Annotated in this window: 114 protein-coding genes (2 of these 114 cut by a window edge); 55 read left to right on the top strand and 59 right to left on the bottom strand. The window is 53.7% G+C overall.

What is annotated here, in order from left to right; genetic code table 11:
- Positions 1 to 994, top strand: partial view of a DUF6701 domain-containing protein gene (locus NYR02_RS15710; protein ID WP_260977302.1) — the 3' end only. The gene continues 2,852 nt to the left of window position 1, outside the view; 994 of the gene's 3,846 nt are visible here — the last part of the coding sequence; its start codon lies beyond the left edge, outside the window; its stop codon occupies positions 992 to 994.
- Between the two features lie 21 nt (positions 995 to 1,015).
- Here NYR02_RS15710 and ntrC read toward each other — a convergent pair whose 3' ends face one another.
- From ntrC to NYR02_RS15725, 3 genes are all read right to left on the bottom strand, one after another.
- On the bottom strand, positions 1,016 to 2,446 hold the full coding sequence (gene ntrC, locus NYR02_RS15715) for a nitrogen regulation protein NR(I) (RefSeq protein WP_260977303.1): 1,431 nt from the start codon (positions 2,444 to 2,446) through the stop codon (positions 1,016 to 1,018).
- Between the two features lie 2 nt (positions 2,447 to 2,448).
- On the bottom strand, positions 2,449 to 3,525 hold the full coding sequence (gene glnL / locus NYR02_RS15720; protein WP_270049644.1) for a nitrogen regulation protein NR(II): 1,077 nt from the start codon (positions 3,523 to 3,525) through the stop codon (positions 2,449 to 2,451).
- A 296-nt stretch (positions 3,526 to 3,821) separates the two neighbouring features.
- Positions 3,822 to 4,355, bottom strand: coding sequence for a DUF4124 domain-containing protein (locus NYR02_RS15725; RefSeq protein ID WP_260977304.1), 534 nt, complete (start codon positions 4,353 to 4,355; stop codon positions 3,822 to 3,824).
- 87 nt (positions 4,356 to 4,442) lie between these two features.
- Between NYR02_RS15725 and NYR02_RS15730 the strand changes: the two genes are divergently transcribed.
- From NYR02_RS15730 to NYR02_RS15765, 7 genes are all read left to right on the top strand, one after another.
- A complete protein-coding gene (locus NYR02_RS15730; RefSeq protein WP_260977305.1) occupies positions 4,443 to 6,413 on the top strand; it encodes a methyl-accepting chemotaxis protein in 1,971 nt (656 codons plus the stop codon).
- A gap of 77 nt (positions 6,414 to 6,490) precedes the next feature.
- The gene (gene dtd, locus NYR02_RS15735; RefSeq protein WP_260977306.1) at positions 6,491 to 6,925 is read left to right on the top strand and encodes a D-aminoacyl-tRNA deacylase; all 435 of its coding nucleotides are present in this window, start codon (positions 6,491 to 6,493) and stop codon (positions 6,923 to 6,925) included.
- A gap of 156 nt (positions 6,926 to 7,081) precedes the next feature.
- Positions 7,082 to 7,456 carry a SirB2 family protein gene (locus tag NYR02_RS15740; protein WP_260977307.1) on the top strand — a complete coding sequence of 125 codons (375 nt, stop codon included), beginning with the start codon at positions 7,082 to 7,084 and terminating at the stop codon, positions 7,454 to 7,456.
- A gap of 48 nt (positions 7,457 to 7,504) precedes the next feature.
- Positions 7,505 to 7,957, top strand: coding sequence for a hypothetical protein (locus NYR02_RS15745; protein WP_260977308.1), 453 nt, complete (start codon positions 7,505 to 7,507; stop codon positions 7,955 to 7,957).
- A 72-nt stretch (positions 7,958 to 8,029) separates the two neighbouring features.
- Positions 8,030 to 9,403: a TolC family protein gene (locus NYR02_RS15750; RefSeq protein ID WP_260977309.1), complete on the top strand. Its 1,374-nt coding sequence runs from the start codon at positions 8,030 to 8,032 to the stop codon at positions 9,401 to 9,403.
- Positions 9,404 to 9,409: 6 nt separating this feature from the next.
- Complete coding sequence (locus NYR02_RS19460; protein ID WP_270049645.1) at positions 9,410 to 10,903, top strand: efflux RND transporter periplasmic adaptor subunit; 1,494 nt, start codon at positions 9,410 to 9,412, stop codon at positions 10,901 to 10,903.
- Complete coding sequence (locus tag NYR02_RS15765) at positions 10,884 to 14,039, top strand: efflux RND transporter permease subunit (protein ID WP_260977310.1); 3,156 nt, start codon at positions 10,884 to 10,886, stop codon at positions 14,037 to 14,039. The genes NYR02_RS19460 and NYR02_RS15765 overlap by 20 nt, the downstream gene beginning before the upstream one ends.
- Positions 14,040 to 14,114: 75 nt before the next feature.
- Here NYR02_RS15765 and NYR02_RS15770 read toward each other — a convergent pair whose 3' ends face one another.
- The 4 genes from NYR02_RS15770 to NYR02_RS15785 all read right to left on the bottom strand — a co-directional run bounded on the left by NYR02_RS15770 (position 14,115) and on the right by NYR02_RS15785 (position 19,230).
- Positions 14,115 to 15,743, bottom strand: a complete 1,629-nt coding sequence (locus NYR02_RS15770) for a methyl-accepting chemotaxis protein (RefSeq protein WP_260977311.1) — start codon at positions 15,741 to 15,743, stop codon at positions 14,115 to 14,117.
- Positions 15,744 to 15,930: 187 nt separating this feature from the next.
- The gene (locus NYR02_RS15775) at positions 15,931 to 17,673 is read right to left on the bottom strand and encodes a GGDEF domain-containing protein (RefSeq protein WP_260977312.1); all 1,743 of its coding nucleotides are present in this window, start codon (positions 17,671 to 17,673) and stop codon (positions 15,931 to 15,933) included.
- A gap of 138 nt (positions 17,674 to 17,811) precedes the next feature.
- Positions 17,812 to 18,462 carry a 2OG-Fe(II) oxygenase gene (locus NYR02_RS15780; protein ID WP_260977313.1) on the bottom strand — a complete coding sequence of 217 codons (651 nt, stop codon included), beginning with the start codon at positions 18,460 to 18,462 and terminating at the stop codon, positions 17,812 to 17,814.
- 153 nt (positions 18,463 to 18,615) lie between these two features.
- Positions 18,616 to 19,230 (bottom strand): TMEM165/GDT1 family protein, encoded by a 615-nt coding sequence (locus NYR02_RS15785; protein ID WP_260977314.1) that lies wholly within the window; start codon positions 19,228 to 19,230, stop codon positions 18,616 to 18,618.
- 394 nt (positions 19,231 to 19,624) lie between these two features.
- On the opposite strand from NYR02_RS15785, the gene NYR02_RS15790 reads away from it, so the two are divergent.
- The 4 genes from NYR02_RS15790 (at position 19,625) to NYR02_RS15805 (ending at position 22,987) form a co-directional block, all read left to right on the top strand.
- The gene (locus tag NYR02_RS15790; RefSeq protein WP_260977315.1) at positions 19,625 to 19,801 is read left to right on the top strand and encodes a hypothetical protein; all 177 of its coding nucleotides are present in this window, start codon (positions 19,625 to 19,627) and stop codon (positions 19,799 to 19,801) included.
- A gap of 115 nt (positions 19,802 to 19,916) precedes the next feature.
- The gene (locus NYR02_RS15795) at positions 19,917 to 21,002 is read left to right on the top strand and encodes a peptidase M42 (RefSeq protein WP_260977316.1); all 1,086 of its coding nucleotides are present in this window, start codon (positions 19,917 to 19,919) and stop codon (positions 21,000 to 21,002) included.
- A gap of 26 nt (positions 21,003 to 21,028) precedes the next feature.
- A complete protein-coding gene (locus NYR02_RS15800) occupies positions 21,029 to 21,487 on the top strand; it encodes a hypothetical protein (protein WP_260977317.1) in 459 nt (152 codons plus the stop codon).
- A 291-nt stretch (positions 21,488 to 21,778) separates the two neighbouring features.
- Positions 21,779 to 22,987, top strand: coding sequence for an ABC transporter substrate-binding protein (locus NYR02_RS15805; protein WP_260977318.1), 1,209 nt, complete (start codon positions 21,779 to 21,781; stop codon positions 22,985 to 22,987).
- A gap of 63 nt (positions 22,988 to 23,050) precedes the next feature.
- Here the strand turns inward: NYR02_RS15805 and NYR02_RS15810 are convergent, their stop codons facing one another.
- Genes NYR02_RS15810 through NYR02_RS15835 form a run of 6 tightly spaced genes read right to left on the bottom strand, consistent with a single transcriptional unit; the run spans position 23,051 to position 26,096 of the window.
- Positions 23,051 to 23,365, bottom strand: coding sequence for a peptidylprolyl isomerase (locus NYR02_RS15810; protein WP_260977319.1), 315 nt, complete (start codon positions 23,363 to 23,365; stop codon positions 23,051 to 23,053).
- Positions 23,366 to 23,398: 33 nt separating this feature from the next.
- Positions 23,399 to 23,941 (bottom strand): paraquat-inducible protein A, encoded by a 543-nt coding sequence (locus NYR02_RS15815; RefSeq protein WP_260977320.1) that lies wholly within the window; start codon positions 23,939 to 23,941, stop codon positions 23,399 to 23,401.
- Positions 23,938 to 24,192 (bottom strand): cell division topological specificity factor MinE, encoded by a 255-nt coding sequence (gene minE / locus NYR02_RS15820; protein WP_260977321.1) that lies wholly within the window; start codon positions 24,190 to 24,192, stop codon positions 23,938 to 23,940. The genes NYR02_RS15815 and minE overlap by 4 nt, the downstream gene beginning before the upstream one ends.
- 1 nt (position 24,193) lies before the next feature.
- Positions 24,194 to 25,000, bottom strand: a complete 807-nt coding sequence (minD, locus tag NYR02_RS15825; protein WP_260977322.1) for a septum site-determining protein MinD — start codon at positions 24,998 to 25,000, stop codon at positions 24,194 to 24,196.
- A gap of 42 nt (positions 25,001 to 25,042) precedes the next feature.
- Positions 25,043 to 25,735 (bottom strand): septum site-determining protein MinC, encoded by a 693-nt coding sequence (gene minC, locus NYR02_RS15830; protein WP_260977323.1) that lies wholly within the window; start codon positions 25,733 to 25,735, stop codon positions 25,043 to 25,045.
- Position 25,736: 1 nt separating this feature from the next.
- Positions 25,737 to 26,096: a HopJ type III effector protein gene (locus tag NYR02_RS15835; RefSeq protein ID WP_260977324.1), complete on the bottom strand. Its 360-nt coding sequence runs from the start codon at positions 26,094 to 26,096 to the stop codon at positions 25,737 to 25,739.
- Positions 26,097 to 26,362: 266 nt separating this feature from the next.
- On the opposite strand from NYR02_RS15835, the gene dinB reads away from it, so the two are divergent.
- Complete coding sequence (gene dinB, locus NYR02_RS15840) at positions 26,363 to 27,496, top strand: DNA polymerase IV (RefSeq protein ID WP_260977325.1); 1,134 nt, start codon at positions 26,363 to 26,365, stop codon at positions 27,494 to 27,496.
- Between the two features lie 18 nt (positions 27,497 to 27,514).
- Here dinB and NYR02_RS15845 read toward each other — a convergent pair whose 3' ends face one another.
- The 4 genes from NYR02_RS15845 to NYR02_RS15860 form a co-directional block, all read right to left on the bottom strand.
- Positions 27,515 to 28,099: a phosphatase PAP2 family protein gene (locus NYR02_RS15845; RefSeq protein WP_260977326.1), complete on the bottom strand. Its 585-nt coding sequence runs from the start codon at positions 28,097 to 28,099 to the stop codon at positions 27,515 to 27,517.
- A complete protein-coding gene (locus tag NYR02_RS15850; protein ID WP_260977327.1) occupies positions 28,053 to 29,267 on the bottom strand; it encodes a glycosyltransferase family 4 protein in 1,215 nt (404 codons plus the stop codon). The genes NYR02_RS15845 and NYR02_RS15850 overlap by 47 nt, the downstream gene beginning before the upstream one ends.
- A gap of 168 nt (positions 29,268 to 29,435) precedes the next feature.
- On the bottom strand, positions 29,436 to 30,464 hold the full coding sequence (locus NYR02_RS15855) for an AraC family transcriptional regulator (protein WP_260977328.1): 1,029 nt from the start codon (positions 30,462 to 30,464) through the stop codon (positions 29,436 to 29,438).
- A 171-nt stretch (positions 30,465 to 30,635) separates the two neighbouring features.
- Positions 30,636 to 31,511 carry a DUF6685 family protein gene (locus NYR02_RS15860; RefSeq protein WP_260977329.1) on the bottom strand — a complete coding sequence of 292 codons (876 nt, stop codon included), beginning with the start codon at positions 31,509 to 31,511 and terminating at the stop codon, positions 30,636 to 30,638.
- Between the two features lie 73 nt (positions 31,512 to 31,584).
- Between NYR02_RS15860 and NYR02_RS15865 the strand changes: the two genes are divergently transcribed.
- Together NYR02_RS15865 and NYR02_RS15870 are read left to right on the top strand one after the other, a co-directional pair.
- Positions 31,585 to 31,977 (top strand): hypothetical protein, encoded by a 393-nt coding sequence (locus NYR02_RS15865; RefSeq protein WP_260977330.1) that lies wholly within the window; start codon positions 31,585 to 31,587, stop codon positions 31,975 to 31,977.
- A gap of 99 nt (positions 31,978 to 32,076) precedes the next feature.
- Positions 32,077 to 32,529 carry a flavodoxin domain-containing protein gene (locus tag NYR02_RS15870; protein WP_260977331.1) on the top strand — a complete coding sequence of 151 codons (453 nt, stop codon included), beginning with the start codon at positions 32,077 to 32,079 and terminating at the stop codon, positions 32,527 to 32,529.
- Positions 32,530 to 32,559: 30 nt separating this feature from the next.
- Here the strand turns inward: NYR02_RS15870 and NYR02_RS15875 are convergent, their stop codons facing one another.
- The 3 genes from NYR02_RS15875 to NYR02_RS15885 form a co-directional block, all read right to left on the bottom strand.
- Positions 32,560 to 33,306: a DUF481 domain-containing protein gene (locus NYR02_RS15875; protein ID WP_260977332.1), complete on the bottom strand. Its 747-nt coding sequence runs from the start codon at positions 33,304 to 33,306 to the stop codon at positions 32,560 to 32,562.
- 110 nt (positions 33,307 to 33,416) lie between these two features.
- Positions 33,417 to 33,896 (bottom strand): hypothetical protein, encoded by a 480-nt coding sequence (locus NYR02_RS15880; protein WP_260977333.1) that lies wholly within the window; start codon positions 33,894 to 33,896, stop codon positions 33,417 to 33,419.
- Between the two features lie 117 nt (positions 33,897 to 34,013).
- A complete protein-coding gene (locus NYR02_RS15885; protein ID WP_260977334.1) occupies positions 34,014 to 34,724 on the bottom strand; it encodes a hypothetical protein in 711 nt (236 codons plus the stop codon).
- 202 nt (positions 34,725 to 34,926) lie between these two features.
- Between NYR02_RS15885 and NYR02_RS15890 the strand changes: the two genes are divergently transcribed.
- On the top strand, positions 34,927 to 35,637 hold the full coding sequence (locus tag NYR02_RS15890; RefSeq protein WP_260977335.1) for a TetR/AcrR family transcriptional regulator: 711 nt from the start codon (positions 34,927 to 34,929) through the stop codon (positions 35,635 to 35,637).
- Positions 35,638 to 35,676: 39 nt separating this feature from the next.
- On the opposite strand, the gene NYR02_RS15895 is transcribed toward NYR02_RS15890, so the two are convergent.
- The 3 genes from NYR02_RS15895 to NYR02_RS15905 all read right to left on the bottom strand — a co-directional run bounded on the left by NYR02_RS15895 (position 35,677) and on the right by NYR02_RS15905 (position 38,479).
- Positions 35,677 to 35,928, bottom strand: coding sequence for a hypothetical protein (locus tag NYR02_RS15895; protein ID WP_260977336.1), 252 nt, complete (start codon positions 35,926 to 35,928; stop codon positions 35,677 to 35,679).
- 264 nt (positions 35,929 to 36,192) lie between these two features.
- Positions 36,193 to 37,308 carry an NAD(P)/FAD-dependent oxidoreductase gene (locus NYR02_RS15900; protein WP_260977337.1) on the bottom strand — a complete coding sequence of 372 codons (1,116 nt, stop codon included), beginning with the start codon at positions 37,306 to 37,308 and terminating at the stop codon, positions 36,193 to 36,195.
- A gap of 157 nt (positions 37,309 to 37,465) precedes the next feature.
- The gene (locus NYR02_RS15905) at positions 37,466 to 38,479 is read right to left on the bottom strand and encodes a putative solute-binding protein (protein ID WP_260977338.1); all 1,014 of its coding nucleotides are present in this window, start codon (positions 38,477 to 38,479) and stop codon (positions 37,466 to 37,468) included.
- 165 nt (positions 38,480 to 38,644) lie between these two features.
- On the opposite strand from NYR02_RS15905, the gene NYR02_RS15910 reads away from it, so the two are divergent.
- The 8 genes from NYR02_RS15910 (at position 38,645) to NYR02_RS15945 (ending at position 45,380) form a co-directional block, all read left to right on the top strand.
- A complete protein-coding gene (locus NYR02_RS15910) occupies positions 38,645 to 38,845 on the top strand; it encodes a DUF2788 domain-containing protein (RefSeq protein ID WP_260977339.1) in 201 nt (66 codons plus the stop codon).
- Between the two features lie 179 nt (positions 38,846 to 39,024).
- Positions 39,025 to 39,537 carry a hypothetical protein gene (locus NYR02_RS15915; protein WP_260977340.1) on the top strand — a complete coding sequence of 171 codons (513 nt, stop codon included), beginning with the start codon at positions 39,025 to 39,027 and terminating at the stop codon, positions 39,535 to 39,537.
- Between the two features lie 272 nt (positions 39,538 to 39,809).
- Entirely contained in the window at positions 39,810 to 40,061 is a 252-nt protein-coding gene (locus NYR02_RS15920) for a DUF4404 family protein (protein ID WP_260977341.1), read from the top strand.
- A gap of 81 nt (positions 40,062 to 40,142) precedes the next feature.
- The gene (locus tag NYR02_RS15925; RefSeq protein ID WP_260977342.1) at positions 40,143 to 40,577 is read left to right on the top strand and encodes a CBS domain-containing protein; all 435 of its coding nucleotides are present in this window, start codon (positions 40,143 to 40,145) and stop codon (positions 40,575 to 40,577) included.
- Positions 40,578 to 40,789: 212 nt separating this feature from the next.
- Positions 40,790 to 41,488 (top strand): helix-turn-helix domain-containing protein, encoded by a 699-nt coding sequence (locus tag NYR02_RS15930; protein WP_260977343.1) that lies wholly within the window; start codon positions 40,790 to 40,792, stop codon positions 41,486 to 41,488.
- A gap of 51 nt (positions 41,489 to 41,539) precedes the next feature.
- Positions 41,540 to 42,727 (top strand): glycosyltransferase family 4 protein, encoded by a 1,188-nt coding sequence (locus NYR02_RS15935; RefSeq protein WP_260977344.1) that lies wholly within the window; start codon positions 41,540 to 41,542, stop codon positions 42,725 to 42,727.
- 61 nt (positions 42,728 to 42,788) lie between these two features.
- Positions 42,789 to 43,091 (top strand): hypothetical protein, encoded by a 303-nt coding sequence (locus tag NYR02_RS15940; RefSeq protein WP_260977345.1) that lies wholly within the window; start codon positions 42,789 to 42,791, stop codon positions 43,089 to 43,091.
- A gap of 75 nt (positions 43,092 to 43,166) precedes the next feature.
- The gene (locus NYR02_RS15945; RefSeq protein WP_260977346.1) at positions 43,167 to 45,380 is read left to right on the top strand and encodes a CHASE2 domain-containing protein; all 2,214 of its coding nucleotides are present in this window, start codon (positions 43,167 to 43,169) and stop codon (positions 45,378 to 45,380) included.
- 50 nt (positions 45,381 to 45,430) lie between these two features.
- Here NYR02_RS15945 and NYR02_RS15950 read toward each other — a convergent pair whose 3' ends face one another.
- Together NYR02_RS15950 and NYR02_RS15955 are read right to left on the bottom strand one after the other, a co-directional pair.
- On the bottom strand, positions 45,431 to 47,056 hold the full coding sequence (locus NYR02_RS15950) for a FecR family protein (RefSeq protein ID WP_260977347.1): 1,626 nt from the start codon (positions 47,054 to 47,056) through the stop codon (positions 45,431 to 45,433).
- Positions 47,057 to 47,067: 11 nt separating this feature from the next.
- Positions 47,068 to 48,510 carry a hypothetical protein gene (locus NYR02_RS15955; protein WP_260977348.1) on the bottom strand — a complete coding sequence of 481 codons (1,443 nt, stop codon included), beginning with the start codon at positions 48,508 to 48,510 and terminating at the stop codon, positions 47,068 to 47,070.
- A 448-nt stretch (positions 48,511 to 48,958) separates the two neighbouring features.
- On the opposite strand from NYR02_RS15955, the gene ccoM reads away from it, so the two are divergent.
- Positions 48,959 to 49,078: a cytochrome c oxidase subunit CcoM gene (gene ccoM / locus NYR02_RS19545; protein WP_286716578.1), complete on the top strand. Its 120-nt coding sequence runs from the start codon at positions 48,959 to 48,961 to the stop codon at positions 49,076 to 49,078.
- A gap of 106 nt (positions 49,079 to 49,184) precedes the next feature.
- Here the strand turns inward: ccoM and NYR02_RS15960 are convergent, their stop codons facing one another.
- The 8 genes from NYR02_RS15960 to NYR02_RS15995 are packed head-to-tail and all read right to left on the bottom strand — an operon-like array spanning position 49,185 to position 56,694.
- Positions 49,185 to 49,958, bottom strand: a complete 774-nt coding sequence (locus NYR02_RS15960; protein WP_260977349.1) for a septal ring lytic transglycosylase RlpA family protein — start codon at positions 49,956 to 49,958, stop codon at positions 49,185 to 49,187.
- Entirely contained in the window at positions 49,955 to 50,929 is a 975-nt protein-coding gene (gene mltB / locus NYR02_RS15965; RefSeq protein ID WP_260977350.1) for a lytic murein transglycosylase B, read from the bottom strand. The genes NYR02_RS15960 and mltB overlap by 4 nt, the downstream gene beginning before the upstream one ends.
- A gap of 11 nt (positions 50,930 to 50,940) precedes the next feature.
- Positions 50,941 to 52,086: a rod shape-determining protein RodA gene (gene rodA, locus NYR02_RS15970; RefSeq protein WP_260977351.1), complete on the bottom strand. Its 1,146-nt coding sequence runs from the start codon at positions 52,084 to 52,086 to the stop codon at positions 50,941 to 50,943.
- Entirely contained in the window at positions 52,086 to 53,939 is a 1,854-nt protein-coding gene (gene mrdA / locus NYR02_RS15975) for a penicillin-binding protein 2 (RefSeq protein ID WP_260977352.1), read from the bottom strand. The genes rodA and mrdA overlap by 1 nt, the downstream gene beginning before the upstream one ends.
- Positions 53,940 to 53,946: 7 nt before the next feature.
- Positions 53,947 to 54,414 (bottom strand): 23S rRNA (pseudouridine(1915)-N(3))-methyltransferase RlmH, encoded by a 468-nt coding sequence (gene rlmH / locus NYR02_RS15980; RefSeq protein ID WP_260977353.1) that lies wholly within the window; start codon positions 54,412 to 54,414, stop codon positions 53,947 to 53,949.
- Complete coding sequence (gene rsfS / locus NYR02_RS15985) at positions 54,411 to 54,761, bottom strand: ribosome silencing factor (RefSeq protein WP_260977354.1); 351 nt, start codon at positions 54,759 to 54,761, stop codon at positions 54,411 to 54,413. Before rsfS ends, rlmH begins: the two co-directional genes overlap by 4 nt.
- A 6-nt stretch (positions 54,762 to 54,767) precedes the next feature.
- A complete protein-coding gene (gene nadD, locus NYR02_RS15990) occupies positions 54,768 to 55,457 on the bottom strand; it encodes a nicotinate-nucleotide adenylyltransferase (protein WP_260977355.1) in 690 nt (229 codons plus the stop codon).
- Complete coding sequence (locus NYR02_RS15995) at positions 55,438 to 56,694, bottom strand: glutamate-5-semialdehyde dehydrogenase (RefSeq protein ID WP_260977356.1); 1,257 nt, start codon at positions 56,692 to 56,694, stop codon at positions 55,438 to 55,440. Before NYR02_RS15995 ends, nadD begins: the two co-directional genes overlap by 20 nt.
- A 117-nt stretch (positions 56,695 to 56,811) precedes the next feature.
- Between NYR02_RS15995 and NYR02_RS16000 the strand changes: the two genes are divergently transcribed.
- Together NYR02_RS16000 and NYR02_RS16005 are read left to right on the top strand one after the other, a co-directional pair.
- Complete coding sequence (locus NYR02_RS16000) at positions 56,812 to 57,744, top strand: GGDEF domain-containing protein (RefSeq protein ID WP_260977357.1); 933 nt, start codon at positions 56,812 to 56,814, stop codon at positions 57,742 to 57,744.
- On the top strand, positions 57,734 to 58,720 hold the full coding sequence (locus NYR02_RS16005) for a GGDEF domain-containing protein (RefSeq protein WP_260977358.1): 987 nt from the start codon (positions 57,734 to 57,736) through the stop codon (positions 58,718 to 58,720). The genes NYR02_RS16000 and NYR02_RS16005 overlap by 11 nt, the downstream gene beginning before the upstream one ends.
- Before the next feature lie 46 nt (positions 58,721 to 58,766).
- Here the strand turns inward: NYR02_RS16005 and NYR02_RS16010 are convergent, their stop codons facing one another.
- A complete protein-coding gene (locus NYR02_RS16010; protein WP_260977359.1) occupies positions 58,767 to 59,621 on the bottom strand; it encodes a class I SAM-dependent methyltransferase in 855 nt (284 codons plus the stop codon).
- Between the two features lie 99 nt (positions 59,622 to 59,720).
- Here NYR02_RS16010 and NYR02_RS16015 point away from each other — a divergent pair, with 99 nt between their 5' ends.
- Positions 59,721 to 60,356 (top strand): DedA family protein, encoded by a 636-nt coding sequence (locus NYR02_RS16015; protein ID WP_260977360.1) that lies wholly within the window; start codon positions 59,721 to 59,723, stop codon positions 60,354 to 60,356.
- A 176-nt stretch (positions 60,357 to 60,532) separates the two neighbouring features.
- Here NYR02_RS16015 and NYR02_RS16020 read toward each other — a convergent pair whose 3' ends face one another.
- The gene (locus NYR02_RS16020; protein WP_260977361.1) at positions 60,533 to 60,778 is read right to left on the bottom strand and encodes a hypothetical protein; all 246 of its coding nucleotides are present in this window, start codon (positions 60,776 to 60,778) and stop codon (positions 60,533 to 60,535) included.
- A 188-nt stretch (positions 60,779 to 60,966) separates the two neighbouring features.
- Between NYR02_RS16020 and NYR02_RS16025 the strand changes: the two genes are divergently transcribed.
- Positions 60,967 to 61,995, top strand: coding sequence for a DUF3549 family protein (locus NYR02_RS16025; protein WP_260977362.1), 1,029 nt, complete (start codon positions 60,967 to 60,969; stop codon positions 61,993 to 61,995).
- The gene (locus NYR02_RS16030; protein ID WP_260977363.1) at positions 61,992 to 62,456 is read left to right on the top strand and encodes a YchJ family protein; all 465 of its coding nucleotides are present in this window, start codon (positions 61,992 to 61,994) and stop codon (positions 62,454 to 62,456) included. The genes NYR02_RS16025 and NYR02_RS16030 overlap by 4 nt, the downstream gene beginning before the upstream one ends.
- A 1-nt stretch (position 62,457) precedes the next feature.
- On the opposite strand, the gene NYR02_RS16035 is transcribed toward NYR02_RS16030, so the two are convergent.
- Positions 62,458 to 62,733 carry a hypothetical protein gene (locus tag NYR02_RS16035; protein ID WP_260977364.1) on the bottom strand — a complete coding sequence of 92 codons (276 nt, stop codon included), beginning with the start codon at positions 62,731 to 62,733 and terminating at the stop codon, positions 62,458 to 62,460.
- A 375-nt stretch (positions 62,734 to 63,108) separates the two neighbouring features.
- On the opposite strand from NYR02_RS16035, the gene NYR02_RS16040 reads away from it, so the two are divergent.
- The 6 genes from NYR02_RS16040 (at position 63,109) to NYR02_RS16065 (ending at position 68,415) form a co-directional block, all read left to right on the top strand.
- The gene (locus NYR02_RS16040; protein ID WP_260977365.1) at positions 63,109 to 64,191 is read left to right on the top strand and encodes a hypothetical protein; all 1,083 of its coding nucleotides are present in this window, start codon (positions 63,109 to 63,111) and stop codon (positions 64,189 to 64,191) included.
- Positions 64,192 to 64,478: 287 nt separating this feature from the next.
- Complete coding sequence (locus tag NYR02_RS16045; RefSeq protein WP_260977366.1) at positions 64,479 to 65,633, top strand: D-alanyl-D-alanine carboxypeptidase family protein; 1,155 nt, start codon at positions 64,479 to 64,481, stop codon at positions 65,631 to 65,633.
- Between the two features lie 163 nt (positions 65,634 to 65,796).
- Positions 65,797 to 66,069: a YbeD family protein gene (locus tag NYR02_RS16050; RefSeq protein WP_260977367.1), complete on the top strand. Its 273-nt coding sequence runs from the start codon at positions 65,797 to 65,799 to the stop codon at positions 66,067 to 66,069.
- Complete coding sequence (gene lipB / locus NYR02_RS16055; RefSeq protein WP_260977368.1) at positions 66,069 to 66,704, top strand: lipoyl(octanoyl) transferase LipB; 636 nt, start codon at positions 66,069 to 66,071, stop codon at positions 66,702 to 66,704. Before NYR02_RS16050 ends, lipB begins: the two co-directional genes overlap by 1 nt.
- A 1-nt stretch (position 66,705) precedes the next feature.
- Positions 66,706 to 67,668: a lipoyl synthase gene (gene lipA, locus NYR02_RS16060; protein ID WP_260977369.1), complete on the top strand. Its 963-nt coding sequence runs from the start codon at positions 66,706 to 66,708 to the stop codon at positions 67,666 to 67,668.
- A gap of 72 nt (positions 67,669 to 67,740) precedes the next feature.
- Positions 67,741 to 68,415 carry a TorF family putative porin gene (locus NYR02_RS16065; RefSeq protein WP_260977370.1) on the top strand — a complete coding sequence of 225 codons (675 nt, stop codon included), beginning with the start codon at positions 67,741 to 67,743 and terminating at the stop codon, positions 68,413 to 68,415.
- A 65-nt stretch (positions 68,416 to 68,480) separates the two neighbouring features.
- Here the strand turns inward: NYR02_RS16065 and NYR02_RS16070 are convergent, their stop codons facing one another.
- On the bottom strand, positions 68,481 to 68,720 hold the full coding sequence (locus tag NYR02_RS16070; protein ID WP_145469734.1) for an HP1242/YdcH family protein: 240 nt from the start codon (positions 68,718 to 68,720) through the stop codon (positions 68,481 to 68,483).
- A gap of 144 nt (positions 68,721 to 68,864) precedes the next feature.
- Here NYR02_RS16070 and NYR02_RS16075 point away from each other — a divergent pair, with 144 nt between their 5' ends.
- On the top strand, positions 68,865 to 69,992 hold the full coding sequence (locus NYR02_RS16075; RefSeq protein ID WP_260977371.1) for a response regulator: 1,128 nt from the start codon (positions 68,865 to 68,867) through the stop codon (positions 69,990 to 69,992).
- 18 nt (positions 69,993 to 70,010) lie between these two features.
- Here NYR02_RS16075 and trxC read toward each other — a convergent pair whose 3' ends face one another.
- The 4 genes from trxC to NYR02_RS16095 form a co-directional block, all read right to left on the bottom strand.
- Positions 70,011 to 70,448, bottom strand: coding sequence for a thioredoxin TrxC (gene trxC, locus NYR02_RS16080; RefSeq protein WP_260977372.1), 438 nt, complete (start codon positions 70,446 to 70,448; stop codon positions 70,011 to 70,013).
- 357 nt (positions 70,449 to 70,805) lie between these two features.
- A complete protein-coding gene (locus NYR02_RS16085; RefSeq protein ID WP_260977373.1) occupies positions 70,806 to 71,174 on the bottom strand; it encodes a GreA/GreB family elongation factor in 369 nt (122 codons plus the stop codon).
- A 207-nt stretch (positions 71,175 to 71,381) separates the two neighbouring features.
- A complete protein-coding gene (dsbD, locus tag NYR02_RS16090; protein ID WP_260977374.1) occupies positions 71,382 to 73,178 on the bottom strand; it encodes a protein-disulfide reductase DsbD in 1,797 nt (598 codons plus the stop codon).
- Positions 73,179 to 73,206: 28 nt separating this feature from the next.
- Complete coding sequence (locus NYR02_RS16095; protein WP_260977375.1) at positions 73,207 to 74,175, bottom strand: polyprenyl synthetase family protein; 969 nt, start codon at positions 74,173 to 74,175, stop codon at positions 73,207 to 73,209.
- A 411-nt stretch (positions 74,176 to 74,586) separates the two neighbouring features.
- Here NYR02_RS16095 and rplU point away from each other — a divergent pair, with 411 nt between their 5' ends.
- From rplU to ispH, 12 genes are all read left to right on the top strand, one after another.
- Positions 74,587 to 74,898, top strand: coding sequence for a 50S ribosomal protein L21 (gene rplU / locus NYR02_RS16100; protein WP_260977376.1), 312 nt, complete (start codon positions 74,587 to 74,589; stop codon positions 74,896 to 74,898).
- Positions 74,899 to 74,989: 91 nt separating this feature from the next.
- Positions 74,990 to 75,250 carry a 50S ribosomal protein L27 gene (rpmA, locus tag NYR02_RS16105; protein WP_260977377.1) on the top strand — a complete coding sequence of 87 codons (261 nt, stop codon included), beginning with the start codon at positions 74,990 to 74,992 and terminating at the stop codon, positions 75,248 to 75,250.
- A gap of 168 nt (positions 75,251 to 75,418) precedes the next feature.
- Complete coding sequence (gene cgtA, locus NYR02_RS16110; protein WP_260977378.1) at positions 75,419 to 76,609, top strand: Obg family GTPase CgtA; 1,191 nt, start codon at positions 75,419 to 75,421, stop codon at positions 76,607 to 76,609.
- A gap of 55 nt (positions 76,610 to 76,664) precedes the next feature.
- The gene (proB, locus tag NYR02_RS16115; protein ID WP_260977379.1) at positions 76,665 to 77,804 is read left to right on the top strand and encodes a glutamate 5-kinase; all 1,140 of its coding nucleotides are present in this window, start codon (positions 76,665 to 76,667) and stop codon (positions 77,802 to 77,804) included.
- 59 nt (positions 77,805 to 77,863) lie between these two features.
- Positions 77,864 to 78,703: a 3-deoxy-8-phosphooctulonate synthase gene (gene kdsA, locus NYR02_RS16120; protein ID WP_260977380.1), complete on the top strand. Its 840-nt coding sequence runs from the start codon at positions 77,864 to 77,866 to the stop codon at positions 78,701 to 78,703.
- Positions 78,704 to 78,818: 115 nt separating this feature from the next.
- A complete protein-coding gene (gene rpsT / locus NYR02_RS16125; RefSeq protein WP_260977381.1) occupies positions 78,819 to 79,085 on the top strand; it encodes a 30S ribosomal protein S20 in 267 nt (88 codons plus the stop codon).
- A gap of 169 nt (positions 79,086 to 79,254) precedes the next feature.
- Complete coding sequence (murJ, locus tag NYR02_RS16130) at positions 79,255 to 80,841, top strand: murein biosynthesis integral membrane protein MurJ (protein ID WP_260977382.1); 1,587 nt, start codon at positions 79,255 to 79,257, stop codon at positions 80,839 to 80,841.
- A gap of 87 nt (positions 80,842 to 80,928) precedes the next feature.
- On the top strand, positions 80,929 to 81,882 hold the full coding sequence (ribF, locus tag NYR02_RS16135) for a bifunctional riboflavin kinase/FAD synthetase (protein ID WP_260977383.1): 954 nt from the start codon (positions 80,929 to 80,931) through the stop codon (positions 81,880 to 81,882).
- Positions 81,883 to 81,917: 35 nt separating this feature from the next.
- Complete coding sequence (gene ileS, locus NYR02_RS16140) at positions 81,918 to 84,812, top strand: isoleucine--tRNA ligase (RefSeq protein WP_260977384.1); 2,895 nt, start codon at positions 81,918 to 81,920, stop codon at positions 84,810 to 84,812.
- Positions 84,813 to 85,319: a signal peptidase II gene (gene lspA, locus NYR02_RS16145; protein WP_260977385.1), complete on the top strand. Its 507-nt coding sequence runs from the start codon at positions 84,813 to 84,815 to the stop codon at positions 85,317 to 85,319.
- A gap of 26 nt (positions 85,320 to 85,345) precedes the next feature.
- Entirely contained in the window at positions 85,346 to 85,789 is a 444-nt protein-coding gene (locus tag NYR02_RS16150) for an FKBP-type peptidyl-prolyl cis-trans isomerase (protein WP_260977386.1), read from the top strand.
- Entirely contained in the window at positions 85,779 to 86,726 is a 948-nt protein-coding gene (gene ispH, locus NYR02_RS16155) for a 4-hydroxy-3-methylbut-2-enyl diphosphate reductase (protein ID WP_260977387.1), read from the top strand. The genes NYR02_RS16150 and ispH overlap by 11 nt, the downstream gene beginning before the upstream one ends.
- 150 nt (positions 86,727 to 86,876) lie before the next feature.
- Here the strand turns inward: ispH and NYR02_RS16160 are convergent, their stop codons facing one another.
- From NYR02_RS16160 to NYR02_RS16210, 10 genes are all read right to left on the bottom strand, one after another.
- Entirely contained in the window at positions 86,877 to 87,290 is a 414-nt protein-coding gene (locus tag NYR02_RS16160) for a type IV pilin protein (protein WP_270049647.1), read from the bottom strand.
- Between the two features lie 15 nt (positions 87,291 to 87,305).
- Entirely contained in the window at positions 87,306 to 88,172 is an 867-nt protein-coding gene (locus tag NYR02_RS16170) for a PilW family protein (protein WP_260977388.1), read from the bottom strand.
- Complete coding sequence (gene pilV / locus NYR02_RS16175) at positions 88,169 to 88,801, bottom strand: type IV pilus modification protein PilV (protein WP_260977389.1); 633 nt, start codon at positions 88,799 to 88,801, stop codon at positions 88,169 to 88,171. Before pilV ends, NYR02_RS16170 begins: the two co-directional genes overlap by 4 nt.
- Positions 88,798 to 89,286 carry a GspH/FimT family pseudopilin gene (locus NYR02_RS16180; protein ID WP_260977390.1) on the bottom strand — a complete coding sequence of 163 codons (489 nt, stop codon included), beginning with the start codon at positions 89,284 to 89,286 and terminating at the stop codon, positions 88,798 to 88,800. The genes pilV and NYR02_RS16180 overlap by 4 nt, the downstream gene beginning before the upstream one ends.
- A gap of 99 nt (positions 89,287 to 89,385) precedes the next feature.
- Entirely contained in the window at positions 89,386 to 92,373 is a 2,988-nt protein-coding gene (locus tag NYR02_RS16185; protein ID WP_260977391.1) for a PilC/PilY family type IV pilus protein, read from the bottom strand.
- Between the two features lie 2 nt (positions 92,374 to 92,375).
- Positions 92,376 to 92,750 (bottom strand): hypothetical protein, encoded by a 375-nt coding sequence (locus NYR02_RS16190; protein ID WP_260977392.1) that lies wholly within the window; start codon positions 92,748 to 92,750, stop codon positions 92,376 to 92,378.
- Positions 92,751 to 92,767: 17 nt separating this feature from the next.
- Positions 92,768 to 93,331 carry a pilus assembly PilX family protein gene (locus NYR02_RS16195; protein ID WP_260977393.1) on the bottom strand — a complete coding sequence of 188 codons (564 nt, stop codon included), beginning with the start codon at positions 93,329 to 93,331 and terminating at the stop codon, positions 92,768 to 92,770.
- A gap of 131 nt (positions 93,332 to 93,462) precedes the next feature.
- On the bottom strand, positions 93,463 to 94,026 hold the full coding sequence (locus tag NYR02_RS16200; RefSeq protein WP_260977394.1) for a GspH/FimT family pseudopilin: 564 nt from the start codon (positions 94,024 to 94,026) through the stop codon (positions 93,463 to 93,465).
- Between the two features lie 140 nt (positions 94,027 to 94,166).
- On the bottom strand, positions 94,167 to 95,510 hold the full coding sequence (locus tag NYR02_RS16205) for a sigma-54-dependent transcriptional regulator (RefSeq protein ID WP_260977395.1): 1,344 nt from the start codon (positions 95,508 to 95,510) through the stop codon (positions 94,167 to 94,169).
- Positions 95,511 to 95,541: 31 nt separating this feature from the next.
- Entirely contained in the window at positions 95,542 to 97,068 is a 1,527-nt protein-coding gene (locus tag NYR02_RS16210) for a sensor histidine kinase (RefSeq protein ID WP_260977396.1), read from the bottom strand.
- A 115-nt stretch (positions 97,069 to 97,183) separates the two neighbouring features.
- Here NYR02_RS16210 and NYR02_RS16215 point away from each other — a divergent pair, with 115 nt between their 5' ends.
- Positions 97,184 to 98,809: an NAD+ synthase gene (locus NYR02_RS16215; protein ID WP_260977397.1), complete on the top strand. Its 1,626-nt coding sequence runs from the start codon at positions 97,184 to 97,186 to the stop codon at positions 98,807 to 98,809.
- A gap of 638 nt (positions 98,810 to 99,447) precedes the next feature.
- Here the strand turns inward: NYR02_RS16215 and NYR02_RS16220 are convergent.
- Positions 99,448 to 100,269 (bottom strand): outer membrane protein assembly factor BamD, encoded by an 822-nt coding sequence (locus NYR02_RS16220; protein ID WP_260977398.1) that lies wholly within the window; start codon positions 100,267 to 100,269, stop codon positions 99,448 to 99,450.
- Between the two features lie 157 nt (positions 100,270 to 100,426).
- On the opposite strand from NYR02_RS16220, the gene rluD reads away from it, so the two are divergent.
- Positions 100,427 to 101,380 carry a 23S rRNA pseudouridine(1911/1915/1917) synthase RluD gene (rluD, locus tag NYR02_RS16225; protein WP_260977399.1) on the top strand — a complete coding sequence of 318 codons (954 nt, stop codon included), beginning with the start codon at positions 100,427 to 100,429 and terminating at the stop codon, positions 101,378 to 101,380.
- The gene (gene pgeF / locus NYR02_RS16230; RefSeq protein WP_260977400.1) at positions 101,367 to 102,098 is read left to right on the top strand and encodes a peptidoglycan editing factor PgeF; all 732 of its coding nucleotides are present in this window, start codon (positions 101,367 to 101,369) and stop codon (positions 102,096 to 102,098) included. The genes rluD and pgeF overlap by 14 nt, the downstream gene beginning before the upstream one ends.
- A gap of 7 nt (positions 102,099 to 102,105) precedes the next feature.
- On the opposite strand, the gene NYR02_RS16235 is transcribed toward pgeF, so the two are convergent.
- Entirely contained in the window at positions 102,106 to 102,573 is a 468-nt protein-coding gene (locus tag NYR02_RS16235) for a DUF4124 domain-containing protein (protein WP_260977401.1), read from the bottom strand.
- A 375-nt stretch (positions 102,574 to 102,948) separates the two neighbouring features.
- Here NYR02_RS16235 and NYR02_RS16240 point away from each other — a divergent pair, with 375 nt between their 5' ends.
- Positions 102,949 to 104,673, top strand: a complete 1,725-nt coding sequence (locus tag NYR02_RS16240; protein WP_260977402.1) for an acetolactate synthase 3 large subunit — start codon at positions 102,949 to 102,951, stop codon at positions 104,671 to 104,673.
- Positions 104,674 to 104,675: 2 nt separating this feature from the next.
- Positions 104,676 to 105,167 (top strand): acetolactate synthase small subunit, encoded by a 492-nt coding sequence (gene ilvN, locus NYR02_RS16245; RefSeq protein ID WP_260977403.1) that lies wholly within the window; start codon positions 104,676 to 104,678, stop codon positions 105,165 to 105,167.
- Positions 105,168 to 105,262: 95 nt separating this feature from the next.
- On the opposite strand, the gene NYR02_RS16250 is transcribed toward ilvN, so the two are convergent.
- Both NYR02_RS16250 and coq7 read right to left on the bottom strand, forming a co-directional pair.
- Entirely contained in the window at positions 105,263 to 105,505 is a 243-nt protein-coding gene (locus tag NYR02_RS16250) for a hypothetical protein (protein ID WP_260977404.1), read from the bottom strand.
- Between the two features lie 158 nt (positions 105,506 to 105,663).
- Positions 105,664 to 106,314, bottom strand: a complete 651-nt coding sequence (gene coq7 / locus NYR02_RS16255; protein ID WP_260977405.1) for a 2-polyprenyl-3-methyl-6-methoxy-1,4-benzoquinone monooxygenase — start codon at positions 106,312 to 106,314, stop codon at positions 105,664 to 105,666.
- A gap of 182 nt (positions 106,315 to 106,496) precedes the next feature.
- Between coq7 and NYR02_RS16260 the strand changes: the two genes are divergently transcribed.
- Positions 106,497 to 107,972: an AAA family ATPase gene (locus NYR02_RS16260; RefSeq protein WP_260977406.1), complete on the top strand. Its 1,476-nt coding sequence runs from the start codon at positions 106,497 to 106,499 to the stop codon at positions 107,970 to 107,972.
- Between the two features lie 51 nt (positions 107,973 to 108,023).
- Here the strand turns inward: NYR02_RS16260 and NYR02_RS16265 are convergent, their stop codons facing one another.
- The 4 genes from NYR02_RS16265 to fis all read right to left on the bottom strand — a co-directional run.
- Complete coding sequence (locus NYR02_RS16265; RefSeq protein ID WP_260977407.1) at positions 108,024 to 110,384, bottom strand: 7TM-DISM domain-containing protein; 2,361 nt, start codon at positions 110,382 to 110,384, stop codon at positions 108,024 to 108,026.
- A 25-nt stretch (positions 110,385 to 110,409) separates the two neighbouring features.
- The gene (purD, locus tag NYR02_RS16270) at positions 110,410 to 111,702 is read right to left on the bottom strand and encodes a phosphoribosylamine--glycine ligase (RefSeq protein ID WP_260977408.1); all 1,293 of its coding nucleotides are present in this window, start codon (positions 111,700 to 111,702) and stop codon (positions 110,410 to 110,412) included.
- A 148-nt stretch (positions 111,703 to 111,850) separates the two neighbouring features.
- Positions 111,851 to 113,482, bottom strand: a complete 1,632-nt coding sequence (gene purH / locus NYR02_RS16275; protein WP_260977409.1) for a bifunctional phosphoribosylaminoimidazolecarboxamide formyltransferase/IMP cyclohydrolase — start codon at positions 113,480 to 113,482, stop codon at positions 111,851 to 111,853.
- Positions 113,483 to 113,552: 70 nt separating this feature from the next.
- On the bottom strand, positions 113,553 to 113,611 hold the 3' end of the coding sequence (gene fis / locus NYR02_RS16280) for a DNA-binding transcriptional regulator Fis (RefSeq protein ID WP_260977410.1). Its footprint extends 274 nt past the window's final position; only the last 59 of its 333 coding nucleotides appear in the window; its start codon lies off the right edge, out of view; it ends in the stop codon at positions 113,553 to 113,555.

Here is a 113,611-nt window from a genome sequence, read left to right on the forward strand (position 1 = left end):
CGGCGTATTTAATATCCGTTTAACGCCGGGCAGCAATTATCATGGTGTAACTTTGTCTGCATCCGTCAGTACTCCGACCGGGCGTTTTTATCCGCATCATTTTAACGTCAGTGAATTGGTTACCGGGCAGTTGCAGCCGTATTGCAGTACGGATTCTGCTTTTGCTTACAGCGGCCAGGATATTAACTGGCAATTGGCCCCGGTTGTGGAAATTCAGGCGCAGAATGCCGCAAACAATCTGACGCAGAATTATACTCAGGCCGGGTTTATGAAGTTACCACTGAACCCAGCCATATTTTCTCTGCCGACTACAGACAGCAGCGCGTTGGCCAATGATGGTTTACCCATCTCGCTGTCAACATTGATTAATGCCGGCAGCCTGACCACCGCTGCGGCAGGCATTCTGAATTACACCCTCAATGCGCTGGATGACCGCTTTACGTACACTAAAGAATTGAGAGCTGAAGTTGACCCGTTTATTCCGGATCTGGCATTAACATTAAACAGTTTTGCCGATACCGACGGTGCCGATATTACAGCCCCTTTAGCGCTGAATATCTTGTCTGTTTTTGAACTGCGTTACGGGCGCTTATGGCTGGAAGACAGTTACGGCCCGGAAACACAAAACTTACTGATGCCGGCACGGGCAGAATATTTTTCTGTCGGACGCTTTGTGCAGAATAGCGATGACAGTTGCTGGAGTTACGACAGCAGCACCGATGCCAGTGTGTCACCGTCAACGCTGACCAGTGTGCAGGGTAACAGCCGGACATTAATCCGTGGCCGTAATACCGATGCGGTGTTATTACAGGCGCCGGTTTTACACGCCGGTGCACCGGATACCGGCACGGCAACGGTTGGCTTTAATGTACCTTTATGGCTGCAGGATGATTTTGATAGTAACGGCTCGCTGGACGACCCGCAGGCCACGGCTACCTTTGGTATTTACCGTGGCCATGACCGGGTGATTTACTGGCGTGAAGTCAGGCCCTGAGGCCTGACCGAAGAACCTGCGTTACTCGTCGCTGTCGTCGTCATCATCCGAACCGTGGCCGTCCATATTCAGTTCTTTGATTTTACGGGTCAGCGTATTACGTCCCCAGCCCAGCAGGTTGGCGGCATCACGACGGCGTCCGGCTGTATGCTTGAGTGCTGTTTCAATCATGATGCGTTCAAATACCGGTACAGCGGTATCCAACAGATTGGTGACTCCGTTTGCCAGTTGCTGATCAGCCCAGAAGCGCAGCGCCTGTTCCCAGTTGCCTGAGGTATGAATGCTGCCTTGCTGCTCCAGTAATTCCGGCGGTAAATCACTGATTAATACTTCACGGCCGGACGCCATGACGGTGATCCAGCGGCAGGTATTTTCCAGTTGGCGGACGTTGCCGGGCCAGTCGAGCGAGCTTAAATAGTCTTCCGTTTCGCTGCGCAGGGTTTTGGCTTCGACTTCCAGTTCTTCTGCGGCACGTTTTAAAAAGTGCGACAGCAGTTTGGGTATGTCTTCGCGACGGTCGGCCAGGCGCGGCAGATGAATACGGATAACATTAAGGCGGTGGAATAAATCCTCCCGGAAGCGGCCTTCTTTCACCAGACCTTCAAGATTCTGGTGGGTGGCGGCAATAATGCGCACATTCACTTTGACCGGAGTGGTACCGCCGACGCGATAGAATTCACCATCCGCCAGAACCCGCAGTAAGCGCGTCTGGGTATCGGCCGGCATATCACCGATTTCGTCGAGAAACAGGGTGCCGCCATTGGCTTGTTCAAAGCGCCCGCGCCGCTGACCACCGGCACCGGTAAACGAGCCTTTTTCGTGACCGAATAATTCCGATTCGATCAGATCTTTTGGAATAGCCGCCATGTTCAGCGCGATAAAAGGTTGTGCCGCACGTGGACTGTGTTTATGCAGAGCATGGGCAACCAGCTCTTTACCGGTACCGGATTCACCGTTAATTAACACGGTAATATTGGATTGCGACAAACGACCAATGGCGCGGAAAACTTCCTGCATGGCCGGAGCTTCACCAATAATTTCGTGCTCTTCGGTTTCTTCTTCTGTCTGCGGAGCATTGGCATTTAATTCGGCAAAATGCGCAATGGCACGATTAATTAAGCTGACGGCTTCGTCCACATCAAATGGCTTGGGCAGATATTCAAATGCCCCTTGCTGATAAGACGATACGGCACTTTCCAGATCGGAATGGGCGGTCATGATAATAACCGGTAAATCCGGGTGGGCTTCATGGGCATGGCGCAGCAGTGCCAGACCATCCATGCCCGGCATGCGGATGTCGGAGATGATAGCGTCCGGATGTTCGCGCTTTAATGCGGCCAGTGCAGGCTCGGCCTGTTCAAATACACGGGTGGCTATGTTGGCTTGTTCCAGCGCTTTTTCCAGAACCCAGCGGATTGATTTGTCGTCGTCGATAATCCAGACAGTGCTCATAGTTATTCCAGAGGTAAATAAATAGAGAAGATGGTTTTACTGGCGTCACTGACAAATTCAATGATGCCGTTCTTCTGATTAATAATGGATTGAGAAATGGACAGACCCAGTCCGGTGCCATCGGCGCGACCGCTGACCATCGGGTAAAACAGATTGTCACGCAGCTCTTCGGGAATGCCCGGGCCGTTATCGCTGATATCAATTTGTGCGACCAGACGATGACGATGATGGCCAATGGTAAACTGGCGTACGGTACGGGTGCGTAAACTCAGCTGCGGATGTTCCAGCGCCGGTTGCGCTTCCAGCATTGCCTGCATGGCGTTACGACAGATATTCAGCAGCGCCTGAATAAGCTGGCCTTTGTCGGCTTCAAGTTCAGGGATGGAAGGATCGTAATCACGTTCAATATTGATGCGTCCGCCGGACTCTACATCAATCAGCTGACAGACGCGTTCCAGCACTTCGTGAATATTAACCTGCTCCTGTTTCGGAATCTGGCGCGGGCCAAGAAGACGGTCGACCAGATCACGCAGGCGGTCGGCCTCTTCAATAATAATGTTGGTGTATTCCTTCAGATCTGCAGAAGGTAAGGCACGCTCCAGCAGCTGTGCTGCACCACGGATACCCCCGAGCGGATTTTTAATTTCATGGGCCAGGCCACGCACCAGTGAGCGGGTGGTTTCCTGCTTGGCAATCAGCTGCTCTTCACGGCTGATGCGCATCAGCCGGTCACGCCCCTGCAGTTCCACTAATAATGATGGCAGGCGGCTCTCCGGATGAGACACCGGACTGACGCTGTAATCCAGCGTCATTTGTTGTTGGTTGTGCAGCTGAATGGTGGCTTCGCGTTTGGTGTAGGAGTGGCCGGTGATAATGGCCTGCTCCAGTGCGGTGGTGGCTTCTTCCGATTCAATCGCAAGCTCGAAAAAGGGAACGCCAAGGCAGCGCTTGCCACTCATTTCCAGTAGCGCTTCGGCTGCCGGGTTCATATACAGAACGGTCAGGTCTGCATCCAGCAGCAGAACCCCGGTATTCAGGTGTTCAAGTAAACGTTGGTTAATAATCGGGCTGGCCAGCATGCTTGTCTCCGTTTGCTGCCTGTAATTACGCCGCATGAGGCGTGGGTCAGGCTGCGCCGCTAAGGATTATCTCAGAGGGCTGCCATGGCCATCTGTCAGGCCGCTAAAACATTGTGCAACTGGCTTTCAGCAAAAACTGAGCCATCTATAAGGGTAATGAAACAGGATGCACAATATTAGCGCCGGGATAGGCGATTCATGTAGCTAAGTCGAACATGAATGAACATACAGGAGAAAAACGCGCACAAAAATAGTGCTGATCAATATTTTTGTGCGTCATTCTGGTGCTTTGTGGATTATCGGCCTGAACGGTTCAATACCGAGGCGCGCTGCACATAAATTGTCACGAGATTGCTGCTGATGATGGTATTACCGGCTTTATCGCGCACCACCAGTTGCAGGCCATGCTCGCCGCGGCTCAGATTGGTGAGCTGGAAAGCCGTCTGGCGTCCCTGACGGATAATCTCGCCATTATCGAGCAGGTACAGGGTATCGGCTTCGCGCAGCCCCGGACTGAGTACTCCGGACACCTCCACATTGCCGGCAAAGCCCGTCGGAATATCCTGACCGTTAGACGGCGTAATAATGCTCAGGCTGGTGTAGTTAAAGCTGGGCTCGTTTACCTTGGCTGGCTGATGGGCGCTGGGGGGCGCCACATACGCCGGAATGGACGGCAGTTCTTTCACCGCATGCTTTTCTGAATTCTGCCCCGGTTTATCGCTGAAGACGACATTACCGTTGGCATCACGGCTAATATATACCTCGGTCGCCAGGCTGCTGGTGCAGGCTGCTGATAAAAGAATGAGTGACGCCAGTGTCGTTTTTGTCATGGTAATCCTGCTGTGCTCTGGTCGATTAATCAGATGGGTCAGAAATTATCACTAAACTGAAAATAACTATCTTTCCGGACCCATTCTATGTTGATTCGTAAAAAGTTATGGCTGGCCGGCGTCACGTTACTGTTGGGCGCGGTCCTCTGTATTTTTCTTCTTACCCACTATCTTGCCGAGCCGCGTCTGTATCAGCAAGCGCAGGACAATGCTCAGCTGCGGGTTGAAGGTATTGCCGCGGAAATTCACGGCGTATTGCAGGCCACCGCCTCACTGACGCGCAGTATGGCGGCATTAGCCGCGACTCTGCCATTGGATGAGACCACATTCAGCGCACATTTACGCGATCTGGTAGACGAATTTGGTAACGGAGCCATTGCCGGTGGCGGTATCTGGCCAGAGCCACGCCGTCTGGACCCGGCGCGCGAGCGGGCATCGTTGTTCTGGGCGCGGGATGCGCAGGGAAAACTGCAGTTGCTGAATGACTATAACGACCCGGCCGGCAGCGGCTACCACAATGAAGGTTGGTACAGCATCGGCCGTACCCTGGCGCCCGGTCAGTGTGCCTGGTCGGAGGCTTATGCCGATCCGGTATCCGGCACTCCGATGGTGACCTGTACGGTTGCGATCCGTCGTCAGGGCGAATTTTGGGGCGTTGCCACCATTGATCTGATGCTCAGCGGGTTGGGTAAATTACTGCAGCGACATCGTGAAATTGCCCAGGCCTACCCCTTTGTACTGGATCAGACAGGCACCATGGTCGCGCTGCCGGGATTGCGTCCGCAGTCGCTGAATATGAAAACGCTGGATGAACTGGCCGCCGCTGACAGCAGTCTGGCACCGTTGAAAACCCTGTTGGAGGCTGGGCGCACTGGCGTTACTGTACCGCCGGGGGTCGTGCCCGGTGATCAGGCGTTGATGGTGCTGACGACTCTTGAAGATCAGCGCTGGCGGGTAGGCATGTTATTGCCGCAGAGCGTGGCTCTGCAGACCATGAGTGCACTGTCGATGATGTTGTATCTCAGTCTGGTACCACTGATTCTGCTGTTTGTGCTGGTAATGATTGTGTTTGGCCGGCAAATCATTGGCTGGCTGGAAGAAACCACCACTCAGGTGCGCAGTCTGGTGAATGGCCAGATCAGCACGCGCCTGGCGGTCAGTCGTGATGATGAAGTAGGGCGCTTGCGCCAGGCGGTGAATGATTACGCCGATTATCTCGGTGGCATTCTGAATAATATCGGTACCGAAGCAGGAGCAATCCGCGAGGGGGCGGATGGTCTGAACGGTCTCAGCGATACGCTGACCCGCCGTGCCCATGCGCAGCTGGATGAAAATAATACCCTCGCTACCGCCGTCAGCGAGATGGCTTCCAGTGCCAAAGAAGTCGCACAAAATACCGCGACCGCTGCGCAGACCGCGAGTGAAGCGCGGGTTGTGGTGGATCAGGGACAGCGGGTGGTCACAGAAAACAGCGAAGCGATCAGCCGCCTGGCCGATGCGCTGAGCAATGCTTCGCAGGTGATCGAACGCCTGGCAACCGATTCACAACAGGTCGGCGCGGTGCTGGCGGTGATTAAAGCCATCTCCGAACAAACCAACCTGCTGGCACTGAACGCGGCCATTGAAGCTGCCCGGGCTGGTGAGCAGGGCCGCGGTTTTGCGGTCGTCGCCGATGAAGTACGGACCCTGGCAGGCCGGACTCAGGCTTCAGCCAGTGAAATCGAACAGATGATTATTCAGCTGCAGAATGCTGCCGGTTCTGGTGTCGAGGTGATTGAAAACAGCCGCGAGCTGTCGCGTCAGTCCATCGAACGGGCACAGGAAGCCCGCGACAGCTTTGCTGATATCGTCAGCGCCTTCAGTAATATCGAAGGGCGTACCGCCACCATTGCCACTGCCGTGGAAGAGCAAACCCGGGTTGCGCAGGAAATTCACCAGTTGGCAGAACGGATCCGCAGTCTGTCGGAACAGAATGCACAGGATGCCAGCCATCTGAATGATATGAGCCGCGACTACACCGCCGTTGCCCAGCGTTTGCACGCCATCAGCCGTAACTGAAGCCGCATACAAGCTTGCGCCGGTACGTTGAGTCGTTATCCTTTGCGCCCTGATTTGTATAAACAGGGCGGCATTTTATGATCGGATTGATTCAGCGCGTCAGCAGCGCCAGCGTGGTGGTGGATGGCGAAACCACCGGCGCTATCGGCGCTGGCATTTTGCTCTTGCTGGGCGTGCAGCGTGAAGACACGGCCGCCCAGGCGGATAAATTGCTGAATAAAGTTCTGAATTACCGCATTTTTGCCGATGATGAAGGGCGCATGAACCGCAGTCTGCTCGATTGTGGTCATGAGTTGCTGGTGGTGTCGCAGTTCACTCTGGCCGCTGATACCGGCAAAGGCACCCGCCCTGGTTTTTCCCGTGCAGCAGCACCGGATCTGGCCGATGAGTTATACCGCTATTTTCTGCAGCAGGCTGCACAGCAGGTTACTACTGCCAGTGGTCGTTTTGGCGCTGACATGAAAGTATCGCTGACCAATGATGGCCCGGTAACCTTCTGGCTTGAAGTCTGATGTTTCCATGCAGGCCAGGTTTGGTATTGGACAATACCCGACGGGTGAATCGCCGCGCACTTCTTGTTATGCTCGCGAAAATTTTTTAGCAGACCCGTCCACCTGTATCCGTAGCATGCTATTGGTCAGGCCCGGGCGGCCGTCATAAGGATTACCGTGGATTATTCTGTACTCAAGCACTCGCACGCCGGCCTGGCTTATCTGACTGTATTGCTGTTTGCCGGTCGTTTTATGCTGTTTTATTTTGCCCCGGTATGGCGGCGGAACAAACTGCTGAAAGTGCTGCCTCATGTGCTCGATACGCTGCTGCTGGTGTTTGCCATTATGCTGTGTATCCGCATTGCCCAGTATCCGCTGACCGAAGCCTGGCTGACGGCGAAAGTCATTGGTCTGTTGCTGTATATTGGTTTTGGTGCCGCCGCGATTAAGCGCGCCAGCCGCAGCGCATTTTTTATCGCGTTATTGAGCTATGCCTATGTGTTGGGCGTAGCGAAGACGCATAGTGTTGTATCCTGGATTTCTTATTTTTAACGCCAGGCGCTCGCCCGGTTTATAACTTACTGCTGACAGGCCTTTATTTTGCTGACACTGCGCTTTTCATTCATCCGACGCCGCCTGCGCCGCCCGCTTTATGGGCTGCTGGTGTTGTCGTTGGTGTGTGGAATGGTGCTGAGCGCCAACAGTCAGGCCTTTATGGCCTGGCAGATGGGGCAGATGAATAGCGTTGCCAGTACTGATACGGCAATGGACGATATTCAGCATTCGTCAGTAGCAGATAAACACGCCATGGCCGATAGGCCGTCCTGTCATGACATGATGAACACCGACAGCGGCCAGCTGCAGGATTCATCAGCGCTGCAGGATTGCGATGCATCCTGTCCATGCTGTTCCGGCGCCTGTTCATCTTTTGCCATTACGTTGGATATGCCGCGTGCCATACGCAGCAAACAACAGAATTTCTCCAGCTATACCCCACGCCCGGCGGCTGCCGTGGTGCTTGCCCTGCCTCAACGTCCCCCCATTTTCAGCTGATCAACTCTGACTGAATGCCGGCCATTTCTGTGGCGGGTTGTCTTTTGATGTTTGCTGAACGTGGAGCACTCCATGATGTCGATTTTTACCGGCCGCCACTCTCGTGCGCAGGCCATTGTGTGCGCGCAGGTTATTCTGTGTGTATTGCTGACGGCCAGAGCGCTGGCGTCCGAGCCAGGGCTGAGCCTGGAACAGACCCGGACTTACGCCCTGCAATCTGACCCGGCGCTGGTCAGCCAGCGCCAGCTGGAGCAGGCCTTCCGCCAGGACAGCGCGGCCAGCCGTTACTGGCCAAACCCCAAAATTGCGTTGAATGCGCAGAATTTTCCCACCGATTCCTGGTCGTTTGAACAGGAACCCATGACACAGATTCAGCTGGGGATCAGTCAGATGCTGCCGCGTGGCGACAGTCTGGATTGGCAGGCCAAAAAGCAAAGCCTGATGGCTGGGCTCAGCCATGAAACGCAATCGTTACGGATGCGTGAGCTGCGCCGTGATGTGTCGTTGTTATGGCTCGAAGCCGCCCGTGCGCAGGCCGCCGAGCAGCTGACCGCCGAACATTTACAGCATCTGCAACAGCAGGCGGCCGTACTTAACCGTCGTTACCGTAATGCCAGTGGGCTGAATGGTAGCAGTGGGCCGCAGCAGCAGGATCTGTTGCGCGTCGAGCTGGAAACCCAGCGCATCCGTGAGCGCTTACTTAATCTGCAGCAGCAGTATCAGGCGGCGCGCCAGCGTTTAAATGAATGGTTGCCACCGGCGCTGGCTTCGGCACCGCTGCAGTTGAACGATGAGCCGTTGTTCCAGCCATCATTGGCGTTTGCTACGGCTATGGCCGATGACCAGACGCTGGCGGCCATATTAATGCAGCATCCGCTGTGGGCACAGACCGACAACCGTATCGCCAGTGCGGCAGCAGATATTGAGCTGGCGCGTCAGGAGGACAAAGCGCAGTGGGGCATCCAGGCCAGTTACGGCTATCGCGGTGAGGATGCGATGGGCCATGATCGCGCCGATTTTGTTTCTCTGGGAGTGAGTGTCGACCTGCCGCTGTTTAACGGTGAGCGCAACCAGCGCAAAGTGGCCGCCAGTGTGCGCCGCCGCGAAGCTGAGCAAACCCGTCAGCAACTGCTGCTGCGCCAGCTGTTCAGCGCCGTGCGTAATGACTGGGCTCAGTATCAGTTGCAACAGCAGCGTCTGGAGTTTTATGACCAGACCCTGCTGCCGCAGATTAACCGCCAGCTACAGGCGGTCAAAAACAGTTATGGCCAGGACCGTGATGATTATAACGACGTCATCCGCGCCGTAATGGAACGCCTGAACGGCGATATCGAACGCCTGAACCTTTTGCGTGAATGGCACAAAACCGCCATCCGTCTTGAATTTTATGCCCCCGGATTCTCCTCTGAATTGCCTCCCGTTAGCGCGGCACAGCGACAGGAATGAAATGATATGAACATAAAACAACACGCGCCGTTATGGCTGGCGTTAACCGCAGGTATCGGGCTGGGAGCCGGTCTGATGCAGTGGCAGTCATCATCGACAGACACAGATCAGACAACAACAAGTACCGTCGCAGAGCCGCAGCCGTTGTATTGGGTCGCACCGATGGACCCCAATTATCGCCGCCCGGAACCGGGTTTATCACCAATGGGAATGGCGCTGGTGCCGGTCTATGCCGACGATAACAGCAACACCGAAGATGCGCCGGGCACCATCCGTATCAGTCCTGCGGTGGTACAGAATATGGGCGTACAGAGTGTTGCAGCCGAGCGGGCGCCGCTGGTGCAGCAGGCGCTGGCACTGGCAGAAATTCAGGTGAATGCGCAGCGTGAACAGCAGGTTCAGGTACGCAGTGAAGGTTGGATCAGTCGTCAGCAGGTGTTTGCCGTGGGGGAGCGGGTCACGGCCGGACAGACGCTGTTTGAGTTTTACAGTCCACGCATTATCAGTGCGCAGGAAGAATTATTGGGCGCACTGGATGCAAGGCAATCAACGCTGATCCGTGCGGCGGAAAGCCGTTTACTGGCGCTGGGCGTGGATGACAGTTGGCTGAAACGTCTGCGCAGCGAGCGCAAAGTGCGCCAGCAGATTGCCATTGTCGCCCCGCAGGATGGGGTGATTACTCAGTTAAATCTGACCCCCGGTGCGCGGATCATGCCGGACGTGGCCCTGCTGCGAGTGGCTGACCTGAGCGCATTATGGGTGGATGTGCGCCTGCCGGGTTCGATGGCCGGTTGGCTCGGTGCGGGCGACCGGGTACACCTGCAGCGCCGTGATGGCCTGGCGGCCGAACTGCAGGTAGATGTGGTGTATCCGTTACTGAATAACGAGCTGCGCAGCCAGACCGTGCGGCTGCTGCTGAATAATCAGAACGGTGACTGGCGTCCCGGTGATTTTGCTCAGGCACAACTGCAGAAGCAGAGTGAGCCGGTACTGCAGGTGCCGCGTAACGCCCTGATTGATGATGGCGTCCAGCCTAGGGTGGTGCTGGCGTTGGGTGACGGACGTTTCCGTTCGCAGGCGGTTATGGCTGGCCGCACCGGACAGAATAACGTCGAAATTCTGCGCGGTCTGAAAGAAGGCCAGCAGGTGGTGACCAGTGCGCAGTTTATGCTGGATTCTGAATCGGCCATCGGTGCCGACCTGAAGCGTTTTGATGATGAGCAGGATCATTCGCAGATGGATCATTCGCAGATGGATCATTCGAAGATGGATCATTCGCAGATGGATCATTCGCAGATGGATCACTCGAATATGGATCACTCGAATATGGATCACTCGAACATGGATCACTCGAATATGGATCACTCGAATATGGATCATTCGAATATGGATCATTCGAATACGGATCATTCACAGATGGATCATTCACAGATGGATCATAAGCTGCCGGAAAGCGATAACCAGCCAGCGGAGGTGATGCATGATCACAGCCATCATTGATTGGTCGGTACGCAACCGCCTGCTGGTGCTGCTGCTCAGTCTGATGCTGGTTGGTGGCGGTTTTTACGCCTTATCGCGTACACCGGTGGATGCGATTCCCGATTTATCCGACGTGCAGGTGATTGTTAAAACCAGTTACCCCGGCCAAGCACCGGAGGTGGTGCAGGAGCAGGTGACTTATCCGCTGACCTCGGCATTAATGTCGGTGCCGGGTGCAGAAACCGTGCGCGGTTTTTCCTTTTTCGGCGATTCCTATGTGTACGTTATTTTTAATGACGACACTGATCTGTACTGGGCGCGCTCGCGTGTGCTGGAATATTTAAGCCAGATTGCGCCCAGTCTGCCTGAGGCTGCGCGGCCGCAGTTAGGCCCGGATGCCACTGGTGTGGGTTGGGTGTTTATTTATGCCCTGAGCGACCCTACGGGTCAGCACTCACTGGCCGATTTACGCGCTTATCAGGACTGGTTTTTAAAATTCGAATTACAGAGTCTGCCGGGTGTCGCCGAAATTGCGCCATTAGGCGGCATGGTGAAGCAATACCAGATTCAGCTCGATCCGGTGGCGCTGGCGGCATATAAAATCCCGCTGTCGCTGGTGGTGAATGCACTGCAGTTATCGAATCAGGAAAGCGGAGCCTCGGTGATTGAAATGGCCGAGGCTGAAACCATGCTGCGCGCGACCGGTTTTATACGCAGCATTGCTGATCTGGAAAATATTCCGCTGGGTATCGACAGTGCCGGTGTGCCGTTATTGCTGAAGGATGTTGCTACTATCAGCAGCGGCCCGCAGATGCGCCGTGGTATTGCCGAACTGAACGGCGATGGCGAAGTGGTGGGCGGCATTGTGGTGATGCGCTTTGGTGAAAATGCCAAGGCTACAATCGAGGGTGTTAAACAACGGTTGGAAAATTTAAAAAGTTCGCTGCCGCCGGGGGTGGAAATATCCACGGTATATGACCGTACCCGGTTAATTGACAGCGCCATTGATAATTTGTGGCAAAAACTCACGGAAGAGTTTGTTGTGGTTGCTATTGTCTGTGCCTTATTTTTATTTCACCTGCGTTCGTCGCTGGTGATTCTTCTGAGTTTACCGGTGGGTATCCTGGCCGCCTTTGTCTTAATGAAATGGCAGGGTATCAACGCCAATATTATGTCCCTTGGCGGTATCGCCATTGCCATTGGTGCCATGGTCGATGGTGCCATTGTGATGATTGAAAATCTGCATAAACACCTGGAAGCCGAACAGCGAAAACCGGAGCAGGAGCGCAGTGAACGCTGGGCTCTGATCAGTCGTTCGGCACAGGAAGTCGGTCCGGCGCTGTTTTTCAGTCTGCTGATTATCACCTTGAGTTTTCTGCCGGTGTTTGCTCTGGAAGCACAGGAGGGGCGGATGTTTGCGCCACTGGCCTTTACCAAAACCTATGCCATGGGCGCGGCGGCGATACTGGCGATTACCCTGGTGCCAGTATTAATGGGCTATTTTGTCCGTGGCCATATTCAGCCGGAACATAAAAACCCGCTAAACCGCGCATTGCAGGCACTGTATCTGCCATTGTTAACACGGGTTCTGACGCGTCCGAAAACACTGCTGGTACTGGTGTTTCTGGTGGCGCTTTCCAGCCTTTATCCGCTGAAAAATATCGGTAGCGAATTTATGCCGCCACTGGATGAGGGTGATTTAATGTACATGCCAACTACGTATCCGGGGTTATCGATTGGTGAAGCTCGGCAGTTATTACAACAGACCGATAAATTAATCCGCAGTGTGCCGGAAGTGGAAACCGTATTCGGTAAAATTGGCCGTGCTGAAACCGCCACCGACCCGGCGCCGTTAACCATGATCGAAACCTTTATTCAGCTGAAGCCAAAAGATCAGTGGCGTGATGGTATAACGACCGCCGATATCCGCGCGGAGCTGGAGCAAAAAGTACAGTTTCCGGGGCTGAGTAATGCCTGGGTTATGCCGATCAAAACCCGTATTGACATGCTGGCGACCGGTATTAAAACCCCGGTCGGGTTAAAAATCGCGGGGTCGGATCTGCAGCAGATTCAGGCTATCGGTCAACAGCTTGAAGGCATTATTAAAACCGTACCCGGTACAGTTTCAGCTTATGCTGAGCGGGTCGCCGGTGGCCGTTATTTAACCCTCGATATCCGCCGTGAACAGGCGGCGCGTTATGGTCTGAGTGTGGCGCAGCTGCAGCAGATTATTACCACCACCATTGGCGGAAAAAATATCATTGAGACGGTCGAAGGGCTGGAGCGTTACGGCGTTAATCTGCGTTATCCGCAGGCGTACCGTGATTCTCCTGAGGCATTAAAACAGCTGTTTTTTGTCGCGCCAAATGGCCAGCTGGTGACGCTGGGTGATGTGGTTGATATCCGCAGTGAGGCGGGGCCCGCCGCCATTAAAAGTGAAAATGCGCGCATTAATGGCTGGCTGTTTATTGATATCGACGGCGTTGATATTGGCCACTATGTTGATTTTGCCCAGAACCGGGTACAGCAGGCACTGAACAGCGGTGAGCTGACGCTGCCGGCGGGCTATTCGCTGCGCTGGTCGGGACAGTATGAATATATGCAACGTGCGAAAGAGAAACTGCAGTATGTGGTGCCGTTAACCATCGCCATTATTGCGCTGCTACTGTACCTGAGTTTTAACCGTTTGACGGAGGTCGCCATGATTTTACTGACCTTGCCTCTGGCATTGGTGGGTAGCTTGTGGCTGATGTGGGCACTGGGTTTTAATTTTTCTGTGGCTGTCGGTGTGGGCTTTATTGCCCTCGCGGGTGTCGCCGTGGAAATTGGTGTGATTATGCTGGTGTACTTGAATCAGTCGTATCAGGCGGCGGTCATTCGGGCCGGAGAACAACAGCGCAGCGTAACGCAAGAAGAGTTGCGTCAGGCGGTCATTGAGGGTGCCGGGTTGCGGCTGCGACCGGTTGCGATGACCGTCGCCACCATCGCGGTCGGTTTGCTGCCGGTGATGCTGGGAAGCGGAACGGGGTCGGAAATTATGAGCCGCATTGCCGCACCTATGGTGGGCGGCACAGCCAGTGCATTATTGCTGACGCTGGTGGTGATTCCGGTACTGTACTTTCTCTGGCGCCAGCGTGAGATAGAGTATCAGACATAATCTTTTTTAAGCGAAAAATAAAAGCCGGGTATTGAATAAATAGCCGGCTTTTATTGTTATCTGATGCAGGAAAGATTACAGCGTAAAACTGGATACCTCGTCGCGCAGGCTGGAGGCCTGATGATTAAGTCCATCCACCGCCTGACGGATACTGCTTGCGCTTTGCATGCCCTGATCACTGAGGTGTTTGGCATTGCTGAGGTTTTCGTTAATGTTGTTGATAACTGATGTTTGTTCTTCAATCGCAGAGGCAACCTGCAGAATACGATCACTGATACTGAGCAGTGAGCCTGAAATCTGACGAATATTTCCTTCTGATTTACTGGCGTACTCGACGGTACTGACGGCTTTCGCCTGACTTTCGTTCATGCTATTAACGGCACGATCCACACCGCTGCGCAGTTTTTCAATCATTACATTAATATCGCCGGTCGATTGCTGGGTTTTACTGGCCAGTGTTCGCACTTCGTCGGCAACAACGGCAAAGCCACGACCCTGTTCACCTGCCCGTGCCGCCTCAATGGCCGCGTTAAGTGCCAACAGATTGGTTTGTTCGGCAATGCCTTTAATGACATCCAGTACCGATGCTATGTTCGTGGTTTCGGCCACCAGTTCCTGAATAACCGCACCGGAATTATCGACATTATTGGCCAGCGCTTGGATCTCTTCCATGGCCTGACGGAATTGCGCAGACACTTCACGGGCCGATTTATCTGCGGCTTTGGCTTCTTCTGATACTTGCTGAGTGTTGGAAGAGACTTCCTGGATCGCGAGTCCCATTTCGTGATTGGCTGTGGCTACCAGTTCCATCGAACCGGCGTATTCACCGCTGATACGCTGACTATCACCCGCATTTTTTTTCAGGGTATTGGTGGTGGTGGCGACATCCACGGAAACCTGCTGAATGGTACCAATCATCTGCTGCATACCACTGAGAAAACGGTTGAAATTATGGCTGAGCAGGCCTATTTCATCACGGCCAAGATCCGGCATGCGTTTACTCAGATCACCTTTACCATCGGCCATCTGGCCAAGTACTCTGGCCAGTTCATTAACCGGACGGGTAATCAGGCGTGGAAAATAAACGGCAACTAACAGTGCAATCAGCAGAGCAACACCGACCAGAATCAGGATGCTGCGTAACGCCGCACTTTTAGTATGCTCGGCGCTCACTTGCAGTGACTTGGCCTCTTCGCCGAGTTTTTCGCCTAAGACATTCAGCGTTTCGCGGATTGTTTCAAATTCTTTTTCCAGACTGCCGGTACTCATTTCTGTCGCCTGGCCGATCGTTATTCCACCGGAAACGGCCTGCTGCACCATTTTCTCACTCTTTGGCCGCCAGACATTAAAGGCAGTGAGAAATGACTGAGCCAGATCTTTGGCTTCCTGAGAAACATGAAGGGTGCTGATTTTTTTCAGGCGGGTGGCGACCTGATCCAGGTTTTCGGCGTGCATTTTAGTATAGGTCTCTGCGCTTAATCCCAGAGCAATGGAGCGCTCGGCGATCTGAGCCTGATAAAGATCCCGGTCGGCATTGAGCGTAAGCTCAACGGCTGGCAGATATTCCTCGTTAATATGGCTGTATTCCGCAGTAATACTATTCAGATTTGAAATCTGAATAACCGATAACGCGGCGAGCAAACTACCCAGCACGGCAATGGGTAACATCAGTTTTTTTGCCAGCCCGAGGTCAGACCATTTCATACCTATCTCCTGCTTCTTGAACATGGCGCGGTTATTCAATCGAATGGTTGGCCTGTCTGGATTGGGGTGCGTGAATGTTTCAGCGCAGCCTGTGATACGGAGAAGTGTAGATCAACAACCGTGGTCTATCATGGCGGCCGTCGTCGGTACTGACGGATGGCGCATTATGTTGTCTGTGTCGCGTTTTTCATTCTGACGGCTGAGAAGGACTAATGACTTTATTGCGACCATGGGTTTTGGCTGTATAGAGGTTGATGTCAGCCTGGCGCAGCAGCTCCTCAGTATTTTCAGCATAACGGCTGCAGGAAAGGCCAATGCTGATGGTAAGAAAATTATTGCTGCTGATATTAATAGTATTCGCCTGCAGACGCAGACGTTCGCATAATATTTCGGCCTGAGATAAGGGACAGTTGCGCAGCAGCAGCATGAATTCTTCTCCGCCCCAACGCACCAGAATATCTTGCGGACGCAGATGCCTGCTCAGTAATCCGGCGAGTTCAATTAACATCTGATCTCCCCGTTCGTGGCCGTACTGGTCATTAATACGCTTGAAATAATCGACATCAATCAGAGCCAGACTAAGCGCGGTATTTTCCTGGCGTGCTTCTGCCATTGCCTGTTGCAGTTGTTCATCACCATAGCGACGGTTGCCAATGCCGGTGAGCGCATCGGTATTGGCCTGTAATGCCAGCTGAGTACTGAGTTCGGTCAGCTGCTGATTCTGACGATTGAGGGTATTTGTACGGTGTGAAACCCGCTGCTCAAGGGTATGGCGCAGGTTCTGCCATTGTTGTTCGGCATGTACCCTGCGGCGGATATTCAGGCTCAGCAGTAAAATAATCAGCGACAGAAAAACGATTATGCTCAGGCCAACACCGATAAGCACGGCATGGGTGGCAAGAAAACCCTGTGGCAGAAAATGTCGTTCGGTACCTGCGGGCAGACGGCTGACGGGAATGTTAAAACGCAGCCGCTGACGTTCATCCAGTTGTGGCGTAAAGCGCGTTTTTTGTATAACTGGGATAGCGCTGGCGGGGACTCCGGCAAGAATGTCTTTCACCATCTGCGTCGCCATTTCAGCCTGACTGCTGGCGTTGTGCATCATGCCGCCAATACTGCCCTGGCCCATCATCAGGTCGCCCCACATACCGAATACTGGTACAGGCGTGTGTGCGCTCAGCGTGGGCAGGTGTTTGGCGTAGGAAAAATAATCGCCGTTGCGGTCGTTATGAATAGTCAGAAACAGTACGGCGCTGTTGGCCGGCAGCCTGGCCAGATGCTGATCTAGTTCGGCAAAGGTAAAGTCGTCGTAGACCGACAACGTTACCTCTTTAAAGTGCTGCTGGCGGATCAGTTTACGGGCTTCTTCAGCCATTAAAGCCCCCAGACCGGAGCGGTCAGCTATCAGCAGAATGTGATCGGTTTGCGGTAACAGGGTGCGGATAAATTCGATATTTTCGGCAATCGCCATTCCTTCCAGTACACCGGTATGTTGCGGATGCCGGCTCAGATCATGACTTTCCGGTATGTTGATACCCAGAAAGACCAGCGGCGCTTTTTTTAGCCAGGGTAAATCAGAATTGAGAACCATATTAAGAGCGGCATCATCGCTAACCACGATCACATCCGGTGGTTGTGCTGCGTATTTCAGATTGTACAGCCGCAGTAATTCAGTGCGGACCCGTGGGTTATCGCTGTAACGGCGCTCGTCCATAAATTCAATGTGAATATTTTCGCCGGGCAGCAGTGACTCAAGATTGCTGAGAATGTTGTCATTAAGTAGGTGAGTCCAGGGGAATTGCAGATGATAAGAATGCAGAATCAGCACATGGGGATATTGGGCAAGGTCAGAATGTTCAGGGTTTGCCTGCACATTCTGACTGCAACTGAGAAGGATAAAAATAATAATTAAAAAGCGCTTTGTCAGCACGGTCGCTCCCGCAAATTCTGCAGCCGGGTATCCGTGGCTATGCACCGAGGTTCCTCACCTCATTGCATTAAATAATAGCGTACTTTCGCTTGTGCGACGGTTGTTCTTTGATCGTAGTAATCAGTAATAACCGTGTTGTCAGCGCGGCGGGTCAGCGCGGAGTGGGGTTGAGCTGTTGAGGCGGAACCAACCGGCAATACTGTAGCGGTCGCGTTTAGCGGGCAACACTTCGTGCGGGTAGTCCTCACTGAGAAACGTCACCAGCGTGCCGAAGCGCGGGCTGACGCGCAGCAGTTCCTGCTCATGGTTTTCGGCCTGATAAATGACCAGTTCCCCACCATCCTGAACCTCCCAGTTAGGGTTCAGATACAACACCGTGGTCAGCACCCGATTGGCCTGTCCTTTGAACGCATCCATGTGCTTTTTGTAAAAATCACCGGGCTGGTAATGGGCGAAATGACCTTCGTAGCTGAACAGGCCCAGATACAGACGGCGATTCATATAGCGCTGTAATTCGGCCATGTAGTCCAGCCAGGCGGCTTCGGCCGGATCGTCATTGCTGAGCCAGCGGATTTTGTCGCGACGGACAAACTGGTTGAGCTGATGCTGTTGCTGGCGTCCGGTACCGGCGGCAGTAAAGTCGCCATGTTGCAGCCTGACCACTCGATTCAATAGGCCGGATGACATCAGCAATGGCAGTGCATCATGGGTGATGGCGTAGCCCTGGGTCTGCAGATCTGTGGCAAGGCTTTCGAACAGATCGTCATGGCTGGTTTCAGCAAGCTGCAAGGACGTGCTCCGGCAAGAAACATCAATGGGACAGGCGTTTTACCCAAACCGCGACAGCAGGAGAAACAAAAAATACAGATCGTTTCGATCCTGTTTATTGCTTGATGTAGCAGGGCAGGGCCGCTTTGAATGCGGCCCTGACGGGCCTCCTGCTCAGCTGAGCAATGTCCACAGCGCTAATATGGCAAACAGCAGGCTGGTGGCGTAACGGGCCAGATGCAGCGGCATACGGCGCATCAGGCGTTCGCCATAAATCACCACAGGTACGTTGGCCAGCAGCATGCCGCAGGTCGTGCCCAGTGTGACCCAGAGGACAGAGTTGAACTCGGCGGCCAGCAATACCGTCGCTACCTGGGTTTTGTCACCGATCTCGGCCAGGAAAAACAGTACCAGGGTGGCGAGGAAGGCTCCCCAGGCCTGATGAGTGTCGGTGCTATCGTCTTCTTTATCCGGTACCAATACCCAGATAGCCATGGCGGCAAAGCCGGCGGCCAGAAGCAGACGGCCGCTGCTGCCGTTCAACCATTCGGTGAGGGAATTGCCGAGCCAGGCACCGAGCCAGGCCGAAGCGGCATGATTGAGCAGCGTAGCCAGCAGAATGCCCAGCACAATCGCACTTTTATTGCGGAAACGGGCTGCCAGCAACAAGGATAACAGCTGGGTTTTATCGCCGATTTCGGCAATGGCAACAGCAACGGTAGAGGTCAGGAAAGCTGAATGTGCGAAGGTATCGCTCAGCGCTGGCAGGTTAATCAGGGTATCAGTCATGTTGATTGTCCGGGCGGAGATTGTTAACCAAAGACAAACGGCACGATGCCGCCCTGGTCATCACGCTGTTTGTCTCAGGTCTCATCGAACCATCGTGATGATGGTCGCCGGTGCCATGAGCATGGGGCTCAATTATGTTGACACGGGCACCTCTGACCTTGCCGGTCAGGGCAGATTACTCCCCCAAGAGTGCGGCGATTATAACGGCTTCACCGGCACACGTCACCCCGTAAGACGTTATGGTACTCGCTGTAAAAACAACAAAAAAAACTGATCCAGAAGAACAATTTTTTTCAATTTACCGCCGCTGAAACTGGTGAAATTATGCCGCCGTTTTCGCCCCGGAAGCTCTGCATGCCGGTGGTGAGTAGAATCCGGAACCTCTGAGGTGGGTATGAGTCAGCCGCAAGAATACGAAGATTTTGATGATCTCGATGACCAGCCACAAGCGCGCAGCAAAGCCAAAGGACGCAGTGTCGATTACGATAAAAAACGTCGTCGTGCCGAACGTATCCTGGAGCAGGCCCGTCTGCGTGATTTGCTGGGATTCGATATCGATTATCAGGACTGAGCGCACAACGCGCCAATTTCCTTCCTCCGGGGTGTAACTTCTCTTGCACCCCTTTTTCTAACCGTGCTTTCATCGGCTTCTGTTTTTATTTCTGTTTCAGCTCGGCGGGGTATCCATGAGCGACCGTACGGCTTTTCTCGATATTTTAAAAAGTTTGTTGCGCAGTCCATCGGTGGTCGGCGCAGAGCATTCTTTTTTCCGTGTGCTGCAGCGCGAGCTGGAGGAGCGCGGTGCGCGCGTTACCTGGTACGAAGGCGTGCTGGTGGCGCAGGGCAGCGATCCTATGAGTCTGATGTTTTCGGCGCACATTGATCGTCATGGCCTGGTCTGCACCGGCCCGAACGAATTTCAGTACGCGGCCTTTGTGTCCGGCGGACGCTCCGATCTGCTCGGCAACTCGGTGTCGGAAGAACTGATGAAAATGATCGTCGACCGTTTCGGCGATGTCGGTGTGTTTGCCTATGAACCCTGGTCCGGCGCTTACCGTGGGCGTGGCAAAATTGAGGGCACTTACGTTTGCCCGCACCGTAACAACCTGATTTTTGAATTATCCGGAATGGAGCATCTGGTCGCAGGTACGCCGGTCGCTTTCCGTGATCAGTTGCGCATTGAAAATGGCCGCTATCTGGGTCAGCTGGATAACGTCCTCACCGCCGCCATGCTGGTGTATTTATTTGAATTGGGTTTTCAGGGCACCGCCTTTTTTACCGCTCAGGAAGAAGCCGGTCGCAGCTGGCGTTATCTGCTTGAATGGTTCCGCCGCTTTGGTGGTTCAACCAACCAACTGGTGGTCGTGGATACCAGCCCGTATCCGGATGTTCCGGCCGCTAATGAACAGTTGCTGGTGTTGCGCCATTGCGATGCCAACGCTTCCTTTAATGTCGATTTAACCCATCGTCTGGCGGAAAAATGCAAAAAACTGGGCATTCGTTACAGCTTTAAAGATGACTATATCCGTCGCCAGAATGAAGACAATGCGCGTCAGGGCATAGCCGCTAAATCCATGGGCAGTACTGAAATGGGGCGTATTATTGCGGCCTCCAACGGTCTGGTGGATGGCACCACGCTGCAGATTCCGACCACCGGTTATCACACCATGGACGAAAGCGCTGGTGTCGAAGCCTGTGATGCGTTCCTGCGTGTGCTCTGTGCGATGGCAGGTCTGCGTTATCCATTCTGGACTTACGATCCGATGGCCTGATCAGCAGCAAGAAAAAACAATAAGCGATGAGTCATATACCCACATTGAAGTTATTAAACGACTTGCCTCCCCCGGCTGACGACTCTGTCGGCGGTCCGGGCGGTGCGTATGCGTTTTTTTATGCTGCCGCTACTGATGCTGATCCGCACCTGTTGGTGTATGAGCGGGCGCGGGATTTTTTATCCGCGCCGCGTGCCTTTGTTGTGTTAGCCATGACCGCGGAGGATACCGATGCGGTTGAGCTGAACAGCCTGCTGGAATATGACGGCATTGATTACGATGCCGATGGTGTCATGCAACAGACGGGGTGTTTTCAGCTTGTTGCTTCCGCAGCCTGTTACGGTCAGGATCAGTGTCACTTTATTCTCAGCGTTGATGGTCGCCGCTGTGAAATTCTGTGTCGGGAATACACCGTGCAGACCACGATTTACCATGTCAGCAGTGCCTGCCAGGCTCTGCGTCTTTATCTGGCTCAGCAAGGCTGAGTTTCGCGCTGACCGCCAGGGCCTGTTTAATGAGTGTTAACAGGCCCTGATATACCGCAGAGGATATTATGTCTGGCGGCTCTTTTTGTGCGCTTTTTTCGCACTCTTGAGAAAATATAAGCATTATTTTGGTGCTTTTATTTGCGTATTTTTCAGTCATTATTTCTGTTTTGCTTTTTAATTGTGCAGTTGCTCACGGATTTGCGCTGATGTGATGCGCACAGGCTGCGGTGGCACTATGTTTGCTAAAGCTCAGCAAGTGTTCATCCATCAGCCTATAGGAAATACATCGTGTTGCGTTCAATACTGTTGTTCTCTGCCGCCGCCCTGGCCCTGCTGTTCGCGCGGGGTGCCTGTTCGGAACCCGGATTAATTGAGCCGGAATCTCTGTCGGCAATCAGCGGTACTGCAGTGAGCCCGGAGTTTATTGAACCTGAACCACTGGCGGCGCGTATCCGTACCCCAGTGGGTCCGGTAAAAGCCACTAAGCCATTGCGGGTGCCAATGATTACCTGGGGTGGTGATATGACCACCATTCTGGCTAACGGCATGAATACCCGTACCCAGCCAGGCAGTGCCATGGCCAAAGCCGGACTGGATTATGAATTTGTCCTGCAGGATAACTTCGACAAACAACTGCAGGATTATTTATCCGGCGCATCACCTTATCTGCGTTGCACCATTGGGATGTGTAATCAGGCACTGGATCTGATCAATAAAGATCCGCGTACCCGTCCGGTGGTTATTTATCAGCTGACCTGGTCACGCGGTGGCGACACGCTGGTGGCCAAAAATGGCATTGTCCGGGTGGGTGAATTAAAGGGAAAAACCATCGCTATTCAGGCTTATGGCCCGCATGTGGATTTTATGACTACGTTGCTGACGCAGGCTGGTCTGAAGATGAGTGATGTGAATCTGAAATGGATGCCGGATCTTACGCTATCGCCCAACTCGCCACCGGAAGCGCTGAAACTGCCGGAAATTGATGCCTCGTTTATGATCATTTCTGATGCTTACGGCCTGACCTCCGGCCGTCGCGTCGGCACCGGCAGTAATGGCTCTATTACCGGGGCGCGGATGATTATTTCCACCATGTTTGCGCGCCGTATTATTGCCGACGTGTATGTGGTGCGTGCCGATTATTTCGAAAAAAATAAAGCAGAGGTGCAGAGCTTTATACAAACGCTGATGAGTACGTCGGCTCAGCTGCAGGAACTGATGCGCGATCTGGCCAACCCTGAAAAACTGCAATTACTGGAAGCCTCAGCGGATATTTTACTGGGTGATAAAAACGCTCAGCCCGATATTGAAAACCTGTATTACGACGCGCAGTTTGTCGATAAACAAGGCAATATCGATTTCTTCAGTAATCCGCAATTTCCCCATCGTCTGGAAGTGCTGAATGAGCGGGTGCAGGATGCGTTTAATGCAATGGGCTTGATTAAAACCAGAGCGCCGATGGCGAAAGCTGACTGGGATTACTCGTTACTGTCGGAGTAAAGGTCGCCGGGGCAGAGAACAAAAAAAACGAGCCATCCGGCTCGTTTTTTGTTTTCAGCCAATTTATTGCTCGGCTTCATCAATCAGCAGAGTACGTTCCGGTTTCGCTACGGCTTTCAGAATATGATAGCCGAAGGCGGTTCTGACCGGACCGACGTAGGGCGATTCGTTGTCATGATCATTCAGGGCGCGCAGCAGTTCAGTGGGTAGCTGGTCGCTGTCATGGTAACCGGCAAAGCCCTGATGTCGTGCCGACGGGCAGGCTGAATACTCTTCAGCCAGCTCACTGAATTCTGCGCCGAGTTGAAGTTCTTGCAATACGTCAGCCGCCAGCAGGGGGCTTTTCAGCAGAATATGGTGCAGGGCGAGGGTGGTCATAGCGTCTCCGGTATCATCTGTCTGCGGATAAGCTTAGTCCAGCTGCGCGACTTCTGCGCGCGGCGCGGTCGTGGTTTGACTGGTGAGCATCTGTCCGGAAATAACAGAGCATAAACAGAATGCCGCAAACCAGTAAAAACCGGGCAGCAGCTCGGCGGATACTTCGGCGGTTGCTTTGGCGGTAAAAAAGGCCACCAGAATAGCGACGACAAACACATCCGCCATAGACCACTTTCCCAGTGCGGTGATTAAGCGCCAGCGCAGGGTCGAGGGTAGCAACCAGGTGCAGATGATCAGCGCCAGTTTCAGCAGCGGAATAATGACACTGAACGTGACAATAAGAATGGCAACCGGGGTGTATCCCAGGTTATGCAGCTTGAGAACGGTTTCCCAGATGGAACGGGTTTCGTGAAATAACTGAGTTTTTAAACCGAACAGACTGACCTGTGCGCTCAGCGTCATAATGGGTTCGGTCACACCGGGCCAGAGTAAGGCGTAACTGCAGAGGGCGAAGAGAAGGCCGCAACGCTGCAGAAGACCAGCCTCTGACCAGCGTTGTGTCAGCAGCCGGATCATTTACGATCCGGCAGGGTAACGTTCAGTTCCAGTACCGAGGTGGTGCCTTGTTGTTCTAGGTGAACCGATACGTCGTCTTCACCAATGACAACGTATTTGCGGATAACGGCAAGAATTTCCTGCTGCAGTTGCGGCAGATACTCCGGGCCGTTATTACGCAGGCGGTCGTGGGCTACCAGAATCTGTAAACGCTCTTTGGCGACACTGGCGCTGCTGGTCTGCTCCTTGCGGAAGTAATCCATTAAGCTCATATCAACCTCCGAAAACGCGCTTCAGGAAGCCTTTTTTCTGCTTCTCAAGAAAACGGTGCGGACGGTCTTCGCCCAGGTAGCGGGCAACAGCATCGTCATAAGCCTGGCCTGCATCGCTTTCTGCATCGTGTACCACGGGCACACCCTGGTTTGATGCTTTTAATACGGCTTCCGATTCCGGAATAACACCCAGCAGCGGAATGGCGAGAATGTCTTCGACGTCCTGTACCGACAGCATTTCGCCACGCTCTACGCGCTCTGGATTGTAGCGGGTCAGCAACAGGTGCTCTTTAACGCTTTTACCCTGTTCGGCGAGGCGTGATTTGCTCTGCAGAATACCGATAATGCGGTCAGAGTCGCGTACCGAAGACACTTCCGGATTGGTAACGATGATGGCTTCTTCGGCGTAATACAGCGCCATATGCGCACCGTGTTCGATACCGGCGGGAGAATCACAGACGATGTAATCAAAATCGGCGCTGAGTTCGTTCAGCACTTTTTCTACGCCGTCTGAATTCAGAGCGTCTTTATCGCGGGTCTGGGAGGCGGGCAATACAAACAGATTAGGCAGACGTTTGTCTTTAATCAGCGCTTGCTTGAGTGATGCTTCACCTTGTACGACGTTGACGAAATCGTAGACCACACGGCGTTCGCAGCCCATGACCAGGTCCAGATTGCGTAAGCCAACATCGAAGTCGATGACGACGGTTTTGTGGCCTTTCATGGCCAGAGCGGTGGAGAAGGCTGCACTGGTGGTGGTCTTACCGACTCCGCCTTTACCGGAGGTGACAACGATGATCTTTGCCAAAGCCGTATTTCCCTGAAAATTCAATGTGTGGGGCAGTATTTATCAAACGCTGGTGATGTTCAAGGTGCCATCCTGCAGGCTCACTGCGACAGGCTGCTGGCGTTGCTCCTGCTGTTCTTCAAACAGGCGGTACTGACCGGCAATGGCGACCAGTTCAGGATCGAACTGCTGGCAGGCAATAATGGCCGATTCGTCACCTTTTACCCCCGCCAGGGCACGTCCGCGTAAGGTGCCGTAAATATGAATATCACCGGTTGCCAGTACCTCAGCCCCGGCGCTGACCATGCCGAAAATAATCAGATCGCCGTCGTTATACAGCTGCTGGCCGGAGCGGATATTGCCGGTATGAATTTTGACCGCACGTGCAGGTGCCGGCGTATCGTTGCCTGAATCTTTGGCCGGTGTGTCCTGCTGGCGAGCGGCCGCGCGGCTGGTACCTTTACCCAGATCGGCCAGATGCAGGGCTTCTGCCTGCGTCTGCCAGTCATTGCCGGCATTGCGCACTGCAACGGGCAGCAGACCACAGTCACGACAGATCTGTTGTAAATCCGCCAGCGTCAGTTGCTGGTGATCCAGGGTGGATAAATCCAGTACGCAGGGTAAATGGCGGAACAACGCCGGTGCTTCGGCCTGTTTTTTTTCCAGCTCGGCGCGGATGTCGGCGACGTTATTGCTGCTGAAATGCAGCGTGGTCAGAGGCACCAGGCCCGCTTTGAGACTGACGGCGGTATCCATATTAAGCCTGCGCTTTGGCAGTTAATGGAAACTGGTCGAAGCGGATATCGCTCAGGCCATCGCGTAATACACGACGCAGGTTGTGGTGGTTATCCGCATCGGGCGTGGCCTGCACATCGCGGTAATGTTCACCAAAGCAACGCAGAGCCTGTTCTTTGTTCAGTGGCAGTAATTGCGCGAGGGCAAATACTTTGCAGCTGCCCTGGTTTTGTTCTGCGCTGTTTTGCACGCCGCCGTTATCGAATGCGCTGGGGGTAAAATCAAACCACTGCTCAATAAACGCCAGTGTGCTGCTGAATAAATGATCGTTGCTGTCGATGGCAATAAGGAAAGCGGCCTGGGCCTGAGAGAAATCGTTCACGCGGAATTACCTGTAGATATAGGGTGCTATGGCAAAGGCTGTGCTCTGTACGATTTATGAGCGACTCGCCGCCGGGCTGTTAATGACAGGTCGCCAAGGCTAACACCAGTGTCTGTTGATGTCATGGCGATTGATTAATGTACTGTTTGAATATACAGTATTTTAATCTGTATGCCAGAGCCGCCTGCTGCCACTTGCTGTGGGGTTGGCCGGAGTTGGTTCATCAGGGGTAGTGCTCAGGAAAGGTTATCCGTGGAGTAAATACGATGTCTCACAGCCCCCAGGGTGTGTCGGCCACAGAAATACGGCAGCAAAGCATGCAACAAACAGAAACGCAGATAACCGCAATTCAGCCGCCTGAAACCGCGCAACGTAAAGTCATTCATATCGACTGCGATTGTTTTTTTGCGGCGGTCGAAATGCGCGAAAATCCGGCGTTACGTGAGCTGCCCATTGCGATTGGCGGTGAATCCGATCGTCGTGGCGTGATTGCGACCTGTAATTATCCGGCGCGAACCTTTGGCGTGCGCTCGGCGATGGCCACTGCGCAGGCAAAAAAACTCTGCCCGCAGTTGGTCTTATTGCCGGGACGCATGGCGCTGTACCGTGACGTGTCACAACAACTGATGGTCATTTTGCAGGATTACGCACTGCAGCTGGAGCAGGTGTCGGTGGACGAGGCCTATCTGGAAATCGCCAGTCAGGAAAACGCGACCGAGGTTGCCCGCCAGATCCGTGAGCGGGTACGCAACGAACTGGGCATTACCGTTTCTGCTGGCATTGCGCCGAATAAATTCCTCGCCAAAATCGCTTCCGACTGGAATAAACCCGACGGCCAGTGGGCAGTTAAGCCGCATCAGGTCGATGAGTTTGTTGCTGCATTGCCGGTTGGCAAAATTCCAGGTATTGGCCCGGCCATGGAAAAAAAACTCGCGCTGTATAAATTGCAGACCTGTGCCGATATCCGCCGTTGGCCGCTGACCGAGCTGGTGCGTACTTTTGGTCGCATGGGCGCGGTGTTGTATGAGCGTTCACGCGGTATTGATCATCGTCTGCTGAATCTGGAGCGGCCGCGTAAATCGGTGAGTGTGGAGTGCACCTTTGCCGAAGACCTGGCCGGTGAAGAACACTGTCTGGCGCAGTTGCCACAATTACTGGCACGCTGGCATGAACGGGTGGAACGAGCGGGTTGGCCGGCAGAGGCGCTGGCGCCTTTTGTGAAAGTGAAATTTGCTGACTTTACCCAGACCACCATGGCTGACAGTCACGAGCAGGCTTCCGAGCAGGGCTTTGCCCGATTACTGAAGCTGGCGCTGCAACGTGAGAATAAAGCAGTACGCCTGCTGGGCATTGGCGGGCGTACGCCGGAGATCGACCGCAATCAGCTGACGCTGTTCTGAGTGGCCAGCAGAGCCCCATTACATCACGATGCCGGCAAACATCCCCAGTGGCCATAAAACCAGCGACAGGTAGCTGATCAGCAGACCAATCGCCGCACCGACCAGTACATCGGTTGGGTAGTGCATGCCGAGAATTACCCGTGACAGGGCAACCAGCAGGGCGAACGGCACAACCAGCCAGAACAGGGCCGGAAAAAACACGCTGAACAGTACGGCAAAGTTGACCGCATTCATGGTGTGACCGGATGGGAAGCTGTACAGATCCAGCGGTGCCGTGTGGGCACGGATATCATCCCAGGAAATAAACGGCCGCTGGCGCACCAGCCGGTTTTTCAACTGGCTGTAAATTGCCACACAGAGCAGACCGGTAACCATCATATGGCCGACGGCTGCCAGACCGGCAGCGCCCTGAAACAGCGGCAGGGACAGTGCCAGGCAGTACCAGAATACGCCATCCCCCAGACGGCTGATGCTTTTGAAAAACAGGCGAACTGATGTGTACTGGCCCATGCGGTTCAGACGCTGGCACAGCGTCAGTTCGAAGCGGTCTGCTTTGTTAAACAGTAGCGCGGCTTTTGGCTGTATTGTTTTGCTCAGTTCCATGCTGGATTACCTCCGCAGTTGCGCCGTTCAGGCGCTGGATAAAATCATCAACAATGCTGTTCCAGCTGATGCTGCGCGCATGCAGGCTGGCCTGCTGGCGCAGACGCCGGAGTAAGTTCGGGCTGTCGAGCAGGGTTTCGGCACAGCGCATATAGCTTGGATCATCGCCGAATGGCGCGAGCATGCCGTTGTGGCTGCTGTGGATATGTTCGTGCCCGGCGGCATAGTCAAAACTGACCACCGCCAAGCCGCTGGCCATGGCTTCAGTGACGACATTGCCAAAGGTGTCGGTTTTACTCGGAAACAGAAAAACATCGCCGCTGGCGTAGTGGCGGGCGAGGTCTTCACCGCGCTGCATGCCACAACAAATCACCGCCGGATAATGTTCACGTATTCCCGCCAGTGCCGGGCCATCACCGACCAGTACCAGCTTCACCCGCTCATCGGCGGCCAGCAGACGGCGGTAGGTGGCCAGTGCAAGATCCATATTTTTCTCACCGGCAATACGGCCGACATACAGCAATACCAGGTCATCGTCACGCACGCCCCATTGGCGGCGCAGCGCTGTGCTGCGTTTTTCCGGGCTGAATAACTGGCTGTCGACGCCGCGCGCCATTACCCGCACGTTGTGAAAGCCATGGGCTTCCAGTTCGTCACGCTGTACACGGGTCGGTACCAGTGTGCCGCTGGTGCGGTTATGGAAGTAACGCAGATAACGGTAAGCCAGGCCTTCCAGCGCGCCCATGCGGTAGTGTTCGATGTACTGATGGAAATTGGTGTGAAAGCCGCTGAGTACGGTAATGCCACTGGCGCGGGCGGCGCTGACCGCGGCCCAGCCCATAGGACCCTCGGTGGCGACGTAGATTGCCTGAGGGGCGAAACGGTTAATGGCTTTACGGATGCGGCTAATCAGCGGAAAACCAAAGCGCAGGGCGTTGTAGCCGGGAATGGGCAGGCCAGGCAGGGTGACGCTGTGCAGTTTGTCGTGGCTGGCGGAGAGGTCTGTGCGGTGTTGACGCGGGCGGATAACCTGAACTTCGATGCCACGTGATATCAGCCCACGAACCAGATGACCGAGCGTATTGGCAACACCGTTAATTTCCGGGGCAAAGGTCTCGGTCACTATGGTCACGCGTTGCAGCGTGGAGGAACTTGCGGTCAAAGTCATAGGTCATCGTTGACTGATGGATTATGACTTTTACTTTGCGGGTGCAGTGTGACAGTTATATTTCAGCCCTGTGACGGTCTGGTGAACTCCGGCAGATTGCCGTCCGGCGTTCATTAATACTGTACCGATGCATGACAGCCCGGCCAGGAAACCCCGGCCGGACAGAGGTCAGAGACCGCGTTCTTCGCGGTAATAGGAAGGCGCGTGCTGTGTCCAGCGGCGGAAAGCTTTACGGAAATTGGATGGGTCGCTGTAGCCAACCAGTGCGGCAATTTCTTCAATCGGCAGACTAGAATTGCGCAGGTATTCAATCGCCATTTCTTTGCGCACTTCATCCAGAATACGCTGATACGACGTACCAACATCCTGCAGACTGCGGCTCAGGGTGCGGGTGGACGTTGCCAGATGGCTGGCGACCACATCCACCGGCGGAAAGGTGCCGGGATTACTGAGCAGGATACGGCGTACTTTGGCAACAATGCCTTCTTTCGGCCCCATACGGGCCAGAATTTCTTCGCACTGGCTTTCGGCCATTGCCGCCGTGGCGCGGTCGGCCATGGCCAGGGGCGTATCGAGCAGAACACTGTCGATAATAAATTCGGTACGTGGCTGGTCGAACAGAACCGGGCAATTAAACAGGTGTTGATATTCATCGGCGTAGGATGGCATCGGGTGATTCAGATGCACTTCACGGGCGTCGATATCTTTGCCGGTCAGGAAGCGTGCAAGGGTGGCAAAGATGGCAATAAACACATCGCACATTAGGCGATACATGTGTTCGAACGGAATATGCGACGTCAGGCGCACGGCGGTTGCTTCGCCCTGATCCACGACCTCAAAGGTAAATGCCGGATCAACCAGTGAATGATATTTAAGCCCCAGACGCAGCGCACTGCGCAGATCGGCACAGCTGAGAATGGCATAACCCAGCATACCAAACTGGTTGATATTGATGGCCTTGCCCAGATCCAGACCCAGGGTGTCATCCGGATAATCACGCATCAGGTTGCCTGCCAGTAGCAGCATTTGCTGATAGGTCAGGCGGGCGGACGGATCGGATAACTGCTCGGGGCTGATGCCGGTGTTCAGCAGCAGGACGTCGCTGGTGATGCCTTTCTCTGCGCCGACACGGATCATGGTTGCCGGAATATTTACCGGAACCAGAGGTTCGGTCAGGCTCCAAGTACCTCGGATCATGTGAATACCGTTATTGTTATATTGGGCGATAGGATGACAGGCTTTAGCGTTAAATCAAGAGCTATACGCTTTGGACAGGCCAGCAATGGCATATATTAACCCCGTTAAACCGATGCTTTGAATGCGCATTCGCATGTTCGCTGACATACTTTCCGGGGGCTGAAATCGGTCTTAATGATTACGGAAGGGGAAATGCTGGCGGGTAAGAAAACGGCCAAATTCGGTAATCTGCTGGGTTGAGCGGTTGTTCATCAGATTCAGCAGAACGCGGTTCACCTTGCGGCTGTCTTTGCGGGCCACCAGAAAGACCAGGTCGCTGCGTCGCCATTCAAACTCGGCCAGCGCTACCGGTAAGTCAGCACGGCTGAGCAGATCATGCATGACATAAGCGCTGTCACGCTGCATCAACAGCAGCCAGTAATCGTTACGCAGACGGTCCAGAACCTTATTATTGAGGCTCTCGACACTGATTAACGCCTGAATAGAAGCATCTCGTTGTTTTTGTTGCGCATACAGCAACGTTGCAGCAAACAGGCGTGGTTCTTCCTTGTTCACCCAATAATATCGGCCATCCCATTCGCGGTAGACCACCCGATGTGGTTTGGCGGCATCGGGGAAAACGGTATGCAGTGCCTGATCAAAATCATCGGCGCTTTCCGGCACGATATCGGCGCAATTGTTTTCTGCATAGGAATACAGGTTGGGCCAGTCCTGTTCCTGATGACTGAACTCCACGCCTTCAATCGCGGTTATCGACAGCGGCCGTTTGTATTCTTTTTCGATCAGCAGTTTTTCCATCAGATCAATCAGCGGTTGCCAGTCTTTTCCGGCAGGTTGCAGTGATTCCCGCAGTGATTGCACAACGGCCTGCAGGCTCAGCCAGCGGTGGCTGAGAAAACTGTTGGGATTGATGGTGCCCAGGGGCGCCAGAGACAGTTCTTTTGCCGCCTGAGTGGCGTACCAGACCGGGAACAGACGCTGAATAAGATTATTGAAAAAGCTTTCAATATCGAGTGCGGGTGGCGTGGGCTTTCCTGAATTATCCATGGGTCTGGCATCGTCCTGCTTAAGTACGTCTATGCTGAATGAAAGTAATACAAGTAAAGCATGAATGGGAGATATGGCTATGTCCGCCGAACCCTCTGCACCATCGCCTTTGCAGGTTCTGGCCCGCGTAAACCGTGCGCTGAAAGATGCGGGGCTGACCGATAACCGGGCACAGCGTGAGCCGTTGCCATTATTTAATGAACTGTTGCGGGACTGGTTTGTGTGCCAGGACCTGAATGAACAGCAGCTGGAGTGGAACGTTGCTTTGCCGCTGTTGCTGCAGACGATAACCGCCATGGAATTGTCGGAGTCTGTGCGGGCGGTTTTTGAAGAAACGCTGCAATTGTGTCGTGCACACGGCACATTGAGTATCTGGACGCGGCGCGAGCTGGAAAGTCGTTTCCGCTCGTTGTTGGCGGATATTGAACAAGAAAGCCAGCGTCTGCAGGTACCGTCCGGCTATTGATGCCGCTGCCTTTGCGGTTTTCTGGTGGTGTTATTGTTGTTGCCCTGTCGTGCCCCGGCATAAACGATTGCGTATAATCGCTGTTTTTGCGGAGGCTTTATGTCTGTTATTTATCTTGCCGTCGGCAGTGTGACGGGGACGGCACGGATTGTTGCCCAAGCGGTACAGCAGCAACTGGAACACGCTGGCCACCAGGTTGTTCTGGATGAGAATCCCAGTGTTGGGGCCTTAAACGACAGTCAGTGCGATGCCGTACTGATTTGCACTTCAACCACCGGTCGCGGTGATTTACCGGCCAACATTATTCCTTTCTATGCTGAGCTTGAGCAGCAATTTCCATTGCAGAATGGCAAACCTTTCGGCGTTATCAGCCTTGGGGACAGCTCATATGATGCAACCTTTTGTGGTGCCGGTGCGTTGTTTGAAGACCGTTTCTTCGAATTACAGGGCAGTGCGCCTGTGCCGCGGGTCACCATTGACGCGACCGAGACGGTCACGCCGGATGAAGATGCTTTGTTCTGGCTGAAGGAGTGGATGGAGAAAGCTCTCTGACACTGACGCGCCCAGAGAGTGGAAGGATAATCAGAAACGCACCACCAGTTTCAGTTGCGTCTGGTGGTTGTGGTACTCGGTGCCTTCCGGTGGGCGTGTATCCCAACGGCTCTGCCATTGCCACTTAATATCGGTATGCGTACCCAGTGGTAACGTCAGTGCCAGCTGCCATAAGGCGCGCTGGTCTGACGGTTCGTCGACCGATGGCTGAAAATACAGAGTACTTTGCAATTTGCTGTAGGCCAGTCGCCATTGAATATGAGTGTATAAACTCAGGCGGGTCAGCTGGCTGCTGTTGTCTTCATCCAGTACACGCTCGCGTACTTCTTCGTGAAAAAAACCCAATCCCTGATACAAGCGGGTTTGTTCGTCAAATGCATGCTGGTAGCGCATACCGGCACCGACCAGGGCGCGGTGTGCCAGTGCCGCAAACGGATCGCGTTCGTATTGTGCATAGAACTCTTCTGACCAGATCTCGCGACGGTTAAGCACTAACCGGCTGTGAATAAAGGTGTCATCGTCGGTGCGCTCGCCATTGCTGGATTCGTAGCTGCGACTGCCCCAGGTAAAAAAGCGCTTGTTGTCATCCTGCCAGTTGCCGTTAAGTCCGAGATTCCATTTCCGCTTTTCATTATTGCCTGACTCTGCGTCAAAGCCGACTTCTGCTTTGCCGGACCAGCCCAACTGGTCGTCAGCGGCGCGTTTTTCTTCAACGTTGGTAATTGCCTGAGCGGTGAAGCTGAGCAGGCTGAAAGCAGCGAGCAGCGTGAAGCGCATGTCGGACTCCGTTAGTAAAAAAGTCGGACATTATAGGGAACTAATTCCCGGGCTGCATGCTGTGTGATGGACGGGATAACGGCTAATGACTGCGGCGCCATGCTACTGGGCTACTGGGCCATGCGTGCCGATGCCAGATTCTGGATAAGGGTATGCAAACGGTTGATTTGCTGGCGTTCTGAGTAGGCGGTACCGCGTTCGCCGAACTGCTGCCGTGCCTCATCAAGAATCGCGACGGTATCGAGCGCAGTTTCATCATCCAGTTCAGCCCGTGCCGTGTTGATCAGAGCAAAGGCATTGAGATCACGACCACCAATTAAGCCGTATTGTTGTAAACGGCTTTGAAAATCGCTTACGTCACCGGCCGCTAATGAACGCACATCGAAGTCACTGGCGACAGCGCTGACCATTAATGCCCGTTGCGATGGCGAGTACGGGTCGTTCTCGGAGCCGGTATCGGTTTTGCCTGGAGACGCGGCAGAAACCGCTGCAGTGGCTCCGATCTGGCTGCCCGGTACAGCATCTGCCGGATGTTGTTCCGGCATCATGGGCGCTTGTTGTTGCAGATAGCTGGTCAGGGCGTTGAGCATAAATCATATTCTCCGGCGTTAAGCGGAGAATGCAGAAGCTGTGCCAGCGCTCAGGCGGATAAGGGATAAATCAGGCCCCGCCAGTATTGGCGCGGCCTGGGGTCGTGCGGCAGATCATCAGAAGTGGTAAGTAGCGCTCAGCACGGGCCCGAAAGCGGCAACCTGCCAGTAGGCGGTGTCAGACTTTGCCGCTGCCGCCTCAAGGTTGCCATTGCGGTATTGTTCGCGGGCTTCGGTCATGGTTTGCGGCGCGGTGTAAATTTTTACTTCGGAGGCGATCATACCACTGGCAAACGTCATCCAGCCGTCCGCAGGGCGCTTGTCATCATAAGCAACGGCCAGACCGGCAAGGCCATTTACCAGACCAGCCAGCACATGGTTCAACAGACTGCGTTCGTATATCTCACGCTCGGCTGCCGTGTTCAGCCATTGCTCGGCCTGTGCCAGCTTTGCCTGGCGGGCATTGTTGTCGGTTGTTGGCATGGCCGCCAGATCATCGGCAAAATTATGGGTTTCCATCGGATTAAGCAGCATATCGGCTGCGCCCAGGAAGCTGGTGGTAAAACCGACAACACGGTCATACTTATTGTGCTCACCGTCGGTTTGCGTATAGGCAATGCCATTCACAGCAGTGAATCCGGCAAATAAACCGAACCAGCCGTTTTGCCAGAGACGGGAATGGTCGGCGCTGTTATCAAACTGCTGTTGCAGGAAGCGGAGTTTACTTTGCTCGTCCGCCTGAACAGTGGCAGTGCAGCCCAGCATCAGCAGTAACAGAAGCGCAAAACGATGGAAGAAAAAAGGCCGGAAGTGGTCGTGGCTCAACATACTGAAATCCTGTGATTGTTATTTTTAAGCCTATGAAACCTAAAAATAGTACGTAAGTACAGGTTTTTGAGCGGATAATTCTGCCATTCTAAAGTATGAAATGTGCACAAGTGGTACTTTAGTGCGCATATTTGCCATTTTTCTTTCGTCGGACAATCCGCATAATAATGGCGATATCTGTGAAACATTCGGAGAGACGAACATGGCATTGGTTGCTGAAACAGCAATAAACAAAAGCAAACCCTTGCAGTACCAGGGCCGGAAAGCCAGCCGGGCCAAAAGTGAGCAGCGTCGCCGGATCATTCTGGAAGCAGCATTACGTATTGTGATCAGTGAAGGCGTGCGCGGCATCCGTCACCGTGCGGTTGCCAAAGAAGCCGGAGTACCCCTGGCGGCAACCACGTATTACTTTAAAGACATTCAGGAACTGATCATCGATACCTTCACCCTGTATACGGAGAAGGCGTTAGAAGTGGTTAACGAGTTTACCCATCAGTTTTATCAGCCCATGGCCAGTATGGCTGGTATGGATCTCAGCAGCGCGGAAGGGCAGAAAGCACTGCTGGATTTTATGGTTGAGCAGCTCACAATTTATATGAATGAGCAGATTATCAGTCAGCGTGACATGTTGATTGCTGAGCAGGCATTCCGCTACGAAGCCATTGTTAATGACAGCATCCGTAAGCTGGCTCAGATGCACCGTAAGGCGTTGTTTGATAAAGCCGCCGAGTTTTTCGGTAACGTCACCAATTCGGCAGAACCGGAAGCCGATGCAGAAATTCTGCTGGGTTTGTTCCATTCTCTGGAATACAGCGCATTGCTGAAAAATGAAGAGGAACTGAATTTAACGGAGGTGTCGGTTGTTCTGCGCCGACACCTGTCCCTGTTGCTGCCGGGTCTGCTGGCAGGCTGAAGGTTGCTGCGCTTTGTCCCGCCATGGGGCAAAGCGCTGTCAGAGGGCGAAGTGGTAGCCGGCCTGAGCCAATAGCATGCGCATCAGGCGCATTTCTGTGGCGCTGAAGGTACGCACATGGCTGCAATGCTCACACAGAATTCCGTGTTTGCTTTTCAGCGTTTCAATACTGACGTCGGTGTCCTGCCGGCAATGATCGCAGCTGATCGGAATCATCACTTTTTCAGACAAAATCGTGCTGATTTCGCCGTACTGGATCTCTGCTTGTTTAACAGGCAGCGCTTGGCTCATAGGGTTCCCCTGTTCGTTCAAACTGTTTGTCTTAACAACTGTTCTTCAGATTAGCAGCTCGTTGTCTCATGCTTGTGTCGTATCAGGGAATTATGGTGAGCATTCGTAAGCCGATTGTGCATCACCAGCGGGCTATCGGATTACAGTGTAGTGCGGCTGTAACATAAACGCACAATTCACCGTGCTGGCGGCTCTGAATCGTATAACTCTATGATTCTTTAGATGAATTACTCCGGCACACAACGATGGCTGGTGATGGGAAAGCTACTCCTGAGCCTTCTTTTGTAACATTTCTGTTACAAAAGTGCCAACAGCGAGGGAAGCGGTCAGACCCGGACTTTCCATTCCGAACAAATGCACCGCTGGCGGGCTGTCACTGGGGCGGTGAATAATAAAGTCTGCGGCGGTCTCATGCTTTGTATGCAATTTGGGCCGGATACCGGCGTAATCAGGCTGTAATTGCTGTGTTTTCAGGCCAGGAAAATAACGCTTAATGGCGCTGGCAAAAACGGCTGCCAGCGCCGGATCCACCCGATAATCCAGCGTGCTAGCGGCTGGCAGATAGTCGGTATCGGGCCCGAAACGTACCTGACCGCCAAGGTCGAGGGTGGCGTGAATGCCCAGTCCTGCCAGATTTTTCTCCGGTAGCGGGTAAATCAGATGACGGAAGGGGCTTTTTCCCTGGTAGCTGAAGTAATGCCCGCGACAGAGGTGAAGGTCTGGAATCTGATTCTCTTCAACGCCCAGTGCCCGTGCCATTGTCTGGGCCTGTAATCCGGCGGCATTAATCAGTGCCGAGCAGTGAATATGGGTTGTTCCATCCGCGCTGCTGACCGCTACTTGCCAGCCATCGTCACGCTCGCTGGCAGAAAGAACCTGTGAGTGTTTGAGCAATAATGCGCCGCGTTGTTCGGCCTGCTGCGCCAGGCGCTCCATATAACAATGGCTGTCAATGATGCCGGTGCCGGGTGAAAACAGCGCAGCATAGGCGCTGACTTCAGGCTCGATATTCCGCAATTGTTGTTGATCCAGCCATTGCAATGGAATGCCTAAGCGTTGTCCTTTATTCAGCAGGCGCTGTAATTCTTCCGTTCCGCTTTCAGCGGCGACAATCAGTTTACCGGTGGCCTGATGCGGTACATCAAACTCCTGGCAAAATTGGTACAAACGCTGTTTGCCACTGATACACAGGCGCTCTTTCAGCGATCCGGGTGTGTAGTAGAGTCCGGCGTGAATGACTTCACTGTTACGGCTGCTGGTTTCTGCGCCAAAGTGTGCGTTTTTTTCCAGCAACAGTACGGAACCGTGCTGGCTGAGTTCATAAGCACAGGCAAGGCCAATGACGCCGCCGCCGATGATGCAGTAATCGAAGTCTGTCATAGGCTGAAAATCACCATGATGTGTCCGCGCCGGGCAGAGCACGGAATCTGAGGTCTGGCAGAATTGTAAAGGATATCAGTGCGGAAGCAGACGCCTTTATAGGTGCGCAGGTCGTAAAAACGACCTGCGTATCGACGCCGGGAGGGGAGTAGCTACATCAGCCCTCAGCTTTTTCGGCACACTCAAAATGGCTGGGATTGGCCCGGCAGCGCAGGCGGAACATCAGTTTCATCATGCGTGGGTCATAGACGTCGGCAGCGGTCAGCTCCAGACGAATCTGGCGCAGCATCTCCTGATACTCATCCATCATTTTCGCTGGCAGGTCGATCCAGTAATGCTCAGGAATTCCGGCTTCGGCCACACGGATATGTTCCATGGCTTTGGTGAAATTGCGGAAAGCAAATTCACGGCTCTGCTGGGCAAATTGTGCTGGAAAGCGCTTGCTGTGTATCAGCAGCTGAAAGTTCATCTGCGCCATGCTGAAACGGTAGATACCCCCTTTTTCGCCCAATCCTTTGTACATTTCGAACGGCTGATAAGCGATGGCCGGAGCATAGGCAATATCGACATCGCCATTGTTAAAGCGCGGGGCAAACGTCGCAACGCTGGACGGCACCATCGTGGCGCCCACGTGTTCGACTACTCTGACCGAAGCTTTGTCGTAATCCAGAGTGGCGATACGCTTACCGGCCGCCGCTTCAACCGAATTAATGGCTTTATCGCGTACATAAATATACACCGCGCCACCGGGCATGATGCCGGCCACTTCATAGTCACCCTGCTGCATATATTTACTTGCCTGAGGTTTGGCCAGCATGCCGATCAAATCCTGCAGTTGCTGGTAGTCGCTGATACCACCGAGCGCTTCGATACTGGCCGTGAAGGCGTTGTAAGGACGCACCCGGGTGCCGGTAACGCCCATGGCATCACAGTGTCCGGCATTAAAATCGGCCAGAACTACGGCTTCGTTGGTATAGGCTTTCAACTCAAGTTCAGTTCCCCAGGACAGGGCGCTGGTCTGATAATCGCGCATGGCATCAAAAATCGGCCCTTTGGCACCGACCGGATCGAACACACAGAATGTACGTTTGACGATATCCGCATGGACTGAAGAAAGGCTGCACAGCAGGGCGGCCAACAGGAATACGCCGCGTGAGACGGTAGAAAACATAATCAGGACCTTTGTTTATTATTATGCAGGTCATCTGCCCGCTCATCATAACCATCTGGGTTGCGGTAGCAAGTCAGGCGCAGGATCGGCTCGCGGGCTGGTGCAACAGCCCGGCTCTGAGTACCATACGCGCACTTTTGGCAGTACACCGGTAAGGTAGCGCGGATGAATGCAGAGCTGTTTGAAACCTGGGCAATGAATATTGGCATTACGCTGCTGATCGGTTTTATGTTTTTTATTATTTATGATCTTGGTAAGCGTTCGAATGCCGGTAAATTCGGCATGATGATATTGTTGATCGGACTTGGGCTGGGAATGGTCGGTTTTATTATTAAGACGGTGCTGGTCGAAGTGCTCGATCTCTGAAATTAAACTCGGGTGCTCTGGTTTTTTAATGACCTGGTGTGAGTTCCTGCTGTAATGCCCGCCTGGCGCTAGCGCCAGCCTTGTTGTTTGTCTATACCTTAAAGGTATAACGGATATTCCGTGCAGCTCTGCTAACAGAGCTACGTGTTATCCGGCGATAACAACAACAGGGAATGGTTATGGTGGCATTCAGCGTGGCGCAGAATATTGATTTTCTTGCCGTTGGGCAGCGGGTTCCTCCGGCACTCAGCGGGCACACCGATGCCAGTGTTTATATCGTCAATCTGCCAGCCGATTCGGCGGCTTTGGGCCTGGTCGGTTATACGCCACAACTCAGTGAACTGATCGAAGATGCCATGCCGCTGGTCTGGCATTTAATGGCGCGCCAGTCGCTGTCTGAGCAGCTGCCTGTCTATCTGTTTTATGTTAATCCCCGCGATCAGATCGGCACCAATGCTGCGCGCTTGCTGCAACTGCTTAAACAGATGTCGGGCCGGGAGCAGATATGGGTGCCGGTATCGACCAGTCACAGTGCCATTCTTCACTCTCTGCGTCTGATTCTGCCGGAAGCGGCGGCACTGGATCTGAGTCAGTCGTCCCTGCTGTATGTCGGTGATCACGCCAATCGTAAGCCGCTGAAAGCCATGGCTGAAGCCTGCTCGATGCCATTTTGTTTTCACGCACTTTACTAGCAGGCTGTTGATTTTCTATCTGCGTTGCCACTGCAGTGTTAAAAACCGACTCAAAATGCTCATTTACGACCTGTAAACTGCGCTTTTTCGCCGGTTTTTGTCTTGCATTGACTGCCTCGAAGACGAAAATCAACGGCCTGCTAGATCCTGTTAAGTATCCCCGGCACCGGCTTATTCTCAGGCTCCCTTGATTTGGATTAGTACCTTCGTCGCTGCTGTTGTTAGACTGACAACATCAGTGTGAACAGGCCCAACCCAAGGAAATTGCTTTTATGCCTCAACAAGATCTCAAACAACAACTGCAACAGCTGCACGAAACCCTGCAACAGAATCCTCAACTGGATGACGGCAGTCTGGAACTGCTGCACAGCATCGCCCGTGATATCGACGCGATGGAAAACAGCGATGCCGCGGATATTGGTGAGCGGGTGCAGGAGCAGGCCATACGTTTTGAGCAGGAGCATCCGACCTTATCGGGAATCCTGCGTCAGATTGTGGATACGCTGGGACGTATCGGCGTCTGATAACCGGGCTGTGTTCTGCCCGGTCAATCGGCTGCAGAACGCAGACTTTATATCTGCGGAATTCGTTTTGAGGGAACAGCTATGCGCCATATGCCAACGATTGCAGAAATAATGACGGCCTTTCCGGTTCATGTCGAAGAGAGCCTGCCGCTGAACGAGGCGGCAGACTTGATGAAGTCTCATAACTGCCACCATTTGCCGGTCATGGCCGAGCACGAAGTGGTTGGTTTACTCACAACAGAAGATCTCAAGCTGGCACAGCAGCCAGGCCACGCATCGACCGATCTGGGCGATCTGAGCGCCGGTGATATGTGCCGCCGGCAGATTAAACAGGTTGATCTGCATACCCGGCTGGATGTGGTGCTGATGGGAATGGCGGAGCAGAATATAAACGCCGTACTGATTATGCGCAATGAACGTCTGGCCGGTATTCTCACCAGTCAGGATGCCTGCCGTGGCTTTGCCCATTGGCTGCAGAAAGAATACCTTCCCAGCGATGATCCAGGCGTCGCCTGATCAACGCCAGACTCTCGTTTCGCGTCCGCAGCTCCCTGCTGCGGGGTGCACCGCCTTGGAACATATTGATGTTCCATTGTTTACAAATAGCGCACGTTTGATCATTTCCGACCCTTCTGAACGCCTGTTTTCGGCCTTTTTAAGCGTATTCTGAGCAATATAAAAACATGGTACGGAGTTTGCGAAAGGCTGTTTATCAGGAGGAGCAGCCTATGTATAAAATCGCCGATATCCAGGACTACCGTCAGCCCGTTATGCCCGTTTCATCCACGCCATCAGCCTGGTTGAACAGTGTGACGGAAATTATTGAAAGCCGTTACCACGATGAAGACAGTATTCAGCAACTGTTGTTGCTGGTGGCCGAAAACAGCGGTCTGAGCAATGTCTCTGTGGCTTTGCCCGATTCTCCCAGCCGCTTTAAAGCGCAGTATTGTTCAACCGGTGTGAGCAACGGTGTTTACAGCTTTGCCGTACAGCATGCGTTGTGCCGCCAGTTTGAATCACGGGAATGGCTGGTGATCAAAGATGGCAGTGAGCGGCCGGAACGTTTTGAGCCATTTATCGATGCTCTTAGCCATCAGGATCGTTGCCTGCTGGTGCCGCTGGTACTGCGTCAGTCGGTGCTGGCGGTGCTGGTCATGGATCTGCGTGGTGCGCGGGCCGATGGTATTGATCTGGCACTGGTGAATTTTCTTGGCGCGCAGATCGCCCATATGCTGGCCACTCAGGTGGTACCGAACTTCAAGACTTTATATGCCCGCCCTTATCAGCGGGTGCAGGCTGATGAGTTGAGCGACATTCAATCGGCGATTACGAAATGCAGCGGTAATAAGACCATGGCGGCAAAAGTGCTGGGTCTGACGCCGCGTCAGCTGCGTTATCGCCTGTCCAAACTTTCCGGCGAGTGCTGACCTCCTTCTGTCTGTTCTTCATAAAACTGTCATGGGTTGAGCGTCACACTGGTGGAATTATCACCAGAGTGCCGCTTAACCATGGCTCAGATCCGCATTTCCATTGTTACGGAAACTTATGTTCCGGACGTTAACGGCGTTGCCAACTCCCTGCGTCAGTTACTCAGCGCACTGAATCCCGAGCAATTCCGTATCCAGATTATCCGTACCTGTCCACGCAGTGGCTGGCTGCCGGAAAGTGAAGAAGTCTGGTGTCGTGGCCTGACGATTCCTATGTATCCTGATTTGCAGCTGGGTTTACCTGCCCGCCGCCGGGTCGCCCGTGCCTGGAAAAGCTTTCAGCCGGATCTGGTGTATATCGCCACTGAAGGCCCGCTGGGTAATTCAGCCTTACGGCAAGCCCGCAGACAGGGGATTCCGGTCATCAGTGCTTTCCATACCAATTTCCATCGTTACAGCAGCTATTACGGTTTGGGCTGGATTAAGAGCCTGACCCTGGCCTGGCTGCGGCGTTTTCACAACCGCACCGCCGCCACGCTGGTGCCTGCCGGGGAAATTGCAGCCGCTCTGAGCGCTGATGGTTTTCGCAATGTGTCGGTGCTTCCCCATGGCGTGGACTGCCAGCTGTTTCATCCGCGCCGGCGCAGTATTGCCCTGCGTCAGCAATGGCAGGTCGGCAGTGAGCCGGTGCTGTTGTACGTCGGGCGTATTGCTGCTGAGAAAAATATCCCGCTGGCGATTCACAGCTGGCAGGCGCTGCGGGCTCAGGGCACCGATGCACGCCTGGTGATGGTGGGCGATGGCCCGATGCGTGCTGAGCTTGAACGCGAATATCCGCAGATTGTCTTTGCCGGCGTGCAAACCGGAGAAGCGCTGGCACGCTATTTTGCCTCGGCCGATGCGTTTATTTTTCCCAGTCAGACCGAGACCTTTGGTTTGGTGACCTTAGAAGCCATGGCCAGCGGCTTGCCGGTGGTGGCGTTTAATATGGCTGCGGCGCAGATGCATGTGCAGGCCGGAATCAATGGCGAATTGGCGACAACTGACAGTGATGACGCCTTTATCGCAGCCACCCTACGCCTGGCCGGCTCCAATCTGCAGGCGATGGGCGTTGCAGCACGCAGCCAGGCAGAGCGTGCCAGCTGGCAGAGTGTGGCGGAACAGTTTTCAACCCTGGCCATCAGTCATGTCAGCACAGAATCACGTAACAAAACGGGACAAATTCAAACTATGGTATGAGGGTTGCAATGCTTTGGTTAACTGAAACTTCTGATCGTAGCTTTTAACCGGAGATGAGTGCATGGAGTTCAACCGTCATAACATCGCTTTGCTGCAAAAGATCAAACGACAGGCGAAAGACGAGCAGGGGTGCGTGATTCATTTTGATTCACCGTCTCTCGAACATGACCTGCGTTTATTGGTACAAAGCGGCGTCAGCCGTGAGTTGCTGGCGCTGATCGAAGAGTTCCTGCCGACCCAGGAACCTCCGGAGCTGAACGAAGTCAGCCATGTTTACCGCGGCAGTCAGCGTCTGATGGATGACTCTGAGCGGGTGAGTAAGCGCTCCCAGCGTGTTTATCGTGGTCAGGTGGTGATGGCCTGAACGATTGGCAGGTGCGACATTAAAGTGCGCCTGTGCTAGTGTTCGCCCAATGCAGGGACGTTTCTGAGGGACTCTATGCGCTGGGGATCACTGTCTCGCAAGCGTCTGCCTATTTTATTGGGCGTGCTACTGACCATCTATTTTATTCTGCTGAGTTTGCAGCCCGGGCAAAGCCCCGGTCATTGGCTGAAACGACTCGACTTTCTGCTTTACGACCTGCGTTTTAATGCAGCGCTGGATTGGCACCCGCCTGAACGTGGCGGGCAGCCGATCATCATTATTGATATCGATGAAAAATCACTCGCTCAGGAAGGCCAATGGCCCTGGAGTCGGCATAAACTCGCCGATCTGGTCACCATGCTGGCGCAGTATGGCGCGGTGGTGGTGGCCTTTGACGTGGTGTTTTCCGAACCGGAACGCAACCCGGTAGACGATATCCGTAAACGCCTGGCGCTGGACGGTGAGCGCTGGCTGGCTCCTGATGGATGGCGTCGGCAGGTCGATGCCGATACCCATTTTGCTCAGGAGTTACCGGCAACCGACGTTGTATTGGGCTTTTTCTTTCTTGATGAGGCCAATGTGAGTGTTGGCCAGTTACCGGCACCAGTCTATGAACTGCCACCTGAATCGGCCAGTCGTTCGGTGGTGATTACCAAACCCGGCTATGCGGCCAACCTGCCGTTGCTGCAGGATGCGGCGGCCGGGGCGGGTTTTGTCACCACCTTTGCGGATGCCGATGGTGCCATCCGTCTTGCCCCGCTGATTATCCGCTACGGCAATGAGTTGTATCCGTCATTAGCGCTGGCGACGGTGATGGCTTATCTGTTTGACCGGCAGTTGCAGCTCGAAACCGTCGCATTGGGTGAGGTGGATGTGCTGCGTTATGCCGGTGTCGGCGGTCAGCTGGCACGCACCGATGCGGCAGGGCGGGTGATTGTGCCGTACAAGGGCCCGAAGCGAACCTTTCCTTATTTGTCTGCCACCGATGTTCTCAACGGCAACATCAGTCCTGACGCGCTGGAAGGTGCCATTGTGCTGGTGGGCACCTCGGCGCTGGGGTTGTCGGACCTGCGTGCCACGCCGGTCGGCACGCAGTATCCGGGAGTGGAAGTACACGCCAACATTATTGACGCGCTGCTGAATGACGAATTCCCATACCGCCCGGAATGGGAGGCCGGAGCACTGCTGGCGCAGTTGCTGCTGTTTGGTTTGCTGTTGTCATTCTGGCTACCGCGTCTGGGACCGTTTGCGGCCATTTCTGTCAGTGGTATTGCGGTGCTGCTGGGGATCAGCGGCAATTTTTATCTGTGGACCTATCAACATCTTGATTTACCGTTGGCGGCGGTGCTGTTGCTGGTAGGTGGGCTGACGATCATTAATCTGGGTTATGGTTTTATCAGTGAAAACGTCAGCCGGCGTTTGCTGAAGGGTATGTTTGACCAGTACGTTCCTCCGGCCCACATCGAGCGCATGATGAATGACCCAGCGGCTTATCAGTTTGCCGGTGAGAGTAAAGAGTTGACGGTCTTGTTCAGTGATATCCGCAGCTTTACCAATATTTCAGAAAGTCTGTCCGCCGCCGATCTGAAAGCCCTGCTGAACAGTTACTTTACCCCTGTTACCAAAGTTATTTTTGATCATGAGGGCACCATCGATAAATACGTCGGCGATATGGTGATGGCCTTTTGGGGGGCTCCGCTGGATGACGAACGCCATGCTTTTCATGCGGTGCAGGCGGCGCTCAGCATGCAGCAGGTGACGGCGTCTCTGTGTGAAGAATTTGCGGCGCGCGGCTGGCCGGCGATTAAAATTGGCATCGGAATTAATAGCGGGCAGATGAACGTCGGTGACATGGGCTCGTCCTATCGGCGTGCGTATACCGTGCTGGGCGATGCCGTCAATCTGGGATCAAGACTGGAAAGTATTACCAAGTTTTATGACGCTGAAATCCTGGTGGGTGAGCATACACAGGCACTGGCTCCGGAATTTGTTTACCGTTATGTCGACCGTATTCAGGTGAAAGGTAAAAATGAGCCTATCCGGGTGTATGAGCCGTTGGGACGGATTGGAGATGTGGAGGAGGCCGTGCTGAAGGAGCTGCAAATGCAGCAGCGGGCGGTTGAGCATTACTTTGCCCGGCGCTGGGATGACGCCGTGCTGATGTTTACCCGGTTAGAGCAGCAGCAACCACGGCGTTTGTATCAGGTTTATATTGAGCGAATCGCTGATCTGCGCCAGCAGGTATTACCTGAAGACTGGGATGGTGTCTTCCGCCATACCGCGAAGTAAGGCGGAAAAGCCGGTTTAACTGGTACAGCCGAGGCCTCTGTCCGCTCCGGTTACTGTGTTGTTGATGTTGACTGTTGTTGCCAGATCACAATGCCGCCAGCGCTGTCGCCATTGGTGTCGATCAGCTGGAAACTGCCAGTAAAGGCACCCGCATCGGGGGCAACCAGCACGCCATTGAACTGGCTGGCGCTGGCGTCCAGCTCGGCGTTTTCGCCGTGATAGCCACTGTTGAACAGCATCTCAGCCGACGCACTGTTACGGCCATTACGGTTAATTGAACCGGTAAAATCAGCGTTCCAGAAATTTCCGCCAACGCTCTGGCTGTCGCCACGGGGATCGGCGTATTCCGCGCTCAGGAAGCCATTACTGATGGCGCCATCACTGAAATCGAGATCAAAACTGCCGCTGGCACTGAGCAGGTTGTTGCCCTGACTGTCGATACCGATGGCCTGATTGCCATTGAAAGAAACAACGCCGGAGGTCGGAATGTTGCCTTCCGGAACCGGATTTGCGATCACCCAAAGTACAGGCGACTGAATCACCGTGACGGCCAGCGAATTATCGTCCAGTTGTTGGGTTACCGGGACTTCGGTAGTGCCGTTCCAGATTCCCCATTCAATGCCGGCGATGCCGGTCAGCATCTCTGCTGATGCGCCCTTATAGCGTGTAATGTCGGTACCGTTGTCGTTGTCGACAGAAACAAACACCGGCTCTCCGCGACCATCCTTGAACGCCGATGCCGTCACCACCTGACCGTTCACAATAATGCTGCCGATGTGGTTGCTGTTCATTAATGCCGTATATTCTTCCGCAGTCAGGCGTATGTCCGGCGATTGTGTGTTGTGAACCAGATTACCGGATTCCTGCAGGGTTTCTTCTGTACCGCTGTCGGCGTCCTGATCCAGCGGCCCCGGTATTTTACGGTTATCTGTGCGGTCATTCATGCCGGTTTGGGAAGCGGATGTAGTGGCCGGATCCGGTGGCGGCAGGTTGCTGCTGTCCTGAGTATCATCTCCCGCAATAGCATCGTCGTCCGGGATTGCGGATGAGGTATCGGCACTGTCCAGTTCCTGTGGCGCTTCCAGCATTCCCTGAAAGCCGCTGTTGCCAAGTTCGCCGAAGTTGAAATCGGCATCCTGGCCGAGGTTAAAACTGCCCTGTGACGATGACAGGGTAATGCCGCCTTTCCAGACGCCGGCGATCAGTTTGCCCTTCGCCAGCAGGGTGGTGTACATGGTGCCGCGGATACCAATGCTGGCGACCGGCGTGTCGACCCGATAAGCCTCTTTGTTACCCTTGCCGATGGTACCGGTCAGCGTGCGGAAGCCGCCTTCGACCAGTTCCATCAGTGCTTTTTCACCTTTGCCATCGGCGTCAGCCTCCTGGTAGGCATGAATGCTGAGCTTACTGTCTGATTGCAGTGCCAGAAGGGCGTTATCAATAAAGCGGATCTGCACGCGGCTGCCGGCGCCGGTGCTGATGGTATCGTTAATATAAATTTCATCCCGGCGTTTCAGGTTGCGACTGCTGCCGTCGGCGGCCTGAGCACTTACATCGCCTTTTACCATAATGATGTGGCCGGCCAGCTCGGCGGCGCGTACCGACGTCTGCCAGAGCATCAGTGTCAGTATCATCAGTGCCTGCAGTGGCCAGGCAGAGCGCATAATTCGGTGCATGATGGTCTCCATCAGAATGTCAGATTGACGCCCGCTTCCAGCAGCGTGCGGTCATACTCGTATAAGGGAAGATTGCTGTCGTATTGAACGTGGCTGAGCTGGGTGTAAAACGTCAGCGTTGGCAGCAGGGTATAGCCGTAACCCACCATGGCCTGAGTCATTTGTTCGGCGCGGGTTTCACCACCGGCCAGCAAATTGTCCGCGGGGATTTCGCCCTGAAACTGGTAATCGCGCAGAATCAGGCTGGCATACAGGCTGTTGTGAATATTCAGCAACTGCTGGGCATTGATATTCAGTCCCAGCGTATCCCGTGCCTGATAATCCTGTTCGCCATCATCTGTGGCTAATACCAGAGCGAATTGGACAGAAAACTGCTCCGCCGAGAAGGCGGCACCAAGCTGCGTTTCTGCCTGCAGCAGATCAAGATCGTTATTGCGCAGGTTATCCTGATCACTCAGCGTCAGACTGGCCTGAGTCTGCCATTGAGGAGCGAGCCGGTAATGCCATTCGATATTGGCGGATAACTCTGACAGCAGGTCGTCCCCTCCCAGCCAGTAATGGCTGTAACGGCCTCCGAGGCGAAGGTTATGACGACCGCGGATGGCACGCATACCACCACTGGCATAAAGGTTATCCAGATCGAACAGGTCATCGGCGGCATTGTCTTTACGACTGGCGCCCAGTTGCAGATCCAAGGCGCTGCGCCGGGTTAGCGGGCTGATATAGCTGCCCTGAGCGCGCAGTTGATAGTAGCCACTGCCTTGGGCGCGCTGATCACGACTCAGCCTGGCGGTCAGCAGACCATCCAGCAGATCGACCTCGTTCAGATCGGTAGCGGTGTTGTAATTGGAATCATAACCGCCGCTGGCCGAGACAAAGCCACCCCATGAAGGAAAGACCGCCTGACGCTGCTCCTGAATACGTTGCAGGAATTCCCCGATAGTCTGCTGCACCTGCGCGGGCGGATTGCTGCTTTGCACCTGGAGGAATTGCTGCTCGGCGGCATCGTAGTTGCCCAGATAGTAATACGCGCGGGCTAATTCCAGCCGATAACGGGCGACACTCGGGTAATTGCTGTTCAGGCGCTCAAAGCTGAACAGGGCTTCGTTAAAATAGCCGAGTTGGGCGGCACTGAAGCCGTAATAGAAATCAAATGACGGATCGCCTTCATAAAGACTGAGCAGCGGTTTAGCCAGCTGATAGGCGGCGAGATAATCCTGATTGTGAATCAGAACGGCCAGTTGCTGGTTGGTCTGCTCCAGCGTGACAAGCTTCGGTGCGGTGGCAAGCTTCGGCGTTGTGCTGTTGTTGGCTGCAGGTTGGGCGTCTGAGGTTGTTTCTTCTGCCTGCAGGGCAGAGGCAGAGAACAATAATCCGCACAGCAACAGCCGCGAGGCTGCTTGTGGTGTAGGTCCTTTCACCTTGCCCAGTCCTTTATGATCACCAATTGCCATAGTTTGCACTGCCTGACGATAAATACCAATCTTTGAGCCTGTGTGGATAAGGAATAAAGCCGGCTTAAGCTGACAGCAGAAGCGCCAGAGCGATGGTATCTGGCGTTTGGGTCAACAGTGACAAGCCCGGCATCAGCCTGCGCGTCGTCCTGCTATTGATGGCGCGGCAAAAAGCCGGAGCAGGAAAGAGCAAATAGCCGCTGATTTCTCTGCCGATCCGGCACTTGCTGGAACAGCAAAGTTCGCACCAGTAGTCATATTAACAGTATGGTTATTTGACGTGCGTCAAGCTCGTGATCAACCGCCCTCAGCGGCGTTTTTTTCGTTGATTTGTATCAATTCTGACCAACCAGCCCTTGCTAAAGTGACTTCATACCAAGCGCAATGAAGCAGCCGCTGCCGCCATTGCCACAACCGAACGGCACTGCCCAACTGAGAGGTGAGCATTATGTTTATGGATGAAGTTGTATTTTCCGGTCTGATTATTGTTGCCCTGACCTGCGCCTTCTTTGGCGGTGTGTATTGGGCTGTGAAGAAAGATATCGAAAAACACGGCACTGGCGAATAAGTCACGCTGTACCGCTTTCGTTTTACTGTTTCTGCGCTGAGTACCTTGCCTCTGGGCCTGACATCTGTAGTCATGGCCCCTTTTTTTGTCTGTGCGTTGTATAACTTCAGTTCAACTGGTGTGCTGCCAGCAGCAGTGGTTGACGGATATTCAGTTGATTGAGACGTTCGATCACCGCATTCAGATCCTCGCCTTCCGGCACCGGCCCGATACGGACCTTGTGCAAACCTGTGCCACCATCCTGAGTACTGATATTGACCGGCCAGGTCATGGGCGCTAATGAGCGTTGCAGGCTCTCCTGTAAGCGGCGTGCAGCTGCCGCATCGGATAGCGCACTGACCTGAACCCAGCGAACACTGTGCGCGTGCGGTGGTTTAACAATTTCGACTTCGACCTGCGCGGTGCCCATCTTATTAATGCCGAGCTTTACCGCCGCCGCGTAAGACAGATCGATAATCCGTCCTTCATGGAAAGGCCCGCGATCGTTGACGCGGACAATAATGGATTGACCATTGTCCACACGTGTCACTCGCACATAGCTGGGCAGAGGCAGGGTTTTATGGGCGGCGGTGAATTGGTAAACATCATAAATTTCACCGTTGGACGTGCGGTGACCATGAAATTTCATGCCGTACCAGGAAGCAATGCCGCGCTCTTTGTAATTATCGGCGCTGTCCATTACCTGATATTCCTTACCGAATACCTGATAACTGCGTGGATTACCCATGCTGCTGCGCGGCTCGGTTTTGGGTTCCGGCTCCGGCAGTTTATGGATGTCCGCAAGTGCAACCGGAGTGAAATCGTTGGCGTGCTGGTAACGTGAGGTGGCGCAGCCTGCCAGCACCAGGGTCAGCGCCAGCAGTAAAGTCGCCGCTTTCAACGCAGCGCCTCACTTAATTGATAGACCGCCATGGCATACATACGGCTGTGGTTGTAGCGCGTGATGACGTAAAAATTGTGCTCGCCGAGCCAGAATTCAGCGCCGACTTTTCCTTGCAGACGAATCAGGTTTGCTGAGCGCTCATCGGCGATTTTGCTGGTTGGCTCAACGCCCAGTGCTTTTAATTCAGCCACGGTCCACTTGGGTTTCAGGCTGTCGTTGATGATGGCTTCGTATTCTTTACCCGTTACGCGTACGCGTTGGGTTACCGCTTCACCGTTGCGCCAGCCGTGGCGTTTAAAGTAATTGGCGACACTGAAAATCGCATCGGCCGGATTTCCCCAAAGATCGCGTTTGCCATCGTTGTCGGCATCAACGGCATAATGCAGGAAGCTAGTGGGAATAAACTGACCGTATCCCATGGCACCGGCATAAGATCCTTTGATGTTGGCCGGATCAATTTCTTCATCGCGAGCCAGGGCAAAAAACGCCTTTAATTCGCGCCAGAACAGGGGGCGTTGCGGATAATCAAATGCCAGCGTTGCCAGCGAGTCGAGTACGCGATAATTCCCCTGGCGGGTGCCGTAAAATGTTTCTACACCAATGATGGCGGCGATAATGTGTTTATCAACACCAAATTTTTGCTCTGCCTGTTGCAGCAGTTCGGCATGTTCCTGCAAAAACGCTTTACCTGCGGAGATGCGTTTTTTGGTCAGAAAAATATCCTGATACTCGTCCCACTCTTTTACTTTTTCAGCCGGACGGGCAATCGCTTCCAGCACAGAATCGAGTTTTTCGGCGTGGCTCAGCCAGGTACGGATTTCCGCCGGGTCTACTTTGTATTCTTTGCTGGCTTCGGCAATAAACTCTTCGCTGCGCGGGTGCTGATCGTACGCTGCCGAAACGGGCAACGCGGCACATAACAACAGTGTGCTGCTCAGCTTTGTCAGAGTGTCGCGAAAAATGCGCATAAATTTTTATCCTAATTCTGCCGGTGGGTATACATAGACATAATTAATCCGAAAGCCGTCAACAGACTGACTACCGAGGTGCCACCGTAGCTCACCAACGGCAAGGGTACGCCGACCACTGGTAATATGCCACTGACCATACCTATGTTTACGAACACGTAAATAAAAAACGTAACTGCCAGACTACCGGACAACAAACGGCCGAATAAAGTTTCACAGCGTGACGAAAGATAGAGACAGCGCATAATAATCAGGAAATACAGTGTCAGCAGCGACAGTACGCCAATCAGGCCGAGTTCTTCGGCCAGTACAGCAATAATAAAATCGGTATGACTCTCGGGCAGAAATTCGAGTTGTGATTGCGTGCCCTGTAAAAATCCTTTGCCGTCAATACCGCCGGAACCGATAGCGGTTTTCGACTGAATAATATTCCAGCCGGAACCGAGAGGGTCGCTTTCCGGATTGAGAAAGGTCAGTACCCGTTGCTTCTGATATTCGCGCATCACAAAAAACCACATCAGCGGCGCACACGAGGCAACGATACCGATCATCGACAGAATAAGCGTCCAGGACATACCGGCAAAAAACAGCACCAGAATGCCGGAGGCGCTGATCAGAATGGAGGTTCCCAGATCGGGCTGTTTAAGAATCAGCACCGTTGGCAGGCCGATGATCAGCATGGCTTTCATCAGATCGAACAAGCGCGGCGGAACCGGCCGGGTCGACATATACCAGGCGACGGTTAACGGCAGTGCCAGTTTGACCAGCTCTGACGGCTGGAAGCGCGGCAGGCCGGGAATGGCCAGCCAGCGTTGTGCGCCTTTAGCGCCGACGCCCATGACCAGTACGCCGATCAGGGCGATGACACCAATAGCAAACGCCCAGGGAGCAACAGTCTGATAGAAGCGCGGCGGGAACTGTGCCGCAACAATCAGCACCACAAAGCCAATCAGAAAATGCAGCGCCTGACGTTTCACCATGGTCATGTCCTGACCACTGCCGCTGTAGAGAATCAACAGACCGCAGCAGGCCAGTAGTAAAATCAGCAAAAACAACACAAGGTCGATGTGCATGCGCTCAAACCAGGCGCGGCTGCGGTCAAAACCGTGTTGCTGGTGGCCGCTGCCCATGGTGCGGCTGAAATCAGTATTAGCCACTAGCCTTCTGCGCCTCCGAGGTATTCGTTAATGATGCTTTGTGCGATCGGGCCGGCGGTGCGGCCAGCGGACTCACCGTTTTCGATCACCACGGCGATAGCGATCTCAGGTTTTTCCACCGGCGCAAAAGCAATAAACAGGGCGTGATCACGCCAGCGTTCGCGCAGGGATTCAGAATCGTATTCTTCATCCTGCTTGATGCCGACGACCTGCGCCGTTCCGGTTTTACCGGCAATGGGATAGCGCAGCTTGCTCATCAGACGCCGGGCGGTACCGTGGGTGCCGCTGACGACCTGCTCCATGGCGTGGTACATCTGCTCCCAATCCTGCGGATTTTTCAGCTGCAGATCAGGGATATCGCCGTGGGGAATCTCATCCGGCGTATCGTTATGAGCCAGAATCAGGCGCGGTACCTGCCAGGTTCCACGGTTGGCCAGAACCGCCGTGGCGGTTGCCAGTTGCATCGGTGTAACCAGCATAAAGCCCTGGCCAATACCGAGGTTAACGGTGTCGCCGGCGTACCAGAAGGAGCCTCTTTTTGCCCGCTTCCAGTCGCGGTCGGGCAGCAGACCCGGCAGGGCATTGCTGATATCCAGCGTCATATTGCGACCAAAGCCAAACTGCGCGAGGAACGGCGAAATATTGTCGATACCGGCGCGGACGGCGACATCGTAGAAGTAGGTATCGCAGGATTCGACAATGGCGCGCTGCAAATTCACTTTGCCATGGCCAATGCGTTTCCAGTCACGGTACAGACGTTCGTCGTTCTCCAGCTTATACCAGCCCGGATCGTCGATGGTTTCGCTCCAGCTGGTTATGCCGGAGTTCAGTGCGGCCAGGCCAACAAAGGGTTTAAGCGTGGACGCTGGCGGATACTGGCCACGAATGGTCCGGTCAAACAGCGGCAAATCAGGGTTATCGCGCAGGTCAGAATAATCTTTGTGCGAGATGCCGGTGACAAATAAGTTCGGATCAAAGCTGGGGTTGGAATACAGGCTGATAATACCGCCGGTCGCGACTTCGATCGCAACCAGAGCACCACGCATGCCTTTCATTTCTTTTTCGGCCAGCTGTTGCAGACGACTGTCGAGGTGCAGGGTGATGTCTTGTCCGGGTACCGGGTCCTGACGTTCGATGATCTGAATCACCCGGCCACGGGCGTTGGTTTCGACTTTCTGGTAGCCCACTTCGCCGTGCAGATCTTGTTCATAGCGGCGTTCCACGCCCAGTTTGCCGATAAACTGGGTGTCACTGTAGCGGCGCTTGGTGTCCGGGTCGGTGTCGAGAGCGGCCTGCTCCTGCTGGTTAATCCGGCCAACATAGCCGAGCACATGGGCAAAGGTTTTACCCTGTGGATAGTGGCGTACCAGTTGCGCTTCGACATCAACGCCGGGCAGATAGAAGCGGTTTACCATCACTTTGGCGATATCGTCTTCGGTCAGCTTATGACGCAGTACAACGGGTTCGAATGGCCGGCGGCGGAAGCCCTGACGTTTATCAAACTGTTCGCGGTCGCGCTCGCTGATGCCGATCAGCTTATCGAGGAAGGCGATGGTCTGTTCCATGTCCCGTACCCGTTCGGGCACTAACGTCAGACTGTAGGAGGGGATGTTTTCGGCCAGCAGAATGCCATTGCGGTCATAAATCAGACCACGGTTCGGCGCAATAGGGCGCAGCTGAATACGGTTGTTTTCTGACAGATCTTTGTATTTTTCATAGAGGTTGATCTGCAGGTAAGTCATGCGCCAGGCGAGCACACACAGCATCAGAAAGATAAAAATTGCCAGTGTTAATGCGCGGGAGCGGAATAGCCTCCGTTCGGCCGATTTATCCCTGAATGAATGCTCCCACATAAACGACTCACTTATGGTAAGGGTGACCCTGCAGGATGCTCCAGGCACGGTACAGCTGTTCGGCCAGCAGGACACGCACCAGCGGGTGAGGCAGGGTCAGCGCTGACAGCGACCAGCGCTGTTTGGCCAGCGCCAGAACCTCAGCGGTCATACCATCCGGGCCGCCAACCAGCAAGGCCACATCGCCGCCCTGCATACGCCAGCCTTCCAGTTGTTGCGCCAGCTGTTCTGTCGACCAGTTGTGGCCTTTGACTTCCAGCGCCACGACGTGATCCTGCGGGCGGATCGCTTTACGCAGAGCGTCAGCTTCCTGCTGCATGGCTTTTTCTTTGCTGGTGTTTTTGGCGCGGTGCCCTGGTGGAATTTCCACCAGTTCAATGCTGCAATCGGCGGGCAGGCGCTTGGCGTATTCCGCAAAGCCCTGTTCCACCCATGCCGGCATTTTATGACCTACCGCCAGAAGGCGCAGTTTCATGCCTCAGATTGTCCGGTCCCGGCGCTGGGTTCACCCCAGAGACGCTCCAGATCGTAGAAGTGGCGGGACTGGTCGGTCATGACATGTACCACCACATCAATCAGGTCGATCAGAACCCAATCAGCGGCAGCACGACCTTCAGTTCCGTTAGGGCGCAGGCCGGCGTGCTTGGCTTTTTCCTCCACGTTACCGGCAACAGCGGTGACGTGACGGTTAGAAGTACCGGTTGCGATGATCATCCAGTCGGTTACCGAAGTACGGCCGCGGACGTCGAGAACGGTGATATTTTGCGCTTTCAGGTCTTCCAAAGCGTCGATCACCAAAGATTTGATTTGCTCAGTTTGCATTCAGTTCTATCGATAGAGTAGTTGTTGGGTTATGTAATCCAGCACCGCGTCCGGTGTCAGAAAGGTCACATTGTCGCCCTGCTTGATAGCCCGGCGCAAGTCGGAGGCGGATATATCCAGCTCCGGCCAGTGATGAAGACAGATATGACCGGCTTCAGCGGCCAGTAAATCGGTCAGTGAGCACTCACGTTGCTCTAATTGTTGTTCCTGCCAGTGGCTGACATTTCTCAGTCCGGGACGGCTGATCACCAACAGGTTGGCTTCATCAAGCAGCGATTGGGGCTGGTGCCAGTGTTCGAATCCCTGCCAGGCATCCTGTCCCATGACCCAGGTGAAGGCCACATCCGGGTAGGCAGCACGTAAGGCGGCAACGGTAATGGCGCTGTAGCTCAGATCGTCACGTTCCAGTTCGATGCTGCTGGGCTCGATGCCTTCCAGTTGACGGCAGGCGAGTAACAGCATGGACAGGCGCTGTTCGGCGCTGGCCTGGGGCTGCGGCCGGTGCGGCGGAATGCGGTTAGGAATCAGCAGGACTTTCTCGAAGCCCAGGTCGCGCAGCTGCACGGCAATACGCAGATGACCGATGTGAACCGGATCGAAGGTACCGCCCAGCAGCGCCCAGCGTTTGGCGCGGCTGCCGGACGGCTGCCCGGCGGTTGGTTGCGGGGTGGGCGGATTATTTACGGACTTCGCCATTACCCAGCACTACGTACTTTTGTGAGGTCAGACCGTCAAGGCCGACCGGGCCACGGGCGTGGATTTTGTCGGTCGAGATGCCAATCTCGGCCCCCAGTCCGTATTCGAAACCATCGGCGAAGCGGGTGGAGGCGTTGACCATCACCGAGCTGGAATCCACTTCGGTCAGGAAGCGGCGCGCCAGCGTGTAGTTTTCGCTGACGATGGTGTCGGTGTGGTGTGAGCCGTAATGGTTGATATGGTCGATGGCGCTGTCCATATCATCGACGATTTTAATCGCCAGAATCGGTGCCAGATATTCTGTATGCCAGTCTTCTTCGGTGGCGGCATGAATATCGGTCAGCAGTTCACGGGTGCGCTCACAACCACGCAGTTCAACGTCCAGTGCCACATACGCTTCAGCCAGTTCCGGCAAAATGTCGGCGGCCACGGCCTGATGCACCAGCAGGGTTTCCATGGTGTTACAGGTGCCGTAGCGGTGTGTCTTGGCGTTGATGGCAATGTTGATAGCCTTGGTTTTATCGGCGAATTCGTCGATATAGACATGGCAGATGCCATCCAGGTGTTTGATCACAACCACCTTGGCGTCGCGGCTGATGCGTTCAATCAGGCCTTTGCCACCACGCGGTACGATGACATCGACGTACTCAGACATGGTGATTAATGCACCAACGGCCGCGCGGTCGGTGGTTTCGACTACCTGTACGGCATTGGCCGGTAATCCGGCTTGTTCCAGACCAGCACTGATAATGGCGGCGAGGGTGCGGTTAGCTTCGATGGCTTCTGAACCACCGCGCAGAATGGCAGCGTTGCCGGATTTCAGGCACAGGCTGGCGGCTTCGATGGTCACGTTCGGACGACTTTCATAAATGATACCGATAACGCCCAGCGGAACACGCATTTTGCCCACCTGAATACCACTCGGCCGGTATTTAAGATCGGTGATTTCGCCGACCGGGTCGGCCAGTGTTGCCACCTGATGCAGGCCTTCGATCATGGTATCGATGCGTTCGTCGGTCAGTTCCAGACGATCGAGCAGGGCGGCTTCAAGGCCGTTATCACGGCCGCGCTGCATATCACGCTGATTGGCCGCTTTAATCGCGTCGCGCTGAGAAGTAATGGCATCGGCAATGGCCAGTAACGCCTTGTTTTTGTCCTGAGTCGACGCACGGGCCATAGCACGGGAGGCCTGGCGGGCGTTCTGACCCAGGGTCTGCATGTATTCGATTACATCCATCGATCACACCTGAACAGTCTGTAGCGGGAGAAAGTGCGCTAGTATACACCAACAACTACAATGAAAGCGTCCGCAGCCGCTGTGGCGCAGTAATTTCAGTTATGGATTCTCCCCGCTATGGAAAAAACGCAGTTTCACAGTCTGGTTGTACTGCAGGTTAAAGTGCTTTATTGCCTGCTGGCCGCTTTAGGGTTGAGCATTATTGCTGCCCTTGATCTGCTCGAAGATAAAAAACAGTTTGCCATGATTGCTGCCGGTTTTTCGCTGGCGCTGGTGGTGTATGCCGGTTATCTGTTGTTGCGCCGTAAGCAGCGTTCATCGCCGTATCCTGAGTGGATTCTGGTTGGCCTGCTGTCGGTGTTTACCCTGTTTGGTATGCATCAGAGTGCGCAGGTTGCCCACTGGATTTATTTTGTGCCGGTTTATACCTACTTTTTGTTTCCTTTTCGCCTGGCCAGCTATATCACGCTGGCTTACAGCGCTGTGCTGGTGGTGCTGGTTCTGGAGGACTTTGATAATTACAGCCGTCTGCAGATGCTGTTTACCTACGCGGCCTGCTACACCTTTTCGGTGATGTACGCGCTGATCAATGAACGTAATAACCGTGCCCTGACAGAAATTGTGAATACCGATCCGCTGACGCAGGTTTATAACGAGCATCAGCTGTATCTGGATTTAAACAAAGAAATGACCCGTGCCGACCGGCAGCGCAGCAGCCTGATGCTGATGGCGGTGGCAACGCCGAAGTCCTGGCACAGTCTTAAAGTGGAAGATTACGAGCAGCGCCTGAGCTATCTGGGCAATAAACTGCGTAAATGTCTGCGCAAATACGATGCCTGTTATCGACTGAATACCGATGATTTCATCATCGTCATGCCGCACAGCGATGCGCAGGATTCTGAAGAATTGAAAAATCAGTTGCTGGACTGCATGGCGGATAGAAAATTCGCAGCACTGAAAGAATTACCGGTGCATGTTGAAGCGTATCAACCGGATGATGACGCCCACAGTCTTATCCGCCGGGTCATGGAGGCATTACATGCTGGCTGATTTATCTCAGGACGAATTGCTGCCGCGGCTGCAAACGCTCGTTTATCTGCTGGCTTCGGTCGCCATTGGTATTCTGATGTATGACCAGTACCGGCAGGGGCTGTATCCACTGGTTCTGACCAATGCGATTGCGATTCCGGCGTTTGTATTCAGTGCCATCTTTATTTACATCAACCGTGACCGGGACAGTTTCTCCTGGGTCAATTATCCGCTGATATTTACCCTGGCCGCGCTGGCACTGTATCAGTTGCCACAATATCCACAGCTGATGACGCACTATTTATACGCTTTGCCGTTGTTCAGTTATTTCTGCCTGCCGCTGTATCCGGCCACCGTATTTAACGTGGTGGTGGCGGTATTAATGACACTGCTGTTGTGGATTGATCATGGCTTTATGCTGGCGCTGCGCACCGGCACCAATTATTCATTGCTGCTTGGTTCGGCCTGGTGTTTCGCCTATCTGACACTGTTAAAAGGCTGGTCGTTAAAGCGTCTGGCACTGACCGATCAGACATCGGGTGCTTATAACCGCCGTCACTTTTTTCATGCTCTGACCCGTGAGATTGCCCGCAGCGAATCCACCCGCCACAGTGTCAGTCTGATTGGCCTGGTTATTGATGATTACCGCCAGTTAATTGATATCCACGGCAACCGGGTGATGTCTCAGTTTTTGCCGCGCTTTGTCGAGCGCACTCAGCGTCAGATCCGTGCCGGTGATGACGTATTCCGTTTAGCCGATGATTTATTTGTACTGATACTGCCAAACTGTCCGGAAGACGGTGCCATTGTGCTGATGGAGCGTGTAAAACGCACGCTGCAGCAACAGGCCTGGAAACCCTTTGCGGAAATTTCCATCAGCGCATCGGCGGTTGGTTTGCAGATGGGAGAGGACAGTAAGGATCTGGAAAAACGTTTATCGGCAAAACTGAAGAAACAAAAACGTGCCAGTCTGCAACTGGCGGCGTTTGCCGATTAAATAAAGCGGCGAGAGCAGCTCTGAATGATTCAGAGCTGCTCTGGAACTAAACGCTGGCGCGGATAATCCGTACCAGTGTTTGTGTTTTTGCCTGTGGCAGATTCAGTTTGCCGTAGAACTCTGCCGGGTCGTGTACCCGCACCTCGTTAAAACCATCCTGTTGAAACCCTTCTTTAATCGCGGCATCCGATGGGTAGTGCAAGGGCCATTGGCCGCGGGTAAAAAATCCCACCAGTTTCTGCGCGAATTTTACGTAACGGTATGACGGATGATCGGCAAAATCCGGGTATAAATCGGTGACGTAAAATCCGGCCGGAAATCCTTTCAGCCCCTCCGCCATCCGGGTCCAGACACTGCGGATGGTGGCCAGATCAAAATAATTCACCAAACCTTCGGTAACGATGGCGGTTTTCTTCGCCGGATCAAGGCTGGCCAGCAATGCGGCAATAGAATCATCACCTTCCTGCTGCAGAATATTGCAGGCCCGGACGCTGTGACCGCTGGTCTGGCCAATCTCCGCCAGCAATGCTTGTTTACGGCTGGCCATACCGGGAAGGTCAGCTTCGATATAAGTCAGCTGCGGATATTTCTGTTTAAAGCGATAGCCGCGCGGCGAAAGACCGGCGGCGATTTCAACAATCTGCTCCACGCCTTCTTCTTCAATCAGGCGCTCGACCTGATGATCAATAACAGAGTGCCGCTGCAGTAAAAAGGTATCGATGTCGGCACCGGCAACCAGTCGTAAAAAGGCATTCACCGGACTGAGTGCGGCATTGGCAACGCGACCCATGCCGGTAATAAAACCGGGGGCGGAGAGACCGTGCTTGTACCAGATGTAGCCGGTATAGTGAGCGCTGATGCTGATGCGGGACGTATCGGTGGCGGAAGTGGAAGAGGTCATGAGCTGTCTTTTATTGTTGTTGTGTACGCACACGAGAATACAGGGGAATGCCCCGGTACGTCCATGTATGGTCAGCGGTCTGCGGGCAGGTTGTGTGTGATGGAATCCGCACTGTCTGGCTTTTCTGCCGATTGGCTCACGGCTTTGCAGCAGCATTCCTGGCTGTTGTTGTCGGCGTTGTTTGTGGTGGCGCTGGCGGAATCCTTGTTGGTGGTCGGTTTATTAATTCCCGGTGTTGCTATTCTGGTGGCATTAACACTGCTGGCAGCCGGGCAATCGTTATCGCCTTTGGCGTGGTGGCTGGCCGGAGCATTGGGGGCGCTTTGTGGTGATGGTATCAGCTTTCATATCGGTCGCCGTGCGGGCCCGGGATTGGCGCGATGGCAGATATTCAGCCGCCATCCTCATTGGTTACCGGCCGGGCATAGTTTTTTTGCCCGCTACGGTTTATGGAGTATCGCACTGGGACGCTTTATTGGCCCGTTGCGGCCACTGGTTCCGGCCGTTGCCGGAGTCTGTGACATGAAGCCGCCAACGTTCTGGTGGATTAATATCTGGTCATCCGCCGCCTGGGCGGCCTTCTATTTATTGCCGGTGTATTGGTTTGGTCAGGCCGTGCTGACCCTGCTTCAGCCATGGCAATTAATGCTGGGACTGGGGTTGGCGACGCTGGTGGCGTTGTTGGTCAGCCGCTTGCTACAGCATCGGCAACGCCAGAGCGGGCCGCGCAATTAGGCCTTAGGGTATCTCTGAATTATTCGTGCCCTGGCAGGCTGTAGATTTTCTATCTGCGTTGCCACAGCAGTGTTAAAAACCGACTCAAAATGCTCATTTACGACCTGTAAACGGCGCTTTTTCGCCGGTTTTTGTCTTGCATTGACTGCCTCGAACAGCGCAAATGCAGCGGCCTGTTAGTCTTCCGGTTTATGCTGCAGGGCTCGCAGTTCGTTACGTGCCTGATTAAGTTGAAACTGCAGATCTGCCGCTTTTTGCTTCATCTCACGCGCGGCAGCCACTTCCTGCTGATGCTGTTCAGCAATTTCCTGCAGATTTTTCTCGGCCTCTTTCACCTGTTGCTGCCAGCGGCGGCTCAGACGGTAGGCCACCGCTGCGCCACCGATAATCATGCCTGCCATCATCGCCAGAATAAAACTCATAACAGCTCCTGTTGCCGTACGGGTGTGATTAATGATCCTGCAGTTTATCGGAATCGTGGGGGATATACCCGGCAGCCGGATAAAAATGGTCTGAAGTCTGCCGGGGTATCATTGCGTATATGGATTCCCGGCACGTGAGCAAAAAATGTTAAACTGCGCGCCGATACATTTTTTCATGAGGCAGTGTTGTGACCATTGGTGAGCTGGTAGCCAAAAGCGGCGCGCAGATGCGCGTATTTGATCTGGGGCGGCGCATTGAAGAAGTACCGCTGGACGATTTCCGAGCCTTTGAGCAGATGCAGCGTCCGTATCCGGTGCCTTATCTGAAGCATGCCTGGCTGGGGATTCTCAGCTGGAATGTCGACGAGCCGGGGCAGCACAACATCTGGTTTTTGAAGTTGCCGCTGGATGAGCAGAATATTCTGCAACCTGGCCCGCGCGATGCCTTCTTGCAGCACTGGCTGCGGGTGGCGCAATACCCCAAAGAAAAGCATGGCGATGCTCCGTGCAGTTATAAACCGGATGCCAATCGTATGGCGTACTTCCATGCGTTGGCGTTGCAAACGTTAGGGCAGGAGTCGACGCAGTATTACGCCACCGCCCGCGCTTACCTGAGTGGTGATATCGGTTGGGATAACTGGCAACAGCTGGGGTTGCAGGGGCTGGCCGAAGTGGTGGCACGCCTGCAGGAAGAGCAAAACGAAGCCCTGTTGTGCAAAGCCTTACCACAGCTGCCGGCGGTACCGCGTAATGTGGTGCTGGGTTTTCTGGAAAACGTGGCACCGGGTCAGGCTCTGACCTCCGCCATCAACGATACGCTGTCGCAGGTTGTGGCGACCGGTGCCGGGGTGGCTGACCTGGCGGCCTTTGCCCGCGCGTTATCACACAGCGTTAATGCCGATCAGCGCGTGCTGTTATTGCAACTGTTGTTGCAGCATCCGCACAGCCGTTCGGTGGAAGTGCTGGCGGCATTGGGCAGCCGTTGCTGGCGTGATCTGCAGGGCGGTTTGTTGCTGACGTATCTGGAATGTCTGGCGGTGAACGAGCAGGGGATCAACGCATTCAACGCTCTGGTCGCTGATTTGCTCGCCTTGCCTGGGATGCGTGAGCGCTTTATGACGGTATTCCGTTCGCCACAGCGCAGTGAGTCGCTGGCCCAGGCTATTGGTCAGCTGCTGTCACTGGCGCGTCAGGGTGATCACGGAAACCTGCAATGAATCACGATACTGACGCTTGTCCCTGTGGCAGCGGCGGCCTTTATGGCGACTGCTGTAAGCTTTTGCATGCCGGTCAGCCGGCCGGCAGTGCCGAAGCGTTAATGCGTTCGCGTTACAGTGCGTTTGTACTTGGCTTGCAGGACTATCTGCTCAGCAGCTGGGATGTCCGCACCCGGCCTTCAGATTTACCACTGGACAAAACGACCCGCTGGTTTGGCCTGACGATACACGATGCCCAACAGGATGAGGACGCTGGCAGCGCCAGCGTCAGTTTCAGCGCCCGTTTTTGCGAAGGCAAAGACTGGTTTTGTCTGAGCGAAGTTTCCAGCTTTGTGTTGGCCGATGACGGTTTCTGGCGCTACGTGGATGGCAAGGCGGAGTTTCAACCGCTGCATCCGGGCCGCAATGACCCGTGTCTCTGCGGCAGCGAAAAGAAGTTCAAGAAATGTTGTGGTGCCTGAATTACTCAGCCGGACGGGTGGTGCCTTTTATCAGCATGCCCCAGACCATGGCGAAGGTACCAATAACCGACAGCAGCATCATCAGGTTGACCAGCGTGCTGTGGCGTTGGTAATAGCTGGTACGGACTTGTTCCTGATCCGCGCAAACACCGTTAATAAAGTCATAAAAGCCGCCGCTTTGGCTGCAGTCAGCCACGGCTGACATTTCAATTCCGTACAGGGTCAGCAGAAGGATGCCGGGTACGGCAAATAATAATGAACCGAGGCGTAGCCACATGGTTTTTCTCCGGAGGATTACAGATGGAACTTGACATGAGAGGGCGATTGTTTGCATCTTACCAGCCTTGGGCCTGCTCACACTAATTGAATCCAGCCTGCTGGTCGCCAATTTTTCTCTGAACAGGGAGAGATGATTGATATCAGTTGGCTAAATGAATGACGAACGACGATGTTAATGGGAAAAACTGGCCCCACCCGAAGAGGGGTGGCTAAAAATCCCTCAGGCTGCGTTGTTGTCTGTTCGTTTAACCCGTTAGGCCATACTCTCAGTGCCTTGCCTGAGACATTTTTAGTCGATAACAGGCCTGTTTAATTGGTGTGAACAGGCCCTGGTTGCGCCCGACAAAACGATAACAAAATAAAGCTGCTCATTATGAAACGACTGATTACCGTAACTGCTCTACTGCTGGCAATGAATTCCCAGGCCGCTCCCCAGAACCTGGATCAGCTGCTGAGCAGCATCAAAGCCGACATCGCTGCCCAGCGCCTGTCGAGCCCGGCGGGCAATAATGCTCTGGAGCGCATGGATGCTTTCCGTGAGCAGGCTCCCTATGATTACCGCGTTGTGCCACTGGCGTACCAGTGGGGCGAAGCTTATGTAGCGCTGGCAAACAAAGCCATCAGCGCCAAAGATTACGATCAGGCGCAAGGCTATCTGGATAAAGTCTGGCTGGTGGCTGCGTTGACGCCCGGCCTGGAAGATACCCAGGACAAACTGGATAAGCTCTACAAAGGCGCGCCTAATGTCGTAGCCCGTGCTGAAGAAAAAGGTCCGAGCAAAGCGGAACTGGCTCGTCAGAAACAGCTGGCCGAAGCGGCAGAAAAAGAAAAAGCCAAAGTCGAAGCGGAACGTAAGCGCAAAGCCGAAGAAGAAAAACGTCTGGCCGCAGCCGAAAAGAAAAAAGCCGAGCAAGATCGTCTGCGTCGTCAGGAAGAAGAACGTCAGCGTCGTGCTGATGCTGAAAAAGCAGAGAAAGCGGCTTCTGCTAAGCGTCTGGCGGCCGCTGAAAATGCCGCTAAAAACACTGCTGCAACAACCGCAGAGAAGGCGGCTCCTGCTGCTGCGGTAGTGAAAGCAACGGCCAAGCCTGTGGTTGTTGCCAGCGCCGGCAGTAATGAAATTACCGAGTTGTGGAGCGAAGCACGCGAAGACACTGCGCCGCTGGCAAGCTACCCGGTATCCGCCGAGCAGATTTCCAGCCGTGATCGCGATATCGCCGATACGTTACAGCCTGTCTGTAAAGCCATTCTCGATAACGATGCATCCGTCGTGGTACACACACTGGATAAAGCCGATTACCGCTGGCTGACCGTGCGTCTGACGCTGTGTCTGCGTCGTCTGGATAAATCGTTCCGTCTGCGTCACAGCTATCAGGAAGTTGCTGCTGACAGTGGCCCGTTCGTAACACTGCATCCAACGCGTGAAGTGTCTCTGGTACGTCAGGCGGGCGATTAAACATTCCCGCCGCAATAAAAAACCCGGTTTATGTGCCGGGTTTTTTTATATCGGTTTGTCGCGTTATAGCGGCTACCCGTCTTCGGGAACTTAGCACACTGTTTCATGGTCATTGATGGTCGGGTTTCCACCCGTTTATGGTTCACCCATTCACCCGACAGGGGCAAATGAACAGATGCCGGCGCAGCAGCGAAAGTCCTTATTGGCCACTTTTTCTGCAACCCTGCAAAAAATGTTCAGCGTGTTACAATGCGCGCCCGTGTTTACCCAACGGTTAAATTATTGTTATGCGTTATTCGTTATTGATCGTTTCCGCTATGTTTTCTGCCCTGCTGGCGACCTCCGCTGCGCGTGCAGAAGTCATTGTACCTAAGGCTCCGGATCTGGATGCCAGCGCCTATGTTCTGATGGATGCCGACAGTGGCCGTATCCTCGTTGAGCATAATGCTGATGAGCGTTTACCACCGGCCAGTCTGACCAAAATGATGACCAGCTACATTGCTGTGCATGAGCTGGAACTGGGTAACGTTAAAGAGCAGACACAGGTGCCTATCAGCGTCAAAGCCTGGCGTAAAGGCGGCTCTAAAATGTTTGTACGTGAAGGCACGGAAGTCGCATTAATTGATCTGCTGCGCGGCATTATTGTGCAGTCTGGTAATGACGCATCGGTCGCCGTTGCGGAGTATTTTGCCGGTTCAGAAGAAGCCTTCGCCGGCTGGATGAACCAGTACGCCGAACGTTTCGGCATGACCAGTACGCACTTTGAAAATGCTACCGGCTGGCCGGCCGATGGTCACTTAACGACCGCCGGTGATATTGCCAAGCTGGCATTGCACATCGTTAAAGATCACCCGCACTACTACAAGCTGTACGCGGAAAAATATTACGAATACAACAATATCCGTCAGCCTAACCGCAACAAATTGCTGTGGCGTGACCCTTCCGTTGATGGCCTGAAAACCGGTCATACCGATGAAGCCGGTTTCTGTCTTGCGGCTTCTGCCGTGCGTGATAACACCCGTCTGATTGCGGTTGTGATGGGGACGCGCAGTGAAGAAGCCCGCGCCCGCGAAACACAAAAACTGCTGGCATATGGTTTCGGCTATTACGAAACCCGCAAGGTCTACAGTGCTGAAGAAGTACTGCAAAGTAACCCTGTGTGGCTGGGCAAAGCTGAGAATATCGACATCGGTCTTGAGAAAGAGCTGTACCTGACCTTGCCGCGTGGCATGAAAGGCGAGCTGGAAGTGAACATTCTGACTGACGAATTTATCGAAGCGCCGATCAGCAAAGGCCAGGTGGTCGGCACGCTGACGGTCAGCATGGAAGGCGAAGTACAGGCCGAGCGTCCGTTGATTGCTCTGGCCGATGTCGAAGAAGCTGGCTTCTTCGGTCGTCTGTGGGGCAGCATTAAGTTGTTCTTCGTACGCCTGTTTGCCTGAGTAAACGCGATCGTTGCACGCCAGTCTGAATCACCGGTTCAGGCTGGCTTTTGTGTTTCTGGTCGTGGCATAACCGAGGCGTCTTCGGCCAAAGTCCGATGGCGCTTGAATTTTGTATGGGTTACAACCATATAAGGCTCTGATGTACAGAGAGGCCACAAACGTGAGTCAGCCCGAAGCCCCAAAAATCGAATTCCCCTGCGCCAACTATCCGGTAAAAATTCTCGGTCATGGAAAAGATGACTATGTAGAGGTTGTGCTGGAGATTGTGCGCATTCATGCGCCTGAATGCGATGTTGAACGCATCCAGATCCGTAACAGCTCCAACGGCCGTTTCCGTGCGCTGACCGTGTACATCACGGCCACCGGTATTGAACAGCTGCAGGCTCTGCATCAGGATCTGATGGCCCATGACTATATCCATATGGTGATCTGATGACCGAAGTGCTGTTGCGTGAGCTGGGCCTGCAGGAATACACCCAGGTGTATGACGATATGCTCGCCTTTACCGCCGCGCGCGACGAGCAAACGGCTGACGAACTCTGGTTCCTGCAGCATGATCGGGTATTTACTCAGGGACAGGCCGGCAAGGCCGAACATGTGCTGATGCCGGGAGATATCCCGGTAGTGCAGAGTGATCGTGGAGGTCAGGTGACTTACCACGGCCCCGGTCAGCTGGTGGTTTACCTGATGGTGGATATAAAGCGTCTGGGCTGGGGACCGCGCGCCCTGGTGTCGGCGATTGAGCGGGCGATCGTGGCCACCCTTAACGAGTGGCAGATTGATTCTGCTCCGCGTGAAGATGCGCCCGGTGTTTATGTCGGAGAGCGCAAAATTGCGTCGCTTGGGCTGCGTATTAAGAATGGTCGCTCCTTTCATGGACTGGCGCTGAACATCGATATGGATCTTGAGCCTTTTCAGCGTATTAATCCCTGTGGTTATGCTGGCATGCAGATGACACAAATGCGCAACGAAACCGATCAGCCGCTGAGTATTGATGCGGTGATTGCTTCCTTACAACAACAGTTGCTGGCCGAGCTGAGAGCCGGTGGCGAAGCGCCCGGAGCGTGATATGACAGATAAGGCGAAAGTGGTTCAAGGCGAGAAATTGCGCGGTGCAGAAAAAGTCGCCCGTATTCCGATTAAAGTCATTCCTACCGAAGAGCTGCCGCGTAAACCCGACTGGATTCGCGTGCGCATTCCGGCCTCGCCGAAAATCAACGAAATCAAACAGAAGCTGCGCAAGCACAAGCTGCACACCGTGTGTGAAGAGGCCAGCTGCCCGAACATCGGCGAGTGCTTTGGTGGCGGTACGGCAACTTTCATGATCATGGGTGATATCTGTACCCGTCGTTGTCCGTTCTGCGATGTGGGCCATGGCCGGCCGAATCCGCTGGATGTGGATGAGCCGATCAATCTGGCTACCGCCATTGCCGATATGGGTCTGAAATACGTGGTCATCACCTCGGTTGACCGTGACGATCTGCGTGATGGCGGGGCTCAGCATTTTGCTGATTGTATCCGCCTGACCCGCGAGCACAGCCCGGCCATTCAGGTTGAAACCCTGGTACCGGACTTCCGTGGACGTATGGACATTGCCCTCGATATTCTCAGCGAAACGCCACCGGATGTGTTTAACCACAATCTGGAAACCGTGCCGCGTTTGTACAAAGAATGCCGTCCGGGTTCTGATTACCAGTGGTCACTGACACTGCTGAAAGAATACAAAGCCCGTCGTCCTGAAGTGGTGACCAAATCCGGCCTGATGCTGGGATTGGGGGAAACCAACGAAGAAGTGATTGAAGTGATGAAGGATATGCGCGCGCATAACATTGATCACATCACGCTGGGCCAATACCTGCAGCCAAGTAAAAACCACTCCCCGGTTAAGCGTTTTGCCACACCGGAAGAGTTTAAAGAACTGGGCGCAATAGCCAAAAGCCTCGGGTTCCTGCGGGTCACCAGCGGGCCTCTGGTGCGCTCTTCGTACCATGCGGATCTGCAGGCTCAGGGTGAAGACGTCAGTGGCATTTGAGCCATCAGCGATGTTTCTGTAACCGGTCTGTGGTAAACAAGGGGTTCCTGTTGAATTCACCGAGGGAACCCCATGAAACGCATTACCCTGCTGGCCGTTCCGGCCTTTTTAGTACTCTCGTCTGCGGCATCTGCTGCCAATCCGACCTATAACGCCGCTTTTGTCTCAAATTATCTGTTCCGTGGTCTGACGCAGACCGATGATGGTCCGGCCTTGCAGGGCGGTGCTGATATTAAAAATGGCAATGCCTATGCCGGCGCCTGGTTCTCTAACGTCGACAAGCCGGATGGTGCGGAAGGGTTGCCAGTGGAGATGGATGTTTACTTCGGTTACAACAATCAGTTCGATGGTTTTAACCTCGATATGGGTGTGCGCACCTACAACACCTTGTTTGATGTTGGCCGTGAAGAGACCGAATTCAAACTGGGCACCAGCCCGGCGAAAGGCCTGGATATTAATCTGCATCGTGGCGTAAAAGCTCAGTACTGGTATCCGGAAGTGACCTTCGAGAAATTCCTTCCTCAGCGTTTGTATCTGGATGTAGCGGTTGGGATGTGGATGCAGGACGATGCGGATGATAAAGCGCTCACGGCCCGTGCTGAACTGGCGCGCGATTTTCCTGAATTCCACAAGATTGACCTGTTTGTAGCCGTCGATTTTATCAGCGATGAAACGCCGTTCGGCGATAACAACGATAAAGACGATTCCGATCTGAATGTCGTTATCGGTATTCGCAAAAACTTCTGATAAGTGATGCGTTACCCACAAAAAAGCCCGGAAAATCCGGGCTTTTTTGTGTCTGGTGAAAACGCTCAGGCGCTTTTCAGCATCGCATACAGATCGTCTTTCAGGTGCAGGCGGCGCATTTTCAGGCCTTCCAGACGCTCGTCGGAGGCCGCTTCAACGGCTTCTTCGATTTTGCGTACTTCGCGATCCACTTCATGGTACTCGTCAAACAGACGGGCAAAGTGACGATCTTTCATTTTCAGTGAACGGATCTGGTCGCCCATGTCCGGAAATTCGCTGTGCAGGTCGTGGTGTTCAATTGTCATTATGAGGCCTCCTTTGAAGATGTATTCAGATTGCCTGCTTCGGCAAAAATCACCTTGATACAGATCAGGCCAATCCCCGTCGTTTGCAGGGCTTTTGCTATAGTTGATGCAGATCAAACCGCTAATCACCTCAGGGAGAGGTTTATGAGTTGTAACAACGTTGCGCTGCTGGATGATGAAGTCAGCATGGTGAGACTGCTTGAGCGCGCGCTGGATAACTACGATGTTCAGGCATTTACCGATTCAGCCGATTTTATCAGCGGTCTACGCGTGCAAACCGATTGCATTTTGCTTGATATCCAGATGCCGGGGCGTGATGGCTACGAGGTCTGTCGTCTGCTGCGGGCTCAGGATGCCACCCGGCATACGCCGATTTTATTCGTATCCGGCCAGAGTGATCTGCATCACCGTCTGCAGGGCTACGCCGCCGGGGCCGATGATTTTATTACCAAGCCCTTCGATGTGGACGAGGTACGCGCCAAAGTCGAGCGTGCTTTGCTCAGCAAAGAACAGCGGGAAATCCTGCAGTCCTCGGCGGACGAGGCGCGTCAGGCCGCTTTCGAAGCGATGACACATTCGGCCGAGCAGGGTGAAATAAGCCGATTTATTGAACAGGCAATGGGCTGTAAAAGCCGCGAACAGCTGGCCTCGGTGCTGATTGCCAGCCTGAAGAATTTTGGTCTGAACGCCGTGGTTGCCTGTTGGAGCGGAGCGGAATTCTGTTTTGTGTCTCACGCCGAAAGCGTACGCCCACTGGAATCAGAGTTGCTGCGCACGTGTCGTGAGGGTGCACGGATTATTGAGTTAGAAAAGCGCATGGTGGTGAATTTTGGTCACGCATCGGTATTGATTAAGAATGTCCCCTGGCAGGATACCGCACGCTATGGCCGAATTAAGGACCATCTGTGTGTGCTGATGAGCAGTGTGCATGCGCGTCTGCAATCTCTGTCCACCGAGCAGCAGTTGCATCAGCAACAGACGCTGCTGAATGCGCTGGATGATGTTGAATATGCATTGCAGGGGCTGCAGCAGCGCCAGAATGACGGCCTTAACAGCGCGCAGGAAACGGTGCAGGAACTTGAGCTGGAGCTGTCTGAAGAGCTGCTGCTGTTGAATCTTGATCCGGACCAGGAGCGTCATCTGACGCAGCTGGTGCGTAATCATATCGATCAGCTGGAGCGCCTGTACCGCACCGGTGCCGATGTCACCGGCCCGTTGCAGCCGGTGTTGCAGGCACTGGCGGATATTGCCGGGCAGCGTCAGACGGTCTGAGCACGTCTCCGTCTGGCATCAGTGAATTTTACTCAGCGCCGCCTGTAACCACTGTTGCAGCTGCGGTGCCGGTAAGGCTCCGGCCAGGCGGTCAATTTCTTTCCCCTGATGGTAAACAATCAACGTCGGAATGCTGCGGATGCCCAGCTGAGCGCTGGTTTGTTGGGCCTGCTCGGTATTCACTTTGGCGAAGCGCAGCTGTTGCTGCATCTGGCCGCACAGTTGCGTAAAGACCGGTGCCATCATTTTGCAGGGGCCGCACCAGCTGGCCCAGAAGTCGACGACGACTGGCATATCGTTCTTCTGCAGAAAGCGTTGAAAGCTGCCGTCGTCCAGTTCCACCGGCTGACCGTTAAACAGCGGTTGCTTGCAGCGCCCACACTGGGCCTGTTGTTTGTGTTGCTGATCTTCTGCAATCCGGTTGATGGCTGCGCAGGAAGGGCAGGTGTAATGCATGGTGAGATCTCCGCGAAAAGCTTTTGATCTATATGCGTCTTCGGTAATGGAGTTTCAAGTGCAGCTTTAATCTTTTGCTGAGGGATTTTCTCATGAAATGAGCGCCCAGCGGGCGCTCTGTCGATGGCTTAAGCCTGGTTTTGCTTTTTGCTGCGTTTGTCACGCCGCTTTTCTTTCAGCGTTTTAGCTGGCTGCTTCTTTTCTTGTTTTGCCATAGCAATATCTCCGTTCAGCGCCGCTGTCCTGTCCTGCCGCCGGGACGGTGACAGCTCGCGATTAACTGAGTGGGGCTGTTTGTGCTGTTAAGGCACGCGGCAAGGGATGTGCTTCAAGGCGATATCCTCCATACCAGACCGGTCAGTTAATGACCTGAATAACGGTGAAGGTGGAGCGGATACCCACGACATTCACCGTGCAGTTATCGCCAGGTTGCAGACCGGTTAAAGCGGCTCCCAGTGGCGATAAGACGGAAATGCGATACTTGTCCGGCTCGGCGTGAGCAGGCGATGTCAGTACCACCGAAAAGCGTTCAGCGGCCTGCTGCAGGACAATCAACGATTCCAGCCGGATGCGGTTATTGGGCGCTGAGTGGCTTGTGCGCTGGGCAAGGTTGTAGGCGTTCAGCAGTCGTACCGGGTTGTGGTAGCTGAAGACGTCGGTGGTGACTAAATCGTGTTTTAATCGCTGGCTTAACTGCCGCACTGAATTCGGAATGCAGGAAATCATTGTTCTCTCCGCTGACTGATAACAGAAGCTCTGTATCGCCGGAGAGTTAAAAACTCTCCGGCTTAGTTCTGGAAGGTGTTGGCTCGTGGCAGGAATAAATACAGTTTCATGGAGCTCATTCTCTGGTGGCTGACAGACAGGATCATAGCCCGCCAAAAATAAAAGACAAGCCACCGGACGGCGGCCTGCGGCTTATGAAAAATTCTTTCAGAACAGACGGTTACGAATGTGTGTGATGAAATCGGATTTGCTCATCTCACCCACAATGCGGGCTGTTTGCATTTCCTGCTGCTGGTTAAAAAACAGAATGGTCGGCGGGCCAAAGATGGCGTGTTTTTGCATAAAGGCAATCTGTTCGGTGCTGTTGTCGGTGACATCAAGTTGCAGCCAGGTGACGTCTTTCATCATTTGCTGCACATCGGGCTGGGCAAAGATTTCTTCCTCCATCACTTTACAGCTGATGCACCAGTCAGCATACAGATCGACCATGACCGGCTGTTGGCTGGCGGCTATCTGTCGTTCGATTTCGGCGACCGAATCGCTGCGGAAAAAGGCCGATGAATGGGCTGTTGCCCGCTTGTCACTGACGCCTTGCTGGCTGCTGCTCAGCGGTTGCAGTGGATTACTGTTGCCCTGCAGTACGCCAGCAAAGGCGGCGATGCCGTACAGTAAAAATACCCAGGCCAGACCTTTGACCAGCCGCTGTATACCACTGGCGGCGGGTTCCAGTGCGCCGAGGCTGATGCCGTAAAACAGGGCTAGCAGTGCCCACAGCAGCAGACTGATGTTTTCGGGCAGGATGCGGCTCAGTAACCAAATGGCAACGCCGAGCAGCAAAATACCGAAGAAGGCTTTGATCTGGTTCATCCAACCGCCAGCCTTGGGCAGGAAAGATGCGCCGGTGGTGCCCAGTACAATCAGTGGTGCGCCCATGCCGAGACCGAGGGCCAGTAATGCACTGCCGCCCAAAACGGCATCGCCGGTGGTGCTCAGGTATACCAGAGCGCCGGCCAGTGGTGCCGATACGCACGGCGACACCACCAGTGCCGACAGAATGCCCATGATAAAGACGCTCAGCCACTGGCCGCCTTTCTGGTTCTGATTGAGTTGGTTCAGACGGTTACGCAGGCCCGATGGCAGTTGCAGTTCATACAGACCGAACATGGCCAGTGCGAGCAGGCTAAACAGCAGGGCAAACAGGATCAGTACCCAGGGCGTTTGCATCCAGGCCTGAATGTTGGCACCCGCTCCCAGCAGGCCAACGGTCAGGCCGGCGGCGGCGTAAGTCAGTGCCATGCCCAGTACATAGATGGATGACAGGATAAAACCACGACTGGCGGAGGTGTTGTTCTGGCCCAGTACCACGCTGGTCAGAATCGGCACCATTGGCAATACGCAGGGGGTGAATGTCAGACCCAGACCGAGCAGGAAAAACAAACCGACCACTGCGCCCCAGGAGCGGTTGCTGAACCAGCTGTCGGTATGGCTCTGTGAGCTGTTGCTGCTGGCGGTGTCTGTCAGTGTGTTGTTGCTATCCGCAACGGCGGTCATATTGCTCGCGGCGGCCTGAATATCTGCCTGGGTGATGGTCAGGCGATAGCGCTGTGGCGGGTAGCACAGTCCGGCATCGGCACAGCCCTGATAATGCAGAACCAGCTCGCCGGGTTGCAGTTGGCTGAGATCAAAATGGGTGTCCAGCTCGCCATAGAATGCGGTGACCAGGCCAAAAGCTTCATCCTCTTTTTCTTTACCCGGATGTGAGTAGTACACCGGATCGGCTTTCTGCTCACCCTGCTGGATAAAAATGCGGTGCTTGTAGAGGTAATAACCATCGGCTGTTTGCCAGCTGGCATTCAGCTGACCGTTGTCGACCAGGGTGGTCAGCGGAAAGGCCTGCTCTACCGGCAGGAAATCCGGCTCGTCGTTACCGTTCAGGCTGTCCAGCAAGCCAGCCTGGGTCGGCAGGCAGAACAGATAAATACACAAGAGTAACCACTTCGCCACAGATAACCTCCGGGTTATGTTCTGTCAATCAGGTATTGCGTTGTACCGCCAGCAGAGCCAGGGCGCGCAGGGCCTCTTTGGCCTCTGAATCGGGTAAAAGTTGCAGTTGTGCCTGAGCGCGCTCGGCGCAGTCATAGGCTTTCTGGCGGGTGTATTCCAGAGAACCCAGTTCGCGTACGGCCGTGAGCACGTCGGCCATATCGTCGAGGCCGCCTTTGCGGATGGCCGAACGGATCAGGCTGCGCTGGTGTTCGTTACCGTGAGCCATGGCGTGAATCAGTGGCAGTGTCGGTTTGCCTTCAGCCAGGTCGTCACCCACGTTTTTGCCCATGGCGTCGGCATCGCCTTCGTAATCCAGTACGTCGTCGATCAGCTGGAAGGCCATGCCCAGTTCTTTGCCGTACTCCTGCATGGCGCGGCTTTGCTCGGGGCTGCATTGCAGCAGTGCTGCCGCGGCGTGGGTTGAGGCTTCAAACAGCATCGCGGTTTTGCCGTGGATAACATCCATATATTGCGCTTCGCTGGTGTCCGGGTTCTTGACGTTGGTGAGCTGCAGAACCTCACCTTCGGCGATGACACAGGTGGCATTCGACAGGATGCTCATCGCCGGCAGAGAGCCCAGCTCGACCATCATGGTAAAGGCGCGGCTATACAGGAAGTCACCGACCAGTACGCTGGGAGCGTTGCCCCACTTGGCGTTGGCGGTCGGATTGCCACGGCGCATATCGGAGGTATCCACCACATCATCGTGCAGCAGGGTGGCGGTATGCAGAAACTCGATGACGGTCGCCAGTTTAACCGCGTTATCTTCGCAGCGGCCAAAGGCCTTGGCGGTCATCAGTACCAGCAGCGGGCGGATACGCTTGCCACCGCTGCTGACGATGTAATCGGCGATCTTTTCAACCAAAGGAACGCGCGATGCCAATTGGGTATGGATCAGGCGATCCACCGACTTAAATTCTTCGCCGACCACGGCGAGAATATCTTGTATCTGCATGAATTAGGGGCCTTATAAAAAACGGCGCTCATCTCCGGGTGTATCTGCAAGCAGCGCCGGAGCAGCTGAAGGCGTGCAGTGTAGCGATGTACTGGAAGGGCTGACAACGATGGTGGGCGAAAAAGTCGGTTTTTGGCCGGCTAAAACCAGGTTTCTCTGCTTATCTTTGCTTTTTGGCCTGTAATCGCCGCCGTTGCTTACCGGGAATCTTCTGCGCCGGTATCCGCAGTTGGCGTTTATTCGGTGTCTCAATGGGATTGCGGCTTGCGCGGACAAAATAGCTGGGGTATAGTCTCGCGCCCCGAAATTCTGCTCCCTGCCATATGGAAACCAGAGCGTTGCCAGTAGAAGCAGGTCGTGAAAGTAGCAGCCAAGTAAGTGCCCGTTATGGGCTCATGTGGAGATTACAGTATGTACGCTGTAGTAGTAACTGGCGGTAAACAGTACCGTGTAGAAGAAGGCCAGACCCTGAAAGTAGAGAAACTGGAAATCGCTACCGGCGAATCCGTTGATCTGGAAAAAGTTTTGCTGATCGGTAACGGCGATGACGTTAAGATCGGTGCTCCTGTGGTTGCAGGCGCGAAAGTGACTGCTGAAGTCGTTGCTCACGGTCGTCACAAGAAAGTGAAGATCCTGAAGTTCAAACGTCGTAAGCACCACATGAAGCAGATGGGCCACCGTCAGTGGTTCACTGAATTGAAAATCACCAGCATCGCTGGCTAATATCGTTAAATTTGAATTCCGGGGTCCGTGTCTGTTGGCCAAACAGACCGCAATCGCAGTGTTGCAGTGACCTCACAGAAGGAGAAAGATTATGGCTCACAAGAAGGCTGGTGGTAGTACCCGTAACGGTCGCGATTCCGAGAGCAAACGCCTTGGTGTCAAACTGTTTGGTGGTCAGGCTGCTAAAGCAGGCAGCATCATCGTTCGTCAGCGTGGCACTCGTTTCCACGCAGGTTCCAACGTTAAAGTTGGCCGTGACCACACTCTGTTTGCAACTGCAGACGGCGTGGTTACCTTTGAAGTAAAAGGTCCGGATAACCGTAAGTTTGTAAGTATCGTTCCAGCCGCTTAATCGCTGCACGACTTACCCGAGCGCCCTGGCTACAAAGTTACTTTGCAGTCAGGGCGTTTTTGTTTGCATTCAGGGCCTGTTAACACTCTCAGCGCCTTGCTTGAGAAATTTTTAGTGAACAGCAGGCCGGTTTGATCTGTGTAAACAGGCCCTAAGAGGATATAAGGCATGAAATTCGTCGACGAGGCGCGAATTACCGTTCAGGCGGGCAAGGGCGGCAATGGCTGTATGAGCTTCCGTCGCGAAAAATTCATCCCAAAAGGTGGTCCTGACGGTGGTGATGGTGGTGATGGTGGTTCCGTCTTCCTTGAAGGCGACGATTCCATGAACACCCTGATCGATTACCGTTATACGCGCCACTATCAGGCTGAAAACGGTAAGAACGGTTCCAGCCGAAATTGTACCGGCTATAAGGGCGCTGACCTCTATCTGAAAGTGCCGGTGGGCACGACGGCCATTGATGAAGATACCGGTGAAACGCTGGGTGATCTGACCGAACAGGGGCAGTTGCTGATGATTTCCCGTGGTGGTTTCCACGGGCTGGGCAATACCCGTTATAAATCCAGTACCAACCAGGCGCCGACTCAGACCAAGCCGGGTCAGCCGGGTGAATCCCGTAACATCAAGCTGGAGCTGAAAGTGCTCGCGGATGTCGGTTTGCTGGGTTTGCCGAATGCCGGTAAGTCGACCTTTATCCGTGCTGTTTCTGCTGCCACGCCGAAAGTCGCGGATTATCCGTTTACCACGCTGGTGCCGAATCTGGGTGTTGTCTCTGTCGAGGCGCACCGCAGCTTTGTGGTGGCGGACATTCCGGGTCTGATTCCGGGAGCCTCTGATGGTGCCGGTTTGGGGACGCGTTTCCTGAAACATCTGGTGCGTACCCATCTGTTGCTGCACGTCGTGGATATGGCTCCCTTTGATGATTCGGATCCGGCAGAAAACGTACAGGCCATCAGTAATGAGCTGGAGCAGTTTTCTCCTGGTCTGGCACGGCGGGATCGCTGGTTGGTGCTGAACAAGCTGGATCTGGTGCCGGAAGAAGAACGTGAAGCCCGCTGTCAGGATGTGATTGATCGTCTGCAGTGGCAAGGCCCGGTGTATCGTATTGCAGCCATTAATCGCGAAGGTACCTTCAAAATCAGCTGCGATATTATGGAATACATTGAACAGCGCCGTGAGCGCGCGCTGGAAGATGAAGAATTTGCCGAGCAGTTACAGGTTGAGCGTGCCCAAGTGGAAGCTGAAGCGCGTGAGCATATCGAGTATCTGCAGGAGCGTCGTCGCCAGCAGCGTGAGTTGCTGCGCGATGAAGATGACGATGACGATTACGACGTAGAAGTTGTCTACACCAACGAATAAACACCTAACAGTAACGCTCGAAAGAGCAGTCGCAGAGAGCAACAGGCAGAAAGCAATGACGGCTGTGGAGTGGCAGGAAACCCGGCAAAAACTGGCGCAACAGAAGCGCTGGGTCATCAAAATTGGCAGTGCACTGTTAACCAATGACGGTCGTGGCCTGAATCGTGAAGGCATGCAGAGCTGGGTTGACCAGATTGCCGCATTGCTGCAACAGGGGCATGAGGTTGTGCTGGTGTCATCCGGTTCGGTGGCAGAAGGTATGACCCGTCTGGGTTGGTCTAAGCGCCCGGACGAAGTGCATAAGTTGCAGGCCGCAGCGGCTGTCGGGCAGATGGGGCTGGTGCAGGCGTATGAAACGGCTTTTGCTGGCCATCAGCGCGCCACGGCGCAGATTCTGCTGACCCATGACGATCTCAGTGACCGTAAGCGTTATCTGAATGCCCGCAGTACACTGCGCACGCTGCTGAGTCTGGGTGTGGTGCCGGTTATTAATGAAAACGACACCGTGGTCACCGATGAAATCAAATTCGGCGATAACGATACCCTCGGCGCGCTGGTTGCCAATCTGGTGGAAGCCGATGTGTTGGTTATTCTGACTGATCAGCTGGGTTTGTTTACCGCCGATCCGCGCTCCAATCCCGATGCGCAGCTGATTGCTGAAGGCCGTGCCTCCGATCCGCAATATATGGCAATGGCCGGCGGCGGTGGTGTGCTGGGCCGTGGTGGCATGATTACCAAGATTCGTGCCGCCAAACTGGCAGCGCGTTCTGGTGCTGATACCGTGATTGTTGGTGGCCGGATTGATAACGTCATTACCCGTCTGCGGGCCGGTGAAGTGCTGGGCACTATGTTGCTGGCTGATAAAGAGCCGGTAGCGGCGCGTAAGCAGTGGATTGCCGGACATCTGCAGACACACGGTGAGCTGGTGCTCGATGCCGGTGCAGTTAAAGCACTGCGCGATGGTGGCCGCAGTTTGTTACCGATTGGTGTGGTGGCAACAACGGGCAGGTTTGAACGCGGTCAGGTTGTTGCCTGCAAAGATGAGCAGGGCAATCTGGTGGCCAAGGGTTTGGTGAATTACAACCAGTCTGACGCGCAGAAAATTGTGCGCACGCCAACGGCGCAGCTGGAGCAGGCGCTCGGTTATATTGCCGAGCCGGAGATTATTCACCGCGATAATCTGGTAGTCTTGTAACTTTGGCGCGGCGCTCAGGCTGCGCGTTAAACAAAAGTAAGAATAAGCAGAGGAATAACATGATCGAGGCCGTAAACGTAGCCGCTATTAACGTCAGTAACGACGCGCCTTTCACCCTGTTTGGCGGTATGAACGTACTGGAAAGCCGTGACCTGGCGATGCAGATTTGCGAGCACTACGTCAAAGTGACGGAAAAGCTTGGTATCCCTTATGTGTTCAAAGCGTCTTTCGATAAGGCTAATCGTTCCTCGATCAATTCCTACCGTGGTCCGGGCATGGATGAAGGTCTGAAGATTTTTGAAGAAATCAAAAAGACCTTTAATGTGCCGCTGATCACCGATGTACATGAACCTTATCAGGCCGCACCTGTGGCTGAAGTGGTGGATGTTATCCAGCTGCCTGCGTTTCTCGCACGTCAGACCGATCTGGTAGTGGCTATGGCCAAAACCGGCGCGGCCATCAATGTGAAGAAGCCGCAGTTCCTGGCGCCGCACGAAATGCGCCATATCATCAAAAAGTTTGCTGAAGCCGGCAACGAGCGCGTCATGTTATGTGAGCGTGGCTCAAGTTTTGGCTACAACAATCTGGTGGTGGATATGCTGGGTATGGACGATATGAAGACCATGGCGCCGGTTATTTTCGACGCCACGCACGCGTTGCAGCGTCCTGGTGGTCGTACCGATTCTGCCGACGGTCGCCGTCAGCAGGCGTTCCAGTTGGCACGTTCCGGTATGGCTCTGGGGATTGCGGGTCTGTTTCTTGAGGCGCATCCGAATCCGGCTGAAGCCAAGTGCGATGGCCCTTGTGCATTACCGCTGGATAAGCTGGAAGTGTATCTGGAACAGATGAAAGCCGTGGATTCGCTGGTGAAGTCTTTTGCAAAAGTGATCATCGACTGATCATTAAAGGAAGGGTTCTGCTTTTTAAGCGGTGCCCTTGTTGACACTGGGGCGGGATGTCTGGATAATCCCGGCCCTTAGATTTGATTGATAAACCAATTTTGAGGAGCCGACTGTGGCAAATTCCGCTGGTTCTCGTAAACGCGCCCGTCAGGCTATCAAACGTCGTGCTCGTACTGTAGCTCTGCGCTCAATGGTGCGTACTTACATTAAGAAAGTACACGCTGCTGTTGCGACTAACGACTATGACCAAGCCAACGCTGCGTTTACTAAGACTCAACCTTACATCGACAAAATGGTGAACAAGGGTATTCTTCACAAGAATACTGCTGGTCGCATCAAGAGTCGTTTGAATGCTAAGGTTTTCGCACTGAAAGGTTAATCTCTGATTAACATTCCGGTACGAACGAAAAACCCGCTTTTGCGGGTTTTTTTGTTTCTGTCGTTTGTCATCCGGATTTATTCACCGCCTGTCTTTATCGGCATGATTCCGGTAGCTGACTTTCCTGTATGGCTGCGTATGATACGCGCAGATAAAAGGAGATCGTCGTATGACGCAACAGCAAGACCCCGCTTCAGCCGATCAGAAACCGGCCAATAATAAAGGCCCGGGTCTGTTGCGCTCGTCGTCCATTGTCAGTCTGATGACCCTGCTCAGCCGGGTGTTGGGGCTGATCCGTGATGTGGTGGTGGCGCAGTATTTTGGCGCCCGTGCTGACGCCTTTTTTGTTGCGTTTAAAATCCCCAACTTTTTCCGCCGTTTGTTTGCCGAAGGTGCTTTCTCGGTTGCCTTTGTACCGGTGCTGAGCGAATACCGCCGCATGCGCCCACTGGAAGAAGTACAGTTACTGATTGCCCGCACCTCTGGGGTGCTGGGTCTGGCACTGCTGGCGGTCACTCTGCTGGCTCTGTTGTTTGCTGATTATCTGCCCTGGATTTTTGCGCCAGGCTTTCGCAGTGATCCGGAAAAGTTTGCCCTGACCGCCGATCTGCTGCGCATTACCTTCCCTTATTTGTTCTTCATTTCGCTGACGGCGTTTGCTTCCAGCGTGCTCAATGCGTATGGCCGTTTTGCGGTGCCGGCCTTTACTCCGGTATTGCTGAATCTGTGCATGATCTTCGCCACGCTGGTGATGACCGAGTGGTTTGTTGAACCGTTGTTCGCATTGGCCTGGGGGGTGTGTCTGGCGGGTCTGGTGCAGCTGGTGTTTCAGCTGCCGTTTGTGGCGCGGCTTGGCTTGCTGGTGCGCCCGCAGTATCAGCCAAAAGACGAAGGCGTTAAGCGCATTGGCCGTCTGATGGTGCCGGCGCTGTTTGGTGTATCGGTCAGTCAGATCAATCTGCTGCTGGATACGCTGCTGGCTTCTTTTCTGGAGAGTGGTTCGGTCAGCTGGCTGTACTATTCGGATCGTCTGAGCAATTTGCCGCTGGGAGTGTTTGCCATTGCTATCGGTGTGGTTATTTTACCGGCGCTGTCGGGTAAGCATGCGGCGGACGAGAAAGACAGTTTCTCGCGTACTCTCGACTGGGCAGTGCGCATGGTGTTTCTGATTGCTTTGCCCGCCTCACTGGCGTTGATACTGCTGGCAATGCCGTTGATGTCGACAATCTTCTTTCATGGTGAAGTGACGGCTTATGACGTCGGCAAAATGACTCTGAGTCTGCAGGCTTATGGTTCCGGTTTGCTGGCCTTTATGATGATCAAGGTGCTGGCACCGGGCTATTACGCCCGCCAGGACACTAAAACTCCGGTGAAAATCGGTGTTCAGGCCATGGTGGTGAATATGGTGCTGAATCTGATTCTGGTGTTTCCGTTTGCCCATGCCGGGCTGGCACTGGCGACCTCGTTGTCAGCGTATTTCAATGCCTACATGCTGTACCGTGGTTTGCGTCAGCAGGGTGTCTATTTGCCGCAGGCCGGGTGGTGGTCTTTTGCATTCAAGCTGTTGCTGGCCAACGGTGCTTTGCTGGGATTGATGTGGTGGCTGATGGGGCCGGCGCAAGCCTGGCTGGACTGGTCGCCTTCCTGGCGCGCAGGCTGGATGGCTTTGATTGTGGTTTCCGGCGTTCTGCTTTATTTCGCTTTACTGATTGCGGCCGGTCTGCGCCTGCGCCATCTGCGTGGTGAGGTGTTCTGAGATCGCCATCCGTGGCCAAATGGCTGTTACCTGAGCAGTCATTTGGCTATAATCCGGCCCTTTGTATTCGGCGGGTAGTGGTTGTTGATGCGCTTATTGCGTGGGCTTCATAACATTCCGGAAGACTTTAGCGGTTGTGCGGTTACGATCGGCAATTTCGATGGTCTGCATCTTGGGCATCAGGGCATTTTGCGGGCGCTGAAACGCGTTGCGCGTGAGCACTCGGTACCGACGCTGGTGATGCTGTTTGAACCTCAGCCAAAAGAGTTTTTTGCGCCTCAGGTGGCTCCGGCGCGATTGGCCAATCTGCGGGAAAAGCTGCAGGATCTGGCGTCGCAGGAAGTGGATTATGTGCTCTGCCTGCCCTTCAATCAGACGTTGCGCTCTATGCCGGCGGATGCCTTTATCCGCGATATTCTTATCTCTGCCCTGGGTGTTAAGCACCTGATTGTTGGCGATGATTTCCGCTTTGGTTGTGACCGTAGCGGCGATTATCAGGCACTGGCGGCAGCCGGGCAGGAACATGGCTTCCGTGTTCAGGATACCTCCACCTTTGAAGTGGATGGTGAACGGGTCAGCAGTACCCGCGTGCGCAGCGAACTTGCCGCCAATAATCTGGCCCGGGTCGCGCATTTGTTGGGGCATCCTTACCGTATGTCGGGCCGGGTTGCCTTTGGCCGACAACTGGGCCGTATGCTGGATACGCCGACGGCCAATGTGATGGTGCAGCGTACTAAGTTGCCTCTCAGTGGTGTGTTCGCCGTGTGTGCAATTGATGAAGGCAACGGTCAACCCTATCAGGGCGTTGCCAATTGTGGTGTTAAGCCCACCATCAGCGGAGAGCCTGAACCTTCGCTGGAAGTACACCTGCTGGATTTTCAGGGCGATCTCTACCACCGCCATTTAACGGTGGAGTTTTTACATAAAATCCGCGAAGAACAAAAATTTTCTGGTCTGGATGAACTTAAGCAGGCCATTGCGGCCGATAAAACAGCGGCCAGACAGTATTTTGCCGCTTTGCCCGATTCATCCCGATTTTAGAACCGAATTCAGACTTTCAGAAAAGTGACGCAGCTATGAACGATAAAGTGGAAAGCCAATACAAAGCGACGCTGAATTTGCCCGATACCGATTTCCCGATGCGCGGTAATCTGGCACAGCGTGAACCGGAAATGCTTGCCCGTTGGGAGCAGATTGGCCTGTACCAGAAAATTCGTGCCGCCCGTGCTGGTCGCGATCAGTTTATTCTGCATGATGGCCCGCCGTACGCGAATGGCAAAATTCACTTGGGTCATTCCATTAATAAAATCGTAAAAGATATTATCGTGAAGTCGCAGACACTCAGCGGTAAAGACTCGCCTTACGTGCCGGGTTGGGATTGTCACGGCCTGCCGATCGAATTAAAAGTGGAAGAAAAAGTCGGCAAAGTTGGTGAGAAAGTAACCGCTGCTGAATTCCGTAAACATTGTCGTGAATACGCAATGGAACAGGTAAATGGCCAGCGCGCCGATTTTAAACGCCTGATGATACTGGGTGATTGGGAAAATCCTTACCTGACCATGAATTTTGAATTCGAGGCGGACATCATCCGTACACTCGGAAAAATCATCGATAACGGCCACCTGCACAAAGGGTTTAAACCGGTTAACTGGTGTTCTGATTGTGGTTCTGCCTTAGCGGAAGCCGAAGTCGAATATCAGGATAAACAATCCATTGCCATCGACGTTAAATTCGCTTTTGCGGATAGCGCCGCATTATTAAAAGCCTTTGCCGCCGATGAATCTCTGGCAGCAAAAACGATCAGCATTGTTATCTGGACGACAACGCCATGGACGCTGCCAGCCAACGAAGCGGTGTCTGTACACCCGACGCTGGAATACTCGCTGGTATTGCTGAAAGAGCAGGATGAAATTCTGCTGCTGGCCGCTGATCTGGTGAACGATGCTATGCAACGTTATGGCATTGCCGCAGACGGTTTTGAGGTCGTTGCCACGGCGAAAGGTTCGGCTTTTGGCCAGCTCGACGGACATGCTGCTGCGCCATTTGTGGTACAGCACCCGTTTATGCCGGCGGCTGATGGCAGCGCGAAAATGGTGCCGGTGATTACCGGTGATCACGTGACAGCGGAGTCGGGGACCGGTTCTGTTCATACTGCACCGATGCACGGGGCGGATGACTTTGTAGTGTCCAAGCGCTTTGACGTGAAATCCGATGATATGCTGGTTGGAGGTAATGGTTGCTTTATCAGTACTCCTGCTCTTGATGCGCTGGAACTGAGTGGTTTAAGTACCGCCGATAAAGGCAATTTCCGCGTGCTGGGTCTGCTGGCGGAAAAAGGCGCACTGCTGAAAAAAGCGAAAATTACTCACAGCTATCCGCATTGCTGGCGTCATAAAACGCCGATTATTTTCCGCGCCACACCGCAGTGGTTTATCAGCATGAATCAGGCCGGATTGCTGGAAAAAGCCCTGCATGAAGTGAATGAAAATATCGAGTGGAAGCCAAGCTGGGGTCAGGCACGTATCGAAAGCATGATGACCGACCGACCAGACTGGTGTATCTCCCGTCAGCGCACCTGGGGTGTGCCGATTGCGTTATTCGTGCATAAAGATACCAGTGCTTTGCACCCGGATACTGCAGCATTAATTGAAAAAGTTGCCCAAAAAGTAGAAGAGCAAGGTATAGAGGCCTGGTTTGAGCTGGAAGCCGCTGAGCTGTTAGGAGCCGATGCGGAACAGTACGTAAAAGTAACCGATACGCTGGACGTATGGTTTGATTCCGGCGTGTCACACAGTGCTGTTCTGCGCCGTCGGGATGAATTAAAAGCGCCTGCGGAGCTTTACATGGAAGGCTCTGATCAACACCGTGGCTGGTTCCAGAGCTCCCTGCTGACCAGTGTAGCCGCGTACGGTGAAGCACCTTATAAAAGTGTGCTGACCCACGGTTTTACGGTCGACAGTAATGGCCACAAAATGTCCAAGTCACTGGGTAATACGATCGAGCCTGCCGAGGTTATCAAACAGTATGGCGGTGATATTCTGCGTTGGTGGGTTGGTGATGTCGACTATACCGGTGAGATCACAGTATCCCAGGATATTTTCAAGCGCAGTGCAGATTCATATCGCCGTGTGCGTAATACCTGTCGTTTCCTGCTGGCCAACATTAACGGCTTTAACCCCCAGACAGATATGGTTGCCGGTAATGAGCTGCTGCCGCTGGATGCCTGGATGGTCGATTACACCCGCCAGCTGCAGGAAAAAGTGATCGGCTTTTATCACAACTATGATTTTAAAGGCCTCACTAAAACACTGATGAATTTCTGTGTAACAGAGCTGGGTGGTTTTTATCTGGATGTGATTAAAGACCGTCAGTACACCTGCAAAGCCGATGGCTTGCCACGCCGCAGCGCACAAACGGCGCTGTACCATGTACTGGAAGCCATGAGCCGCTGGATTGCACCGATTCTGTCGTTTACTGCAGAAGAAATCTGGAGTTGCCTGGCCGGTGAACGTGAAGAATCCGTCATGCTGGCCGAGTGGTACAACGCCTTCCCGGATACCGGTTCCAGCGTGTTTGACGATGCTTTCTGGAGTAATTTAATTACCGCCAAAGAAGCCGTAAACGGCGTGCTGGAAAAAGCCCGCGCGGATAAATTAATCGGCGCAAGCCTGAGTGCTGAGGTTGAACTCTATGCTCAGCCTGAGCTGAAAACTCAGCTGGAGAAACTCGGTGATGAGCTGCGCTTCGTGTTGATTACTTCCGGCGTACAGCTGCTGGATTTCAATGCCGAAGCCGGTGTCGCAACTGAACTGGCCGGCCTGCGTGTGCAGGTTAAAGCATCGCAGCATGAAAAATGCGAACGCTGCTGGCACCACAGCGATGATATTGGTCAGAATGTTCAGCATCCGACGCTGTGCGGCCGTTGTGTCGAAAACGTGGAGGGCGATGGTGAAGTCCGTCGTTTTGCATAAATGCCGAATTCTCAGCAGTCTCGCTCAGCATTAATCTGGCTCTGGTTGGCACTGGCGGTATTCGTACTGGATATCGCCACCAAACAGCTGGCCGAGATGATGCTGACTTATGGTCGGCCGGTTTATCTGCTACCGGTACTGGATTTTACCCTGCTGTATAACCGTGGTGCAGCGTTCAGTTTTCTGGCCGATGAATCCGGTTGGCAGCGCTGGTTTTTTACCGCGGTATCGCTGGGGGTCAGCGCCATGTTGATTGTCTGGTTAAAGCGTTTGCCGCGCGCACAAGTCTGGATGCCGGTGGCGCTGGCGTTGATTTTAGGCGGTGCTTTGGGGAATTTATTTGATCGTCTGGTTTATGGTCATGTGATCGATTTTATTTCCGTGCATTGGGGTCGTTCGTATTTTCCTGCGTTTAATATCGCTGATTCCGCAATTACCGTCGGTGCAGTGATGATGGCATTGGATGTTGTGCGCGAAACCTGGCAGGAACGTCGTCAGGCTTCCTGAAATATTGTTTTTATTGAGTAGTTATTATGTCCGTCGGAATCATTGCAGCAGACAGTAAAATCACCATGCACTTTGCGTTGAAAATCGACGATGAACAGATTGTTGATTCAACCTTCGAACGCAGCCCGGTTAATTTTGTTTTGGGTGATGGCAATTTGCTGCCGGGTTTTGAAGAGTATTTACTGGGCCTGACAACCGGCGATCATAAAACCTTCAGCGTGCCACCGGAAAAAGCCTTTGGTCAGCCGAATCCGCAGAATACGCAGGAAATGAAGCGTAACAGCTTTCCGGTTGATATGCCGGTTGCTCCGGGCTTAATGGTCTCTTTTGCTGATGCTCAGGGGGCGGAATTACCGGGCCTGATCAGTGCAGTAGAAGGTGATTGGGTGACGGTGGATTTTAATCACCCGCTGGCGGGTAAAACCCTGCAGTTTGAAGTGCAGATTCTTGAGGTTCAGGATGCAGATTAAACTCGCAAACCCACGTGGCTTCTGCGCCGGTGTTGACCGTGCAATCGACATTGTGAACCGCGCGCTCGATTTGTTTGAACCACCGATTTATGTGCGCCATGAAGTGGTGCATAACAAATTTGTAGTGAATGGTCTGCGTGAACGTGGTGCCATTTTTGTCGATGAACTGGATGAAGTACCGGACAACAGCATCGTTATTTTTTCTGCTCATGGTGTGTCTCAGGCGGTACGTAAAACCGCAGAAGACCGCGGCTTGCGCGTATTTGATGCGACCTGTCCATTAGTTACCAAAGTACATCTGGAAGTCAGTCGCTATAGCGCCGATGGCAGTGAGTGCATTCTGATTGGCCATAAAGGCCATCCCGAAGTTGAAGGCACCATGGGGCAGTATGATTATGCTCAGGGTGGCCATATTTATCTGGTCGAAGACGAAGACGATGTGGCAGCACTGGAAGTGAATAATCCGGATATGCTGTCGTATGTTACGCAGACGACGCTATCCATGGATGACACTGCTCGGGTAATTGATGCGTTACGGGTGAAATTCCCCAATATTCAGGGACCGCGCAAGGACGACATCTGTTACGCCACGCAGAACCGCCAGGATGCCGTAAAAAACCTCGCCGCTGACTGTGATTTGTTATTGGTGGTCGGTTCACCGAACAGCTCGAACTCCAATCGCTTACGCGAGCTGGGCGAGCGTATGGGGGCCAAAGCTTACTTAATCGATAATGCCGCAGAAATTCAGCCGCAATGGCTGGACAATGTGAAAGCCGTTGGCATTACCGCAGGCGCATCAGCGCCGGAAGTCCTGGTACGGGAAGTGGTTAATAAGCTGGTTGCTCTGGGTGGAGAAGCCCCGCAGGAAATGCAGGGCCGTCCGGAAAATGTGGTGTTTTCGTTGCCGAAAGAGTTGCGGTTGAATTCGATTGATTAACAGATTCAGTCGTCTTAAGTGTTTCGATAAAAAACTTATACGCTAAGAGTGTGATTAGTTAACGCTGCTTCTCCTGGGGGGCAGTAACCACAGGTGTTGGATGGAAATTCTGCATTTTCGGTTCTCCACCTGTACCTGCAGCAAAAAAATTTACCAAGTGAATGTATCTGAACCCTGTACCCGTTGTTGCCGCCCAATGGTGTTGGTGATCAGGTCACCGTCTTGCGCTTGTGCGTTAAGGCCGGTAGCTACAAGCTCGACACACTGGGTTAATGGCAATTGGGCGCCTCCCTGACTGCATTGGCGTGCTGCGATGCTGTAATTTCCCTTGGGAGTGATGTATGGATCATTAATACCGAGCCGGGTTAAGTCTGTTGTATAGCTGACGTTATCACCGTAGAAACGTTCCTGAGCGTCCAAAATAGCCTGCATCGAGCTGATGCCATCGCCACGGTTACCTCTCTGTACATACTGACCATACCAGGGAATCGCAACGCTGCTTAAGATGGCAATAATAGCAACTACTACCATCAGCTCAACCAAGGTAAAACCTTTGTGTTTCATAGTGTCCTCATCTTGTTATTCGTTAGGCAAATAGACTGTGGTGGTCTGAATATGCCGTGCGATACGATCTGTGAATGTGAATGTCTGCAGGGGGTCAACAGAGATTGGATTGCTATCCAGTAAAATATAGCTACGCGTATCGAGATTGATTGTATTGTCGCTGAAGGCGCGTGTCAGTATCGCAATTCGTGCGGCTCTGACGGAGTCCCAATCTATCGGTAGAATGTCATTTAAGGCAACATAACGGCTAACATTAGTATTACGGTCAGGATCTTCGCCGGGGCGTATACCATAAAGAACTTGTAGCCCCTCAACGCCACTGGCAATGACCTGTGCGTTGGCAACAGGAATACCATTGAAGTAGGTGACACAGCGCAATACATCATCGTAAGCATCATTATTAGCGGTATTGGCAGAGACGAAGTTACGCTCTACCCAGTAAACATCGGTAAGAACATCGCCCTCTGCCCGAATTGCTGTCAGGTCAACTCCTGTGCAATCCATTGCGTCTTTCGCGCTACCACTTGCGGTAGTAAATGTGCGGCGAATAGCGAGGCGATCACTGGCTCTGTCGTTGGCTTCAAAAGTGCAATCAGCATTGTTGGCTGGCGGTAATGGAAACTCAGCTGCACACAGGTCAGCAAAAGGCTGTATACGAGCATCGATAATTCCCGGTACATAACCGGCACGGCGTGTTTCCGAGTGCAACCAGCTTAAAACAAAGCGCCCATTTTCCTGTGCTTGTGCAAGACCATCTGACTGCATCGCAGTACGGCTACTGGAAATCATAATGTTGATAATAAAATAGGTGACAATCATGCCAAGGACTGCTGCGATCATCAGTTCTACCAATGTCATACCACGTTGTTTTTTTATCATCATGGCTTGATATCTCTTTCGTAGGTCGCCCGTCTTACAGTGATCTTATCGGTTGTGGTGTAACTGCTTTTTCCGGATGCATCCACTGTTTTTTTACTGTCTCCTACCGCTGCATAAATAGTGTTGCCATTGGCATCTTGTCCGCCGGTGCGTACATCCCAGGATAAGTTCAGGTTAACACTGTTATCCGCATTGATTGTCACGATTAAAGAGGGGTTAGCAACAAAGTCTGCAGCACTCGAGCGTGTAGAGCTGCTGCTGGCAACATTGCTGCCAAATCCGCAGGCAACTTCCCAAAGATCGGATGCGGCTAATTGGTCATTGGTGCAGGCGGCGGCCTGTATTCTGGCATTACCATCATTGTAAGCAGAGCAAATAAGTGCCGGAGGGTTTGCACAACTTACTGCGGCCCCGCCAGTATCATAGCTGGCCAGTGCGATGTTGTTAGCACGGATGCGATTGGTCATATCTTCTAGCATCCAGGTTGCTTGTGAGCGGTTACCTGAATCCTGAGTTGAGCGGTTTGCTTGAAGTTGCAACGAGTTCAGGCCCAGTAAACCGATGGAGGTAATGGCAACTGTAACCATAACTTCAACCAGGTTTATACCTTGCTGTAGGCGACGGAAGATCATGAGCAGTTTGCCTCCTGTATCACGACCTGACCAATAAAGTTGATGCTGATGGTTCGCTCCTTGCGGCCTACACAACCGGGAACATCGATGTTAATTGTTCCGATGTTGTTTATTCCAGCATTGACTGCGCGTCCCTGAGCATCAAATCTTAACGGTAATGCCTGAGTAAAGGTTGATGTAATGACACCATTATCTGCAATAGGCCGGCCGACTTCTCCGCGTTGTCGCAGAATAGTAGCGCCTTGCTGTATGGTCCATCCAGTGCTCCAGTTGCCGTTCAAGGGCGCAACGGTCACCGTTGTCGCTTTGGTTATAGCATGGTTGCGGGCATAGGACAGATCAAGTTGCAGCTCCTGGGTCAGGCGGTCGGACTGTCGGTTCAGAATAAATGACTGCATTGAGGGTACGGCTGTTGTTAGTAGAATGGCTGCAATAGCAAGCACAACCATCAGTTCAACCAATGTCACCCCGTTTGTTCTTTTCATTATCAACCTCAACTGCAATAGCGGCAGGTAATGTTCGCATCAGAAAACCTCCTGTGCCAACCCCGTTGCAAGGCATTATGGCACAAGAGGTTAGCGCAATTATTGCTCCTGTTCACGCCAATAGGTTTTTCTCAGCGGATTGCCTAGGAGTTCAATCTTTTCTATTTCGGCACCGATTAATAATGACAGACTAGGATCTCCATCTCCGTCCTCTTTTAATGGAGGTTTTATTACTACTGGTTCCGAAACGATACCAGGCTGAACAAGATCTTTCTGTTCAATGGTGCGACGGTCTTCATAAGTTGGTTTGATTTTATACAACTTGGCTTTGCCGGTGTCTGCTTCACAGCCTGAGCGACTGGCAGGATCCACAGGCTGATAGGTTGTAAAGTAAATAGTATCGGCCAGAGTTACTGAGTTACTGAGCACTTTTTCACCGGTACCGGGAAGGTCATAATACAAGCCATTGTTTTTCAGCGTGTATGATGCGTTATCGTAATTGCTGTAATTGGCCAGATCCGCTTTTTTAAGTCCGGGATAGGATTCAGGAGCGCCATCAACTGCGTAGTCGTTAACAACGTAGAAGAAGTCATTAGCGTCTTCATTCAGTGGGTGAGCACGGTAACCAGATCCAAGGGCAATCTGATAGCGCCCTTTGCCTTCAACAGAAACAGTCTTACCTGTAGCAGCATCTGTTTGCCATACAACGCCGTATTCCGAATAGACAACATCCGGTGAGGTAAAGAAACGCACATTATTTGCCCGGCTGCTATCAGCCCCCAGATCAGCAATCAGACCACCCTGCGCAAAGCGGTTACTTGATGACGCGCCGGGTAAGAAATCAATGCGCCACAGGCGACCGCCTAAATCAGCAGCATATAGTATGTCGACATCACCATCGGAATCATCATCGACAGCGACAATATTGCCTACAATTCCGCTTTTCATACCAGTAAGGCGCAGGCTCGCCGCAGAGTCTGATGATGTGCTCCATAGTAAACTACCTGTTTTGGCATCAACCATATAAATGGCGTTACCTTGCTCATGAGTTGTGCGCACAGAGTAATTATCTTCTTTTGGATCATAACCACCACCGAAAATCAGAACTTTACGTTTATTACCGTCAGTCCAGGTAACATCAACGGGTGCCATACGTGACCAGGTTTGCCCGAGGCGCTCAAAGCCGCTGGTGGTATTCGGGTGGTCGCGCCCGTTGATCTGCCACAATACTTTTGGTGCATCACGGTTGCTTACATCAATAGCATAATAACTGCTGCCACCACGACGCATACCGATATACAGATAAGCTTTTTCGGAATTATTAATAATCTGGTCACGGTTGGTATCGTCATGCCAGACGGAAATCGGTCCGTCGAGACCGTATTTTTTAACTCCACCTCCCTGATAATAGGCGGTGACAACAGGGAGTAGCTCTTTAGGAATAAACGAAAAACGCTCTTTCGGCGAATCAGCGTTGGTATCAAAGGCATGCAGGTAGCCTGAGTTAGTGCCAATAAACAGCGTACTATCAGGAATTTTCTTACCGGACGAGTCAGTTGTCTGACCATAATTCAGCAACACTGGACGGCTGTGGAGTGGGTCTTCCATTGCGCGGCGCGGATTACTGGCGCTGCTGCCTTTGACGTCCAGGCCGCGGGCCCATTGAATCAGTTTTTTGTATTCCGAACCGCTTAAGCTGGTGCCCATCAGGGTTCTGTTCAGACTGGTATTGTCTTCATGTACCCGGTTATTGCTTGCACTCAGATTGTTGCCTGCAATATTGGTAACAACTTTACGGTCTAGCGGCAAACGACTGGCAATACCGCCTTTAACAACATTGTCACCGTCAGGAGCGTCCGCATCCTGCGTCCAGAAGCTTTGGGCGTTCTTATTAAAAAAACCTGTGCTAGGGTCAACTGCTGAATTCCCTTTACTGTCAACAATGGTGCCATCCGTCGTCATACGGAAGCGTTTCACGTTGCCAGACCAGCCAACAGCTTCATGCGGCTTGAATACTGAGTAATAAAGCTGATCCAGCTGTTCAAGGCTGTTAAACGCATTAACCGCCACGGCAGGCGCAGAAAAGGTCCCTGCGGAGCTGGATATGTCATCAAAAATTTTGGTCAGCGCGGTTTTTAACTTACTGTAATCGTCAGCCATTGCGGAGATGCCGCCGCCATGTGTTGCCGCATTAGCCAAAATGATTTGAGGTGCAGCATTATTTCCAAGAAAGCCGCCAACGCTGTGGAAATGAATCTGCTGTTTTCCTGGTAGGGAGGTGCTGTTGTCTGAGTTGTACATAGAATATGCCAATTCTTCCAGACAGCTATACGATTTACCGCTGCCGCTACCGCTATTGGTACTACAGGTTTTACTTAAGCCTGTACCTTGTAAGTCAGCATCAGAAAACTTGGAGATCAAGCCGCGTATACGGGTATCACTGGAGTTATCGTAGGTCGCATCACCATCCGTAAACAGCACGATGTGACTTTTTTGACATTGATCCGTTATTGGTGAAATATATTGTCCATTACTGTGTGTGTCAGAATGGCTGGCAAAAGCGATGGCTGTTTTATATTCATAGTAGCCATCTCTGCAGCTACCGTTGTTCCACCGTCTGGTGCATACCCATTCCCTAGTTTGATAACTGTATTTACCATAATCAACACTCTCGCCACGCAGAAACCGAAGTGCTTCATCAACGGTTTCTACGATTGGGGTCCATGTGCTTGGTACATAGCCATCAATTGTATTATTTATATTGGTACGATGAGCATCATCATCAATGCTCTTCATCGCTGTGCTGAGGTAGCCACCATTATTTTGATTTGAGGTCTTGTCATCAAACTCCATTAAAGCAAGGTTAATGCCGCTGATATCTTTAATCGTATCTTTAGCCGCACGTTTAACAATGGATAACCGTGATTCACCGCCGGCATCACTGTCCATACTGCCTGATGTGTCAAAAATAAAAATAACGTTCGGATTTACCCTGTTCGCGGTACCCAGATAGATTTCAGTGTCATCGGCAAGAGCAGAACTGCTCAGCAATCCAAAAGCAATAATTGAACTCCAGTAAATTTTCATACTCAGTTCTCCCCAGTTAATTCCACAGGTTCAGCACGCTCCAGTATCCCGCCAAAGATGACACTGGTTATCTTGTTTTCTGAATGATTTATGAATAAAGAGACGATGTCATAAGGGTTCTTAACATAGAGTTCAGTTGCCTGAGACAGACTGATCGCCGAGTTGCGGTCAAAAAATGTTGCATCGGCAGAGACTTTATACATTGTCTCCGGGCATTCATCACAGTCTTTGAATTTAACGGCCTGGCTTGAAAATGCGATCAGGTTACTTTTATTGACCTGATGTTCGATCACTTTCAAGCCACCATTTTCAGCAAATGCATTTTGCCCAATGAAAAGCAGAGCAACAGTAAATGAGATTTTCAGTAGTATTTTCATATCCAAGACCTTTGCAATTATTGCGGCGCCGGAGCCATATAAAAGAACCCCGCTTCCTGACGGGAGCGGGATTGGTTATTCACATCAATGCCTAATACATTGCTGGCAAAGTAGTAAGGCACAAGTGTACCTGCACTGGAGCCTGCATGTTGCTTCAGGGATTGCGGTGCATTGCCAGGCAACTGGAGTACACGAATATTATTGGTTGTTGCCTGCGTTCCGGCGTTTTGCGGAGGCTGTGGCAGCAGGTTGAAGCTGTATGGGTCCAGCTGCGCTGTACCGGCAGGATTACCGTTGGCAAGACTGGTGTTTTCAGCGTTGATCATGCCGCCAAGGATTGCATTGGCTGTATTACCATTGCGCAGACCGTCCAGAAGGGTATTCAGGTTACCCATGGTGTCATTAAAAATAGTTTGCTGATGCTGCATATTACCAATCATTCGTAACTGTAGCGTAGAGCGTTGCATCGCAACGACAGCGCCTATAGTAATCGCTGTGAGAATGACCAGACTGAATACGAGTGATGAGCCGCGTTGCTGTTGCGGCATCTTACCGTAGCTTGGCTTCAGGGTTTGAATCATGTGCTTCCCCAGAGTGTAATCTCAGCCTTTACGATACCCGGAAGTGAGTAAAAGACTAGGGTCCGCCGACCAAAGGTCGGACAATGCTTCCCGGCGGTCAGGTTGAAGGCTGTTTGTGACGGAATTCCGTTTCATTGGGGCGGACAAGGCACGTTTTTACCATTCGGTGTTTCTGGTAAGCCATCCTGGTTGTTATCGGTACCGGGTCTTACCCGACCATTGCGGGAAATAATAAAAGCCGCCCCAACGGGCAGGCTGCCATTGTGGCAATAACCGAGAGAGCCGGTATTCACGCCAGCAAAGCCGCGTTCATCAAAGCTGATGACACGACTATTAAAACTGCGCAACACGTTACGGTTATCATTGGCCGGTAGTGTAAATAGCTGCTGCTCTCCAGGATCCAGTACTCGATTGTTATTGGGATCGGTAAATACTGACAGTGTCTCGTTCCAGAGATTGCTGCAACGCAGGCTGGCATCAAGAGGGCACAGTGTTGTTCTGCTGGCCCGGAGTAGCGCCTGGCTTCTGGTAAAACTGATGATTTGATTAAGCTTGCCAATGTCTTGGCGTGCCTCAGTTCGGCTCAGAAAGCTGTTCATTGTTGGAAGTCCGACCGTAGCCAATAGCGTTACTATAGCTGTCGTAACCATCATCTCAATAAGAGTAAAACCGGAAGTAATTGGGCGAGAAAGCATCAGTATCTCCCTGATAGCAAAGCGATCATCCTGATCATTGCAATTCACTCTAATGCAACAGACATCCTTGTCACTCAGACCTGAGGCTGAAATTCTGTTTTACGTTTCAGTCTCAGGCTTGATTTCAGAGGTGTCTCCGGTTAGTCAATTTCCAGTTTCTTACAGCGGTAACGCAGCGCGCGGAAGCTGATACCGAGCTTTTCGGCGGCGGCGGTTTTGTTCCAGCGCGTGGCTTCCAGTGCCTGGGTGATGGCGCGGCGCTCAATGTTCTCGAGGTAGGCTTCTAGGTTGTTGGTTTCAATGCGTGGATTATTGTTGTCCGGCTCTTCGCTGATCGGTTTGCTCAGGCTCAGGTCACTGAGGCCGATGCTGTCACCTTCGGCAAGGGTGACGGCACGCTGCAGGATATTTTCCAGCTCACGTACGTTCCCCGGATAGTGGTAGGTCAGCAGTGCCTGTTGCGCGGCGTCTTCCAGAATAATTTCTGGCATGCCCCATTCCTGGGAGTATTTACGGATAAAATGCCGGATCAGCATGGGAATATCTTCCGCCCGGTCGGCCAGGCGCGGCACATTAATCTGAATGACGTTCAGGCGGAAATACAAGTCCTGGCGGAATTCTTCGGCCTTGACCAGTGCGCCGATATCTTTATGGCTGGCGCAGAGTATGCGCACGTCGACCGGTGTTTCGAATTCCGAGCCGACACTGCGTACGGCCTTTTCCTGAATGACGCGCAACAGTTTGGCCTGCATATCGAGTGGCAGCTCGGCGACTTCATCAAGGAACAGGGTGCCGCCATTGGCTGCGCGGAAAAACCCGGCCTTTTCGCTGCTGGCGCCGGTAAAGCTGCCTTTGGCATGACCGAAGAATTCGCTCTCCATTAAATCACGCGGAATCGCGCCGCAATTTACGGCGATAAATGGTTGTTCCATGCGCGCGCTTTGGTGATGAATTAAACGTGCTACCAGTTCTTTACCAGTGCCTGACTCGCCGTAAATAAATACCGGTGCCTGGGTGCGGGCCACTTTGAATATTTTTTCTTTCAGAGTGCGCATGCCATCTGACTGGCCAAGCAGGCCGTCGGCAGAAGGCAGGTTTTCAATATTGGCCGGCACTTTGGTGAGCTGCAGTGAGGCTTTTACCAGCTCGCGCAGGCGTTCGGTATCCAGCGGTTTGGCCACCACATCGAAGGCACCGGCTTTCAGCGCGTTGACGGCCAGTTCCATATTGCCGTAGGCGGTAATCATGGCGACCGGCATATCCGGGTGACGGGTATTGCACAGTTGAATCAGGTCGAGGCCATTGCCATCGGGCAATTTCATGTCCGTGATGCAGAAATGGTAGGGCCTTTCCTGCAATAACGTCAGGGCTTCGCTGACACTTCCTGCCTGATAACAATCGAGTTCCATGCGTTTCAGCGTCAGTGCAATCAGAGCACGGATATCGGGTTCGTCATCAATAATCAGGGCGGCAAATTTATTCATACAACAGGGTCCGTTCTGTGGCGCAATTGGCTCAGGAGGTTCGCATTATGATGCGGAAGCAGGTTCCGTTGGGTATTGGATGATACTGGATATAGGCCTGGTTTGCCTCGCACAGTTCGCGGCATAAATAGAGCCCCAGTCCGGTGCCATTATGTTCAGTGGTGTAAAAGGGTTCAAACAGGTGAGTGCGCTGTTCGGACGGAACGCCGCTACCATTATCGATAATATCCAGCTGAACCTGGCGTTCGTTCAGGGCTTGAGCAATCAGGGTCAGACGAGCATTATCCGGCGCTGATTTAAGTGCATAGCGCAAACCGTTGGCGCACAGGTTGTGCAGAATCTGTTGCAGGTGGTCGGGGTCAAACTGTACCAGCAGGCTGTCGTTGCAGTGCACGCTGAAATGAAAAGTCTGGCCATGGGTCAGGTTGCGGAACTGATCATGAAAGTGCTGTAACCAGGGTGCCAGGCGCAGGGTTTCGGCGACGGCTTTATTGCGCCTGGAAAGTTGCAGAATGTCTTCGATGGTGCGGTTAATACGCATGCAGTGTTGCTCAACAATCTGGGTCAGTTGTTGTTCACCTTCCTGCAGGTAAGGTGTTTCTGCCAGCAGTTGTGCAGCCTGACGTAGGGCACTGAGTGGGTTACGGATTTCATGCGCAATGGAGGCGGTCAGGCGGCCGAGGGAGGCCAGTTTAAATTGCTGTGCTTCGGCGGCAATGCGGGCCGCTTCTTCAACGTAAATCAGATAGTCGCCGGGTTCTGAAGCATTGAGCGCCACGCGGCGGAAAATCAGTTTTTCGTTGCGGACTTCAATCACCTGATCGGCTTCGGCCTGCAGCAGGGTTGGAGGCAGAGATGAGCCCTCGGCCAGGCTGAACCACTGTCGCGCCTGCTGGTTATAAAACAAAATACGGTCATGGGTATCGCAGGCAATCACTCCATTGGGTAAATCCAACAGTGCCTGCTGACTGAAACGCTGCAGGCGTTTGATGCGGGTTGCCTGATCAGAGGCCAGCGTCAGGGCGCTGTTCAGTCGCCGTGACAGTGTTTGCGTTAACCACGCCAGCGTAAAACAAAGAAAACCATACAACCCGGAGTTTACAATCTCCTGAGTGTTATAGCTGCCGGGCCAGATGTGCTGGGTATAGAACACCGCAATTGTGGTCCAGGCGGCGACGCCGTAGCCGAGCACGCCGGGGGCGAGCAGGTTGGACATCATCAGCGGAATCAGAATCAGGCTGGAAAAACCGGTATCCAGACCGCCGGAGGCGTGCATCAGCGCGGCCAGAATTGCAATTTCGATAAACACATAGCTGGTGGCTTGTTGCGGGTCCGGTTCGCGGTTGGCGATGGCAGCAAAAAGTGATGCCATGATCACGTAAACAGAAGAACCGATTAAAAATACGTGCGGCAGTTTGCCTCCAATAATGACGTTCTGCAGATCAACGGCATCGGTAATAATCAGCAGCAGAGCCAGAAACAGAGAGTAGTAGCTGTAAAAACGCAGCAGGCGGTTGCCACGAACAACCAATTCAGTGGATTTAAACCAACGTGCCACAGGGGCTCCTTAACCAGAAATATCGACCGCAAAACACAGGCCGGTGTGATGATGATTGCTTCGGCCCGGTAATTTTTCGACAATACGCGCAAATTCGTCAGGGTAACCCGAGAGTATGTCACAGTCACTTACCATCGCATTGGCACAGCACAACTTTCTGGTCGGAGATATTTCCGGCAATGGCCAGCGTATTGTTGAGGCTGCACAGCAGGCACAGCAGCAGGGTGCCCAGCTGGTGGTATTCAGCGAACTGGCGGTAACCGGTTACCCGCCGGAAGATTTATTACTGCGTCCTAGCCTGCAGCCACGTGTAGAAGAAGCACTGCAGCAGATTGCGGCTGCCAGCCATTACATCGCCATCGCGGTTGGCTTTCCGTGGCGGGAGCAGGGAAAACTCTATAACTGCGCCGCTGTCTGGTTTCAGGGCGAGTGCCTGGGGCGTTACGCCAAGCAGTGCCTGCCCAATTATCAGGTCTTTGATGAACAGCGTTATTTCAGCGCGGGTGATCAGCCCTGTGTTATTGATCTGCTTGGGCATCGTATCGGCCTGACCGTCTGCGAAGACGTCTGGCACGCCGGTCCGGTGGAACAAAGTGTGGCGGCGGGTGCCGGGTTGATTCTGAACCTGAACGCCTCGCCTTTTCATTTAGGTAAACATGGTGAACGCCTGACCCTGATGCAGCAGCATGCGCGCAGTCAGAATGTGGCTCTGCTGTATGTGAACCAAGTCGGCGCTCAGGACGAACTGGTCTTTGATGGTGGCTCGTTTGCGGTGGCCGCCGATGGTGAGCAAGTACTGCAAATGCCCTCTTTTGTTGAAGCCAACGCACTGGTGCAATGGCAGAGTGGCCGCCTGCAGGCATTGACCGATACCGACACTGATGAACCCTACAGCGAACTGGCCAGCCTGTATCAGGCTCTGGTGCTCGGGGTGCGCGATTATGTGAATAAAAACCGTTTCCAGGGGGTATTGCTCGGTTTGTCCGGCGGTATCGACTCCGCCCTCACACTGGCCATTGCGGTCGATGCTTTGGGTGCTGAGCGGGTACAGGCGGTAATGATGCCCTTTACTTACACCTCGGGCATGAGCAAAGAAGACGCGGCGGAGCAGGCCGAAACGATGGGGGTGCGTTACCAGTCGATCTCCATTGAGCCGATGTACCGTGAATTCATGACCGCGCTGTCGGCCGAGTTTGCCGGCCTGCCGGTGGATACCACAGAAGAAAACCTGCAGTCACGTTGCCGTGGTGTGCTGCTGATGGCGATGTCGAATAAAAGTGGATACATGGTGCTGACCACCGGCAATAAAAGCGAAATGGCGGTCGGTTATGCCACACTGTATGGCGATATGGCCGGTGGTTACGGCGCTTTAAAAGACGTCTACAAAACCAAGGTATTCGCCCTGGCGGAATACCGTAATTCAATCTCGCCAGTGATTCCGCAGCGCGTGATCGACCGTCCGCCATCGGCTGAACTGGCGCCGGATCAGAAAGACGAAGACAGCCTGCCGCCGTATCCGGTGCTGGATGCCATTCTTGAACGTTATATCGAACGTGATATGAGTGCCGAAGCCATCATCAGTGCCGGTTTTACCCGCGATGACGTGCTGCGTGTGTTGCGTCTGGTCGACGTTAATGAATACAAGCGCCGTCAGGCACCCATTGGTGTGCGCGTAACTCAGCGTGGTTTTGGCCGTGATCGCCGTTATCCGGTGACCAACGGTTGGAAGGCTGGAATTTAACCCACTAATAAGCCCGCAATCGCGGTAATGCTGTTCACTTAAGCAACCAGCCAGCGCTGACTGCATTTGAACAGCCTTTGCGGGGCAAGCCCCTGCGCCCCAACCCGGGAAACTTCTCCCCGGACCCCTGCTTTGCGCTTTCTGGCCCGTGATCCTTATTCACTCGGTTTTTACTGACCACGCGTATATCGGCCATCCATGGCCGGATACGCTTGTCTGGCATCCATGCCAGACAGATCGTAAAAATCATCGTTCATGGCGGCGGGCCCAGAGGCGCGGTTTATCCCAGACGCAACGTCGTTTTATCGAACAGCAATGTCCGTTCTGAAAAGCCGCTTAGCGGAATAATCAATGCGCCTGCAGGACGCCGGTTTGAATAATGCTGCGCCGGTACGTCCCGGCATGGATGCCGGGCGAGCGAATAGGGCCATGGATGGCCCATTATTCGCATTACCGAGATTGCAGGATTATTCAGAGCGGATTAAGTACTGCACAGCGCGAGGCTGGGGTCGGCCCGCCGGCAAGGGGATAAGTTCCCCTGTGAGGCATTGGGCGTTTCAAAATGATTTAAAACGTTAAGCGAACAGCATTACCGCAACCGCGGGCTTTTTTGTGCCTGTATGTCTGTTACTGGCTGCTCAGTCCAGCAAACCAAAACTGATGATGTTCCAGAACGAACGGCGGTCAACCATGGCCAGGCCGCTGTCTTTAAATTCACCGCCTTTCAATTGCGGGTGTTCAGGGTAGTTAAGTTTCAACAGCGCCAGCGCCTGGCCTGATTCTTTGTTCAGGCCCAGCAGGCGGTAGGCTTCTACCTGAATGGCCAGTGCGTCAGCCACGGACGGGGTTTTCTGGTAGTGCAGCAGCACATTTTCGCAGCGGTTGGCGGCGGCCAGGTAGGCGTGACGCTTCATATAGTATTGCGCCACTCCAATTTCGTGGGAGGCCATACGCTGTTGTAAATACACCATGCGTGCCCGTGCATCGGCGGTGTATGGGCTGTCAGGGAAGCGGGTCAGCAGGTCGGAGAAATGATTGAAGGCATCCTGCATCGGGGTTGGATCACGTTGGGCAATATTGCTTTCAAAATAACGTTCAGCAAAGGCGAACCCCATTTCATAGGTGGCCAGACCGCGCATGTAGTAGGCGTAATCAACCTGTTCATGCAGCGGGTGCAGGCGGATAAAACGTTCGGTGGTGGCCAGTACCGCTTCCAGGTCAGACATCATGTACTGAGCGTAAATCAGCTCCAGCTGCGCCTGTTCCGCGTAACGACCGAACGGGTAGCGTGATTCCAGCTGGCGCAGTTTTTCGGTGGCCGACAGGAAGTTATTGTTATCCAGTGACTCGCGGGCCTGCTCGTAGTACTCACGCTCAGTCAGTTCCTGAGGTTTGTCGGGATTTCCGGAGCAGGCGCAGAGTAGCAGGGTAAAAATAACCAACAGCGAACGGGAGTTCATGGAGTGCATTCCTGATTGTCGATATACTTGGCAATGTGCCGGTTTACGAATGTGCCGTATTAAAACACAGTCCCCGCATAGCCCCAACTGACAGCACACCTGCCAGCGGGATACAGCCGATCGTAGCGGCAGTCATACAGCTAATCTCAGAGAGTTTATGTCCAATCAGATTTCAAACAGGGTAGAAGTTCCCTTCACTATGGGAAACAAGCGTCTGGATCAGGTCGCTGCCCAGTTATTTCCCGACTATTCCCGTTCGCGCCTGCAGCAATGGATCAAAGATGGCCAGCTGACGGTTGACGGTAAGCCCTGGCGCGGCCGCGATAAGCTGACGGGCGGTGAAACCCTGATTCTGGAAGCCGAACTGGCGCCTGAAGGTAACTGGCAGGCGGAAGAGATCCCGCTCAACATCATTTATGAAGATGACCATATCATCGTCATTAACAAGCCCGCCGATCTGGTGGTTCACCCGGCTGCCGGTAACCAGGACGGTACGCTGCTGAATGGCTTGCTGCATCACTGTCCGCAACTGGAAAATATTCCCCGCGCCGGCATCGTGCACCGTCTGGATAAAGACACCACCGGTTTGATGGTGGTCGCTAAAACCCTGCAGGCGCAGAACAATCTGGTCGGTCAGTTGCAGGATCGCTCAATGGGGCGTGAGTACGAAGCGGTGGTGCAGGGCGTGATGACCGGCGGCGGCAAAGTTGACCAGCCGATTGGCCGTCATGGTACTCAGCGCACCAAAATGGCCGTCAATCCAATGGGCAAAGAAGCATTAACCCATTACCGCGTGCTGAAGAAATTCCCCACGCATACCTATATCCGTCTCAAGCTGGAGACCGGCCGTACACACCAGATCCGTGTGCACATGTCGCATATCGGCTATCCGCTGGTGGGAGATTCGACCTACGCAGCCCGCACCCGTCTGACCAAAGGTATTGGCCCGGAGCTGCGCGACACTTTGCTTCATTTTGGCCGCCAGGCTTTGCATGCGCGCAAGCTGGGTCTGATTCATCCGGATACCGACGAGTGGATGGAGTGGGAAGTGGATCTGCCACAGGACTTTATCCACCTGCTCGATGTACTTGAAGCCGATGCCGAACGCTGAGTCCGGCCTGCTGATACCCGACTGGCCGTTGCCGGCGGGTGTTGCTGCGGCGATCACTACCCGTCTGGGTGGTGTTTCTGTTTCTCCTTACGAACACAACAATCTGGCTCTGCACGTTGGCGATGATGCGTCTCTGGTGCGGCTTAACCGTAAGCGTTTGTGGCAGCAGCTACCGGGTGTGCAGGGCATTCAGTGGTTATCTCAGGTACACGGCACGACGGTGATCAGAGCCTGTGGCGAATCGGTGGTGCCCGAGGCTGATGCGCAGTTCAGCGACACCCCGGGGTTGGCCTGTGCCATTCTCACGGCCGATTGCTTGCCGGTGCTTTTTTGTGCTGCTGATGGCTCGCAGGTGGCGGCGGCCCATGCCGGTTGGCGCGGACTGGCGGCCGGGATTCTGCTGAACACGCTGGCGGCCTTCCCTGATCCTTCTCTGGTACGGGTGTATCTGGGACCAGCGATTGGCCCCGCCGCCTTCGAGGTAGGGCCGGAAGTACGACAGGCCTTTGCCTGGGCGCCGGATAGTTGCTTCCGTAGCGGTCGTGGTGATCGGCTGATGGCTGATATTTATGCGCTGGCGCGGCTGCAGTTATTGCGGGCGGGAGTGGGGGAGGTTGCCGGTGGTGGATTCTGTACCTGCAGCGATGAGCGCTTTTATTCCTATCGCCGTCAGAGCCAGACCGGCCGTATGGCCAGCCTGATCTGGATAAAGAGTTAACCCAGCCTTACTGATTACGGGTCTTGTTGGAAAACGTCATGTTGCAGTATTTAGCAATCTGCTCGTCTGCCAGTTTGATCTGCTGTGCCCGCTGATCATCAGAAAGTGGGCGGTATTCGCCGTCTTCCTGCTTGAAGCGGGTGCTGTAGTTGGTGCTCACCACTTCTTTGTGTTTCCGGGCTTTGGCACAGGCGGCCTCCGCTTCGGCTTTACTCACCCTTGGCTCATTGCTCTCACTGGCTTCTGTCGCCGTTTCTTTTTCGTTATCGGTGCTGATTTTATAGCCATCGACTTTGTCGGCGGGTTTACTCACCCGTACTTTATATTCTTCGGTATTGTTAGCGTTATTGGCAGGCGGCAGGTTGGAAAAATGGGTCTGACCATTTTCATCCACCCAGCGATACATTTTGTCGGCCTGAACCGTCAGGCTTGCACCAGCAAGCAGCAAAGCGAAAAAAACAGTAAAAAAACGCATAAAACACATCCGTTGTTAAATGGAAGAAGGATACCTGAGATCAGAGTCGGACATTATTAAAACCGTATGATTTGTCAAGGATTTAGCACGGTTTTTTGCTAGACAATAATACCGGGAATGCTAGAATTACCGCGCTTTTGTCAGCCGGCCTGCGCCTCCACCCAGTGCCCCGCTCGCTGACAATGACAGCCTCTGGTGCGGTTATCTCCGACCCAGTTTCAGACCCGGTGTCCTCGACCAGGCAACGGGATTCTGATGAGAAACTACAAGTTAATCATCCAGCCTGAGAGAGCCTGTTGTGTTTCCGGCTCTAAATCGCACAGTTAATTCAGTTACCCACGCTCCTTTTGGGGGCTTGTGAAAGAGGATAGTACGGTGGAATTACTTTCCGGCGGAGAAATGTTGGTTCGTGCACTGCATGAATCAGGCGTCGAATATATTTACGGTTACCCGGGCGGCTCACTGCTGCATGTCTATGATGCGCTGTATAAGCAGAGCGCGGTCAAGCACGTCCTGGTCCGTCACGAGCAGGCAGCTGCTCACATGGCTGATGGTTATGCCCGTGCGACCGGCAAACCTGGCGTCGTTATGGTCACCTCTGGTCCAGGTGCCACCAACACCATTACCGGTATTGCGACTGCGTATACCGATTCTATTCCTATGGTCGTTATTTCTGGTCAGGTCATGAGCTACCTGGTGGGTGATGATGCCTTTCAGGAAACGGACATGCTCGGCCTGTCGCGTCCGATTGTGAAGCACAGCTTTGCCGTACGTCGTCCTGAGGACATCCCGGAAATTGTTGCCAAGGCTTTCCATATCGCCAGCACTGGCCGTCCGGGTCCGGTGGTGATCGATATTCCGAAAGACATGACCATGCCGAACGAACGCTACGAATACGTGTACCCTAAAAAGGTCAAACTGCGTTCTTACACGCCGCCACAGCGTGGCCACTCCGGCCAGATCAAAAAGGCCGTTGAATTACTGCTGAAAGCCAAGCGTCCGGTTATTTATGCTGGCGGTGGTGTCATCATTGATGGCAGTTCCGACAAGCTGCGTGCGCTGGTTGATCGTATGGATTTCCCATGCACCAACACGCTGATGGGCCTGGGTTCTTATCCGGGTACCGGTGAGCGTTTTGTTGGCATGCTGGGTATGCACGGTACTTACGAAGCCAACATGGTTATGCACCACGCCGACGTGGTTCTGGCCATTGGTGCGCGCTTTGATGACCGCGTAACCAACGCCACCAGTAAATTCTGTCCGGATGCTAAGATCATTCATATTGATATTGATCCGTCATGCATTTCCAAAACCATCATCGTTGATGTACCGATCGTTGGCCCGGTTGGCAACGTATTGGACGAAATGATGGCGCTGCTGGATGAAAGCAACGAAGTGCCGGATGCCGAAGCCATTGCGTCGTGGTGGAAACAGATCAACGAATGGCGCCAGCGTCATGCCATGCGTTATGAGAAAAACGATTCGCAACTGATGAAGCCGCAGGAAGTGATCGAAGCCATCTGGGCGGCCACCAAGGGTGACGCTTACGTGACTTCTGACGTTGGTCAGCATCAGATGTTTGCCGCGCAGTACTACAAGTTCGATAAGCCGAACCGCTGGATCAACTCTGGTGGTCTGGGCACCATGGGCTTCGGTTTCCCGGCGGCCATGGGCGTTAAAATGAACTTCCCGGAAGAAATGGTGGTATGTGTTACCGGTGAAGGTTCGATTCAGATGAACATTCAGGAATTGTCGACCTGTCTGCAGTACGGCATCCCGGTAAAAATTCTGTGTCTGAACAACGGCTCACTGGGCATGGTTCGTCAGTGGCAGGACATGAACTACGAAGGTCGTCACTCCCACTCGTACATGGAGTCCCTGCCGGACTTCATCAAACTGGTGGAAGCCTATGGCCACGTGGGTATCCGCGTGACCGGCCGCGATGAGCTGCCACAGGCACTGGAAGACACCTTCAATAAATACAATGACCGTCTGGTCTTCCTCGACGTTGCCGTCGATCCGGAAGAACACGTGTATCCGATGCAGGTGCCGGCTGGCTCCATGCGCGATATGTGGCTGAGCAAGACGGAGCGGACCTGAACATGAGACACATTATTTCGATTCTGCTGGAAAACGAACCGGGTGCTTTGTCACGCGTTGTTGGTCTGTTCGCCCAGCGTGGTTACAACATTGAAACCCTGACAGTGGCGCCGACAGAAGACAACACCCTGTCACGCCTGACCATGACCACCAGCGGTGATGATCGTAAGATCGAACAGATCACCAAACAGCTGAACAAGCTGATCGAAGTGGTGAAACTGGTGGATCTGTCGGAAGGCCCGCACATTGAACGCGAGCTGATGCTGATCAAGGTAAAAGCGGTGGGTGCGCAGCGTGCGGAAATCAAACGTACTGCCGACATCTTCCGTGGTCAGATTGTGGATGTGTCTGCCAGCGTGTATACCATCCAGCTGACCGGAACCAGTGACAAACTGGAAGCCTTTATTGAGGCCATCGGTGCGGGCTGTGTGCTGGAAACGGTACGTACCGGTGTCTCCGGTATTTCCCGCGGCGAGAAAATTCTGAGCCTGTAAATCTGACTCCGTGTTTTTAGCCGATAAAAAACCCTCCGCCGGAGGGTTTTTTTATGCCCGTTATTTATGTCTCGATAAAGACTGCTCGTGTTGGCTCAGAGCGGCGGATTTTCCGGCTCAAGAAAGGCCAGTGACAGAAACGTGGCAAAGGCTCCGAGTACACACACCACCGCGGTACTGCCGCTGATCAGCATAATCAGCCCGGTAATAATCCAGCCGCTTTTCACCTGTTCCAGTCGTCGCCGGTACAGATCGGTCCGGGTCCAGTTCAGTTCCGGGTAATCCTGTGGCAGGCGGTAAATACGGCGGATAAATTCGATAACGCTGAATCGGTTCATGGGATGTTCCTCACTCGTCTTTATTCAGAGTAAAAGAACAGCGGCATTTTGCCTGCTAAACAGCGATTCTATCTATTGATGGCGGGAGTTATTCGTTCCGCATCTGACCTGCTTTGGTGCAGGTCAGTGCGTTTGTGGCAGTGTTGGTCGGGCAGCGTTCAGAACCGATAGACGGATTTAGTCATCACTTTTGATACTGCGCTCATCGCCAGCTTCACCGGCAGCGGAAATTTATGACCGCCGGCCTCAAGCGCAACCGTTGCGTGTTTAGCTTCGTCTTCCAGCATCTGCAGCAGCACGGCTTTACTCTTTTCATCCTGCACTGGCAGGCTGGTCATGTGCTGGCTCAGGTGTTTGCAGACCTGCTCTTCGGTGGCGGCGACAAAGCCCAGACTGACCTTGTCAGAAATCTTGCCAGCCAGAGCACCGATGCCAAAGGACAGACCATAGAACAGCGGATTCAGACGGCTGGTGTGGCTGCCCAGATCATTGATGCGATCTTCACACCACACCAGATGGTCAATTTCTTCACGCGCCGCCTCTTCCATGGCCGCCCGGACTTCCGGCAATTTGGCGGTTAGCGCCTGTCCCTGATACAGCGCCTGAGCACAGACTTCACCGGTATGATTGATGCGCATCAGACCAGCGGCATGTTTCTGCTCGGCTTCATTGAGCTCGTTATAGGCACGTTGTTGTGCCGGTGACGGGCGCTCTTCCTGAGCGGCACCGGGCACCAGGGTACGCAGCGCCTGATCGGCGTTTTGGATCAGTTTGTCAAACAGCGAGTAGCGACGGGAGTTGGCATTCATAACTCATACCTCCGGAATTTTCGTTATTTTACGGCATATCGGCGTCTGGCGCATGATGCATATCAAGTGGATTCCGGCCAGAGCGGAAGCCAGGGCCGGTTAAAGACGTGTTTGCAGGCTCTGAGCGTGCGGACAGCGCAGGGCAGACTGGTTAGAATCGTGCACAGAATAAGGAGACATCGATGCAGGATTTACACGACTTAAGCTTATTGCTCGACCGCCAGGTACCGCTGTTGTTGCTGGAATCACACGAAGAAGGCCGTGCGCTCGAGATGTTGACCCGGCTGGCCATTCGCCGTGGTCTGGCATTGCAGCAATGGACCCTGAGTGATGGTCTGCGCCGGTTGGGGTTTGGCGAAGATGTCGCCGCCGCCGACACCATCCAGCCGGCCGATGCGCTGCGTATTGTGCGTGAGCGTGAGCAGGGCGGGCTGTTTATTTTCTGCGATCTGCATCCGTTTCTGGAAGAGCCTCTGGTGGTACGTCTGTTGAAAGACATTGCTCTGCAGCACGAGCGCTATGGCAAAACGGTGGTGTTGCTCAGTCATCGGCTGCAGGCACCGCCGGAGCTGCAACGTCTGGCCGCCAGCTTCAGCCTGCAATTACCGGATGACAGCCAGCTGCTGGCGCTGGTGAAAGAAGAAGCCCTGCGTTATGCCAAACTCAGTGGCCGTAAAGTGCGCAGCGACAACGACAGTCTGCAGCAGCTGGTCGCCAATCTTAAGGGGCTGACGTTCTCCGATGCCCGCCGTTTAGTACGTGGTGCCATTGTCGACGACGGCGCTATTACACACGATGATGTGCCAACCGTCAGCCGCGCGAAAATGGCATTGCTGGATATGGATGGGGTCATGAGTTTTGAATATGACACCGCGCGCTTCAGTGATGTCGCCGGTCTGGAGGTGATGAAAACCTGGCTGGCACAACGTCAGAAAGCCTTTATGACCGCCGAACGCAAACTGCGGCCGCGCGGTTTACTGCTGTTCGGTGTGCAAGGCAGTGGTAAAAGTCTGGCGGCCAAAGCGGTGGCGGGTTCCTGGGGCTTGCCGCTGTTGCGCCTGGATTTCGGCACCCTGTACAACAAGTTTTTTGGCGAAACCGAACGAAACCTGCGCGAAGCGCTGAAGCTGGCCGAAACCATGTCGCCCTGTGTGGTGTGGATTGATGAAATTGAAAAAGGACTGGGGCAGGACAGCAACGACGCTGGCGTCAGTCAGCGTATTCTCGGCACACTGCTGACCTGGCTGGCAGAACATGATTCGCAGGTCTTTGTGGTCGCCACGGCCAACAATATTCATGCGCTGCCGCCGGAGTTGCTGCGCAAAGGCCGTCTGGATGAGCTGTTTTTTGTTGATTTGCCGAAAGTCGAAATCCGTGCTGAGATTCTGCGTCTGCACATGCACAAGCGCGGTCTGGACCCGCAACGGTTTGATCTGGCAGCGCTGGCTGAAGAAAGCGAAGGGTTTTCCGGTGCCGAGCTGGAGCAGGCGGTGGTATCGGCCTGGCATACGGCCAGCAGTGAACAGGCAGGCCCCGGTCTGAACACGGACACATTGCTGTATGAAATCCGCCGCACCCGGCCGCTGTCGGTGGTGATGGCTGAACCGATGCAGGCTTTGCGGCAATGGGCTGCCAGCCGTGCTGTGGCGGCAGACTGAGTTCTGTTATTTACTGCCGGCTGTTCAGGCCGCAGCGTTCAGACTGCAGTGCTAGGACGGCGAATCTTCGCCTTCTTCCTGCGGCTGATACTTCAGTGTCAGCAGTGCCTGACGCAGGCGCTCACCGCTGGCGGGTTTGGCCAGCAGGTTCTTAATGCCAACGGCTTCTGCATCTTTGCGCACTGTGCTGATGCTTAAGCCGGTGAGCATCAGGCGCGCCGGTTTATGACGGATGTCTTTGTCTGAACGGATGCGTTCAGCCAGCTGCAGACCATCCATAATCGGCATGTCATGATCAATAATGATGAAGTCATAAGGCTGGCCAATGCTGATCTGATTACGCAGCATGGCGAGTGCTTCCTTACCGCTGTAAGTACTGTCCGGGCGCATTCCCCAGCGTCTTACCTGTTTTTCAATCACATTGCGCAGTGACGCATTATCATCAACGATCAGGATACGCTGACCGATCAGACTGTCGTCCAGAGGTGAGGTTTCAGTGCTCGCAGCCTCGGCCTCCATCGGGAGATAGAGCGTCAGTGAAGCGCCCTGACTGGTCATGCTTTCCACTTCGAGGGTTGCTTTCATTTTTTGCAGTAAGTTGCGCGTTACCAGCAGGTTCCAGGATTTAGCGTTGTGGTTTTCCGCTAATGGCAGGTGGTGCTGCAGAATAGCAAAGGCGTTTTTCAGCTCGTCCTGTTTAACGATGGTGCTGCTCAGCTGAATCTGTACGCGCAGACCATTGCCCTGAGCGCTGTGGTAATGCGAAGCCTGCAGCGAGAGTTCACCGTACTCGGTATAGGCCAGCGCACGCGCCAGTACGTTGTGCAGCAGCGTCTGTAAACGGTTGCGGTCGCCGACAAAGTACTCTGGTAAGTCGTCGGTCATATCCAGCACCAGCTCAACCTGCTTACGACTGGCTTCTTGTTGGAAGTGGCTGATCGCCTGGTTCAGTAGCTGAACGGTACTGAATGAACGCTCTTCCAGTTCCAGCTGAGCGTTCTGGATACGGGCAAGGTCGGAAATTTCGTTGGCAACGTGCAGCAGATCGCGCCCGGCGAGGGCTATGGTGTCGGAGAAATCCCGCTGGTTGGCGCTGAGTGGCGTTTCCCCCAGCAGTTCCGTCATGCCGATTACACCATTAATGGGTGTACGCAGTTCATGGCTGATCTGCGACAGCAACGCCGGCGTCATGCGCAGTTCAGCTCCGCCCTGATTCTGCAGCGGGTGTTGCTGGCGCTTAATACTCATAATGGCCAGTACCAGGCTGGTGATGACAATAAAAGGCAGAATCACCGGTGCCCAGCTGGTGAACAGATCCAGCGACAACAGATTATGGCTGGTCAGAATGGCCAGCAAAACGCCAAATCCAACCAGCAGATGGCCCATCAGCAGCCAGCTCTGCGCCTGCGGGTGCTGAGAACGTCCGCGAAAAAGAATCAGAGCGAGAATAAATTCATTGGCGACGATCATGCAGGCGACCACCATCAATGTGGCTTCCTGTGCCAGCCATAGCGTGATTAACGCAACGGGCAGATGAAGGATGGCGATGAACAGCAACAGGCGGCGGTAAAGCAACGCACGGATTCCGCTCCAGCCCAGCGCCAGCGCTGCCAGAGTCTGGCAGGTGGCTGACGCTGCCAGCGACAGCTCACCGATTTTATCGGCAATGATGGGGCTGATATTCAGCAGCAGGGAAAACTGCCCCATCCATGCGGGCTGATAAATGATCATGGTGGCGCAATAGGCACTGCCTGCTGCGGCCAGCAGGATACGCTGGCTGCGCAGTACAAAAATAAACCAGGCCAGCGTTGCGAGAATCCAGCCAAGGCTCATGCCCTGCAGCATGAACAATCCCTGCTCATTATTGAGAAAGTGATCGAGGCTGAGCAGGGTGACATTGGTGCTCAACAGGCCATAGGAATGGATGCGCACCAGATAGCTGCGCGTGCTCTGTGCCGGAACCTTGAGTACCACAGGAAAGGCCTGCATAAACCCACCGCGCAGGCTGCGCGCCGGATCATCATGGCCAATATGGCGATACGTCTGAGCGTCGCTGATGTCATAGAAACTGAAATCGTCGATATCGCTGTCGGACAGGGTAAATACCACTTCCCGTTCCTGAGCGTAAGGATTATTCAGGCTGAAACGCAGCCAGTAGTTGGAGTCACTGATGCCAAACTTCAGTCGGCGGGCGTGGCTGGGGGTAAAGCGTAATTGTTGCTCTCGGCTGAGCATGGCGTTGATATCGAGGGTGCGGCCGGGGTCTTCGTAAACCGAAATATAGGGCGTGATCGGGTAATCAAACGAGGCATTGGGCAGCAGCACCGGACTACTTGCCCAGAGTGTCAGCGGCAGAAAAAACAAAAACAGCAGGGTGACAATCAGATGCTTACGTCCTCTGTACTGCCTCATCCCTGCTGTCTCCGTTAGTTTCTGCTTAGTTATCGGCCTGCTCGCGCGCAATGGCACGATAACCGATATCAGAGCGGCAGAACATGCCTTTCCAGCTGATCTGTTTGATCAGATCATAGGCCTGAGCCTGAGCTTCACTGACGCTGTTCCCCAATGCGGTTGCACAGAGTACACGGCCACCGGCGGTAACGGTGTTGCCATCGCTGTCCAGTTGGGTGCCGGCATGGAACACTTTACGATCGGCGCCGTCGTTGTCCGGCAGGCTGATGACATCACCTTTCGGGTAGTCAGCCGGATAACCGGCAGCGGCCAGTACCACGCCCAGCGATGGACGCGGATCCCACTGTGCCGTTTCATGATGCAGCTTGCCTTCCAGCGCCGCCAGACAATGGGCGACGATATCCGACTGCATGCGCAGCATGATTGGCTGGGTTTCCGGGTCGCCGAAACGGCAGTTGTATTCGATGACTTTCGGCGCACCAGACTCGTCAATCATCAGACCGGCGTAGAGGAAGCCGGTGTAATCGTTACCTTCTGCGGCCATGCCATTAACGGTTGGCATAATCACTTCGCGCATTACGCGGTCGTGGATTGCCTGCGTCACTACCGGGGCTGGTGAGTACGCACCCATGCCGCCGGTATTGGGGCCGGTATCTTTATCGCCGACGCGTTTGTGATCCTGACTGGTGGCCATTGGCAGCACGTTTTTGCCATCGACCATGACGATGAAAGACGCTTCTTCGCCGGCGAGGAATTCTTCGATCACCACGCGGCAGCCCGCATCACCAAAGGCGTTACCGGACAGCATGTCTTTGACCGCTTCTTCAGCCTGCTCCAGTGTTTCGGCGACGATCACGCCTTTACCGGCGGCCAGGCCATCGGCCTTAACCACGATAGGAGCACCTTTCTCACGCAGATAAGCCAGCGCCGGTTCAATCTCAGTGAAATTCTGGTAATCGGCAGTTGGAATCTGCTGACGCGCGAGAAAATCTTTGGTGAACGCTTTGGAGCCTTCCAGTTGAGCAGCGCCTTTGCGTGGGCCGAAAATTTTCAGACCGGCGGCTTCAAACTGATTGACGATGCCGCCAACCAGCGGAGCTTCCGGACCGACGATGGTCAGGCCGATGGCGTTGTTTTCAGCAAACTTCTGCAGACCATCAAAATCCATCACGTCGAGGGCGACGTTTTCCATACCGGCTTCACGCGCGGTACCGGCGTTGCCCGGCGCAACGAATACTTTCTCAACCAGAGGTGATTGCAGAGCTTTCCAGGCCAGGGCGTGTTCACGGCCGCCACTGCCAATTACTAGAACTTTCATTCTTACATTCCTTATTGTAGGAGCGGGCCATGCCCGCGATATTTCAATCAGGTCGCGGGCATGGCCCGCTCCTACGGATTCGCATTTCAGTGATAGCGCCCAGGAGCGACTTATTCGCGCCAGAAAGCGCAATAGCTTTCAGCAACACTCAGTGGCGGAAGTGACGCATTCCGGTAAACACCATTGCGATTCCGGCCGCATCAGCGGCGGCAATCACTTCTTCATCACGGATCGATCCACCCGGCTGGATAATGGCTTTAATGCCATTGGCCGCGGCGTTGTCGATACCGTCGCGGAACGGGAAGAAGGCATCGGATGCCATCACCGCACCTTCAACCACCAGACCGGCATGTTCGGCCTTAATCGCCGCGATGCGGGCTGAGTTTACACGGCTCATCTGACCGGCGCCTACGCCCACGGTCTGACGGTTTTTGGCGTAAACAATGGCGTTGGATTTAACGAACTTGGCGACTTTCCAGGCGAAAATCAGATCGTGCAGTTCGGCTTCGGTTGGCGCGCGCTTGGTCACGACTTTCAGTTCATCGGCGGAAATCATGCCGTTATCGCGATCCTGTACCAGCAGACCGCCATTGACGCGCTTGTAATCCAGACCGGCAGCCCGTTCAGCTGGCCATTGGCCACATTCGAGCAGGCGTACGTTTTGCTTGGCGGCCACCACGGCGGCGGCTTCGGCACTGACTTTCGGGGCGATGATGACTTCGACAAACTGGCGGTCAACGATGGCCTGGGCCGTTTCAGCATCCAGTTCGCGGTTAAAGGCGATGATGCCGCCAAAGGCCGATTCGCTGTCGGTGGCGTAAGCCAGGTCGTAGGCTTTGCGAATGCCGCCGTCTTCTTCAGGCACCACAGACACACCACAAGGATTGGCGTGTTTGACGATGACACAGGCTGGCTTAACGAAGGACTTCACACACTCCAGCGCAGCATCGGTGTCGGCCACGTTGTTGTAGGACAGTTCTTTGCCTTGCAGTTGCTTGGCGGTGGCGATTGAGGCTTCGGCCGGGTTGGCTTCAACATAGAAGGCCGCATTCTGATGCGGATTCTCGCCGTAACGCATGTCCTGCGCTTTGATGAACTGGCTGTTGAAGGTCTGCGGGAACGACAGACGGTTATCGGTGCTCAGGACTTCTGCGTTCTGGTCGATGGTGCCCAGATAGTTGGCGATCATACCGTCGTAGGCGGCGGTGTGTTCGAAGGCTTTCAGCGCCAGGCCAAAACGGGTTTTGTAGGTCAGACCGTTGTGCGCTTTCAGATCGTCCAGCACGTTGCTGTAATCCTTGCTGTTCACCACGATGCCGACATAGGCGTGGTTTTTCGCGGCAGAACGCACCATGGTCGGACCGCCGATATCGATGTTTTCAATCGCCAGCGCCAGATGACAGTCTTCTTTGGCAACGGTCGCGGCGAACGGGTACAGGTTAACCACCACCAGATCAATCGGGTTGATGCCATGTTCGCTCATGACGTCATCGTCCTGACCACGACGGCCGAGAACACCACCGTGAATTTTCGGATGCAGCGTTTTTACGCGGCCATCCATCATTTCCGGGAAACCGGTGTAATCGGAGACTTCAACCGCTGGAATCTGGTTATCCATCAGCAGTTTGTAAGTACCACCAGTAGACAGAATTTCTACACCGGCAGCGTGCAGGGCCTGGGCGAACTCGACGATTCCGGTTTTATCCGACACGCTGATCAGGGCCCGGCGTACTGGGGTGATGTCCGCTGGGATCTCGTTGGCAGGAATAAAGTTGCTCATATGGTCAGGTTTTCTATGTTTTAAAAAAGAAAAAGCGGCCACAAAGCCGCTGAGTATTTAGAGGTAGGGCTTAAAGCATGCCGTACTGTTTCAGTTTTTTACGCAGTGTGCCGCGGTTTAAACCAAGAA

Origin of the sequence: Thalassolituus pacificus (assembly GCF_025318105.1) — a bacterium.
GTDB lineage: Bacteria > Pseudomonadota > Gammaproteobacteria > Pseudomonadales > Oceanobacteraceae > Venatoribacter > Venatoribacter pacificus.

Bases quoted from the DNA above. Each gene is read 5' to 3' on its own strand.
- ntrC (WP_260977303.1), bottom strand. From the start codon at position 2,446: ATGAGCACTGTCTGGATTATCGACGACGACAAATCAATCCGCTGGGTT.
- glnL (WP_270049644.1), bottom strand. From the start codon at position 3,525: ATGCTGGCCAGCCCGATTATTAACCAACGTTTACTTGAACACCTGAAT.
- NYR02_RS15725 (WP_260977304.1), bottom strand. From the start codon at position 4,355: ATGACAAAAACGACACTGGCGTCACTCATTCTTTTATCAGCAGCCTGC.
- NYR02_RS15730 (WP_260977305.1), top strand. From the start codon at position 4,443: ATGTTGATTCGTAAAAAGTTATGGCTGGCCGGCGTCACGTTACTGTTG.
- dtd (WP_260977306.1), top strand. From the start codon at position 6,491: ATGATCGGATTGATTCAGCGCGTCAGCAGCGCCAGCGTGGTGGTGGAT.
- NYR02_RS15750 (WP_260977309.1), top strand. From the start codon at position 8,030: ATGATGTCGATTTTTACCGGCCGCCACTCTCGTGCGCAGGCCATTGTG.
- NYR02_RS19460 (WP_270049645.1), top strand. From the start codon at position 9,410: ATGAACATAAAACAACACGCGCCGTTATGGCTGGCGTTAACCGCAGGT.
- NYR02_RS15765 (WP_260977310.1), top strand. From the start codon at position 10,884: ATGATCACAGCCATCATTGATTGGTCGGTACGCAACCGCCTGCTGGTG.
- NYR02_RS15770 (WP_260977311.1), bottom strand. From the start codon at position 15,743: ATGAAATGGTCTGACCTCGGGCTGGCAAAAAAACTGATGTTACCCATT.
- NYR02_RS15785 (WP_260977314.1), bottom strand. From the start codon at position 19,230: ATGACTGATACCCTGATTAACCTGCCAGCGCTGAGCGATACCTTCGCA.
- NYR02_RS15790 (WP_260977315.1), top strand. From the start codon at position 19,625: ATGAGTCAGCCGCAAGAATACGAAGATTTTGATGATCTCGATGACCAG.
- NYR02_RS15795 (WP_260977316.1), top strand. From the start codon at position 19,917: ATGAGCGACCGTACGGCTTTTCTCGATATTTTAAAAAGTTTGTTGCGC.
- NYR02_RS15800 (WP_260977317.1), top strand. From the start codon at position 21,029: ATGAGTCATATACCCACATTGAAGTTATTAAACGACTTGCCTCCCCCG.
- NYR02_RS15810 (WP_260977319.1), bottom strand. From the start codon at position 23,365: ATGACCACCCTCGCCCTGCACCATATTCTGCTGAAAAGCCCCCTGCTG.
- NYR02_RS15815 (WP_260977320.1), bottom strand. From the start codon at position 23,941: ATGATCCGGCTGCTGACACAACGCTGGTCAGAGGCTGGTCTTCTGCAG.
- minE (WP_260977321.1), bottom strand. From the start codon at position 24,192: ATGAGCTTAATGGATTACTTCCGCAAGGAGCAGACCAGCAGCGCCAGT.
- minC (WP_260977323.1), bottom strand. From the start codon at position 25,735: ATGGATACCGCCGTCAGTCTCAAAGCGGGCCTGGTGCCTCTGACCACG.
- dinB (WP_260977325.1), top strand. From the start codon at position 26,363: ATGTCTCACAGCCCCCAGGGTGTGTCGGCCACAGAAATACGGCAGCAA.
- NYR02_RS15845 (WP_260977326.1), bottom strand. From the start codon at position 28,099: ATGGAACTGAGCAAAACAATACAGCCAAAAGCCGCGCTACTGTTTAAC.
- NYR02_RS15850 (WP_260977327.1), bottom strand. From the start codon at position 29,267: ATGACTTTGACCGCAAGTTCCTCCACGCTGCAACGCGTGACCATAGTG.
- NYR02_RS15855 (WP_260977328.1), bottom strand. From the start codon at position 30,464: ATGATCCGAGGTACTTGGAGCCTGACCGAACCTCTGGTTCCGGTAAAT.
- NYR02_RS15860 (WP_260977329.1), bottom strand. From the start codon at position 31,511: ATGGATAATTCAGGAAAGCCCACGCCACCCGCACTCGATATTGAAAGC.
- NYR02_RS15865 (WP_260977330.1), top strand. From the start codon at position 31,585: ATGGCTATGTCCGCCGAACCCTCTGCACCATCGCCTTTGCAGGTTCTG.
- NYR02_RS15870 (WP_260977331.1), top strand. From the start codon at position 32,077: ATGTCTGTTATTTATCTTGCCGTCGGCAGTGTGACGGGGACGGCACGG.
- NYR02_RS15875 (WP_260977332.1), bottom strand. From the start codon at position 33,306: ATGCGCTTCACGCTGCTCGCTGCTTTCAGCCTGCTCAGCTTCACCGCT.
- NYR02_RS15880 (WP_260977333.1), bottom strand. From the start codon at position 33,896: ATGCTCAACGCCCTGACCAGCTATCTGCAACAACAAGCGCCCATGATG.
- NYR02_RS15885 (WP_260977334.1), bottom strand. From the start codon at position 34,724: ATGTTGAGCCACGACCACTTCCGGCCTTTTTTCTTCCATCGTTTTGCG.
- NYR02_RS15890 (WP_260977335.1), top strand. From the start codon at position 34,927: ATGGCATTGGTTGCTGAAACAGCAATAAACAAAAGCAAACCCTTGCAG.
- NYR02_RS15895 (WP_260977336.1), bottom strand. From the start codon at position 35,928: ATGAGCCAAGCGCTGCCTGTTAAACAAGCAGAGATCCAGTACGGCGAA.
- NYR02_RS15900 (WP_260977337.1), bottom strand. From the start codon at position 37,308: ATGACAGACTTCGATTACTGCATCATCGGCGGCGGCGTCATTGGCCTT.
- NYR02_RS15905 (WP_260977338.1), bottom strand. From the start codon at position 38,479: ATGTTTTCTACCGTCTCACGCGGCGTATTCCTGTTGGCCGCCCTGCTG.
- NYR02_RS15910 (WP_260977339.1), top strand. From the start codon at position 38,645: ATGAATGCAGAGCTGTTTGAAACCTGGGCAATGAATATTGGCATTACG.
- NYR02_RS15915 (WP_260977340.1), top strand. From the start codon at position 39,025: ATGGTGGCATTCAGCGTGGCGCAGAATATTGATTTTCTTGCCGTTGGG.
- NYR02_RS15920 (WP_260977341.1), top strand. From the start codon at position 39,810: ATGCCTCAACAAGATCTCAAACAACAACTGCAACAGCTGCACGAAACC.
- NYR02_RS15925 (WP_260977342.1), top strand. From the start codon at position 40,143: ATGCGCCATATGCCAACGATTGCAGAAATAATGACGGCCTTTCCGGTT.
- NYR02_RS15930 (WP_260977343.1), top strand. From the start codon at position 40,790: ATGTATAAAATCGCCGATATCCAGGACTACCGTCAGCCCGTTATGCCC.
- NYR02_RS15940 (WP_260977345.1), top strand. From the start codon at position 42,789: ATGGAGTTCAACCGTCATAACATCGCTTTGCTGCAAAAGATCAAACGA.
- NYR02_RS15945 (WP_260977346.1), top strand. From the start codon at position 43,167: ATGCGCTGGGGATCACTGTCTCGCAAGCGTCTGCCTATTTTATTGGGC.
- NYR02_RS15950 (WP_260977347.1), bottom strand. From the start codon at position 47,056: ATGCACCGAATTATGCGCTCTGCCTGGCCACTGCAGGCACTGATGATA.
- NYR02_RS15955 (WP_260977348.1), bottom strand. From the start codon at position 48,510: ATGGCAATTGGTGATCATAAAGGACTGGGCAAGGTGAAAGGACCTACA.
- ccoM (WP_286716578.1), top strand. From the start codon at position 48,959: ATGTTTATGGATGAAGTTGTATTTTCCGGTCTGATTATTGTTGCCCTG.
- mltB (WP_260977350.1), bottom strand. From the start codon at position 50,929: ATGCGCATTTTTCGCGACACTCTGACAAAGCTGAGCAGCACACTGTTG.
- mrdA (WP_260977352.1), bottom strand. From the start codon at position 53,939: ATGTGGGAGCATTCATTCAGGGATAAATCGGCCGAACGGAGGCTATTC.
- rlmH (WP_260977353.1), bottom strand. From the start codon at position 54,414: ATGAAACTGCGCCTTCTGGCGGTAGGTCATAAAATGCCGGCATGGGTG.
- rsfS (WP_260977354.1), bottom strand. From the start codon at position 54,761: ATGCAAACTGAGCAAATCAAATCTTTGGTGATCGACGCTTTGGAAGAC.
- nadD (WP_260977355.1), bottom strand. From the start codon at position 55,457: ATGGCGAAGTCCGTAAATAATCCGCCCACCCCGCAACCAACCGCCGGG.
- NYR02_RS15995 (WP_260977356.1), bottom strand. From the start codon at position 56,694: ATGGATGTAATCGAATACATGCAGACCCTGGGTCAGAACGCCCGCCAG.
- NYR02_RS16000 (WP_260977357.1), top strand. From the start codon at position 56,812: ATGGAAAAAACGCAGTTTCACAGTCTGGTTGTACTGCAGGTTAAAGTG.
- NYR02_RS16005 (WP_260977358.1), top strand. From the start codon at position 57,734: ATGCTGGCTGATTTATCTCAGGACGAATTGCTGCCGCGGCTGCAAACG.
- NYR02_RS16010 (WP_260977359.1), bottom strand. From the start codon at position 59,621: ATGACCTCTTCCACTTCCGCCACCGATACGTCCCGCATCAGCATCAGC.
- NYR02_RS16015 (WP_260977360.1), top strand. From the start codon at position 59,721: ATGGAATCCGCACTGTCTGGCTTTTCTGCCGATTGGCTCACGGCTTTG.
- NYR02_RS16020 (WP_260977361.1), bottom strand. From the start codon at position 60,778: ATGAGTTTTATTCTGGCGATGATGGCAGGCATGATTATCGGTGGCGCA.
- NYR02_RS16030 (WP_260977363.1), top strand. From the start codon at position 61,992: ATGAATCACGATACTGACGCTTGTCCCTGTGGCAGCGGCGGCCTTTAT.
- NYR02_RS16035 (WP_260977364.1), bottom strand. From the start codon at position 62,733: ATGTGGCTACGCCTCGGTTCATTATTATTTGCCGTACCCGGCATCCTT.
- NYR02_RS16040 (WP_260977365.1), top strand. From the start codon at position 63,109: ATGAAACGACTGATTACCGTAACTGCTCTACTGCTGGCAATGAATTCC.
- NYR02_RS16045 (WP_260977366.1), top strand. From the start codon at position 64,479: ATGCGTTATTCGTTATTGATCGTTTCCGCTATGTTTTCTGCCCTGCTG.
- lipB (WP_260977368.1), top strand. From the start codon at position 66,069: ATGACCGAAGTGCTGTTGCGTGAGCTGGGCCTGCAGGAATACACCCAG.
- lipA (WP_260977369.1), top strand. From the start codon at position 66,706: ATGACAGATAAGGCGAAAGTGGTTCAAGGCGAGAAATTGCGCGGTGCA.
- NYR02_RS16065 (WP_260977370.1), top strand. From the start codon at position 67,741: ATGAAACGCATTACCCTGCTGGCCGTTCCGGCCTTTTTAGTACTCTCG.
- NYR02_RS16070 (WP_145469734.1), bottom strand. From the start codon at position 68,720: ATGACAATTGAACACCACGACCTGCACAGCGAATTTCCGGACATGGGC.
- NYR02_RS16075 (WP_260977371.1), top strand. From the start codon at position 68,865: ATGAGTTGTAACAACGTTGCGCTGCTGGATGATGAAGTCAGCATGGTG.
- trxC (WP_260977372.1), bottom strand. From the start codon at position 70,448: ATGCATTACACCTGCCCTTCCTGCGCAGCCATCAACCGGATTGCAGAA.
- NYR02_RS16085 (WP_260977373.1), bottom strand. From the start codon at position 71,174: ATGATTTCCTGCATTCCGAATTCAGTGCGGCAGTTAAGCCAGCGATTA.
- NYR02_RS16095 (WP_260977375.1), bottom strand. From the start codon at position 74,175: ATGCAGATACAAGATATTCTCGCCGTGGTCGGCGAAGAATTTAAGTCG.
- rplU (WP_260977376.1), top strand. From the start codon at position 74,587: ATGTACGCTGTAGTAGTAACTGGCGGTAAACAGTACCGTGTAGAAGAA.
- rpmA (WP_260977377.1), top strand. From the start codon at position 74,990: ATGGCTCACAAGAAGGCTGGTGGTAGTACCCGTAACGGTCGCGATTCC.
- cgtA (WP_260977378.1), top strand. From the start codon at position 75,419: ATGAAATTCGTCGACGAGGCGCGAATTACCGTTCAGGCGGGCAAGGGC.
- proB (WP_260977379.1), top strand. From the start codon at position 76,665: ATGACGGCTGTGGAGTGGCAGGAAACCCGGCAAAAACTGGCGCAACAG.
- kdsA (WP_260977380.1), top strand. From the start codon at position 77,864: ATGATCGAGGCCGTAAACGTAGCCGCTATTAACGTCAGTAACGACGCG.
- murJ (WP_260977382.1), top strand. From the start codon at position 79,255: ATGACGCAACAGCAAGACCCCGCTTCAGCCGATCAGAAACCGGCCAAT.
- ribF (WP_260977383.1), top strand. From the start codon at position 80,929: ATGCGCTTATTGCGTGGGCTTCATAACATTCCGGAAGACTTTAGCGGT.
- ileS (WP_260977384.1), top strand. From the start codon at position 81,918: ATGAACGATAAAGTGGAAAGCCAATACAAAGCGACGCTGAATTTGCCC.
- lspA (WP_260977385.1), top strand. From the start codon at position 84,813: ATGCCGAATTCTCAGCAGTCTCGCTCAGCATTAATCTGGCTCTGGTTG.
- NYR02_RS16150 (WP_260977386.1), top strand. From the start codon at position 85,346: ATGTCCGTCGGAATCATTGCAGCAGACAGTAAAATCACCATGCACTTT.
- ispH (WP_260977387.1), top strand. From the start codon at position 85,779: ATGCAGATTAAACTCGCAAACCCACGTGGCTTCTGCGCCGGTGTTGAC.
- NYR02_RS16160 (WP_270049647.1), bottom strand. From the start codon at position 87,290: ATGAAACACAAAGGTTTTACCTTGGTTGAGCTGATGGTAGTAGTTGCT.
- NYR02_RS16170 (WP_260977388.1), bottom strand. From the start codon at position 88,172: ATGATGATAAAAAAACAACGTGGTATGACATTGGTAGAACTGATGATC.
- pilV (WP_260977389.1), bottom strand. From the start codon at position 88,801: ATGATCTTCCGTCGCCTACAGCAAGGTATAAACCTGGTTGAAGTTATG.
- NYR02_RS16180 (WP_260977390.1), bottom strand. From the start codon at position 89,286: ATGAAAAGAACAAACGGGGTGACATTGGTTGAACTGATGGTTGTGCTT.
- NYR02_RS16185 (WP_260977391.1), bottom strand. From the start codon at position 92,373: ATGAAAATTTACTGGAGTTCAATTATTGCTTTTGGATTGCTGAGCAGT.
- NYR02_RS16190 (WP_260977392.1), bottom strand. From the start codon at position 92,750: ATGAAAATACTACTGAAAATCTCATTTACTGTTGCTCTGCTTTTCATT.
- NYR02_RS16195 (WP_260977393.1), bottom strand. From the start codon at position 93,331: ATGATTCAAACCCTGAAGCCAAGCTACGGTAAGATGCCGCAACAGCAA.
- NYR02_RS16200 (WP_260977394.1), bottom strand. From the start codon at position 94,026: ATGCTTTCTCGCCCAATTACTTCCGGTTTTACTCTTATTGAGATGATG.
- NYR02_RS16205 (WP_260977395.1), bottom strand. From the start codon at position 95,510: ATGAATAAATTTGCCGCCCTGATTATTGATGACGAACCCGATATCCGT.
- NYR02_RS16215 (WP_260977397.1), top strand. From the start codon at position 97,184: ATGTCACAGTCACTTACCATCGCATTGGCACAGCACAACTTTCTGGTC.
- NYR02_RS16220 (WP_260977398.1), bottom strand. From the start codon at position 100,269: ATGAACTCCCGTTCGCTGTTGGTTATTTTTACCCTGCTACTCTGCGCC.
- rluD (WP_260977399.1), top strand. From the start codon at position 100,427: ATGTCCAATCAGATTTCAAACAGGGTAGAAGTTCCCTTCACTATGGGA.
- pgeF (WP_260977400.1), top strand. From the start codon at position 101,367: ATGCCGAACGCTGAGTCCGGCCTGCTGATACCCGACTGGCCGTTGCCG.
- NYR02_RS16235 (WP_260977401.1), bottom strand. From the start codon at position 102,573: ATGCGTTTTTTTACTGTTTTTTTCGCTTTGCTGCTTGCTGGTGCAAGC.
- ilvN (WP_260977403.1), top strand. From the start codon at position 104,676: ATGAGACACATTATTTCGATTCTGCTGGAAAACGAACCGGGTGCTTTG.
- NYR02_RS16250 (WP_260977404.1), bottom strand. From the start codon at position 105,505: ATGAACCGATTCAGCGTTATCGAATTTATCCGCCGTATTTACCGCCTG.
- coq7 (WP_260977405.1), bottom strand. From the start codon at position 106,314: ATGAATGCCAACTCCCGTCGCTACTCGCTGTTTGACAAACTGATCCAA.
- NYR02_RS16260 (WP_260977406.1), top strand. From the start codon at position 106,497: ATGCAGGATTTACACGACTTAAGCTTATTGCTCGACCGCCAGGTACCG.
- NYR02_RS16265 (WP_260977407.1), bottom strand. From the start codon at position 110,384: ATGAGGCAGTACAGAGGACGTAAGCATCTGATTGTCACCCTGCTGTTT.
- purD (WP_260977408.1), bottom strand. From the start codon at position 111,702: ATGAAAGTTCTAGTAATTGGCAGTGGCGGCCGTGAACACGCCCTGGCC.
- purH (WP_260977409.1), bottom strand. From the start codon at position 113,482: ATGAGCAACTTTATTCCTGCCAACGAGATCCCAGCGGACATCACCCCA.